The sequence below is a fragment of the Nitratireductor kimnyeongensis genome (genome assembly GCF_019891395.1).
Lineage (GTDB): Bacteria > Pseudomonadota > Alphaproteobacteria > Rhizobiales > Rhizobiaceae > Nitratireductor > Nitratireductor kimnyeongensis.
Genome location: NZ_CP078143.1, coordinates 2050344 through 2162701 on the forward strand (window position 1 = coordinate 2050344; position 112358 = coordinate 2162701).

Below are 112358 nucleotides of genomic sequence, written 5' to 3' on the forward strand. Positions count from 1 at the left end.
ATGAGAAATATCCGGAGCGGCGCAATTTAACGCTCTGCTTATGTGACGAAAATAATACGATTCTCAATCACTTACGGTCAGGTGCATAAAAAGTCGGCCGGCAACAACACAGGGTTGTTGCCGGACAGCCATTCTGAAGGGCAAAGAAAAACCCGGCTGGATGGCCGGGTTCATCAAGGCGTCTCGTCAGGCGTATTAGGCGCCGAGGGCCTTCACGCGCTGAGCAAGGCGTGAAACCTTGCGGGATGCAGTGTTGCGATGCAGGACGCCTTTACCGGCGGCGCGCATAAGCTCAGGCTGAGCTGCCTTGAACGCGCTTTCCGCTGCTGCCTTGTCGCCGGAGGCCAGAGCTTCTTCGACCTTGCGAACGAAGCTACGCACACGCGAGCGACGGTTCTTGTTAACCGCAGTACGGCGAGCAATCTTGCGCACCGCCTTCTTGGCCGAAGTCGTGTTGGCCATGTTTCCTCTCTTGTCTCTACAGATCCTGCCGCGATGAATGCCTCGCGGGCGCAAAACAAAAAGGGCAGCCGCAGGGCCACCACAGTCGTGGCGGCTTATAGTGGAGCTTTCCGGCAACGTCAACGCCTATTGGCGTCTATGCGCCTGCTTCTCTCCCGAGATTGTCAGCGATTCTTGAAATTCGCAGATCTCTTTTCCGAAAATGCCGCCATGCCTTCTTTCTGATCGTCCAGTGCGAACATCGCATGGAACACCCGTCGCTCGAAACGCAGACCTTCTGCGAGAGTTGTTTCATAGGAACGGTTCACAGCCTCTTTGGTCATCATCACGGCTGGCAGGGAGAAACCGGCAATGGTTTCTGCTGCTTTCAGGGCTTCCTCAATCAATTCACCGGGGGGGACGACCCGGGAGACGAGGCCGGAGCGTTCTGCTTCCTCCGCTTCCATGAAACGGCCCGTCAGACACATGTCCATGGCTTTCGACTTGCCCACGAAGCGGGTCAGGCGCTGCGAACCGCCCATACCCGGCATGACGCCGAGCGTGATTTCCGGTTGTCCGAACTTCGCGTTCTCGGCGGCAATGATGAAGTCACACATCATGGCCAGCTCGCAGCCTCCACCAAGCGCATACCCCGCAACCGCGGCGATGATCGGTTTGCGAACACGGGTCAGGCCTTCCCAACCGGCAAAGAGATCCTCCATATAGGCGTCCACGTAGGACTTCGAAGCCATTTCCTTGATGTCGGCGCCGGCAGCGAAAGCTTTTTCCGATCCGGTGATGACGATGGCGCCGATCCGAGGATTGTCGTCAAACGCCTCCAACGCACCCACGACTTCCTCAAGCACTTTCGAATTGAGCGCGTTCAGCGCCTTGGGCCGATTCAGCGTGATCAGCCCGACGCGTTCCCGTGTTTCAACCAGAATCGTCTCATATGCCATGATCTGAATTCCTCTCCGTTGTTCTTGAATTGCTAACGCTGGCAGGTCGGGCAATAGAAGGTAGACCGCCCACTTTGCACAATACGGCGAACGGTGCCGCTGCATTCATCGTGAGCACATGGTTTCCCTTCTCGGCCATATACCTTGAAAGAGTGCTGGAAATATCCCAGCGACCCGTCCGCTTTCACGTAATCGCGCAGAGATGAGCCGCCTGCCGCGATCGCCTCGGCGATGACAGCGCGAATCGATAGCGCCAGTCGTTCGCACCGTTCAGACGATCCACGCCGGGCGACGATCGTGTCGGCGCTGCGTTTGGGTGAAAGCCTTGCGCGCCACAACGCCTCGCAGACATAAATGTTCCCGAGGCCGGCGATCACCCGCTGATCCAGCAGGACGGCCTTCAGCGGTGCGCGCTTCTCACGCAGGCGCTCAGAAAGCAATGCACCGTCGAGAATGTTTCCGGTTGGCTCAATGCCGAGCGTGGATAAGAGCGGATGGCTGTCCAGCGGCCCTTCGGCATGCAGAAGCATGAATCCGAATCTGCGTGGATCATTGTAGACCACGCGAATACTGCGCCCGTCTCCCGCTGTCAGATGAAAGACCGCATGGTCGTGCTTCTCCGCTTTGGAGCGCGGATGGTGAAATTCTCCCAATGTCTGTTCCGCGTTGTCATCCTCGTCGACACGAAACGAACCGGACATTCCCAAATGGCACAGAACCACGTCGGAGGTTTCCAGATGGATGAGGAGATATTTTGCCCGACGGCCGAGTGCGACGATCTCTTGTCCGCGAAGCCGCTCGGTGAACCCACGAGGAAACGGAAAACGCAGGTCCGGACGCCGCAATTCAATGGAATCGATACGCGCACCCTCCATGATCGGCTGCAGTCCTCGGCGGACGGTTTCGACCTCGGGCAGTTCAGGCATGATGGAAAAGCTCACTCAGGAAAGGCCGGCGATGGAGCAGGGCGGGAAAGGAGAGATGCCCCCGGGTATGGAAAACCGAGTTGGAGCGTCGAGAGTTTGGCTTACCTTCGAAGCCTTTGGGGTCATCCGGCGAAAGCCATTCGCCGAAAAGCTCCTGTCCGAAAAGCAATGCGCGCACCATTTCCACTCACCGTTGATACCCTTCGTCAAAGACATAGAGCATTTTACAAAGCGGTGGAATCACCTGATCTCGCATACAGGTAGACGAGCCAGGAGGTCGACGAGCTAGGAGGCCGGCGATCAGGAGAATGAATGGTCCTGGTGCCTCCTTCGGTAGGAGGCGCGGGATTGCGGGCCGGTACGATGTTTTTCCTGGGGCGGGGCGTCGCAACCGGTCAGCAGTCGTCGCAAGGCACAGTGCTGCTCATGCGTGGACGCAGGTAGAAGCGCTCGCTCATCTGCAGGTTATCCAGCCCCGCCATCGCCGTCAGACCGGTTGATTTTGTGCCATCCTTCGACCAGGTGAGGATGGGCTTGTATCCGAGTGCGGCGCTGGCGCGTATGTAGAACGCTCCCTTGATGTTGAGTTCTTCGGGCAGCGTGGTGGTGCTGCCTTTGGGAAGGCCGGTGGATGCCGTTCCGTTTTTCAGTTCGCGTGACCAGACCACCTTGATCTTCGGGTTCTGCTCGTCCGTGACCTCGATCGCGGTAAGTGTCATCGTCGGCATTGAGCGATTGTAGGGCTTCATTATGGCGCTGCCAATCTTCATGACAGCATCGACCTCGCTTGCGGTGATCGATGGTTGTTGCGCTACAAGGTCGCCAGCCATGTTGGCAGCGCGACTGAGTTTCTTGTTGACGTCGATCGCCTGACCGAACTCCAAAGTCAGAAAATACATCGCAAAGAGAATGGGCGCGATGAGCGCGAACTCAATTGCAGCCACGCCCCTCTTGTTGAGCGCGAAAGCTCCCAGAGTGGACAAGAACCCGCACCGCATGGCGCCCGTTGTTTTTTGATCGATTGTCATTGCCTGGTCCCCCAACGACCTATTGCCCGTAGTTAGAATGGCTCGTTCTGCCAGGTGTTCGATGAGAAAAGCAGTAGCTTACCGTCAGGCAGCCGGTCCGCCAGCAGGTTTGTGACCACGGGCCAGCGATAGTAAACGCGCATCATGTTCTTCGTGAGCGCCGGGCCCAGATCGGTTTTCGTATCGATGCTGCCATCGTCATTGAAGCCGAGGCTCGACTTGGCGGCGTCATCGAACGTGTCGAACTGCCGCAGATCCACCTCAAGGCCAGGACAGGTCTCCGACATTAACATGGACATGCGGTTGCACAGCAGGTCGCGCAGCTTCGTTTCATTCAGTTCGCTGGCTCGTACCTGACCGGTACGGAACAACCGAGCGACGTCGTCGGTCGCATTGGCGAGCAGTTGCTGCGCCGCAAAGCCGATGCAGGCTTCCAGAATCACAAAGATCAGGAAGAAGAAAGGGAGACCGAGAAAGGCGACCTCGATGGCCGCCACGCCTTCCTCGTTCTTGATGAACCGGCCCAGCACACGGCGCCGATATGGCGCGCTGCACGCTTTGCCTTTTGTCTGATCGCCCATAACCGACCCCTGAAGTGTGCGTTGTCAGGGGGGACTATAACCAGCCCCGGTTGCATTCCGGTTTTGACGGCAGGTTAAATTGCAGAGGTTCTGTTTACGCTTTGCAAACCGTGTCCTGACTGGACGCGCCAATCGATATGTCTGCGTTTGTCATGCGCCCTACTGATTGGCGCTGATCTCGGCTTCAGAAGCCCGCTCCGCATCGGTCTTGTATGAGCTCTCGCAGTATGGAGTACAAGAAAGCGTCTGAACGTTGGCACGGCGGTAGATGCGCACAGAGCTGGCAGACTGCCTGCTGACCATGACCTGCTCGTCAACGATGGGTTGCCCGTCAATGTCGAGCACGACGAGATTGGTGACGCCAAATCCCTTCCCTGTGAGAACGATGGTCGTCGCGTCCTGCACGGCTGCGTCAGCGATTTCGGGGTTGCCGATCACGATCGTGTCGGCTTCACGCGCGAGTTTGACAATCTTCGCCTGGTTCATCACGACTTCGATTGCGGCCTCGTTCGCCGAGGTAATTCCCGACAGTGCAACCAGACCTGCGGTCAGAAACACTGTTTTCAAGGCAGTTCCGGTTTTGGAATATACGGCGCGCATCACCCTGCTCCCCACGTCAAGCTGAAGAGAGTATGAACCTGATTGGTGAACCAAGGGTTAAGTACACGCCGGAGAGGTGTGGAAGCGGCATGGTTCTCGACGTTATATATAAAGTGTTCGGGCGAAACAGCCGCTGCCGGGTGCTTTATGAACGTGTTAACCAATACCCGCGCTTTCAGACGGCAAGGTTTTGGTAAGGGTATTTCTTAAGCAGGTTGAAAGAGCTCCCTCGTATGGTCAGGCCATCCGATCAACACAACAAAAAACGTTGACGGTCTTGCTGAACAAAAAACGCGGAAGAGGAGTTTTCCCAAATGGCTAATCTGTTTGCACGTTTCATGAAAGACGAGTCCGGCGCAACCGCTATCGAGTATGGCCTTCTGGCTGCTCTGATCGCTCTCGGTATCGTTGCTGGCGCCACCGCACTCGGCGGCAAGCTGAGCGACACCTTCCAGGGCATCGCGGACGACCTGCCGGGCAACTAAGAACGTCCGACTGGATTGTTCCAGAGATTGGGGCCGCTTCTCCACCGGAGAGGCGGCCTTTCTCGTTGATGGTCCCGAAGGTCGGTTCATCAAGTTTTAAGCGGCGATCCGGATAATCCCAAAGAAACTGAGGTGTCATGGCATGCTTGAAGCAATCGTTCTCGTGGTGTTTCCCTTCTGTATGGTTTTTGCTGCGGTCTCGGACCTGCTGTCCATGACCATAGCGAACCGTGTGTCCGTGTTGCTTCTTGCCACTTTCGCTGTCGCTGCACCGATGATCGGCATGGATTGGACACAGATTGGATTGCATCTGGCAGCAGGCGCACTTGTGCTGGCCGTGACGTTCGCCCTTTTCGCCTTTGGGGGCATGGGTGGCGGAGATGCGAAGCTCATGGCAGCCACCGCAATCTGGTTTGGCTTCAGTCCGATTCTCATCCAGTACTTTCTGACCGCAGCGTTGCTGGGTGGCGCCCTTACGCTCCTGATCCTTAAATTCAGGAACTCGTATATCGGCTACGTGTCGGTCAACAATCTCCTGTTGCGCAATCTTGCCGATCACAAGGCGGGGATCCCCTACGGGATTGCACTGGGCACTGCAGGCCTTTTCGCTTACCCGGAAACCTCATTTGTTCAATGGGCTCTCGCCCGGCTGGCCGGGCTTTAGCCTCTGATCTGGATATCCGAGGCCCCGAGCCCCGAAACCCTCCAGAATCCGGTAATGCGGATGAACGCCTCGATCTTCGGACGGGGCGTTTTTTGCGTATTTTGGCCCCTGAGGATTATTCAACTTTGAATTAATCATTTTTGTAAGGTTCGCGTTAACCATAATTTGACGATTGACACTTCATTCTCCGCTTCACGCAACGGAAGACCGAGTACAAGGGGCGGAGTCATGAGCAAATCCCGGATCGTCATATTAGGAGTGGCCGTGCTGGCTGCCCTTGGCGCCGGTTATGTCGCCAAGAACTTGACGACACCGGCTCCGCAACAGCCGGTCGCAAACGCGGGGCCAGAAGAACCAGCCATTGACCTGGTCGACGTTCTCGTCATCGGACAGGATGTCCCGATGGGAACCGAGCTTGGCAGCGCGTTGTCATGGCAATCATGGCCCGCGAACAACATCAACGCCAACATGATCACCCGCAACGACAGCCCGGAAGCGCTTGAAGAGCTGCGCAGTTCCATTGCGCGCGTCGGGCTCTATACGGGCGAGCCCCTCAGGCGCTCCAAGCTCATCGGCGAGGGGATGAGCTTCATGTCGGCAATTCTGCCAGCAGGAAAACGCGCTGTCGCGACCCAGATCGCTGCTGATACGTCTGCAGGCGGTTTCATTCTTCCCAATGACTATGTCGATGTGATCATGACGCGCCGTTCGCAAGAGAACGGCACTGCGAATGGTTTCATCACCGAGACAATTCTCAAGAACATTAAGGTCCTCGCCATCGACCAGGCGATCCAGGAAGACGAGGAGGGTCGTCGGGTCAAGGTGGGTGAAACCGCCACGCTCGAGCTGACGCCGGAGCAGGCGGAGATCATCACGGTTGCACAGCAGATGGCTGATCGTCTCACGCTTTCATTGCGGGCGATTACCGATACGAACGAAACATCGGAGAATGACGGGTCCTACCTCGTTTCAGGCAGAGGCAGGGGCAACAGTGTCCGTCTGATCAAATCCGGTGAAGTCACCGAAGTGGGGACCCGGAAATGACGAAGCGCATGGATGAGGCGAGGGCGGTGAAACAGTCGGAGCGGGGAATGCGCAGCACGTTGAAACTGACTGCACGCCTACTATTGGGATGCGTCACAATCTTGGCCGCACAAACTGCTTTGCCGGATGGCACGGCCGTGGCCCAGGAGAATGTCGTCAAGGCGCGTGGCGGAGCCAGTGTTAACCAGCGGGTAAAGCTCGGTCTCAACAAGTCGCTTGTGCTCGACCTGCCGAGCGATGCCTACGACATTCTGGTGGCCAACCCAACGGTCGCTGACGCTGTGACGCGCACCGCAAGACGCATTTATCTGTTCGGCAAGCAGGTGGGCGAGACCAATATCTTCGTTTTTGGCGCCAATGGCGAGCAAATCGCCAGTCTCGACCTTGCGGTGGAGCGCGATGTGGCCGGGCTTGAAGAGTATCTCAAGCGCTTTATTCCCCATTCCGATATCGATGTTGAACTTATCAACGACAACGTCGTCCTCACCGGAACGGTTGAGACACCGCTTGATGCCGCCCGCGCAGCTCAGCTTGCGCAGATATTCGTCACCGGTGGTGAGGCCACGACTGGCCAATACTCCCAAAGCGCGGCAGCGCCAACAGATGGCGGTGGTGTTGCGATCAACAACCCCGACCAGAAGCGCCAGACGAGCCGGATCGTCAACATGATCCAGATCATCGGCGAGGACCAGGTCACGCTGAAAGTCACAGTCGCCGAGGTCAGCCGCTCCGTCATGAAGCAGCTCGGCGTAAACATGATCGGCTCCGGCAGTGCCGACGGCATCTCCTGGGGCGCTGTGGTGGACAATGCCTTCGGGCTCGGCAAGCCGCTTTCCCCCACACAGTTTTCGGTCGGTGGATCGCTGATCGACGCCTATATCAACGCCATGGAACAGGCAGGCGTGATGAAGACGCTGGCCGAGCCGGCTCTGACGGCTGTCTCCGGCGAAAAAGCGACCTTCCGCGTTGGTGGTGAGTTCAACATCGTCACCTCGCAGGAGATCGACCCAGACACGAACGCGCTGAAATACGAGGTCGAAAAGATCGACTACGGCATTGGTCTGGAGTTCCTTCCAACAGTTCTTTCTGCCGGCCGCATCAGCCTGAAGATCCGCACGCAGGTTTCCGAACCCACCATGCAGGGATCCCAGACCTTCTTCGCAGGCATGGGACGGGGTGAGCGCTACCGCAATGCCTCTAGCATGAACGCGATTTCGATCCGCAAGCGCCTCGCCGATACCACGGTCGAACTGCCCTCCGGCGGGTCGATGATGATCGCCGGCCTTGTGCAGGATGACGTGCGCCAGGCGTTCAACGGGGTGCCGGGGCTCTCCAAGGTCCCCGTACTTGGTGCGCTGTTCCGCAGCCGCGATTTCGTTCGCAATGAAACGGAACTGGTGATCATCGTAACGCCGTACCTGTCCAAACCGACCGCGCGCAATGCTTTGGCGAAGCCGGACGATAATTTCACGCCCGCCAGCGATGGCGCGGGAATGTTCCTTGGCCGCGTAAACCGCGTCTACGGAAGCATGAAAACCAACCTGCCCAATGGCCGCTACCACGGCGTTGTCGGCTACATCTACAAATGAGCTGGGGAAAGGTTATGCCGGGGGTGGTCATGATGAAGAACACGACACGGAACACACATCGGGCCAGGCTCGCCGGCACGGCGATGGTTATCTGCGCGGCTGTAGCCATGGCCGGATGCGCCGCAAAGCGGGATTCGGTCATAGTTGGGTCGATACCGGATGACTATCGCACCAATCACCCGATCGTCATCTCCGAGAAGGCGCAGGAAATCGATCTGCCAATTGCGGCTTCCGCGCGGAAAATGACGCGCGACCAGATGGGGACACTGGCAGGTTTCATGAGCGGATATGACCTCCGTTCCGGCGGCACGGTTTCCGTACTTGTGCCCTCAGGTTCCATCAATGAGCTGGGCGCGTCCAACGTTGCCTCCCAGATCACGCAACTGCTCCAGAAGCAGGGTGTCCCTCCCGAGAACATCTCGGTTGTCTCCTATCAGGCTCTTGCACCGGACACCGCACCGCCGATCCGCGTCTCCTATCCCGTGGTCAAGGCTTCCACCACTCCATGTGGCCGGTGGCCGGAAGACATCCTGGATACGACGGACAACAAGCATTACGCGAACTTTGGTTGCTCCTATCAGAACAATCTGGCCGCGCAGGTCGCGAACCCGAACGATTTCCTTGGGCCGCGCAAGCAGGGTGAGATTGATGCAGAGAACCGGATGGGTGTCATCGACAAGTATCGTGGTGCTGAGAGCATTTATAAACCTGGCACGGTGTCCGAAGATTTCCGGGCCGCTAGAGAGATCGCGTACTAGGCGAGGGGCATGACATGAGCAATCTGGCCTACGAAACGGACCACGAGGATCTCGTTCCAGAGGATGGCACATCGCCAGCGCTGCAGAAATTGCGGCCGATCCCAAGAATCTCTATTCAGGCATTCTGCGAGACCGACAGCGTTGCCAATCCGATCGAACGGGCAGGCGAAGATCGGCGCATGGCGAAGACCCATCTGAAGGTGCATATGGGGGGTGTCGCTACGGCGGTCGAATTTTATCAGACTGCGGCCACGCCGAACCTCGTTATCGTGGAATCGTCCTCCGAGCCGCGAGAACTGCTCGCCTCGCTGGAACAGTTGGCGTCGGTCTGCGACCCATCGACGAAAGTCATCATCATCGGTCACTACAACGATGTCTGGCTGTATCGGGAGCTGATCCGCGCAGGCATTTCCGAATATGTGGTCGCGCCGATCTCGATGGCGGACATTGTCAGCGTGATCGCCAATATTTTCGTCGACCCCGAGGCCGAGCCGCTGGGGCACTCGATCGCGTTTATCGGTGCGAAAGGCGGGGTCGGTTCTTCGACTGTTGCCCACAACCTGGCCTGGTCGATCTCCAATCTGTTCGAGAACGAAGTGGTGGTTGCCGATCTGGATCTGCCTTTCGGTACTGCGAACATCAACTTCGATCAGGATCCCGCGCAGGGCATCGCCGAAGCGGTGTTTTCGCCTGAGCGCATTGATGAAGTCTATCTTGATCGGTTGCTGGCCCAGTGCGCCGAAAGACTTTCCCTTCTGGCGGCTCCCTCCACACTCGATCGCGTTTACGATTTCGATCCCGAGGCTTTTGCGCAAATCATCGACACGACGCAGCGCACCGCGCCGGTGCTGGTTCTCGACGTGCCGCATGTCTGGAACGGATGGACCAAGACGACCCTTGCACAGGCCGATGAGATCGTCATCACGGCCACGCCCGACCTTGCCAATCTGCGCAATACGAAAAACCTGATCGACACGCTGAAGAAGCTGCGGCCGAACGATAAGGCGCCGGTTCTTCTGCTCAATCAGGCAGGGATACCGAAGCGGCCTGAAATATCGCTGGAAGACTTCGCCGAACCGCTCGGTATAACCCCGGCAGCGACCATTCCCTTCGAGCCGCAACTGTTCGGCAATGCTGCCAACAACGGCCGCATGCTGGGCGAAATGGACGCAAACAACCCCATCGTCGAAACGATCAATGAGCTCGCTCATATTCTGACAGGTCGGCGTGATGTGAAGCCGAAAAAGAAGAGTGGCTTGTCCGGAATCCTGGGCAGGTTGAAACGCAAAAGCTGATACGGATTGGTAGCGTCAGATGTTCGGAAAGAGAGGGGCAGGCGTCCCGCATCCCACAGCGCCGCACACCGAAACCCCGAAAGCCTTTTCGGGCGGCACCGACGTATTGACGCCGGAGCGTCCGGCCCCCGCGAGCGCGCAGAATGCAGCGCCGGCGTCGCCGGAAGCAGCGTCACGTCCGCGCGCAGAAAGCCCCAGGCCCGCTCCGGTCGCGCCTCCTCCCCCGCCGGCACGATCGCCGCAGCCCGCTCGTGCGCGCAGCGAGTCGTATTACGATACAAAGAGCCAGGTTTTCTCGGCGCTGATAGAGACCATCGATCTCTCGCAGCTCGCCAATCTCGACCCCGATAGCGCGCGCGAGGAAATCCGCGACATCGTCAACGACATCATCGCGATCAAGAACTTCGCGATGTCGATCTCCGAGCAGGAAGAGTTGCTCGAAGACATCTGTAACGATGTGTTGGGTTACGGTCCGCTCGAGCCACTTCTGGCACGTGACGATATCGCCGATATCATGGTCAATGGTGCCGAGCATGTTTACATCGAAGTCAACGGCAAGGTCGAACAGACCGGCGTGCGCTTCCGCGACAATCAGCAGCTACTCAACATCTGCCAGCGTATCGTCAGTCAGGTCGGTCGCCGCGTCGATGAATCGAGCCCGATCTGCGATGCGCGCCTGCCCGATGGTTCGCGTGTCAACGTCATCGCCCCGCCACTTGCCATTGATGGCGCATCACTGACCATTCGTAAGTTCAAGAAGGACAAGTTGACTCTTGATCAGCTTGTGCGCTTCGGAGCGATCTCGCCGGAAGGTGCCGAGATCTTGAAGATCATCGGTCGCGTCCGCTGCAACGTTTTGATCTCGGGCGGCACGGGTTCGGGCAAGACGACGCTGCTGAACTGTCTCACCAGTTTCATTGATCTCGATGAGCGCATCATCACATGTGAGGACTCCGCCGAGCTGCAGCTGCAGCAGCCGCATGTGGTCCGTCTCGAAACGCGCCCTCCCAACCTCGAGGGCGAGGGCGAAGTCACCATGCGTGACCTCGTGCGCAACTGTCTGCGCATGCGTCCCGAGCGGATCATCGTGGGTGAGGTGCGCGGCCCGGAGGTCTTCGATCTCCTACAGGCGATGAACACGGGCCATGATGGTTCGATGGGAACCATCCACTCCAACAATCCGCGTGAATGTCTGAACCGTATCGAGTCCATGGTCGCCATGGGCGGGTTCACGCTGCCGCAGAAAACCGTGCGAGAAATCATCGTCGGCTCGGTCGATGTCATCATCCAGGCAACGCGTCTGCGTGATGGCTCGCGCCGCATCACGCACGTGACCGAGGTGATCGGCATGGAAGGCGATGTGATCATCACGCAGGACCTCGTTCTCTATGACATGAAGGGCGAGGACGCGAACGGCAAGATTATTGGCGAACACGTGTCGACCGGCATCGCACGGCCGCATTTCTGGGACCGTGCCCGGTATTATGGTGAAGAGCAGCGTCTGGCGAATGCGCTGGAAGCGATGGAACGGAAGACTGACTAGGATGTCGGCGCCTTTCTGTTCCGGTTTGGACAGGTAAATCCATGTTTGGAATGGACATCACTCTGATTGCGTTCGTTCTTCTGGCCGGCTGCAGCGCCGGGGCGGTGGCTTATGCGTTGATGTTCAACAACATTACCGCAGAGAAAAAAGTCGGGCGGCGACTGGACTCAGTGAAGCGGGCCCAGACAGATCAGGTTTCGATCAAAGCCTCACGCGACCGTGTTGCCGAAACGGCGAAGCGTCGCAAATCGATTCAGGACTCGCTGAAGGATCTGGAAGAGAGGCAGAAAAAGCGCGACAGCAGGGTTCGCAAACCACCACTTAAAATGCAGCTCAAGCAGGCTGGGATGAATGTAACGCCGGAGCGTTTTTACATCGTTTCGGCAATCTGCGGATTGGTTTTGACCTTGGCAGTTTTCTTCATGGGTGTTCCGCTCTTCGTGCTTCCGGGCGCCTTGATTGTCGGGGCACTGGGCTTGCCGCGCTGGTTTGTGTCCTGGCGGCGCCGTGGCCGCGTGAAAGCGTTCCTGAATGAATTTCCGAATTCGCTTGATGTGATCGTCCGTGCGGTGAAGTCGGGCCTGCCGATCAACGACGGCATACGTTTGATTGCAAGTGAGTCGCAGGAACCGGTGCGTACCGAGTTTCGCCGGATCGTGGAAGCCCAGCAAATGGGCGTTTCGACACCGGAAGCTTGCGTAAGGATGGGCGAGACCATGCCGTGCCCGGAAGCGAACTTCTTTGGCATCGTTATTCAGATTCAGTCTCAGGCGGGCGGCAATCTTTCCGAAGCGCTGTCAAACCTGTCCCGCGTGCTTCGCAACCGCAAGAAAATGAAGGCGAAGGTTCAAGCGCTGTCGATGGAAGCCAAGGCATCGGCCGTTATCATCGGAGCCCTGCCCTTTGTCGTCGCTTTCCTCGTCTATCTCACCAGCCCGAGCTACATCATCCCGCTCTTTACCACCAGCGCTGGGCATCTGATTCTGGGCTTCGCTGCGATGTGGATGACGATCGGCATTCTTGTGATGCGGAACATGATCAATTTCGAGGTTTAGACAATGCCTTCAAACGTCATCGGAAGTATCATCGAACCCAGTTTCCTGATCGCGCTTCTGGTCGCAGTTGCGGTTTTCGCAACCGTGTTTACGCTTCTGCCGGCATTTGGTGGCGATCCTCTGAAGGCGCGCATGAAAAGCGTTGCGCTCGAGCGTGAGGAATTGCGGGCGCGGCAGCGCGCGCGTCTTGCCGCCGAGGCCGACAAGCGTCGCCGGGGCTTGCGCGAGCATCAGTCGGAAGGCATGCGCGCCATCGTCGACCGCCTCGATCTGCGCCGCGCGCTGGCCGACGATGCGGCGGTGGCGAAGTTGCGCACGGCCGGCTTTAGGGGCCAGAACCCGCTGACGAAGTTTCTCTTCTTCCGGCTTATTCTTCCGTTCGTCACGCTGCTTCTCGCAGTCGTCTATATTTTCGTCCTTGGCGGGCTCCCCGAGCAGCCTTTGTTCGTGAAGCTTTTTGTTTGTGTCATCGCCGCCTATGCAGGCTTTTACGCACCTGTTCTGTATGTCAGCAATCTGGCATCAAAGCGAAAGAAGTCGATCCAGATCGCGTGGCCTGACGCGCTCGATCTGATGTTGATCTGCGTCGAATCGGGCATGTCGATCGAAGCAGCTTTCCGGCGCGTGGCAGACGAGATCGGCATTCAGTCGGTACCTTTGGCCGAAGAGCTGGTACTGACGACCGCGGAACTCTCCTTCCTTCAGGAACGCCGTCAGGCCTATGAGAATTTAGCCGCACGTACAGGGCTGGAGACGGTCAAGAGCGTCACCCAGGCGTTGATCCAGGCCGAGCGCTACGGCACGCCGGTGAGCCATGCCCTTCGGGTGCTTGCGGACGAAAGCCGAGAGATGCGGATGAACGAGGCGGAAAAGAAGGCCGCCGCTTTGCCGCCCAAACTCACCGTTCCAATGATCCTCTTTTTCATCCCCGTCCTGTTTGCCGTGATTCTCGGGCCGGCAGGCATCCAGATCAAGCAACAGGGGCTGTTCTGAGCTTACCAAAAAAAGGCCGCTCGAAGCGGCCTTTTTCAATTCTGTTTTCATTTGAAAGCGCTGTTATTGGCGCTTCTTTTTTTCGTCGTCAGAGATCTGGCTCCACGCATTCTGCTGCGCGAGCATGGAGCGAAGATAGGCGACATTGGCTTCGGCCTGCTCGGGCGAAAGCTCCTGCCGGGCCAGTTGCTCCGCTTCGCCGAAACGCCCCTGGAGCCCGACGACGAGCGCCAGGTTCTGGCGCACGCGGCTGTCGGCACCGGAAGCCTGTACGGCTTGGCGCATATAATGCTCGGCTGACTTCAGGTCACCTTCAAGCAGATACGACATGCCCATGTTCGAAAGCACGGAGGGTTCACCCGGCTTGAGGTTGAGAGCCTGACGATAAAGCGTCCGGGCTGCATCTTTCTGTCCGAGTTGATCCAGGATTGCGCCCTCTGCCGATTGCAGCCGCCAATCCGGATATTCCGGAGTCTGCGCCCGGCGTACCGCGTCCAGCGCTGGCTGAAGCTCGCCGGCGGCGGCCAATGCCTTGCCATAGGCGGCCAGAACGTCGCGGTCCGTGGGATGATCGATCGCGAGCTTTCGCATCACTGCCAGAGACTGGTCGACCCGACCGGTCATCTGAAGAACCGATGCATATTGTAGCGCGGTGCCCTTGTCCTTGGTGTTCTGGGTGTAGGCGCGCCCAAGCGAATCGGCGGTGCTGCGCAACTGCGATTCGCTCATGGCTGAAACATTGGAAACTGCCTTGGGCGTGCTGCGGCTGACGGAACCGGTCGTGATCCGGTCCTTGGCACAGCCCGCCACTGACACCGCCAAAATCAGCGCAATCGCTGTCTTCGTGATCCTGTTTACGGTTGCATTCGTGCGCTGTTCGGTAAACATCTGCGCGCGCCCTCCGGTTGGCTTCGGCCGCTCCACGGCCAACTCTCAACAGAGAGAAATATTCTGTTAACCCTAACGGAGCGTTAAAGCGCACCGCGAAACGTAAATGAGGAGACACCAAATGTCCGTTACGCTCCTGAGCTCGCCAAAGGCTTCATCCCTGCCCGTATACGCGGTAGAGGCGGATGCCTTGGATGCTTGCAAAGCGCCGAAGACAGCGATCTCCTGGGCGAAGGCAAACGGCTTCTCAGGGGCTGCGGCCACGGTTCTGACGGTACCCGGTGAAAATGGCGCCGTCGCCGGCGCTTTTTTCGGGCTTGGCAAGACTGATGCAGGCAACCCGCTTGCTGCCGGTGCGTTGGCCCGGCACCTGCCGGAGGGCGACTGGCACTTTGCCGATGCTCCGAAAGACGCGGAACTTGCAATCCTCGGTCTGTTGCTCGGGTCCTACGCATTCACACGCTACGGTAAGAAGCCGCGCAATGCTCTTGGCTTTGTCCTGCCTGAAGGTGTCGATGCGAATCGCGTCGAGCGGTTGGCTAATGGCTGCTTCCTCGCGCGCGATCTCATCAACACACCTGCCGGCGATATGGGCCCTGATGCGCTCGAGGACGCCACCCGCGCACTCGCCAATGAGCATGGTGCCTCGCTGTCGGTGACCCTTGGCAACGACCTTCTCAAGAAAAACCTTCCCATGATCCACGCGGTCGGCCGCGCTGCTGAAGCTGCACCGCGCCTTCTCGATCTGCGCTGGGGGCGTGAGAATGCACCGAAGATCACGCTTGTCGGCAAGGGGGTCTGTTTCGATACCGGCGGCCTGGACATAAAGCCCGCCGCCGGCATGCTGCTCATGAAGAAGGACATGGGCGGTGCGGCCAATGTTCTCGGTCTTGCCGCAATCCTCATGGCGGCAAAGTTGGACATTCGTCTGCGTGTGCTCATTCCGGCAGTGGAAAACGCCGTTGCGGGCAATGCCTTCCGTCCCGGCGATGTGCTGACCAGCCGTAAAGGTCTCACCGTGGAGATCGGAAACACCGATGCCGAGGGCCGGCTGGTGCTTGCCGATGCGATGGCACTGGCGGACGAGGAGGAACCGGAACTTCTGATAGACATGGCGACGCTGACCGGTGCAGCGCGCGTCGCGCTCGGACCCGATGTCCCCCCATACTACACCGATGACGAAGCGCTGGCAGGTGCCCTGGCGCAAGCCTCGGAGAGCGTTGCCGACCCACTCTGGCGCATGCCGCTTTGGAAGCCCTATCTCTCGCGTCTGGATTCAAAGATCGCCGACATCAACAATGTCTCACTCGATGGCTTCGCGGGCTCTCCGATTGCCGGCCTTTTCCTTGGCCGGTTCGTGGAGAAGGCGAAGAGCTGGGCGCATTTTGACATCTATGGCTGGAACCCGGCAGACAAGCCTTACGCGCCCATCGGTGGCGAAGCACAGGGAATCCGCGCCATCGAGCGCGTTTTGGCGAACCGCTACGGGAGTGCCTCCTGACAAAGCTTCGGTGGATACTTGCGCCGGCCCGCCTTTCGCGGCATGAATGAAACGGAGCCGAAACGGTTTCCGGTATCACGCGAAGGCAGATCCTGACATGTCCGTCCAGCTAAGGCCAAGCCAGGCGTTGCGTCTGTGGCAGCAGGTCTGCCTCGCCGAGGTCCGCGGCAAGGCACCTGATCTGACGGAGCGCCAGCTTGCGATTCTTCTGACGATTTATCTGGACCCGCCACCGCACACCGTGCGGGGCCTCGCCGAGAAACTCGATGTATCCAAACCCGTTATCACCCGCGCCCTCGATACAATGGGTGCCCTGAAACTTGTTTCACGCCATCGCGACCCGAGTGACCGCCGAAATGTTCTGATCAAGCGCACTGTCGAGGGTGCGCTCTTCGTGGAGCGGTTCGGCGATGTGGTGGTGGCCAGGTCTGCGGAGTTGCCCCTATGACGATACTCGATCGCCGCCTGCACGCTCACCGCCCGGATCTTGCCGATGCCCGTTTGGAGGGCAAGGTGAAGGCAGAACGTTTCACCGCCGGCACACCCGCCCGTATCGGAGCACCTGTTGCCGATGTGCATAGCGCCCCGCGCCACGACGCCGGCATGGACACCCAGTTCCTCCATGGTGATGCGGTACGCGTGTTCGAACACCGCGAAGGCTGGGCCTGGGTGCAGGCAGAACGCGATGGATATGTCGGCTATGTGAATGCACATACACTTGCCGATACGGATTTCACGCCCACGCACCGCGTCACCGCACAGCGCAGTTTTGTCTACCCCGAGCCGGAATTGAAGAAACCCGCAATCGCCGCTCACAGCATGGGCGCCGCTGTCTGCGTGAGCGAGATTGTCGAAAACCGGGGTACGCAATATATGCTTCTCGCGTCAGGTGGCGCGATGGTTGCGGGCCACCTGCAGCCTCTCGACGCATATCACGAGGACTATGTCACGGTCGCAGAAACCTTTCTGCACACACCCTATCTGTGGGGTGGCACGAGCGGTTTCGGAATGGATTGTTCCGGTCTGGTGCAGCTTTCCATGCGCATGGCCGGAAAATCCGTGCTCCGCGATACGGACATGCAGGCCGACAGCATCGGTATGTTGATTGGTCCTGCCGGGACCGTGCTTCAACGCGGCGATCTCGTGTTCTGGAAGGGCCATGTGGCGATCATGCTCGATCACGCGATGATGCTTCACGCAAACGGCAATACCATGACCGTCGCACGCGAACTGCTCAGTGATGCCATTGAACGGATCGAACGGCTCTACGGCCGTCCAACCCATTACCGTCGTCCTTAATATCCGGCGTTGCGATCGACCAGGTTGTCGAGCGCTCCACCACGTTCAAACGCATCCATTTGCTGCAGCATGAGGGGCGCCAGATGTGCGGGGTTGGAGGTGGCAGCCGCATGGGGCGTCACGAAAACGCGGGGGTGCGACCAGAGAGGGCTCTCCGGCGCCAGTGGCTCGCGTTCGAACACGTCGAGGCTCGCTTCTTTCAGCACACCCTCTTCAAGTGCTTTGAGGATGTCGATCTCGCGCTGCAGGCCACCGCGTCCGGCATTGATGAGACAGGGGCCGCCCAACGGCCCGTCCTGCCGCAGTCGCGAGAGCAATGAGTAATTGACGATTCCTTGGGTCACAGCCGTCAACGGCAACAGGACCACCAGAATGTCGGTCGCGTTGAGGAAGGGCGTCAATTCGTCTTCGCCATCAAAGCCCCTGATGCCCTCAACGTCCTTGGGTGTACGGCTCCAGCCATTCACCGAAAAGCCGACCGCACGCAGCGCCTGCGCGGCGCGTGTGCCAAGCTGTCCCAGTCCCATGATGCCAACTGAAACTTCGTTGGCTGGCGGCTGCCGAGGCTCGTGCCAGACCTTCCGGGTCTGTTGTTCCCTGTAGACGGAACCCTGCCTGTGATGGTCGAGCACACGCCACGTCACATACTCACACATATACTGCGTAAGATTGTCCGCCACCACGCGGACGATGGGCACATTCGGCACCTGGTCGTCGGCGAAGATGTGGTCCACGCCCGCTCCAATGGAGAAGATGACTTTCAGGTTCGGCAGTTTGGCAAGCACCCCGGGCTGGTGCTTCCAAACCACGGCATAATCAATGGAAGGGTCTTCCGCGCCGTCTGGCTCCAGCACGACCTCCCGTTCCTTCGAAAGGAGGTCGTACCAGCGCTGGGGATTAAAGCCTGTCACGGAAAGAAGGACGCGACCGCGTTTCTGAGTGCTCATGGTTTGTCCCTCGGATCTTACTCGCTCACCACACCTCCCGGCGTGGCTTCTATGTTGAATGCGGCTGCGATCAGCGCACGCGTGTAGTCGGTTTGCGGTGCATCGAATATCTGTTCCGCCGGGCCGGCCTCCACCACCTTGCCGGCGCGCATGACGATCACTTCATTGGCAAGCGCGCGCACGACCTTCAGATCATGACTGATGAACAGATAGGCCAGATTGTGTCGCTTCTGCAAATCACGAAGAAGATCCACCACCTGCGCCTGCACGCTCATGTCGAGCGCCGAGGTGGGTTCGTCCAGCATCACGAAGCGCGGCTTCAGCACCATGGCGCGGGCAATGGCGATGCGCTGGCGCTGACCGCCCGAAAACTCGTGCGGATAGCGAAACCGGCTATCGGGATCGAGGTCGACCTCTTTCAGAACATCCACCACCATGGCGTCGCGCTCATCGGCCGAGAGGCCGGGTTCGTGAATGCGCAGGCCTTCCTCGATGATCTCTGCAACCGACATGCGTGGGCTGAGCGAACCATAAGGATCCTGAAACACCACCTGCAGGGCGTGCCTGTAGGGGCGCATCTGGCGGAAGGACAGTTGGTCGATCTCCTGGCCCGAGAACTGAATGTGCCCCTCGGAACCGATCATGCGGGCTAGAGCCAGGCCGAGTGTCGTCTTGCCGGAGCCCGATTCACCCACCACGCCGAGCGTCTGTCCCGCGCGCACCGTCACGTCCACCCCGTCGACACCCTTGATATAGTCGACCGTGCGGCGCATCAGCCCCTTTTTTACAGGAAACCAGACCTTGATCTCGTCGCCTTTCATCACGGTTTCCGCAGTCGGGTCCGCTTTTGGCGGACGCCCCTTCGGCTCCGCTTCGATCAAATGACGTGTGTAGGCATGCTGTGGGTTGGTGAAGATATCTTCCGTCCGCCCGCTCTCCACGATCTTGCCGTCGGTCATCACGCAGACCCGATCCGCCACCTTGCGCACGATGCCCAGATCATGGGTGATGAAAAGCATCGACATGGAATTCTTGCGGCGAAGATCGGCCAGAAGCTCCAGGATCTGCGCCTGCACCGTCACGTCGAGCGCGGTGGTCGGTTCATCGGCGATCAGGAGGTCGGGCTCGTTGGCGAGCGCCATGGCGATCATCACCCGCTGGCGCTGGCCGCCGGAAAGCTGGTGCGGGAATGAATCGAGCCGCTTCTCCGGGTCGCGGATCCCGACCTGGTTCAGCAGTTCAAGGGTGCGCTCCCGCGCCGCCTTGTCGCCCATGCCGCGATGCAGTTTCAGCATCTCGCCAACCTGCCGTTCGATCGTGTGCAGCGGATTGAGCGAAGTCATCGGCTCCTGAAAGATCATGGAGATCTCGTTGCCGCGCACCTTGCGCTGTGTCGCTTCGTCGGCGGCAAGGATGTCCACACCATTGTAGAATATCTCGCCGGACGGGTGGCTCGCCGCCGGATAGGGCAGAAGCCGTAGAACCGAGAGTGCGGAAACGGACTTGCCGGACCCCGATTCACCCACTAGCGCTACAGTCTCGCCACGCGCGATGTCGAATGAGATGTGATCGACCGCAAGTGTCTCCTGAGCCCCTTGCCTGAAGGCTACGGACAGATCACGGATCGAGAGGAGGGGAGCGTCACTCATTTGAACGTCTTCCGCGGGTCGAAGGCGTCACGCACGGCTTCGCCGATGAAAATCAGCAGCGACAGCATGATCGAAAGGCTCAGGAAGCCGGCGATGCCGAGCCATGGCGCGTTGAGGTTGCGCTGGCCCTGCCGCAGAAGTTCCCCCAGCGAAGGGGAGCCGGGCGGTAGTCCGAATCCCAGAAAATCCAGCGATGTCAGCGTCGTGATCGAGCCGTTCAGGATGAAGGGCAGGAAGGTGAGGGTGGCCACCATCGCATTGGGCAGAAGGTGCCGGAAAATGATCGTGCGGTTGGAAACGCCAAGCGCCCGCGCCGCACTCACATATTCGAAATTGCGTGCGCGCAGGAATTCGGCGCGCACCACGCCCACAAAAGCCACCCACGAGAAAAGCAGCATGATGCCGAGCAGGATGAAGAAGCCCGGCGGCAGAACGGCGGCGATGATCAGGATCAGATAGAGCACCGGGATTGACGACCAGATCTCGATGAAGCGCTGGAACAGGAGGTCCGTCCAGCCGCCGAAATAGCCTTGGATCGCGCCGGCGCTCACGCCGATCAGCGCCGAGGCACCGGTCAGGATCAGGCCGAAAAGAACCGAGATACGGAACCCGTAGATCACCCGCGAAAGCACGTCGCGGGCCTGATCATCGGTGCCGAGCCAGTTCCAGTTTCCGGGTGTGCAGGCCGGATCGTCCGCTCCCTGCAGATAGCGTCCGCAGCGCTCTTCCCTGGTGTACATCCATGAAGGCTTGGCCGGCGCCGCCTCGGGAATTTCATTGTTCACCGTGCGGTAGGAATAGCGGATGGGCGGCCACACCATCCACCCATTGGCCTCAATCTCCTCTGAGATGATCGGGTCGCGATAGTCCGTCACGGCGAGGAAGCCGCCGAATTTTTCTTCCGGATAATCCACCAGAACCGGGAACAGAACCTCGCCTTTGTAGTAGGCGAGCACCGGCTTGTCGTTGGCAAGAAATTCGGCAAATAGCGACAGCACGAACAGGATCAGGAAGATCCAGAGAGACCAGTAGCCACGCCGGTTGGCGCAAAAGTTCTGCCAGCGGCGCTTGTTGATCGGCGAAAGCCACGGCCGCGCACCGGGACGGCGCACCGCTGCCACCTCACTTTGGACCTGCATGTCGGACATCACACATCCCTCCGCTCGAAATCGATGCGGGGGTCGATCATCGTGTAGGTCACGTCCGAAATCAGGCTGATGACCAGGCCGAGCAGCGAGAAGATGTAGAGATTGGCGAACACCACCGGATAATCGCGGTCGATCACCGAGCGGAAGCCCAGCAGGCCGAGCCCATCAAGGGAGAATATACTCTCGATGAGCAGCGAGCCTGTGAAGAAGGCGGAGATGAACGCACCGGGAAAGCCCGCAATGATGATCAGCATCGCATTGCGGAACACATGACCGTAAAGCACCTGCCGTTCCGAAAGCCCCTTGGCGCGGGCGGTCACCACATACTGTTTGCGGATTTCATCGAGAAACGAGTTCTTGGTCAGAAGTGTTGTCGTGGCGAAGGCCGAGAGCACCATGGCCGTCAAAGGCAGCGCAAGATGCCAGAAATAGTCGAGAATGCGCGCCGGCCAGGAAAGGCTCTCCCAATTGTCGGAGGTCAGACCGCGCAGCGGGAACCAGTCGAAAAAGGAGCCGCCGGCGAAAAGCACCATCAGGAGGATGGCGAACAGAAAGCCGGGAATGGCATAAGCGACAATCACCACACCGCTGGTCCAAACGTCGAATGCCGAGCCGTCCTTCACCGCCTTGCGGATGCCGAGCGGAATGGAGATCCCATAGGAGATCAGCGTGATCCAGAGGCCGAGGGAAATTGAAACGGGCATCTTCTCAAGGATCAGGTCGATAACCGAGATGTCGCGGAAATAGCTTTCGCCGAAATCGAACCGTGCATAATTCCAGATCATCAGGGCGAAACGCTCAAGCGGTGGCTTGTCGAAGCCGAACTGCTTTTCAAGCGAGGCGATGAACTCGGGATCGAGACCCTGCGCGCCGCGATATTTAGAGGTTACGCCACTGCCTTCGACAGACCCGCCGTCAAAGCCCTGATTGCCGAAATCTCCACCGCCGCCGGAAATGCGCGCATCGGCGCCGCCGGCCTGTCCGGTGATCTGCGCAATCACCTGCTCCACGGGGCCGCCGGGTGCAAACTGCACAACGATGAAGGAAATGGCCATGATGCCGAAAAGGGTCGGGATCATGAGCAGCAGTCGACGGAGAATATAGGCGCCCATCAGTCAGCCGCTCTCTTCACGTTTGGGATTGAGGAAAAATTTGCCACGCCGCCCCTACGCTTTGCCAATCGCTTTCGCCTTTTCTTTCTCGAACCACCACAGAGACTCCACCGGGAAAAAGTAATCCGGCTTGTTGTCGCTGTACCCGAACATATCCCAGTGGGCCAGACGGTGATTCGTCAGGTGCCAATTTGGAATCCAGTCGCGCCTTGCACGCAAGACCCTGTCCAGCACCTTTAGCGTCACGATCAGTTGGTCGCGGCTTTTCGCCTTACCGGCAATTTCGATAAGTTCATCAACCACCGGATCGGCGGTGCCTGCAAAATTATAGGTTCCTTCGACACTTGCCGTGCGCGAATGGAATATCTGTTCGAGCCCGTTCGCGTCCGGCGTGGGCGTCAGACCGATAGCCATGGAAATCATGTCGAAATCGAATGCACTCTGCCTGCTCTGATACTGCGAGGCATCGACCACGCGTGTAGAGGCATCAATGCCGATGGCCCGCAGATTCTCTCCGAAGCTGGCATCCTGACGTAGGAAGAGCTCATCTCGCACCAGATACTCGAGCTTGAAGCGCGTACCTTTTTCATTGTGGAGAACACCATTGCGCGGTGTCCAGCCCGCTTCCATCAAGAGTTGGCGCGCCCGACGCAGATTGTTGCGGTCGCGGCCGGAGCCGTCGGAAACCGGCTGCTTCACCGCCTCTCCAAATGCCGCCTCCGGCGCTTCGCCACGAAAGCGGTCGAGCAGTGCCTGTTCCTTGGGCGAGGGTTCCCCTTCGGCCATGAATGATGAGCGCTCGAAGAAGGAGTGCGACCGCGTGTAGGTGCCGTAGAACAGGTTGCGGTTGGTCCATTCAAAATCGAAGCACAGGCTGATGGCCTCGCGCACCCGCACATCCTTGAATTGTTCCCGTCGCTGGTTGAGTACGAGACCATAGAGCTGCGGGCGCTTCTCACCGGGGATCTCGTTCTGGACCACGCGGCCATCGCGAATGGCGGGAAAATCATAACCCGTCGCCCAGACGCGCGATGTGAACTCCTCGCGCCAGTAGACGTCACCTTTCTTGAAGGCTTCGAACCCGGCATTGCGGTCGCGGTAGAAGTCGATGCGGATCGTATCGAAATGGTTGAACCCCTTGGCTGGGCCGAGATCACGCGCCCAGTAGTCCTCCACGCGATCGTATTCCACGTAGCGCCCGGCCGAAAAGCGACCCACCTTATAGGGGCCTGATCCGAGAAGGGGCACGAGACGGGAGCTGTCGAAACCGTTTTCCTCGACAAACGCTTTCGAGAAGATCGGAAAGCCCGCGACAGTGAGAATGTTGCGGCGTGATTGCGCGCCGGAAAACCGCAAATGCACGAGATCGGTCCCGTCCGCATCGGCTTGCGTCATCTCGGTGAGAGGGAGCTGAAACTGCGGGTGCCCTTTCTCCTTCAGCAGGTCGTAGGAAAAAGCCACGTCTTCGGCTGTGACGGGTGACCCATCATGAAAGCGGGCCTCCGGCCGCAATTTGAAGGTGAACCCGTTGCGGTCGTCGGAAAGCGTCACGCTTTCGGCCAGGAGCCCGTAGATCGCATCGGGCTCGTCATAGGCCCGCACCATCAGCGAATCGAAACAGATCTCCATGCGCGGCGGCGCATCGCCTGTGCGTACAAAGGCGTTCAGCGTGTTGAAGGTCAGAACGTTCTGATTGAAGAACCAGTATCCGGGCTGAAAGTTGAACGTGCCGCCTTTCGGTGCGTTGGGGCTGGCATAGTCGAAATGGCTGAAGCCCGGCGCATATTTGAGGTCGCCGAATGCGGAAAGGCCATGCAGAGGTACGCCCGTTTCCAGATTTGCAAACACCTCACGTGGAAACAGGGGTGTGGCGATTGCCGCACCGGCAAGCGCGAGGAATTCCCTGCGCGGTACCTTGTGGGGCCCGCTCAATTCTGACTCCGGTATTTCTCGGCGAGTGCCGCCTCGCGTTCCGGGTCGATCCACCACGAATCGAGGTCGACACCTGCATATTCAGGCTGTTTCTCCGGCATGCCGAACTTGTCCCAGTAGGCGATGCGAACGTAAGGTGCATGCCATTGGGGCACCCAGTAATAATTCCACAACAGAACCCGGTCGAGCACCCGGCTTGCCGCGACAAGCTCCTCGCGGTCCTGCGCGTAGATGATGTTTTCAACGAGCGCGTCCACGATGGGGCTCTTGACCCCCGCAAGATTGCGGGTGCCGGGGGTGTCGGCCGCCTTCGAACCCCAGTATTCACGCTGCTCGTTCCCCGGTGAAAGCGAGTTGACGAAGATACTCGCCACCGCGTCGAAATCGAAATTGCGGATGCGGTTCACATATTGCGACGGGTCGATGATGCGGAGCCTTACGTCGATGCCGATCTTGCGTAGGGCCGCCATGTAGGGCCCGGTCGTGATTTCATCAGTGGGGCTGTTGCCAAGAAACTCGATGGTGAATTGCTGGCCGGTGCCGTCATTCGTCATCTTGCCGCCCTTGATGCTCCATCCCGCTTCGGAAAAGAGCTTGATGGCTTCACGCAGATAGGACCGTTCTGCCTGAGGGTTGTCATAGACCGGAAGCTTGAACGCATCGGTAAACACTTCCGGCGGCAGTTTGTCCCTGAATTCTTCGAGAATCTCCAGTTCGCGTCCCTCTGGCAGGCCGGTTGCGGCCAGCTCGGTTCCTTCGAAATAGCTGTCCGTACGGGTATAGCTATCGAAGAACAGTGTCCGGTTCATGTCCTCGAAGTTGAAGGCGAGCGTCAGCGCTTGCCGAATCCGGCGGTCCTGAAATTTGGGTCGGCGCGTGTTGAGAACGAAGCCCTGCATCGGCTCCGCGCCGCCGGTCGGAAACTCTTTCTTGATGACATCGCCATCCTTGACTGCCGGAAAAGTATATTCCGTCGCCCAGCGGCGCGAGCGGTTCTCCACGCGGATATCCTGCAGGCCACCCTTGGTGAAGGCGAGCCAGGCAGCATTCTCGTCCTGGATATAGGTGTATCTGCGGCGATCGAAATTATAGCGCCCGACATGCACAGGCAGATCGGCCGCCCAATAATCTTCCACACGCTTCCAGACGATCTCGGATCCAGGTGCAAAGCTTTCGATCATGTAAGGGCCGCTTCCCAGCGGAGGCTCGAGTGTGGGTTGGGTAAAATTGCGCTTCTTGCCCTCGGGGTCTGTACCTTCCCACCAGTGTTTCGGCAGAACCGGCAGGTCTCCCATAATGTGCGGCAATTCCTTGTTGCCTGCCTGATCGAAGCGAAATTCCACCTCGCGTTCAGATAGAGCCACCGCTTCCACAACACTGGAAAAATACCGCGTGTGTTGAGGACTGTGTTTCTTGAGCATGTTGAGAGACCAAACCACATCGTCGGCCGTAATCGGCGTCCCGTCATGCCAACGCGCCTTGGGGTTGATGCGATAGGTGGCCGAGGAATTGTCCTCGGGATGCTTGAAGGCTTCGGCAATCAGCGGATAGCTCGTGCTGGGCTCTGTCAGGGACTGCTGCATCAGCGTGTCCCAGAGGAAACCACCGAAATAGTTGAGCCCGGCTGCCTGGGTGCCTCGCACGATGAACGGATTGAAACTGTCATAGGTGCCCAGCGCGACGGAATTCAGCGTCCCGCCCTTCGGCGCATCCGGGTTCACATAATCATAGCGCTCGAACGTGGTCTGTTGGCTTTCAGACTTGATGAGCGACGAACTGGTGAGCCATTCGTCTTCGGCGCTTGCGGGATAGCTGGCAAACAGAAGAGCCGCGGCAAGGCCGATCGCCCGTGTTGCTGTCGCACCGATCACCCGCATGGCATTCTCCTCATATTGTTTTGGTTCCCAGTCGAAACGTAGACCATCCCCAACGCATGGCAAGGGCCAAAGCTCTTTGTTTGAGCCGCTTTCGGGCAACAAAAAAGCCGGTCGAAACCGGCTTTTTCAAGCTCTGCAAAATTAAATTTCCGTTAGTTGCCGGATGTGGTGTTCTCTTCACCTTCGACGGGAGCTTCTTCTGCAGGAGCAGCTTCTTCGCCGTTCTGCGTCTCAGCCGGCGCTGTTGTTTCTTCAGCCGGAGCGGCCTCGGCCTCGCCTTCGGTGGCGGGAGCAGCCGCTTCGTCTTCCGCCGGGGCGGTCGCAGCATCATCACCACTCTCTGCCTCAGGCTCTGGCAAAGGTGCAGGGCTCGAAGCGTGCTGGCGCAGATAGGCGATCAGATCGGCCCGGTCTTCGATCTTCTTCAGGCCGGCGAATGCCATTGCTGTTCCCGAAACAAAACCTTTGGGGTTGGTCAGGAAGTGATCCAGGTTTTCATAGGTCCAGGTGACGCTGCCGCCCTGCGCGAATTCCTGCATGGCCGCTGAGTAGCCGAAGCCCTCATGGCTGGCGACCGGACGGTTGACGATCTCCCACAGGTTGGGACCAACCTTGTTTGCGCCGCCTTCATCCACCGTATGGCAGGCCTGACAGCGCTTGAAGATATTCTCGCCCTTTCCGGCGTCGGCGGAGGCGAGGAGCGGGGCAATGGGCTCCGGTTCGGCCGGTCCGTCGGATGCGCCGGCCCCAGCGTCCTCAGTCACCTCGATCGCATAGCCCGGCGTGGCTGGCGGCGGCGACGAGAAAATCGCGTCCGAGAGAATGCTGACCGAGAAGATAACGAAAACGGCGCCCAGAAGCGCGCCGAGGATTTTGTTGAGTTCGAACGAGTTCATACGCCCTGAGGCTCCCTATTCCGGACGCTCGCGGTGGCGAGAAGATGGAAACTTCAGCGCCAGTGTCCCCCGCGTTCGGCCGTTGCCGGTAAAATCGCGCGGAAACTAGGTCTTTTGCTCCGCGCATGCAACACATATAAGGCACTTCCCAGTGAGACTTTTTGCCACTTTAGCAATTCAAAAGAGTTCCGGCCTCCATGTCCAGCCTGATCATAATTCCCGCGCGTATGGCCTCGACCAGATTGCCGGGCAAGCCGTTGGCCGATATCGCGGGTGCGCCGATGATCGTGCATGTTGCTCGCCGCGCAAGCGAGAGCGAGGCCGGCGATGTGGCCGTAGCAACCGATTCAGCGGAGGTGGCCGCGGCCGTCCAGAAAGCCGGTTTCACCGCCATCATGACACGCGCCGATCACCAGTCCGGTTCCGACCGCATCTTCGAAGCCTTGGGTAGCCTTGATCCGGGCGGCCGTTTTGAGAGCATCATCAATCTGCAGGGTGACCTGCCAACGATCGCCCCTGAGGACATTCGCGCCGTTGCCGGCCCGCTGAACGATCCGCAGGTGGATATCGCGACGCTCGGTGTCGAGATCCGAGACGAGGCCGAGAAAACCAACCCGAATGTGGTGAAGATCGTGGGCGCGCCCGTCGATAACGATTCGTCGCGTTTGCGAGCGCTCTACTTTACGCGCGCCACCGCCCCCTGGGGTGAGGGGCCGCTTTATCACCATGTCGGCATTTATGCCTATCGCCGCGCGGCGCTGGAGCGCTTCGTCTCCCTTTCCCCCTCCGTTCTGGAAACACGCGAACGGTTGGAGCAATTGCGGGCGCTCGAGGCGGGAATGCGCATTGACGCGCAGATCGTCGCGTCGGTTCCGCTTGGTGTGGATACACCTGAAGACCTGGAGAAAGCCAGGCAGAGACTTGCATTGAAAACGGACACATGATCATGGCAGTCAAGACAAACAAGATCGCTTTCCAGGGCGAGCCCGGTGCAAATTCCGACACCGCCTGCCGCAACATGTTTCCCGACATGGAGCCACTTCCCTGTCCGACATTTGAGGACTGCTTCACCGCCGTCGAGACCGGCGCAGCCGATCTCGCGATGATCCCGATCGAGAACACGATCGCCGGGCGGGTGGCGGACATCCATCATCTTCTTCCGCGTTCGGAGCTCCATATTGTCGGGGAATATTTCCTGCCGATCCACTTCCAGCTCATGGTGCTGCCCGGTGTGAAGACCGAGGAAATCAAGACGGTCTACAGCCACATTCATGCGCTCGGGCAGTGCCGCAATATCATTCGCGAGAACCGTTGGAAGGGCACGGTCGCCGGCGATACGGCAGGTGCCGCCCGCCTTGTCGCAGAGTTGGGCGAGCGCTCCAATGCCGCGCTCGCACCGCGGTTGGCATCCGAACTCTATGGTCTCGACATCGCCATGGAGAATGTCGAGGACACCGACAACAACGTCACCCGCTTTGTTGTCTTGTCGAAGGAGGAGAAGCAGGCCGCGCGGACCTCCTCCGAGCAGCTTATGATGACCACCTTCATCTTCCGGGTGCGCAACGTTCCTGCCGCTCTGTATAAAGCCATGGGCGGTTTCGCCACCAATGGCGTCAACATGACAAAGCTGGAAAGTTATCAGCTCGGAGGGAAATTCTTCTCCACTCTGTTCTACGCTGATGTGGAAGGGCATCCCGACGACCGCAATGTCGCTCTGGCTCTTGAGGAACTCAGCTTCTTCTCGCGTGAAGTGCGCATTCTGGGCGTCTACGAGGCACATCCGTTCCGCGCCACGCAGACCGAGGATGAGGACTAACTGCGTCGCTGAAAGGGCTTATGAAGCAAACACCCAGTCGCGTATGAGTGTGTTGGCTATGGCGCCCGTGGGCGGCACGCGGTAGCCCTCCGGATGCTTGTCGTCCAGCATGAGCCGGGCCTCCTCGCGGGAAAACCAGCGGCATGCCTCCAGTTCGTTTTCGTCCATAGTGACCGCCTCGGTCTCGGCCTTTCCATAACAGCCGATCATGAGCGAATAGGGAAACGGCCAGGGCTGGCTGGCATGGTAGGCGACAGAGCCCACAGTTATGCCGGCCTCTTCCTGCGTTTCGCGTCGCACCGCAGCCTCGATTGTCTCGCCGGGTTCCACAAATCCCGCAAGACAGGAAACCATGCCCGGTGCGAAATGAGGGCTGCGGCCCAAAAGGCAATGCTCACCGCGCACGGCAAGCATGATCACCACCGGATCGGTGCGCGGAAAATGATCGCGACCGCAAGACGGGCAGTGCCGTTTGTAACCACCGTCGCGCATTTCCGTCTCATTGCCGCAGCGACCGCAGAACCGGTGGCTGTCGTGCCACGCAAGAAGCGCCGCTCCCTGTGCCATCGCGCCAAGTTGAGACGGCTCCAGAAGTCCCTGCATATAGATGGAACGATAGTCGAATGCCTTGAGAGGCTCAGGCAGGGTTTCGATATCTGCCGTCGAGGGTACGGCCAGGACGGGTCTCCCAGCCTCGTGGCCCAGCAGTACCGTCTGTTCGAGGTCTGGTGCAAAGTTCCGGGCATCGTGCAAGGTAAAATAGGGGTCTAACGCCTCGTCACCTTCGATACGCATAAAAAGCCGACCCTGCGCAAACAGAAGAAGACGCGCATCCGGGTTCTCCAGCGCCCGGGCGCTGGCATCGTCTGTACGGGCTTCGGCCTGGCGGTCGATGCGGTTTCCGGAAAAGGCGACGCGCTGGCTCGCCTCGTCGCGTGGGGTGTCGAAGAATGGAAAGGTCATGTAGGGCGATCTACCGGGTTTCAAAAAAAGCTCATAGCTTGCCGCGAATCGTCTCGGCGAACTGGTGCAGGTCTTCACGTCGATAAGGTTCGCGCACGCCATGTCCCCAGACAGGGCCAGGCCAGCCGGGGTCATTCTCGCTGCGCGCGACCACATGGATGTGCAACTGGCGAACCACGTTTCCAAGCGCGGCGCTGTTGATCTTCGTGCAGCCGGTCATTTCTTTCAGCATCTGTGCGACCATGTTGGTCTCGAAGCTCACCATGGCCTGATCGAGAGGGGTCAGATCATGGATCTCCTCCGCACCCGGGCGTTGCGGAACAAGAATGAGCCAGGGCCATCTTTTGTCGTCGCAAAGGCGCAGTTCACACAGGCCGAGCCACATCACATGCAGGCTTTCAGCCTCCAGCTTTGGGTCAAGCTCGAAACCCTGTTTTGCGTCCGGCAGCATCGGCTCTCCTCATTGTGCCCGTCAACGCTAGAGGGAGCCGCCGGCGCCTGCAAGCGAATGATTGGCCAAGCTCAGGAAACCGCATCTCCTCCCCTTGCATTTGTCCTCACAATTTCCGATATGGGGGCCGGGAGGTTGGTGGTGGACGCGCCACTCGCCAACCGGGTCAGGTCCGGAAGGAAGCAGCCCTAACGAGCCAGGCACGGGTCGCCGTGCCAGCCTCCCACCTTCTTCTTGCTTTCCTGGCAGCATTCACCGGATTTCAGCCTTGCCGTCCACATTGTCCATTGACGCAGAACCTTGTCCAAGGGGACACTGCCGGCGTCAGGACAAAACACGGAGCGCAAGAGGGCAATGACCGAGGCCGGCACCAAGATAAGCGACAAGGCCGGCGGCGCCTACCGGGTTCTGGCCCGCAAATACCGTCCCAGCGATTTCTCCGGCTTGATCGGCCAGGAGCCGATGGTGCGCACGCTCACCAACGCATTCAATGCCGGGCGCATCGCGCAGGCGTGGATGCTGACCGGCGTGCGCGGTGTGGGCAAGACGACGACGGCGCGCATTCTGGCGCGCGCACTCAACTACAAGACCGATTCCATTGACAAGCCGACGGTTGACCTCTCCACCGAAGGCGAGCATTGCCGCGCCATCCTCGAAGGCCGCCACGTGGACGTGGTGGAGATGGATGCCGCTTCGCATACCGGTATCGACGATATCCGCGACATCATCGACCAGGCACGTTATGCGCCGGTTTCCGCGCGCTACAAGGTGTTCATCATCGATGAGGTTCACATGCTCTCCAACCAGGCTTTCAATGGCCTGTTGAAGACGCTTGAGGAGCCGCCGCCGCATGTGAAGTTCATCTTCGCCACCACGGAAATCCGCAAGGTTCCCATCACCATCCTGTCGCGCTGCCAGCGTTTTGATCTGCGTCGTATCGATGCAGCAATGATCAAGGCTGATCTCGGCCGTATCGGCGGGTTGGAAGGTGTGGAGGCCGAAGACGAGGCTCTGGCCATGATTGCGCGCGCCTCCGAAGGCTCGATGCGCGACGCCCAGTCGATCTTCGATCAGGCGATTGCCCATTCTTCCGGCAAGGTGACTGCGGAAACCGTGCGCGACATGCTGGGCCTGGCCGATCGCAGTCGCATCATCGGCTTGTTTGACCATTTGATGAAAGGCGATGTGGCTGCCGCGCTCGCGGAATTCCGTGCGCAGTATGATGTTGGCGCCGACCCGGCGACGGTGCTCAACGATCTTGCCGAGTTCAATCATCTGGTCACTCGCCTGCGCTTTGTACCGGAAGGCGCTGATGATGCGGCACTGTCGGAGGATGAGCGCACACGCGGTCTGGAATTTTCCACAGCGCTGTCGGTGCGTGTTCTTTCCCGTACCTGGCAGATGTTGCTCAAGGGCATTCAGGAGGTGCAATCGTCCGGTCGTCCCATGGCCGCTGGCGAGATGGTGTTGATCCGCATCGCCCACGCCGCAAACCTTCCTACACTCGATGAGGCGCTGAAGCGGCTCGATGACCTGCCGGCAGGGACTGGCAGCGGGCAGGGGCAGGGGCAGCCGCCCGCGTCGGCTGGCGGAGCACCCGCCAGCAATGGCGGGGGTGGAACTATGGCCGCGGCGATTGCCACGCAGCATGCTCCGGTCTCTGGGCCCGGAGGCGGACAGACGATGCGCCTCGTACAGCCGGAACCATCATCCGCGCCAATGCAGCAGGCGGTGGTGACAGAGGTCGCTGCGCCCGATGCGGTTCCGCTCAAATCGCTTGAGGATATAGCCAAACTTGCCGATGCGAAGCGGGACATGGCCTTCAAGGTTCTGCTCAAGCGGTGCGTTCGTTTGGTATCAATCGAGCCGGGTCGCCTCGATATCAGCCTGACCGAAGATGCCCCCAAGACCGTCATGGGTGATCTCACCAACCGGCTGAAGGAGTGGACAGGCCGCCGCTGGATTGTCTCGCTGTCGAGTGAAGCTGGCGGTCCGACGCTGGCCGAGCAGGAGGAAGGGCGCCGCGAGAGCGCAATCGCCGATGCGAAAGCCGATCCGGCGGTCGCGGCGATCCTCAACAGCTTCCCCGGTGCGAAGATCATCGATATCCGCATCCCCGATGCGACCGACCCCGATACCGTTGAAGAAGCAGCAGACGCCATGGTGCCGGTTGATCCGGACGATGATGACGACGACGACTTTTAAGTGAACTGGAGACCACAATGCGCGATCTGATGGGCCTTATGGGCAAAGCCAAGGAAATGCAGGCGAAGTTTCAGGCCATGCAGGAAGAAATGGCGGAGATGGAGATCGACGGCCAGGCCGGTGGCGGCACGGTCAAGGTGACGCTCAGCGGCAAATCAGAGATGAAGGCCCTGAAAATCGATCCGTCGCTCTTCAAGGAAGACGATGTGGAGATCCTCGAAGATCTGATCCTCGCGGCGCACAATGACGCGAAAGCGAAGCTCGAGGCAGCCATTCAGGAAAAGACCCAGGAGATGACCGCCGGCCTGCCGATCCCACCCGGCATGAAGCTGCCTTTCTAGCGGTATTAATGGCCGGGCTGTTTTTGGCCATCTGTGGGCGGAGCATTCATGTCAAAATCAATCGCCGGACCTGAAATCGAACGTCTGATCCAGCTTCTGGCCCGCGTGCCGGGGCTCGGGCCGCGCTCGGCCCGGCGGGCGGCCCTGCATCTGATCAAGAAGAAGGATCAGCTCTTCGCTCCACTCACGGCGGCCATGGCCGAGGCGGTCGACAAGGTGCGGGTCTGCGCCACCTGCGGCAATGTGGACACCAGCGATCCCTGCACGCTTTGCACCGATCCGCGCCGCGACGGCAGCACCATCATCGTGGTGGAAGACGTCTCCGATCTTTGGGCGCTGGAGCGCGCCGGCGCAATGAATGCGCGCTACCACGTGCTGGGCGGCACGCTCTCGCCACTCGATGGCGTGGGCCCCGATGATCTCAACATCAAGGGACTGGTCAGCCGAGTGGCCGAAGGCGGCGTGGTGGAGCTGATCCTGGCCGTCAACGCCACGGTCGAAGGCCAGACCACCGCTCATTACATCACCGATCAGGTGGTGGGGATGGAGGTCAAAGTCACGCGCCTTGCTCATGGGGTGCCGGTCGGTGGCGAACTCGACTATCTGGATGAGGGAACGCTTTCGGCAGCCCTGAAGTCGCGAACGAGTTTTTGATCAACGGGAGAAACGCCTTGAGATTTTGTCACGCGATCCGCCTCACCACCCTCCTGTTCATGAGTCTGATCGCCCTGCCAGCCTTCGCGCAATCCATCGAAGGGCAGTTCCGCACTTGGTTGACCTCCGATCTCTGGCCCGAGGCGCAGCGTCGCGGTATCTCCTCCACCACGTTCAATGCGGCCTTTGCAGACGTCGCGCCCAATCTGAAACTGCCTGATCTCGTCCTGCCGGGGGAAAGCAAGCCACGGAGCGACACCCAGCATCAGGCCGAGTTCCGAGCACCATCCGCCTATTTCCAGCATATCGGCGGGGTGGTTTCGGGCGGTCGATCCCGCGCGGGCCAGCTTTCCAGCGTTCTGGCTGCAATCGAGAAACGCTACGGCGTCTCACGCGGCATCGTACTGGCGATCTGGGGCCGTGAATCCGGCTTCGGGCGCGCAAAAATCCCCTATGACGCTTTTGAAGTGCTCAGCACCAAGGCCTTTCTGGCCACCCGCAAGGAGATGTTTCGCGAAGAGGTTCTGGCGGCACTCGAAATGGTCGAGCGTCGTGGTGTGTCTCCACGCGCCATGCGCTCCTCCTGGGCCGGTGCGATGGGGCAACCCCAATTCATGCCGACGTCCTATCTGAAATACGCGGTGGATGGCGATGGCGATGGCACGGCCGACATCTGGAGTTCCGAAGCCGACACGCTGGCCTCCATTGCCAATTATCTGGCGCAACATGGCTGGGTGCGCGGGCGCGACTGGGGATTCGAAGTCACCGTTCCGCAGACGATTTCTTGTGCGCTGGAAGGTCCCGACCAGGGAAAGCGCATCGCGGATTGGCAGGCGCTCGGCGTTCGCCGGGTCGGCGGCAAGGCGTTTCCAGAGCACGAGTTGAGAAGCGAGGGCTATCTCATGATGCCCGCTGGCCGATTTGGTCCGGCCTTCATCGTCACGCCGAATTTCTATCGCCTCAAGGATTACAATGAGAGCGATCTCTATGCGCTCTTCGTAGGCCATGCGGGTGACCGCATCATGTATGGAAACAGCGAATTCGCTACATCATGGGGCCGGGTTGGCGGGTTCAATCGCGGTGATGTTGCAGCCATGCAGCGCGGGCTCGAAAAGCTCGGCTATGATGTCGGCGGTGCAGACGGCTTGGTCGGGTTCAAGACACGCCGGTCGATCGGCGACTGGCAATCGAAGAACGGTTTCGCGCCCACCTGCTTTCCCGCTGGCGATACCGTTGGCCGCCTTCGCTGATCCCGAATCTCCTGTTTACGAATATTGGACGACGGACTGGAAGCTGTTTGCAAATCAGCTAATCTCTCTTCGGGGACGGAGCGGAATTTCCGCACGACTGTTGGAGAGGGCAGAGTGATGATTATTGCGAAGTTGATTTCCCGATTCGGCGCGCTTGCAGGCGCTGCGATCATTTTGGCGAGTTGCACGGTTGTGGTCGAGGAAGGACCAGATCGGCCCCGCCCGCCACGGCCGGATCGTCCGCAGATGTGCACGATGGAGTACAAGCCCGTTTGTGCGAAACGCGGTGGACAGCAGCGCACCTTCGGCAACGCCTGCTCCGCAAGGGCGCAAGGGTACAGGGTTGTGCAGCCGGGAACCTGCAGTGCCCAGTCGAACCGCCCGGGTCAGGGTCGTCCGCAGGCATGTACCCGAGAATTCAAGCCCGTCTGTGCACGCAAGGGTGGCGAGCGCCGCACCTTCGGCAATTCCTGCACCGCACGCGCCGCAGGATTCCGGGTTATCAGCCCCGGCTCTTGCTAGGGCGCCGACGCCGAACCGGTCGGGATGCGCCGCTGCTCCAGGATGGCAAGCAGCGAACGGCCGGCATCGAGGATATGGGCGCGGGTGAGGTCGGCTGCCTCGTCCGCGTTGCCTCTTTCGCAGGCCTCGAAAATGGCAAGATGTTCGCGGTTTGCACGCTCCACTCCATCCGTGAGCGTGAGCTGCGCGCGCAGATAGCGATCGACCCGGTCAAGTGATGAGCGGATAATCTGGAGGTGGTAGGGACGGTCGGCTGCTTCATAAAGGCTATAGTGAAAGTTTCGGTTTGCCTCGCCCCAGCCGCCCGGGTCTGACGTGGCTGCGAAGGTTTCCAGGTTCGAGCGCGCCGCGCTCAGTTGCTCGTCTGTGAGATGGGGCACAGCGAGGCGGATCATCTCGCTCTCCAGCAGAGCACGAAACTCGAAAATCTCCTCGATCTCCACGGTCGAAAGAGCTGCCACGACAGTACCCTTGTAGCGCTGAGTGGTCACCAGCCCGTCCTGTTCCAGCCGCTGGAGAGCCTCTCGCACGGGAATGCGGCTGGTGTTGAACATCTGCGCGATATGGTCCTGACGCAGATGTTCACCCTCCGCCAGTTCGCCCTCGATGATGGCTTTGCGCAGTGCTTCAAAGACCAGATCGGTGGCCGACGCTGTCTGTCTTATATCAACGCTTTCCAGCTTCATCGTTTCAATCCCGCTTGCGCCCAATTGGATTTCTCATGGCTGTGTACACCAGCTCTGGCGACACGCAACATTCGTTCTCCGGTGCCGATTTTATGATTGTATATTGGATCCGATATGAGTTAAAGACTCCGATACGATGTCTGATGAGCTTTCCATGGTCGTTCGACCCGGCGGGCCGAGAGACGTCTTATGTGCAAATGGCAGTCTGGCATAACGAACCATCGCATGACTGGCAGACCGCGTGTGCGCTAGGCTACCCGTGGACTAGAGACGGCCAAACTGAAAACAGATTGAATTCGGGGGTAATCCGCCAATGGCACTCAGCGAAACAGGCACCAACCATTTCAAAAATTACATTGCCGGCGAGTGGATCGAAGGCGACAGCCAGGTCGAAAACATAAACCCGTCCGATACGCGCGATATAGTTGGTCTGGCAGCCCGTTCGGGCACTGCCGATCTCGACCGCGCCATCGATGCGGCACATGATGCGGCCGCGGGCTGGGCGCGCTCCACTCCGCAGCAGCGCTTTGATGTGCTCGACGCAGTGGGCAGCGAGATCATTGCCCGCAAGGACGAACTTGGCCGGCTTCTCTCCCGCGAGGAAGGCAAGACGCTGGCGGAAGGCATCGGCGAGGTTGTCCGCGCCGGTCAGGTGTTCAAGTTCTTCGCAGGCGAAGCGGTTCGCCTGCCGGGCGAGCGTCTCGATTCCATCCGTCCCGGCGTCGAGGTGGACATGCGGCGCGAGCCCATGGGCGTGATCGGCATGATCACCCCGTGGAACTTCCCCATCGCCATCCCGGCGTGGAAGATTGCCCCCGCGCTCGCCTATGGCAATGCGGTCGTGTTGAAGCCCGCAGAGCTGGTGCCCGGGTCTGCCTGGGCGTTGACGGAAATCCTGTCGCGCGCCGGCCTGCCTGAAGGCGTGTTCAATCTGGTTGCGGGCCGCGGTTCCGAGCTTGGCCCGCGCATGATCGAAAACCCGAAGGTCCGCGCAATCTCCTTCACCGGTTCCGTGCCCACCGGTCGCGGCATCGCGGCCGCCTGTGGGCAGCATTTGAAAAAGGTTCAGCTTGAAATGGGCGGCAAGAACCCGCTGGTGGTTCTGGATGATGCCGATCTCGACGTGGCAGTCGGCGCCGCACTCAACGGCGCATTCTTCTCCACCGGCCAGCGCTGCACGGCTTCCAGCCGCCTCGTCGTAGCGGAGGGCATTCACGACCGTTTCGTCTCCGCATTGACCGAAAAGCTCAAGACCCTCATCGTCGGCGATGCGCTCGACCCCAAGACCCAGATGGGCCCGGTGGTCGATGAAAAGCAGCTTGAGCAGAACCTCTCCTATGTCGAGATCGCTGGACAGGAAGGCGGAAAGCTCGCCATCGGCGGCGAACGCCTGACGCTGGAGAAGCCCGGCTTCTACATGGCGCCCGCACTCTTCACCGAAACCAGCAACGATATGCGCATCAACCGCGAAGAGGTTTTCGGTCCTGTCGCCAGCGTCATCCGTGTCAAGGATTACGAGGAGGCGTTGCACGTCGCCAACGACACGAGCTTTGGCCTCTCCTCGGGCATCTGCACCACCTCGCTCAAATATGCGAGCGATTTCAAGCAGAAGTCGCAGGCTGGCATGGTCATGGTCAATCTGCCGACCGCCGGTGTCGACTACAACGTGCCTTTCGGCGGTACCAAGGGCTCGAGCTTCGGTTCACGTGAGCAGGGACGTTACGCTGTCGAGTTCTACACGACGGTGAAAACGGCCTACACCCAGCCCTGATCTGTCGGAGGAAACATGGGCAAAACCCGGTCGGCAGAGAAGTTCGATGTCGCCATCATCGGCGGCGGCATCATCGGCATCGCCACCGCGTTCCGCCTGGCGGAGGCGGGCCTGCAGGTCACGCTCATAGAGCGCGGTGCGCCGGCCAACGCCGCCAGCCGGGGCAATGCGGGTGCGTTTGCCTTCCCCTCCATTCTCCCGCTTGCTTCGCCCGGCATTCTCTTCAAAGCACCCAAATGGCTGTTCGATCCGCTGGGGCCGCTCTCCATTCCGCCGGCGCAGTTCCCATCGGTTCTGCCATGGCTTCTGCGCTTCTTCCGCGCCTCCATGCCAGACCGCATCGAGGCCAGCACGGCAGCGCAGGCAGCCCTGAACCGGCTTTCCGAAACAGAAACCGCAAACCTCACGCGGGAAGCCGGGCTCGACCATCTGGTGCGCCACGATGGCGCTCTGGAGCTTTATGAGAGCGAGGCCTCATGGCGCGCATCATTGAAAAGCTGGGAGCGCTGTGAGAAGGCCGGCATCGAGGTGGAACATGTGGAAGGCGCGCGCCTTGCCGAATTGCAGCCCGGGCTCTCCTCGCGGCTTGTGAAGGGCGTGTTCCTGCCGCAATGGAAAACGGTCAGCGATCCGCGCGACTATGCGCTTGCCCTGCTGGAAATCGCCCGGGTACGCGGTGTTCAGTTGATCGAAGGTGCAACGGTCTCGCGTCTAACCAACGGCACAGAAGGCGTTGCTGTCACTCTTGAGGATGGCCGAACCCTCAAGGCCGGCCATGCCGTTCTCGCCGCCGGGCCGTGGTCAAACAGCCTCACTGCCCTCCTCGGCGACAAACTGCCCGTCACACCCGAACGCGGCTATAACACCACGCTGCCGCCCGGCAGTTTCGATTTGAAACGGCAGGTCATCTTTCCAGCACACGGCTTCGTGGTCACGCCGCTTGCCACTGGCATCCGTGTCGGCGGCGCGTCCGAGCTCGCCGGATTCGATGCCCCGGTCAATTACAAGCGCGCACGGTACATGCTCGACAAGGCTGCCGGCTTTCTGCCGGGGCTGAAGCGCGAAGGCGGAACGGAGTGGATGGGCTCGCGCCCCTCCATGCCGGATTCGCTTCCGGTCATCGGCCGTGCCTCCTCCAGCCCGCGCATTCTTTATGCCTTCGGCCACGGCCATCTGGGGCTCACCCAATCGGCGGCAACGGCACGGCTCATCACCGATCTGATCCTCGAGCGAAAAACACCCATCGACATATCGCCCTTCCGGCCCGACCGATTTTGACAGGAAAACACCATGGCGGTCAGCACGTTCACCTGCATTGATGGACACACATGCGGAAACCCGGTTCGGGTCGTGGCCGGCGGCGGTCCGCAGCTTCAGGGCTCCACCATGCTGGAGCGCCGCGCGCATTTTCTCTCCGAATATGACTGGATCCGCACCGGTCTGATGTTCGAGCCACGCGGCCATGACATGATGTCCGGCTCCATCCTCTATCCGCCCACGCGCGAGGATTGCGACATCGGCATCCTCTTCATCGAAACGTCGGGCTGCCTGCCCATGTGCGGGCATGGCACGATCGGTACCATCACCATCGGCATCGAAAACGGCCTCATCCGTCCGCGCGAGCCCGGTGTGGTCCGCCTTGATACCCCGGCGGGCCTTGTCGTCGCGGAATATGAGCAGAACGATCGTTTCGTGGAAAAGGTGCGCCTCACCAATGTGCCTGCCTTCGTTCATGCGACCGGACTGACAGCGGAGGTCGAGGGGCTTGGCGAAATCACGGTCGATGTCGCCTATGGCGGCAATTTCTACGCCATCGTCGAGCCGCAGGCGGCCTTCGAGGATATGGCGAACCACACGGCGGGCGAGCTCATTGGCTGGAGCCCAAAACTGCGCGCTGCCCTCAACGCCAAATACGAATTCGTCCACCCTGAAAAGCCCGACATCAAGGACCTGAGCCACATTCTGTGGACCGGCAAGCCCACCCGGCCTGAAGTGCATGCGCGCAACGCCGTTTTCTATGGCGACAAGGCCATCGACCGCTCGCCCTGCGGCACAGGCACCTCGGCGCGCATGGCGCATTGGCATGCGAAAGGGCTCCTGAAACCCGGCGACGATTTCGTCCACGAAAGCATCATCGGCTCCATGTTCGAAGGCCGTGTGGAGGCCGAAACGCAGGTTGCTAGCAAACCCGCCATCGTGCCTTCGGTCGCCGGCTGGGCGCGCGTCACGGGCTACAACACGATCATGATCGACGACCGCGATCCCTATGCCCATGGCTTTGTTGTCGTTTGAGGAGAGACCATGAACATCACAGCTATCCGCGTCCATCAGGTCGACCTGCCGCTAAAGGAAGGGCGCTACTCATGGTCGAATGGAAACTTCGTCGAAGTCTTCGATTCCACCGTCGTCGCCATCGAGACGGATACGGGCCTCACCGGCTATGCCGAATGCTGTCCGCTGGGTTCGGCCTATCTGCCGTCCTATGCGCGCGGTGTGCGGGCTGGCCTTGAGGAGATCGCGCCAAAGCTGATCGGCCTCGACCCCAGCAATCTCGGTCTCGTCAACCGAACGATGGATGCCGCGCTCAACGGGCATCCCTATGTGAAAGCGCCGCTCGACATCGCCTGTTGGGATCTTCTCGGCAAAGCAAGTGGCCTGCCGCTGGTCACGCTTCTGGGCGGCCATGCACAGGACGAAGTGCGCCTCTATCGCGCCATCTCGCAGGAAGATCCGGAAACGATGGCGAAGAAGATCGCCGGCTACAAGGCCGAGGGCTACACCAAGTTCCAGCTCAAGGTCGGCGGCAATGCGGATGACGACATTGCCCGAATCCGCGCCTGCCGCGAAATCCTGGACGATACGGACATTCTCGTGGCCGACGCCAACACCGGCTGGACTCGCCATGAGGCAGCACGCGTGGTCGATGCGGTGGCCGATCTCGATGTTTATATCGAGCAGCCATGCCCCACCTATGATGAATGCCTGTCGATCCGCCGCCGCACGGCAAAGCCTTTCGTGATGGATGAAAACATCACCGGCCTGGATATGCTCGTGCGCGGTCTGGCCGACGACGCATTCGACGTCATCAACCTGAAAATCTCCAAGGTCGGCGGCCTCTCGAAGGCGCGCACCATGCGCGATGTGTGTCTCGCACACGGCATCCCCATGACCATCGAAGACACATGGGGCGGTGACATCGTCACCGCCGCAATAGCGCATCTTGCGCAGTCCACGCCGTCCGACTTCGTCTTTTCGGCAACGGATTTCAACTCCTACGGCACCAAAACCATCGCCGCCAATGCACCGAACCGCGTCAATGGTGGCATGAAAGCGCCGTCAGGGTTGGGTCTTGGCATCGAGCCTGATTTCGAAACGCTTGGCGCACCGGTTCTGTCGTTTGGAAAAGGCGCCTGAGTCGTGCGTTCCAGCCGGGCAATCCACATCGTTTCCTGTCATGCCGAGGGCGAGGTCGGCGACGTGATTGTCGGCGGCGTGCTCCCTCCGCCCGGGGATACGCTGTGGGATCAGCGCAATTTCATCGCCCGCGATGAAAAACTGCGCAATTTCGTGCTCAATGAACCGCGCGGTGGTGTCTTCCGGCATGTCAATCTTCTCGTTCCGCCGAAGAACCCGGCAGCGGATATGGGCTTCATCATCATGGAGCCGGAAGACACGCCGCCCATATCCGGTTCCAACTCCATCTGTGTTGCCACCGTGCTGCTCGATACGGGCATCGTGCTCATGACAGAGCCCGAGACAAATCTCGTTCTGGAAGCGCCAGGCGGTCTGGTCCAGGTTGTCGCCGAATGCCGCAATGGCAAGGCCGAGCGCATTCGTGTCACCAACGTCCCCTCCTTCGCAGACCGTCTCGACGCGCCCCTGGAGGTTGCCGGGCTCGGCACGATCACGGTCGATACCGCCTATGGCGGTGACAGTTTCGTGATCGCCGATGCCGCCGCACTCGGCTTTTCCGTCAGGCCGGATGAAGCCCGCGATCTGGCCGAAACCGGCGCGAAGATCACAAGGGCTGCCAATGAGCAGCTTGGCTTCACCCATCCCGACAACCCGGAATGGGATCACATCTCCTTCTGCCAGCTCACCCTTCCGGTGGAGGAAACCGCGGAGGGGCTGATCGGCCGCAACACGGTCGTCATCCGCCCGGCCAAGCTCGACCGGTCGCCGACCGGCACCGGATGCTCCGCGCGTATGGCTGTGTTGCATGCGCGCGGACGCATGAAGACAGGGGATCGCTTCACGGGCGTGTCGGTGCTGGGCTCGCGTTTTGACTGCCGCATCGTGAGCGAAACTTTTTCAGGAGATAAGCCGGCTATCATACCGGAGATTGCCGGGCGGGGGTGGGTCACCGGCACGCATCAACTGATGCTCGACCCGTCCGATCCATGGCCTGAAGGGTATCGAATCTCGGACACCTGGGTCGATATCTAAAATTTTATGAAAAGTTTACCCTGTTATCCGAAGATGGCCGAAGTGCCTCATTTCTCGGAACAAATCCTTATCTGGCGGTTTAACTCCATAAGTGCGATTTGAAACGATTGAGTAAACACTATGACGCGACACGAAAAACGACAGGAGCGGCAGAGCGACGCAAATCGCGCTGACACTGCGCGCAGTGTCAGACAGCGTCTTGGCCATCCCGAAAACGCGCGGTTTCTGAGCAGGATGCCGCACTTCTCTCTGGATACCGACATGCCTGAAGAGTTTCACGACCTTCTCGGCAAGCTGGATGAAGCCGAGCGACGCGCTGGCTGATCCTTTTCAGATTTGAAACCGTGAATCAAAACAGGGACGGGGCCTAAGCCGCACCGTCCCTGTTTTCAAATCCGATAAAACCGGGGCAACCCCAGTTCGACAGCCCTCAGGCTGCGCGGCGCTTCTTCGGCAGAAGGCCTTCGCGCTGGGCCTGTTTACGGGCCAGCTTGCGTGCGCGGCGGACAGCTTCGGCACGTTGACGTGCGCGCTTTTCCGATGGCTTTTCATAAGAACGGCGGGACTTCATCTCCCGGAAAACACCCTCGCGCTGCATCTTCTTCTTGAGCACTTTAAGGGCCTGATCGACATTGTTGTCGCGAACGATAACCTGCAATGGACTTCCTTCTTCAGTTGGCGTTTCAGTGGTTGAGCATGGCCAAGGCGCTGGAAAGCGCGAAGAGCAGCTCTCGATCAATCTTATTCTACATCGGTGCAAGGGCCTGGCGTCAGCCGGCGCAAAGATGCAAAGGCGCCCAAGCAAGGGGCGACTCAAGATGGGGCGCACCATAACAGAAGTTGCGCGGAATGCACCCCTTGGCTCTGATATAGGTCAGAAGCTGGGGATTTCGAGATGAAATGACGCAGAATGGCGTCTCAAATCTGCAATTTTCTCAGTTTCTCTCGAAAATCAGGCGGAAATACGCCTCCACGCATAGGATGCAGGGGCGGCCGCTGCCTTCGCTGCCGGCTGATAGTAAAGCGGGATACCCGCTTCTTTTCCAGCCTCCAGTTGGCTGATTGTGAAAGGATTGACGATCTCGAGCGTCGAGAACCCGACCCGGAACATATGGGCGACCTGGTCGATCAACACGTCCCCCGTTGCCCGGATTTCCCCGCGATACCCGTGGCGGGTGCGCAGCAGTTCTGCCTTGGAATAGCTGCGCCCGTCGGCAAAGGCGGGGAACGACAGTGCCACCAGCGGAAGGCGCTCAAGATGCGGCAAGAGAAGATCCAGCGCTTCGCCCGGCTGCAGTTCGACGCCGATTTGCTCTGTGGCACCCTCGCGCGTGTTTTCCTTGAGTTCAAGATATGCAGCCAGCGGCAGGATAACATGCTCGTCGTCCGCCGGTGCCAAGGCCTCTTCACGTTTCTGCCAGATGTTCTTGCGAAATGCCCCGCCATCCCAGAGCTTTGGCTGCGTTCCGTTCATGAAGCCGTTCCTAACGTGACGGAGAGAGCGCGGCCTCGAGGCCGGGCAGGTGAATACCGCATTCGATCTTGGTTTGCCCCGCCCAGCGCCCCGCACGCGGGTCTTCTCCCGGGCTGACCGGGCTGGTGCATGGAAAACAGCCGATGGAAAGATAGCCGAAAGCCACCAGCGGGTTCTGGCGCAGCTGATTCTGGCGCATGTAGTTGGCCTGATCCTCGGTGGTCCACCGGGCCAGAGGGTTCACGCGAATCCGCGGTCCCACCGCCTCGAACACGGGCATCTGGGCACGGGTCGCAGCCTGAGCGCGCTTCCGGCCGGTAAACCACGCACGATAAGGCTCGACCGCACGTGCCATCGGTTCCACCTTGCGGATATCGCAGCAGAGATCCGTATCGCGTTGGTGAAGGGTCCCATCCGGATCCTGCTCGGCGAGCGCCTTGGCGCGCGGAGCGACGATCTTGAGATTGGTCAGCCCGAGGTCGGCGACGAGCTGATCACGATAGTCCAGCGTTTCACCGAAATGCTGGCCCGTGTCCAGAAACGCCACCGGAATCCCCGGATCGACTTTCGCGATCAGATGCAGCAAGGCGGCCGAATCCGCCCCGAAGGAAGACGTCGCTCCGATGCCGCCCGCATCCCGAAACAGATCGATCGCGACGGCGATGATTTCTTCGGCAGGAAGATAGCCGTACCGATCATTCAGCGCGATAGCGAGTTCGGTCGCATCGCCACTGGCGGCGAAATCGCGATCAAGCTGCCTTGGCGTCGTGGCCATAAAGGGCCTCCTTGAATGGTGCGGGGCCAAGCCTGCGATAGGCGTCGAGGAAACTCTCATTGCTGTTTTCGCGTCGTGCGAGATAGGTGTCGACAATCGTCTCCACCGCGTCGGTAATCTCGTCGGGCGCAAAGCCGCGCCCGATGATCTCGCCAATGGTCGAGCCTTCACGCGCCGAACCGCCAAGGGTTACCTGGTAGAGCTCCGTACCCTTCTTCTCGACACCGAGAATGCCGATATGGCCGACATGGTGATGCCCGCAGGCATTGATGCAGCCGGATATCTTGATCTGCAGATCCCCGATCTCGTCCTGCCGGGCCTGAGAGGCAAACCGTTCGGAAATTTCCTGCGCCACCGGAATGGAGCGGGCATTGGCCAGCGCGCAATAATCGAGCCCGGGGCAGGCGATGATGTCGGTGATCAGCCCGGCATTGGAGGTCGCCAGTCCGATCTCGACAAGCGCCGCATGCACCGCCGGCAGGTCGGCCCGCGCCACATGCGGCAGGATCAGGTTCTGCTCGTGGCTGACGCGGATTTCATCATTGCCATATTGCTCTGCGAGGTCGGCAATCGCATCCATCTGCGCATCGGTCGCATCTCCCGGTACCTCTCCGATGCCCTTCAGCGAAACGGTCACCGAGGCATAGTCGGCGTTGCGGTGCGTGTGCGCGTTGCGGCGCAGCCAGTCGGCGAAACCCGGATTGGCTTTCACCGCTTTGCTCACCGCCGCGTCGCCTTCCGGGCGCGCCTTCAGCTTGGGCGGAGCAAAATAGGTTTCGATGGCGCGAATGTCGGCCTCGGGCAGCTTCAGTTCGCTTTCGCGAAGCGCGTCGAACTCCCTCTCCACTTGCGCTTTCAGCTCTTCCGTGCCGGTCTCGTGCACGAGGATCTTGATCCGGGCCTTGTATTTGTTGTCGCGCCGTCCGTTCAGATTGTAGACGCGCAGGATGGCTGTCACATAGGTGAGAAGATCGCGCTCCGGCAGGAAATCGCGGATCTTCTTGGCGACCATGGGGGTGCGACCAAGACCACCACCGACAAACACGGCGAAACCCAGCTCGCCCCTGTCGTTCTTCTTCAGATGCAGACCGATATCGTGCACCTCGATCGCGGCGCGATCTCGTGCAGCCCCGGTCACGGCAATCTTGAACTTGCGCGGCAGATAGGAAAACTCCGGATGCAGCGACGACCATTGCCGCAGGATTTCCGCATAGGGGCGGGGGTCCGCCACCTCGTCCGCCGCCGCGCCTGCAAAGTGATCCGCCGTCACATTGCGGATGCAGTTTCCAGAGGTCTGGATGGCGTGCATCTCCACTTCCGCAAGCTCTTCGAGCACACGCGGAATGTCGACCAGCTTCGGCCAGTGAAACTGCAGGTTCTGGCGCGTGGTGAAATGGCCATAGCCCTTGTCATAGGTGCGCGCGATATGAGCGAGCTTGCGCATCTGCCTCGGCGAGAGGGAGCCATAGGGAATGGCGATCCGCAGCATATAGGCGTGCAGTTGCAGATAAACCCCGTTCATCAGCCGGAGTGGCTTGAACTGGTCTTCCGTCAACTCGCCCGACAGGCGGCGCTTCACCTGGTCGGTGAACTCCGCAACGCGGGCTTTCACGAAGGCTTGGTCGAATTCGTCGTAACGATACATGAAACGTGACCTGGCTTTATGCGGCGCTTAGCGCGGCGTCGCGCGCCTGCTTGCCGATCTCGGGGTGAATGGAGGGACCGCCGGCGCGAATGCGCTCGCGCAGGCGTTTGGGGAGAATGCGGCCTTCGACGATCTCCACGTCGACCAGCGTGACATCGACCACGATATTGGCTGAGAGTGCCGCGTTTCCGGCAGCGGCAATGCGGGCCTCGTCCTCAGCATCTTTCGCCACATGGGCGGCGTCGATCGTGTCGACCCAGCGGTCGCCGGCTCCCAGCCACACGGTCTCACCATCGGTCAGGCGATTGGCGGCTACAATCTTCATCACGCGCGCTCCAGCTGCTGCTTGTAAGTGGCAAGCGCTTCCGAGCGCTCGAAATTCGCACCCGCCACCGCGTCGCCGATCAGCGTCATCACGGGGCCGGTCAGTTCGTTGCAGTCGGCAAGTGAAGGCAGGTCACTCAGCGTTCCATGCAGAAGCCGTCTGTCGTCGCGGCTCGCATTCTCGATCACCGCCACGGCCGTATCAGGAGAAAGCCCCGCCTCGACAAGTCGCTCCGCTACATCTGCGGCCACCGAACGCCCCATATAGACGGCGATGGTCGCTCCGGAGACGGCGAGGCTCGCCCAGTCGGGCAGGGTGCGGCCCTTCAGGTCATGGCCGGTGGTGAACACGATCGAAGAGGCAATGCCGCGCAGGGTCAGGGGCAGCTCGAAATCGGCGGCGGCGGCGAAGGCGGCGGTCACGCCCGGCACCACTTCATAGGACACATCCGCTTCACGCAGCGCCGCCATTTCCTCGCCGGCACGCCCGAAGATCAGCGGGTCGCCGGACTTCAGCCGCACCACGCGCTTGCCGTCGCGGCCAAGCGCCACGAGAAGATCGTTGATCTCTTCCTGGCTCTTGGAGTGGCAGCCCTTGCGCTTGCCGACGGAGATGCGCTCGGCATCGCGCCGGCCCATGGCGACCACGGCCTCCGGCACCAGGGCGTCGTAAACGATGACATCCGCCTCCATCAGAAGGCGCTGCGCGCGCAGTGTCAGAAGGTCTTCCGCGCCGGGACCGGCGCCCACCAGCGCAATATGACCGGGGATATCGTCACCGGCCGCCAAAAGGCTCGAGGCATTGCGCCGGGCAGCGGCCACGTCTCCGCGCTCGACCGACCGCGCCGTGTCGCCGGTAAAGAAGGCTTTCCAGAAACGGCGGCGCGCTAGGCCGCGCGGCACCAGTCGGTCCACGGCATCGCGGTATTGGGTGGCGAGCTGGGCAAGTGCGCCAAGCGACGGGGAGAGCATCTGGTCGACGCGCGCCCGCACCATTTGCGCCAGCACGGGGCCGGCACCCTCTGTCCCGATGGCAACCGCAAGCGGCGCACGGTTCACGAGAGCCGGTGTGTAGAAATCACAAAGCTCGGGCCGGTCCACTGCGTTTACGGGGATGGAGCGAGCCCGCGCATCCGCGACAATGACGCGATCCTGCGCCTCGTCATCGGTGGCGGCGAAAACAAGCGCTGCGTTTTCGATGTAACGCGGAGCATAGGGCGCGCGGATCAGATGGGCTCCATTTTCCGCCGCCCATGCAGCGAGCGCTTTCTCGGGCGCGTCTGCAACCAGCGTGAGTGCCGCGCTCGACTGGCCCAGCAACCGCGCCTTCGCAAGCGCTTCCTCGCCATTGCCCACAATGACGACAGCGCGGTTTTCCACCCGCAGAAACACGGGGAAAGCGGCAAGCTTTTGGATCTTTGTCGTCATGGTTTGCGAGCCTTCTCGAACGATGCCCGCAATAATGGCGGTTTGCAGCGTTGCCTGAGAAGAAACACACTCGCTGCCGCATGAATGTGACAAGATTGCTTTTTCGCCGCACCGCTTCGCGGCAGGAAATCCTTCCCCGGCCCCGCGCGGATACCCATATCCACTTTGTGGAACGGGAAGCGACAGGCTGCGTTTCCTCAGAACCATAGAAGCAATGGAGATTGATATGGCTGAGTTCCGGCTCGTACATGATGCTTGGGTTGTCGTCGCCGATGGTGAAAAGGCGCTGTTTCTTCGCAATGAGGGCGACGCGACTTATCCCAATCTTCAGGTGGTACGGACGATCCACGAAGAAAATCCGCCAAGCCGTGAGCAGGGCACTGACAAGCCGGGACGCTTCAACGACGGCCACGGGGTTCACCGCAGCGCAGTGGACGAAACCGACTGGCACCGTATCGAAAAGGAGCGTTTTGCCGCTGACGTCGCCGAGCGGCTCTACAAGCTTGCCCACAAGGGCAAGTTCAGCAAGCTGGTGCTCGTCGCCCCGCCGCTGGTGCTGGGTGAGCTGCGCAAGGAGATGCACAAGGAAGTGGAAGACAAGGTGATCGGCGAGGTCGCCAAGACGCTGACCAATCACACGGTCGGCGATATCGAGAAGGTGCTGATGCAGTAGGAGACGCGGAGTGCGGCAGTGCCTGAAGACGCGCTGCCGCACGGGTCATCGAGAGGCTGACCGCAGCGAACGCAGGAGCACCGTCAGGTTCCTTAAACGTGCTGTCCGCCGTTGATATGGATTTCCGCACCAGACACGTAGGACGATTGATCCGAGCACAGGAAGTAGATCGTCTCAGCCACCTCCGATGTCTGCCCCAGCCGGCGAAGCGGGATGGTTTCGACGATCTTTTCCGTTCCGGGGGAGAGTATGGAGGTTTCGATCTCGCCCGGCGCAATGGCGTTGACGCGAATGCCGTGCGGACCGAAATCGGCCGCCATCTCGCGGGTTAGCGCCACGAGCGCCGCCTTGGAAGTGGCATAGGCGGTTCCGGCGAAAGGGTGCACGCGGCTGCCGACGATGGAGGTTACGTTCACCACAGAGCCCTTCGCGTTCCCCAACTCCTTGAAGAGTCCGCGCGCCAGCATGATCGGTGCGAAGAAATTCACCTGAAACACATCGCGCCACATATGCATGGGCGTTTCGATGGAGTTCATGCGTTTCCCGCCTTCGAGCTTGGGCGAGATGGCGGCATTGTTGACCAGCGCGTCGAGCCGTCCTCCATTGGCCTCCAGCCGATGGCGGATCTCAGCGATGGCGTTGCCCACGTCTTCCTGGTCGGAAAGATCGAGCTTGATGTGGTCTTCCGGTCCCGCGGGCCATGGGCAATCCTCGGCAAAGGCCTGTCTTGAGCAGGTGATCACCCGCCAGCCTTCCCGGGAAAAGCGCTTCACTGTCGCGTGACCAATGCCCCGGCTTGCGCCGGTCAAAACCAGTGTCTTGCGTTCGTCGGCCATGCCCTGCTCCCTGTTCCGCTCCTATGTAAGCGAGAGTGGAGGTGAATGCGATAGGCAAAAGCGGAGCGGCGGGCTCTAATTTCCCAGAATGATGTCGAGAATTGAGGTCTGCTTCTTCTGCCCGCTGCCTCCCACATCGGCAGGCGGTACAGGGCGGCGAACCGAAGCGGTGTGATCCGGATTGCCGCCGGAGGGCACCGCAACGGTTGGTGTGGGGTGCCCCTGCGGGGCCTGCGTCCCGCCACCAACGGACGCCTGCGGGACCGGCGGTGCCTGCGGTTCGCTTGTTGCAATGCCGGGCGCCGGAGCGCCAGGGCTCCAGGAGCCTGGCAACCGTTTCACTGGTCGTCCCTTTTCTGCTTCCTCCATGAAGGCTTTCCAGGCCGGAACGGGCAGGGAACTGCCGGTTGCCTTTGTCGCCTTGGAGGCATCGTTGCCAAACCAGACCCCCGTCACCAGATCGGCCGTATATCCGACGAACCAGGCATCGCGCGATTGCTGGGTGGTGCCTGTCTTGCCCGCTGCCGGGCGGCCGATGTTCGCCGCGCGCGCACTGCCATATTCCACCGTTCCCCGCATCATGGCATTCATCATGCCGATGATGTCCGCGCTCGCTACCTGCGTCAGACGCGGCCGGTCGTGCTGGTAAAGCACCTTGCCGGATGAGGTGGTGATGCGCTGTACGAAATAGACTTCAGGCCTGTACCCGCCGGTGGCGAAGGGCAGATAGGCTGCCGTCAGCTCCAGCGGGGTCACTTCAGAGGTCCCAAGTGCGATGGAGGCATTGGCTTTCAGATCGGACTCGATGCCCATCCGGTGGGCGAGCTCGACCACGGATTTGGGTCCGACTTCCATGGCGAGCTGGGCGGCGACCGAATTGAGCGAACGCGCGAGGGCTTCTGAAAGCGTCACCGGACCATAGTATTTGCCCTTGTAGTTTTCCGGCGTCCAGTTGCCGATCTTGACCGGCGCGTCATTGCGCACGCTGTCGGGCCGCCGGCCCTGTTCGAGCGCGGCCATGAAGACGAATGGCTTGAAGGCCGAGCCAGGTTGCCTGCGTGCCTCGGAAGCGCGGTCGAACTGGCTGTTGGCATAGTCATAGCCGCCCACCATCGCCCGCACCGCTCCAGTGGTGTCTATGGAAACGAGCGCGCCCTGACTGACCGCAAGTTTCCCGCCTTTCTCGTCGATCAGATTGCGGATCGTTTTCTCCGCCTGCTTCTGCAGACGCATATCGACCGTGGCTTCCACGATGATGTCGCTCTTCACGTCGCCGATGAGGCTCGGCAGTTCCTCCATCACCCGGTCGGCGAAATAATGCTCCGAACCCGTCCAGTAGGCGGCTGCGCGGGTGGCGGGCCGGCTCATGGCGGTTGTCATCTCGCTGTCGCCGATCATGCCCTGATCGCGCATGGCGGTCAGCACCACCTGCGCCCGTGTTTCGGCGGCCTGCGGGTCGCGCGCGGGCGATAGGCGCGAGGGAGCCTTCAGCAGACCAGCGAGAAGAGCGGCTTCGGAAAGCGTAACATCCCGTGCGGACTTGTTGAAATAGCGCCGCGACGCCGCCTCCACGCCATAGGCGCCCGAACCGAAATAGACACGGTTCAGATACATTTCCAGGATCTGGTCTTTGGAGTGTTTCTGCTCCAGCCAAAGCGCCAGAAGCACCTCCTGCACCTTGCGCTCTATCGTCCGGTCGGGCTTCAGAAACAGGTTCTTGGCGAGCTGTTGCGTCAGTGTGGAGCCGCCCTGTGTCAACCGTCCAGCCATCACATTCTCCGCCATGGCGCGGGCAAGGCCGATCGGATCGACACCGAAATGTGAATAGAAGCGCCGGTCCTCGATGGCGATCACGGCCTGCGGAATGAAGGGTGACATTTCGTGCAGGCCCACCGCCTCGCCACCTGTCATGCCGCGATTGGCGATCATGTCACCGTCCGCCGAGACAATCTTCACATTGGGTGGTCGGTCAGGGATTTCCCAAGTGGTCGCCGACGGCATCTTGGCACCATAGTAAGCGGTGATGCCGGCAGCGGCGATGCCGCCCCACAGGGCCAGAACGAGCGACCAGTATATGGCGGTGCGCAGGAAGCCGAAGAAGCCTCCGCCACCGCCATTCTTGCGCTGCCGGCCTGTGCGGCGAGCGCTTTTCGCTCCCCTGGCGCTTTTGCCCTTGGCAGGCTTGCGACGCTGGCGTGAAGGTACGACGCGGTCGCCGTCACCGAGTTTCAGATCGTCCCCGCTCCGGCGCGCCGCCGGCGCGTCGAAAGTCGGCTCGATCCTTCGGTTTTTCGTCCTGCGCGCCATATACTCACAAACCCCGTCAACCAGCACCCGCACCTGTCAGTGCGGGCACAGTAAGAGGCAGCGGTTTAAGGCGCAGTTAAGTCAAATTAAACAAAAGCGGCCGGAGGCGCTCAGCTATGGGCGAAAATATCCGCCTCTTCCCAGCCCATCAGGTCCAGTTTCGCCCGTGTCGGCAGAAAGCGGAAACAGGCTTCAGCTTCGCGTGTGCGCTTTTCGCGCTCAAGCCGCTCTATGAGCTTTTCGCGCAGCTGATGCAGGTACAACACGTCGGACGCCGCATACTCGAGCTGTTCGGGCGAAAGCTCTTCGGCTGCCCAATCTGATGATTGCTGTGCCTTCGAAAGCGACACGCCCAGCAATTCGTTGCACAGATCCTTCAGCCCGTGCCGATCCGTGTAAGTACGGGTGAGGCGCGAGGCGATCTTGGAGCAGAACACCGGCTCCGGCATCACGCCGAAGCTGTGATAGAGTACCGCCAGATCGAAACGCGCAAAGTGGAACAGCTTGGTGATCTTGCGGTTCTTCAATAGCGCGACAAGGTTCGGCGCCTTCTTCTGCCCGGCGTCGATTTGCACCACATCCGCGGTGCCATCGCCCGGCGAGAGCTGGACCACGCACAGCCGGTCGCGGTGGGGCTTCAGTCCCAGTGTCTCCGTGTCGATTGCGACGGCATCGACATTGTAATTGCTGAGATCGGGCAGGTCGTTCTTGTGAAATCGGATCGTCATGGTGCTCTTCCAGGCTTACGTGCTGCTCAGGGCATCGAGAATGCGGACCCAGGAGCGCTGGCCGCGATGGAATGAATTCAGGTCGTATTTCTCATTCGGAGAATGGATCCGGTCATCCTGAAGGCCGAAACCGACCAGAAGCGTTTCCATGTCGAGCATGCGGCGGAATTCGCCGGCAATCGGGATGGAACCGCCCATCGCGATCGCCACTGCGGGCTTCGGCCATTCGTCGCTCAGCGCACCCTGTGCCTTTGTTACCAACGGCATGTCGTAATCAAGCTGGAAGGCAGGCGAGCCACCATGCGGGTGGAACTCCACGCGGCAATCGTCCGGCAGGCGTTCTTCGACGAATTGGCGGAAGGCGGCACGGATCTTGTCCGGGTCCTGCTTGTGCACCAGTCGGAACGAAACCTTTGCCGAAGCCTCCGCCGGAATGACAGTCTTGAAGCCTTCGCCGGTATAGCCGCCGGTGATGCCGTTCACCTCCGCCGTCGGACGGGCCCAGACGAGTTCGAGTGCCGACCGGTCCTTCTCGCCAAACAGCTTTGAAAGACCGATTGGACCGAGGAAATTCTCGGTCGTTTCGCCGAGCCCTTCCCAGCTCTTCAGGATGTCTGCCGGCGTTTCTTCAACGCCCTCGTAAAAGCCGGGAACGGTCACGCGTCCGTTCTCGTCATGCAGGTCGCCCAGAATGCGGGCCAGAACCGTGATCGGATTGGCCGCCGCGCCGCCGAAAAAGCCCGAATGCAGGTCGCGGTCCGCCGCCTTGATGGTGATTTCCTCGCCAACAAGCCCACGCAGGCCAACGCAGACGGCGGGCGTCTCCGGATCCCACATGGCGGTGTCGCACACCAGCGCATAGTCTGCCGAAAGCTCCTCGCGATTTTCTTCCAGGAACGGACGCAGCGAGGGCGAACCGGATTCCTCTTCGCCTTCGAACAGAATGGTGATCTTGCAAGGCAGTTTGCCATGGATCCCCTTGTAAGCGCGGCAGGCTTCCACAAAGGTCATGAGCTGGCCCTTGTCATCGGAGGAGCCGCGCCCAACGATCGCCTTGCGTCCGGGCTCGATCTCTTTCACCGACGGGTCGAACGGGTCGTTGTCCCACAGGTTCAGCGGATCGACAGGCTGTACATCGTAGTGTCCGTAGAAGAGCACATGCGGCCCTTCGCCGTCGTGATGCGCGACCACCATCGGATGGCCTGCCGTGTCACGCACGCTGGCGTCGAAGCCGATTGTCTTCAGGTCTTCCACCAGCCATTCGGCAGCCTTGCGGCAATCACCGGCGAACGCCGGGTCGGTGGAGATCGATTTGATCCTCAGCAGATGAAAGAGACGCTCCAGACTCTGATCGATGGAACGATCGAGTTGATCGAGAACCGGGGCGATGTCGGACATGGAAAGCTCCTGAAGACTGTTCGGAGAAGATACTGAAGCGACCTAACACATACCGGCAGTGATGAGGAAAGGAAAAAGGGCCGCACGGGCGGCCCTTCGGATTGGTCCAGTCGAACGCGGCGGACCCTCAGTAGGGGCAGGCGTTATCGCTCAGGAAGTTGTGCACTTCGATCTCGCCATCGATGATCTTCTGCTTGGCTTCTTCAACCGCAGCCTTCATCTCGTCCGTGATGAGGTCCTTGTTGTTGTCGTCCACCGCATAGCCAACGCCGTCCTCTGCCAGACCGAGGTCCTGGAGGCCGTAGCTGAACTCGCCATTCTTGGCATCCATGAAGGCGTCGTAGACAGCGACGTCCACCTGCTTGACCATGGAGGTCAGGACATGGCCGGGATGCAGGCCGTTCTGGTTGGAATCGACGCCAATGCCGAGCTTGCCGGCATCAGCTGCCGCCTGGAGCACACCAACACCGGTGCCGCCCGCGGCGTGATAGATCACGTCCGCGCCCTGATCGATCTGCGTGCGGGTAATCTCTCCGCCCTTGGTCGGGTCGTTCCAAGCAGAAGGCGTGTCGCCCGTGTAGTTGCGGATCACCTTGGCATCGGAGCGGGCAGCCTTGGCGCCACCCACATAGCCGCATTCGAACTTGCCGATCAGCGGCACCTGCATGCCGCCGACAAAACCGACCGTGCCGGTCTCAGAGGCGAGTGCTGCCAGCATGCCGACGAGATAGGACCCTTCCTGCTCCTTGAAGGTAACGGAGCGTACATTGGGGGCGTCGACCGCATCATCGATAATGGTGAAATTGGTTTCTGGATATTCCGGCGCAACCTTTTTCAGGTAATCCACCCAGGTGAAGCCGGCCATGACGATGGGGTTGCGGCCGTTCTCTGCAAAGCGGCGCAGGGCCTGTTCGCGCTGGGCGTCGTTGGAGATTTCAAACTCGACATACTCGATGCCGGTCTCTTCCTTGAACCGCTCGGCGCCATTATAGGCTGCTTCGTTGAAGGATTTGTCGAACTTGCCACCCAGATCGTAGATGAGAGCCGGAGTGATGTCTTCCGCGAACGCGCTTGCGGATAGTGCGGTGGCGGCCAGAAGGCCGAGAACAATACGCTTCATGTGATCCACACCCTGTCGGTTGTCTTGCGTTTATGTCTGCGCCGCATGAACGGGCAGCCTCGATTGGCGAAACCGCTCAAGCGCTCTTGCGAGCGTCCCGCAACGGGCCGTGGACCATCGGGGACGGCATGGAGAAAGTCTTCCGCTCTCCCCTTGTGGCCACTCTTGCATGGCTGAAATGAAAATTCACGTGGAATTTTGACCGTTCGGAAAAACCAATTGAGGTGGCCTTGCAGGCTGTTTTGTAACCGAAGCAGTGTCCGGCTCTTTGCAGCTTTCAGACGAAAACAGCTCGTCGACGCCGGTATCCGGCGATGTAGAAAAGCAAGGAAAGAGCGAAGAAGACCAGCCAGCCCGGCAGGGTCAGGATATGGATGATCACGGGGTCCCAGATGAAGGGAAATGTGTAGCGCTGGATGGCGGCCTGCGCGAGATTGAGTGTATCGGGTGACACTGCATACCAGCTTTCGCCCAGAGGTGTGAATGTCATGACGGACGCCGCGATGGAGCGTGTCGCGTCGATCACGGCCATGACGACAGCGATTGCAAGAGCAACAACAGCCAGTATCCGGAAGAACAGACGAAACATTCAGGCCTCACCTCTGTGCCGCTGCCGGCGTGGGACGCCAATCCACAAACGACCCGTGCGAGACATAGGCCGGGCGGCCGGACTTGGCAATGACCCTACGGAAAGTTGAGTGTATGGGAGGGCTGGGTGCAGGAAAGTGCAGCAAATTGCAAAACTGTCACAGACTGGACTTGGCATTCTCGATCAGATCGACTAGATGACCCTCGCGCAGCCGATAAAGCTGCGCCGTGGAGAGGTGGCCGAGTGGTTGAAGGCGCACGCCTGGAACGCGTGTATACGGGAAACCGTATCGAGGGTTCGAATCCCTCTCTCTCCGCCACCTTGGTATAAAACCGGGAACGCCGATTCCCGCCGATTTCCCTCCCTTTGCGGCGATCAGCGCCTTCAACAGCGTGTTTTTGCTGCCGTTGATATAGATCGCGTCGTCCGCGACCTCGACATGCTGGGCGAAAGCCCGGACGTGATCCCGCCGATAGCCGCCCTTTTCAAGCCGAAGCCCGGTGCGTGCCTCGCTCGCCAGTTCCCGCACGGCCGCCCCTGTGAGGCCCTTATGGGCCGAGTTTTTCAGCATGGCTTCGGTCCTTACGGCGTCGGCCCGTGCCTGATCCCGTATCGCCGTAAGGCCCGCGATGCGTTCGCCGAGGGCGGATTCGGCCGGGTCGAGCGAACCCGCCTCGATAGCGTCATAGAGCCGCTTGAGGCGCATGTCGGCCTCGGCCGCGCGCTGGTTCAATTCGGCGATGTGCTGGCCGCGCCGCTCGACGCTCTCCTGCCGGCGATCCAAAAGCGAGGCAAGCACGTCTTCGATCCGCTCGGGGTCCAGCAGCCTTTCCTCGATGTGGCTGACCACGATGCGGTCCAGCTTGTCCATCGGGATCGCGCGGCCCTTGCAGCCGGTTTCGCCCTGCCGTGCCCGGATCGAACAGGCATAATAGCGATAGCGGCCGTTCTTGCCGGTGCGGAGCGTCATGGCCCCGCCGCAATTGCCGCAATAGCAAATGCCGGTCAGCAGGTTCGGGCCGCTGACGACGCGCGGCGGCGTCACCTTCGGATTGTTGACCTGCAACCGCTTCTGCACCGCCTCGAATATCTCAAGGTCGATCAGCGGCGGCACCGCGACGGTGACGACTTCTTCCTCGGGCTTCACCTCGCCTTTCTTGGAACGGCGATTGAACCGATGTTCGCCGATATAGGTGCGGCGGGTCAGGACGCGGTGAAGCTGGCCGATGCCCCAACGCCTGCCGCTGCGGGTGAACATGCGGTGCTTGTTCAGATAGTTGACGATGTTCTTGACGCCCATGGGGCCGGACGTGCCGTCGCCTTCCGATGCAAGACGGAAGATGAGCCGCACGGTGTCGGCGTGCAGCGGGTCGATTTCCAGCTTCTTCTTCATCTTCGTGCCGCGCTGCTCGGCATCGACGACGCGGTAGCCGATGGGCGGCAGCGAACCGTTCCAGAAGCCTTGCCGCGCGTTCTCCTTCAAGGCGCGCAGGACGTGCTTGGCATTCTCCTTCGACTGGTATTCGTCGAACAGCGACATGATCCGCCGCATCATCTGGTGGATCGGATCGTCACCAAGTTCCTGCGTCATGGAAACGAGCTTGACGCCGTTCTTTGCTAGCTTCCGGTAGTAGTATTCCATTTCAAATTCGTCGCGGAAGAAGCGCGAGAAGCTATGCACCACCACCACGTCGAACGCTGGCGGCTTCGACGTGCCGGCTTCGATCATGCGCTGGAACTCGGGGCGGCGGTCGTTGGTCGCCGATGCGCCCGGCTCGACGAAGGTTTCCACAAGCTGATAGCCGCGAGACTTGCAATAGGCTTCGCCCTGCCGCTTCTGGTCGGGGATCGACACGTCATGCTCGGCCTGCCGCGCCGTCGAGACGCGCAGATAGAGCGCGGCGCGCAAGGCGACGTGCGGGGAATGAATGTTCATAGTGCGCCTCCTTTCGCCGCGCGGCGTTTGAGCAAGGGCAAGTCCAGCTCGACACGATCATGCAGCACCTTGGGCACGACTTTCTGGCCCTCGCCGGGGTCCATGCGGATCAGGCCGTAGCTCGCCATCTTCTTAAGGGTTCGGGACAGGCTGGGCTTCGCCCGCCCCGTGATCCGCGACAGTTCCTCCAGCGATCCGGGCGACTGCTCGTCGATGACGCGCAGCAGCTCGCGATTCCCGCTGGAAAGGAGTTGCGCGAACGATTCCATGGATGTGAACCACACCTTCGGATCGTCCGTCGCCGGCTTTTCCTCGCCCTTGGCTATCCGCATGGTGCGGGCCTTCATCTCGTCGTAGCCGGCAATCCCGACTTTCAATGTGGTCATAGGACACCTCGCTCCTTCAACACCGCGTCCACCGCCTGCCAGAAGTCGGCCAAGAGCGTGGCCGCGTCCTCGTAGGCATAGGGCTTCACGGTCTGGAGGCGGTGCCGATGGTCCATCGGCCCGCCGCGTCTGCCCCGGCCGACCGGATGGGCGTTATCGAAGCCGACCAGCCGTTCGCCCGAAGGCCCGTGAAGCGTGAGCGAATAATCGAGGCCGTGCGGCTTCTCCGGCGATGCCGGAACGCGGGTGACGACGAACTTCACCCAATGGCCGCCCTCGGGATCGACGACAAGTACTTGACCGTCGAGGTCCAGAAGCGTGTCGAGGCTCTGGTCACGATCCTCGCTCATGACTTACTGTTATCATCTGATGTTAACGATGGCAAGCCCTGATTGTCGGGATCAGTGTCAATGGGGCCAAACAGGCGGTCGAGCACATGGCCGAAATACCGCTCGAAGATTTGCAGTTCTTCCTCGGTGATCGGCACCTTCTCGGGCCAGTCGTCGAAGACCGGCAACGACTCCACATCGACGATGCGAAGTGGCGACCTGCGGCGTTCCCGGCCGTCTGGCGTGGGTTCATCGGCGTAGCCGAAAAGATCGTCGGGAAGTGCTTCGGGGGCCGGGTGTCGCGGTCGCCCTTTGCGGGCGCGGCGGCGCTCTGCGCTCATGAAATCCTCCTTGGTTCGGTGTGGATTCCGGGGCGCTCAAGGCCCCGGAATTAAGCGAACCATGGAGGGCAGTCGGCGGCCTGTAGCGTGCCGCATTTGCGCCTGTGCGCTGGCGGCACCCCTGACGATTGTTGCCTCGCGTTATCTTGTCCTAGCGGATACTGTGGCAGCGAGTCATAGCAACGCAGTCATGTGATTTAGGCCCTGTTGATGAACAGCAACATTACGACCACCACTTCAAATAGCCTTGTCGATCCGCAGGCCCAGCGTCTAGTGGACTTCCTGCGTGATGTGGGGCTGCCCCATGAGAACATCATGGCGGACCCGTCCGAGCGCTCGATCATCGCAAGCAACCTTCCCGGATACCTTCAGTCGCTGCCGGCGGAGGTCAAGCGCGACGCGCGATATCTATCAAAGTTCGTGATCGGGGCTGGTTCCGGCCTGTTCGACTATGCGCTTAATGCGATCTGGAACGAGGTTGTGATCGACCTTCGGAAAAAGGCATCGCTTTATGGCCTCGATATTTTCTTCGACGCCGCTGTTGGTGGCAATAAAACGCGCGAATTCTACAAGACTGAAAATGATCTTCCCGCTCTCAAGGATGCTGTCCTCCTTGATACATGCCGAAAACTGGAGCTTATCTCTGATACGACCTACAAAAAGCTCAAGCATATCCTAGATATGCGGAACGATATCGGCATCTCTCACCCAACCAACTACAACATCAACGCCTTCGAGCTACTGGGTTGGTTGCAGACCTGTGTGCAGGACGTTCTGCACGACCGGCCTACCGAAGCAGCGCTTCAAGTTCAGGCATTTATTGCAAACCTCAAGAGCCATACGGCACCGCTCGACTCAGCGACGAAACAGACCATTGAACGCCGCTTTACTGAACTGCCAAGCCACCTATGCGGAAGTCTGCTTAGGACCGTTTTCGGAATCTATGTCGCGCCGGACACTGACCAAGGAGTGCGAAAGAATATCGCAGTCCTTGCACCCGCGCTCTGGAATACATGTGCGGATGAGCCACGCTACCGGCTTGGGATCGTGCTGGAAGGATACAACACCAATCTCTACAAGGATAAATATGCGCTCGGGGAACAGTTCTTTGCTCTCGTTTCTGGAAACGCATATCGTTCCCCATCCGAGCGCCTCGTTATTGTCGATACGCTAATTACGGAGCTACTGGATAAGCACAACGGTTGGGACAATTTTCATCACGAAGCTCCGGTGGCCGCCAACCTTTGGTCCTATGTCCCGGATCAAAACTCGATCTTTGACAATCTCGCCGAACGCCTTTTCAAGACGGTGCTACTTTGTCGGATCGGCAGGGGCGTATCCTACAACAACGGCGTTTCTCCGGGTGGAAAGCGCTACTATGACGCTATCCTAAACCTCGGCGGCGATAAGTTCGCGCCGCATATTATGGCTGCGTTCACCCACTATGAGATTTCGGGGCAGTTGGGTCGCTCGATATGCCGCACGCAAGCTAAGCAGGCTCTGGAAGCTGCTCGCACCAACGTTATCAACCAACGGCTGATAGAGTGCATGACCTACCTAATTGACCACATCGAAACGAATCCCGGCTGCGCGACCAGCACGGATTTTAAGCGGCTGTCAGCCGATTACATTCGGTGGAATTGATAGGTATACGCCCTTTACTGGTGTTCATTTTGTCAGACGCCGAGCCTTGGCGAACCCGCGATCCGTGGCGATGAACCGCTCCAGCATGGGCACGATGAGCTTGATGGGATCAGTGACGGGCCTGCCGGTTTCACGGGTCAGCACCTCGGCATAGTCGATCAGATCGCGGTTGAGCGTTGCGGGCAGCTCTAACGTGACCTTCACGGGCTTGTCGTCGGGCAGCGGGCCGAGTTTCAGCTTGGTCATGGTCAACCTCCTGCCGGCTCGAACACGAGGTCTCGGGTGACGATGATCCTGACCGGGAAGCCCGGCCGGATGGTCAGCGTGGGTGCGACCTGCAACTGGCGCTGCACGATCTGCTGGCCCGCCTGATTGACGGTATCCTGCGCCCCGTCGCGGATCGCCCGGATCAGCCGGTCCTCGTCGCTGGTGGCAAGTTCGGTTCCGACCGCGAGCAGCGTGGAGAGGCCAGCCGCTTTCATCAGATCCCACCAATGGTAATCGACACCATCCTCAAGGCCGGCATAGCCGCTGGCGTCCGCGCCCGGCAGGCGCTCCAGCACAATGGAACGGCCGCCCGGCAGGATCAGGCGATTCCACACCAGCAACACGCGGCGCTGGCCGAAGGTCACGCCGTCATCGTATTGGCCGATGATGCGGGTGCCCTGCGGGATCAGGAGCAAGCTGCCGGTCGGGCTGTCATAGACGTTCTCCGTCACCTGCGCGGTGATCTGGCCGGGCAAATCGGAACGGATGCCAGTTATCAACGCAGCGGGGATCACGGCCCCGGCCTGAAGGATGTAGGGCGATGCCGGCGGCGTGACGCGATCCGGCACGATGGTCTGTCGACCCACGGGGCCGCTTAAGAAAGCCGTGTGCCGGTCCTGCGTCGCGGGCTGTCCGCCGAGGCCGAGGCCGGCAAAGCCGGGCATGGCCGTCCCTGCTGGCGATCCCGTGCGCGGGCCGGACTGGAAGAATACGTTGCTCAAGCGCGCGGCTTCTTCCTCGGCGCGGCGGCGTTCTTCCTCGGGATCGACGGCGGGTGTCGTCATGACGGGCGGCGCAACCGGCTGGCTCCGGTTCTGCGCGTCGAGGATCGGACGGCCGAGGTCGCCGGGCAATGCCGGCCCCAAGACGGGACCCGTGTAGTCGCGCGGCAGGCCGGACAAGCCGTCCGCCGTGGGGCGGTTCTCGGTCGAATAGAGTTCTTCGCCTCCCGGCCCCGCTTCGCGGGTCTGGAGCGCGTAGATCAGCGCTCCGCCGATGCCGAGAATCGCGACGGTTCCGACGCCTGCCAGCATCTTGCGGGACAGGCGGGTGACGCGGGGCGGTTCGGCGCGCAGGCGCATGGGGGCTGCGGTATCGGTATCGCTCATGAGGACGATCCTCCCGTGGTCGTGCTGGCTGGTTCTGCTGCTGCCTGCGTCGGGTTGGTGCGGACGATCCTGACGACCTGCTGGCGATTGCCGCTGCCAAGGCGCAGTTCGGCCGCACCAAACAGGCGGTCCACGATCAGGATGTTCTGGTGTATGCGGGAATTGACGATCTGCGGCTCGCCGTCTGATCCGAGCACGAAGATCGGCGGCATCTCCCCCTGCACGATCCCGGCCGGGAAGACGACATAGACGCGGCGTCCATCATCGAACACGGAAACCGGCCGCCACGGCGAGCTGTCGCCTGTCAGGCCGTAGCGGTAGTTGCGCGTGGCCTCGGCCGGGATGATCGGCGTGGCCGGGACCGTCTGGCGCTGGCCAGCAGGCGGTGCGGGATAGGCCCATGCCACGGCGGGCATGTAGAGGGCTTCACGGGCGCGCAGCTCGATCATGTAGATGCGCCGGTTGGTCGTGATGACGAGGTTGGTGGTGATGTCCGGCCGCGTCGGCTTCACCAGCACATGAACCCGCCGCGTCGCGCCGCTGCCGCTCTCGGTGTCACCGATGATCCAGCGAGCGGTGTCGCCGGCTGCAATCGGCCCCGCGCCGGTCAGGCTCTCGCCGGGCTCCAGCGCAATCGTCGTGATCTGCCCGACTGCGGCATAGACCTGATAGAGCGCGCCTTCCGACCACGGGTAAATCTGGATGGCGTTGTAGTAGCCTTCGCGTCGCGGTTCGACGCGGGCGGCAGCATTGGCGTTTTCGACGCGGCCGGTCGGCGTGCCGGCGACGGTTCCGCCGCGCGCCACGGTCCATGCCGGGGGCACATGCAAAGGCCGGGGCGTCTCGTTGGTGACGGCCGTCTGCACGGTCGGCAGCGGCGGCACGCTGGCGTCATAGCTGAATTGCGGCGTCCGGTTGGTAGCGCAGCCTGCGAGCATGGTCGCCGAAAGCAGCACGGCCGCGATTGCCGGGGTGCGGGTGATCGTCCTCATTGGCTCATCTCCCGCGACCACGAAACTGCATTGACGTAGATTCCCAACGGGTTGGTGCGCAGGCGCTCGGCGTCGCGCGGCGGCTGGATGACGATAGTGAGGATGGCCGTCCATCGTTCCGTGGTGAAAAGCTGGCTGTTCTCGAAATGGCGTTCGGTCCACGCCACGCGGAAGCTGTTGGGGGACGCCCGGATGACGCTCGACACCTCGACGGCGATCTGCTGGCGGCCGACGCGGGTGAACGGATCGTTGGCCCGCGCATAGTCGTTCAATGCCGCCGCGCCGCGATCCGTGGTCCATTCATACGCCCGAAGCCAGTTCTGGCGGACAATGATCGCGTCGGCCGGGATCGCGCGGACCTGCTCGATGAAGCGGCCGAGATGGAACGCGATCTGCGGATCGGTCGGGCGATAGTCGGCAACGGCCGGCGCGACGGTCTGCGCCTGACCGAGATTGTCCACTTGCACCACCCAAGGAACGACGGTGCCGCGTGCGGACTGCCAGACCAGCGCCGAGGCGAAGCCGGCCGAAAGGATCAGCGAGCCGAACGCCATGTAGCGCCAGTTTTTCGCCTGCACGCGGGCCGAGCCGATGCGCTCGTCCCAAGCCTGCGCGGCCTTTTGATAGGGCGTCTCGGGTTCTGGCGATTTGCCGTAATGGGTTGCTGGTCGTTTGAAGATGCTCATGAGCGGTCACTTTCGGAAAGGTTGACGGAGGAACCGGAGCCGTGGCTGTCGCCGGAGCGGACGGCATGGGCGGTCATGGTGGTGCCGTGGTTGAGGGCCTGCCGGCGCTGCATCCGCTGCGCCCATGCCGGAGGGCTGCCCGCCGGGCCGGATGGAGCGGCTGCGGGATCGGCACTCGCACCGCCGACCGTGCCCATGGTCGAGCTGCCGCCAGTCGCGCCGAAGCCGGCCTTTGCGCCAGCGGAGAAGCTGGACTTGACGCTTTCGCCTGCTTGCGATGCTGCGCTGGAGGCCGCGCGCTTGAGCGGCGAGACGGCGGCCGAGCCTGCCGCTCGGGCGACACCGCCGAGGCCGGAGGCAACGCCCGCCGCCCCGGTCTGGCCGAGCGAGCCGAGGCTATAGGCAGCGGTCGCCGCGCCCGCGGCCGTTGCGCCTCCGCGAACGGCCGCGGCTCCACCGGACAGGGCAGCAGCGCCACCCTTCGCGGCAAGCATGGCCCCGCCACCGGCCGCCGCGCCGCCCGCAAGCACCATGCCGCCGGCAGCGAGGCCGGTGCCCACGGCTGCGCCCGCCCCGAGCTGGGGGCCGCCCGAGACGATGCCGTTGGCGATGCCGGGGCCGAAGATGCCGAGGCCGAGCAGCGACAGCGCGGCGAGCACAATCGCCATGGCGTCGTCGATGGTCGGGGTCGCCCCGCCGAAACCGGCCGTGAATTGCGAAAACAAGGTGCTGCCGATGCCGATGATGACGGCCAACACCAAGACCTTGATGCCGGACGACACCACGTTGCCGAGCACCTTTTCGGCCATGAAGGCGGTCTTGCCGAACAGGCCGAAGGGGATGAGGACGAAGCCGGCGAGCGTGGTCAGCTTGAACTCGATCAGCGTCACGAAAAGCTGGATGGCGAGGATGAAGAAGGCCAACACGACCAGCGCCCATGCGAACAGCAGGCACGCGATCTGGATGAAGTTCTCGAAAAAGGCGATCCAGCCCATCAGGTCGGAAATGGAGTCGAGCAGCGGGCGGCCGGCGTCGAGGCCGGTCTGCGCGACGCGGCCCGGCCGCATCAGATCGGTGACGGAAAAGCCGGTGCCCGACGCCATGAGGCCGAGGCCGGCGAAGCTCTCGAAGACGATCCGGGCGAGGTTGTTCCAGTTGGAGATGATGTAGGCGAACACGCCCACGAACAGGGTCTTTTTCACCAGCCGCGCGATAATGTCGTCATCCGCGCCCCATGCCCAAAAGAGCGCGGCGAGCGTCACGTCGATGACAATGAGTGTCGTGGCGATGAAGGCGACCTCGCCGCCGAGCAGGCCGAACCCCGAGTCGATGTAGGATGTGAATACGCCGAGGAAATTGTCGATGACGCCCGTGTTGCTCATGGTCAGCGCGCCTCGCTGCGATCACGGCCGAGGAAGCGGTCGCGGGATTCGGCCCATGCGGCGAGGCAGCCGGCATCGCTGGCGGCAGCCTCGCCGAGCTGCTGGCAGCGGCGCAGGGTTTCACGCAACGGGTCGGCCGGGGGCTGGAAGGCCGGCGCAGGGGGTGGCGCGGAAGGTTCATCCTTCCGCGCCATGTCGATTGCGGTCGCCGTGACGGCGATGGCGATGAACACCACGGCCCCGAGCCGGGCCAGCATCTTGCCGTCCATGGCGAGCCTCCCGGTCAGTTGTTGCCGTTGTTGAACATTTGCGCATTGCCGGGCTGGTAACCGCTGCCCGGCGTCAGGAAGCGCTCGCGCTGGATACGTCCCTGTTCGGCTGCCGTCGCGCGCTCGGCCTCGATCAGCGCCTCGGCGCGACCGTTGGCCGACATCACCGCGATCAGATCGGAGAGCTGCTGCGATTGCAGCGCGAGGAGCTGGTTGCCAGCCTGGGTGGCTTGCAGCGCACCGACCGCATTCTGGCTCTGGCCAACGAGCGTGGACATCTCGGCACGGTTGCTGTCGATATTGCCGACGACGCCGGCCTGGATGCGCATGGCGTCCTGCAAGCCGCCAACCGTATTTTCCCACCTGCTGCGCGCATCCGCTATCAACTGCTGGTCGGTCGCGGTCAGGGACAGATTGCCATAGTCCTGCTGGAACATCTGGTCGATGTTCTGGACGTCGAAGGCGATGTTCTGCGCCTGGGCGAGGAGCTGCTGGGTGCGTTGCACATTCTGCTGAAGCTGCTGGAGCGACGAATACGGCAGGCTCGCAAGATTGCGGGCCTGGTTGATCAGCATCTGCGCCTCGTTCTGAAGCTGCGCGATCTGGTTGTTGATCTGCTCAAGCGTCCGGGCGGCGGTCAGCAGGTTCTCGGCGTGGTTGGTCGGGTCGTAGACGATCCGGCCGAAGCCGCCGAAGAAGGCATGGGCGGGTGTCGCAAACACCGGCGACAGTACCAGCGGCGCGACGAGCGCAAGGGCGAGCGCCGGGGCGCTGGTCATGCGAGCGAGACGGGGCATCTTGCGGGTCATGGGGTAATCTCCTCTTCTTCCAGGGTGAACTCGAACGCGTCCTCATCGTCGATGAGGGGTGGCAGATCCTCGCTTTCGGGTGCGAGATTGGTGAGGTCGGGGATCAACTCGGCCGCCCAATCGACACCGCGCGCCTTGAGCCAGGCGGCGAGGAATCCGCTCCGGCTGTGTTCGGCGAAGATCTCGGCGATCAGCGCCTGGTCGGATTTCGATGAGGCGGCACAGAGCGCGAGGCCGACTTCGCTGAGACCCAGCTCGAACAGCCGGTTGCCGCGCCGCGACTGGCAGTAATAGTCCCGCTTGGGCGTGGCCCGTGCCAGGATTTCGATCTGGCGCTCATTCAACCCGAACCGCCTGTAAATCTCGGTGATCTGCGGCTCGATGGCGCGCTCGTTGGGCAACAAGAGCCGTGTCGGGCAGCTCTCGATGATGGCCGGCGCGATGGCGCTGCCGTCGATGTCGGACAGGCTTTGCGTGGCGAAGACGACGCTGGCGTTCTTCTTTCGCAGCGTTTTCAACCATTCGCGGATCTGGCCGGCGAAACCCTCGTCGTCCAGCGCAAGCCAGCCCTCGTCGATGATGAGCAGCGTCGGCCGTCCATCGAGCCGGTCGCCGATCCGATGGAACAGATAGGACAGCACGGCCGGGGCCGCGCCGGTCCCGACCAGCCCCTCGATCTCGAACGCCTGCACATCGGCCGAGCCGAGATGTTCAGCTTCGGCGTCGAGCAGCCGGCCATAGGCGCCGCCGACGCAGAACGGTCGGAGCGCCTGTTTCAGATCGTTGGATTGCAGCAGGACCGCGAGGCCGGTGATCGTCCTTTCCTCGACCGGCGCGGAGGCCAGCGAAGTCAGCGCCGTCCAAAGGTGTTCCTTCACCTCCGGCGTGATGGCGATGCCCTCGCGCATGAGGATGGCGGCAATCCAGTCCGCCGCCCATGCGCGTTCATAGGTGTCGTGGACGCGGGCAAGTGGCTGGAGCGAAACGGCGCTATCTGCCCCTTCTGTCAGCCCGCCGCCAAGGTCGTGCCAGTCGCCGCCCATGGCGAGCGACGCGGCCCGGATACTGCCGCCGAAGTCGAAGGCGAAGACTTGGCTGGCCTCATAGCGGCGGAACTGGAGCGCCATGAGCGCCAGCAGCACGGATTTGCCCGCGCCTGTGGGGCCGACGACAAGGGTGTGGCCTACGTCGCCGACATGGAGACTTAGCCGGAACGGGGTTGAGCCTTCGGTCTTTCCAAAGAGCAAAGGGGGTGCACCGAAATGCTCGTCCCGTTCCGGCCCCGCCCACACCGCCGAAAGCGGGATCATGTGGGCGAGATTCAAAGTGCTGATGGGTGGCTGCCGCACATTCGCGTAGGCATGTCCGGGCAGGCTGCCGAGCCATGCGTCAACCGCGTTGACGGTTTCGGCCATGGCGGTGAAGTCGCGGCCCTGAACGATCTTCTCGACCAGGCGCAGCTTCTCGTCAGCAAGGCGCGGGTCGGCATCCCATACGGTGACGGTCGCCGTGACGTAGGCCATGCCCGCCACGTCCGCTCCGAGTTCCTGCAGGGCCATGTCCGCGTCGAGCGCCTTGTTCGCGGCGTCGGTATCCACAAGCGCGGACGCCTCGTTGGTCATCACCTCTTTCAGAATCGCGGCGATGGACTTGCGCTTAGCAAACCATTGGCGACGGATGCGGGTCAGCAGCCGGGTCGCATCGGTCTTGTCGAGCAGGATCGCGCGGGTGCTCCACCTGTAGGGGAACGGCAGGCGGTTCATCTCGTCGAGCAGGCCCGGCGTCGTCGCGGTCGGGAATCCCACGATGGTCAGGACGCGCAGATGCGCGTCGCCAAGACGCGGCTCCAGCCCGCCGGTCAACGGCTGGTCGGCGAGCAGTGCGTCGAGGTGCATCGGCACCTCGGGCACGCGCACGCGATGCCGGTTGGTCGAGATGGTGGAATGGAGATAGGTCAGCGTCGCGCCGTCATCCAACCAACGGCACTCGGGCATGAAACCGTCGAGCAAGGCCAGAACGCGGTCGCTGCGGTCGATGAAGCCGCGCATCAGTTCCCACGGATCGACGCCGGATTGCTCACGGCCCTCATAGAGCCAGCTTTCCGCCCGTGCGGCTTCCTCGGCGGGCGGCAGCCAGAGGAAAGTCAGGAAGTAGCCCGATACGAAATGCGTGCCGGCTTCCTCGAACCCGGCCTTGCGCTCGGCGTCGAGCAAGGCCGACGCCGGATCGGGAAACATGCTGCCGGGATAGGTCGCGGCCTCGCTGCGCTGCGCCTCGACGAAGATGCTCCAGCCGGAGCCGAGACGGCGCACGGCATTGTTGATGCGGCCGGCGACGGCGACCAGTTCGGCCGCCACGGCGGAATCCAGATCGGGACCGCGAAACTTCGCCGTCCTCTGAAAACTGCCGTCCTTGTTGAGCACAACGCCCGAGCCGACCAATGCGGCCCATGGCAGATAGTCGGCGAGCCGGGCGGCGGTGCGGCGGTATTCGGTGAGGTTCATCATGGCCGCGCCCTCACGCCGCGAGGAAGGCGGGGATGCGTAGATGCCGCCGCCCCACCTCGACGAATTGGGGATCGCGCGTCGCTGCCCACACGGCCGCGAAATGGCCGATGGCCCATATGGCGAGGCCGACCAGCCAGAGGCGCAGGCCGAGGCCCACGGCCCCGGCGAGCGTGCCGTTCATGATGGCGATGGCGCGCGGTGCGCCGCCGAGCAGGATATGCTCGGTCAGCGCCCGGTGGACCGGGATCGTGAATCCCGGCACCGCGTCGAGCTGTTCGAGACCGCCCGCCATCAAACGAGCGCCCCGCCGCCGAACGAGAAGAACGACAGGAAGAAGCTCGACGCCGCGAACGCTATCGACAGGCCGAACACGATCTGGATCAGGCGACGGAAGCCGCCGCTGGTATCGCCGAACGCGAGGGTCAGGCCCGTCACGATGATGATGATGACGGCGATGATCTTGGCGACCGGCCCCTCGATGGACTGGAGGATTTGCTGCAAGGGCTGTTCCCATGGCATCGACGAACCGGATGCATGGGCGGCCGGGGTGAGCATGAAGCTGATGGCAAGGGTGGATGCGGCGGTCGCGGCGAAGCGATAGCCGCGCGAAATCGTGCGGATCATGAAGATTCTCCTATGCTGGTGGGGATTGCGGGGGTGATGCGATAGTCGCCGTCTGGCCCCAGCCCCTCGACGCGGACGAGTTCGGCCAGCCGGCGCGCGGAACCGCGCCCGGAAAGGACGGCAACAAGGTCGATGGTCTCGGCGATCAGGGCGCGCGGGACAGTGACGACAGCCTCTTGAATGAGCTGTTCAAGGCGACGGAGCGCGCCGATGCCGGTGCCGGCATGGATGGTGCCAATGCCGCCGGGGTGCCCTGTGCCCCACGCTTTGAGAAGGTCGAGGGCTTCCGATCCGCGCACCTCGCCGATGGGGATGCGATCCGGGCGCAGGCGCAGCGAGGAACGGACCAGATCGGAAAGCGTCGCTACGCCGTCTTTCGTCCGCATGGCGACAAGGTTGGGCGCGGCGCATTGCAGCTCGCGCGTATCTTCGATGATGACGACGCGATCCTGCGTCTTCGCCAACTCGGCCAGCAGCGCGTTGGTCAGCGTGGTCTTGCCGGTGCTGGTGCCGCCCGCGACTAGGATGTTCGCTCGCGCTGCGACGGCGGTGCGGAGGCTCAAAGCCTGATCGGCCGACATAATGCCGGCGGCCACATAGTCGTCGAGCGTGAACACCGCGACGGCGGGCTTGCGGATGGCGAAGGTCGGGGCGGCGACCACGGGCGGCAGCAGGCCCTCGAACCGTTCGCCAGTCTCGGGCAGCTCGGCCGAGACGCGGGGACTGCGGGCATGAACCTCCGCACCGACATGATGTGCGACCAGCCGAACGATGCGTTCGCCATCGGCGGCGGACAGGCGCTCGCCCGTATCGGAAAGCCCTTCGGACAGCCGGTCCACCCAAAGGCGGCCGTCCGGGTTCAACATCACCTCGACCACAGCCGGGTCTTCGAGCAGTCGCGCGATTGCCGGCCCCAATGCCGTGCGCAACATGCGTGCGCCGCGCGCAATGGCTTCCGGTCTTTGGTGGTTGGTGGTCATGTCAGCCCCGGCTTCTTGCGGGGACGCGACAGGCTATCCCCGGATGGGGTCGATTAAGAAAGCCCGGAATTGGGCCGGTTCAACAAGTATCTAAGCGGCGGCGCTGATCGGCGGCGAACGGCGGTAAATAGGATGGGTCCGAATACTTACTCTTGATCGCCGTTACTCTCGGACTCGTCCGGCAACAGATCGTCGGGAAGTGAGTCGAGGTCGCGGGACAGCTCTTTGAGGAACCTGTCACCCGTCGCCAGACGCCGGCCGAGATTCTGCATGAAGCCCTCGAAGCGTTCCGCCCCCTTCGCGCGGGCGGCGGATTGTGCGGCTCCCGTGAGCGGCGGCGTGATGGTCATCCAGAAATGGATGAACTGCGCGACCGTCTCGCCGAGGACGGCGAGATCTAGGTCGAGCGTGTCGATCTGGCGGCCGAGCTTGTCCAGGCGGCGCGACATGGCGGCTTCAAGCTGGCCGGCGGAATCGCCGGACAGATAGGACATGACCGCCGCCTCCACGATGGCGGATTTCGAGACCTTGCGGCGCAACGCCAGCGACTCGATCTGCGGCATGAGCGCGGGGTCGAAATAGAGATTCAGGCGGGTTCTGGTTGCCATGTGCGTGTCCTCAAAGGTCGATTCCGTCATCGGGATTCAATGCCACCTGCCGCGCGACCATCCTCATGCGCTGGCGCATGGCGCGGGCCTTGGCCGCGTCAACGTCCGGCTCGTCGTCTAGAAACTCGAACTCCTGTTCGGGCGATGGTGGCGGCGGGACGACTTCCTCATGCTCGGGTAGTTCCGGCTCGCGGCGGATTCCGGCATTGGCCGGATCGCCCTCGGCCCCGTCTGCGACGGCCGGCGCGGAACGGCTTTCCGCCGCGACCACACGGCCGGACCAGTCATCGGACGATGGGCCGGGCGCCAGCGGAGCGGCGACCAGATCGGGCGGGGTCAGGATGCGTTCCTGAAACCGTGTATCCTCGAAATAGCGGGCCTTGGTGGCGCGGATCGGGGGCGTGCCGGCGACCATGACGATTTCGTCGGTGGGCGGAAGCTGCATGATCTCGCCCGGCGTCAGCAGCGGCCGGGCCGTCTCCTGCCGCGAAACCATCAAATTCCCGAGCCACGGGGCCAGTCTGTGCCCGGCATAGTTGGTGGAATCGCGCAGCTCGGTAGCGGTGCCGAGCGCGTCCGACACCCGTTTTGCCGTGCGCTCGTCGTTGGTGGCGAAGCTGACGCGGACGTGGCAGTTGTCGAGGATCGCGTTGTTCGGCCCATAGGCGCGCTCGATCTGGTTAAGGCTCTGCGCAATCAGGAAGCCTTTGAGGCCGTAGCCCGCCATGAAGGCCAAGGCGGACTCGAAAAAATCCAATCTGCCGAGCGCGGGAAACTCGTCCAACATGAGCAGCAGGCGATGGCGCTTGCCGGAGCTGGTCAATTCTTCCGTCAACCGCCTGCCGATCTGGTTGAGGATCAGGCGGATGAGCGGCTTGGTGCGGTTTATGTCGGACGGCGGCACGACAAGATAGAGCGTGACCGGCTGGCGGCTGCCGACCAGATCGGCAATGCGCCAGTCGCAACGTGCCGTCACGCGCGCCACCACAAGATCGCGGTAGAGGCCGAGGAACGACATGGCGGTGCTCAACACGCCCGACCGCTCGTTCTCGGACTTGTTCAGCAGCTCGCGGGCCGATGACGCGATGACGGGATGAACGCCCGCCTCGCCGAGATGCGGCGTGTCCATCATCGCGCGCAAGGTCGCCTCGACCGGGCGGCGCGGGTCGGACAGGAAGTTGGCGACGCCCGCCAGCGTCTTGTCTTTCTCGGCATAGAGGACATGCAGGATCGCGCCGACTAGAAGGGAATGGCTGGTCTTCTCCCAATGATTCCTTTTGTCGAGGCTGCCTTCGGGATCGACCAGAATATCCGCGATGTTCTGCACGTCACGGACTTCCCATTCGCCCTGCCGCACCTCCAGCAGCGGGTTATAGGCCGAGGACTTCGCGTTGGTCGGATCGAACAGCAGGACGCGGCCGTGCCGGGAACGAAATCCGGCGGTCAGCGTCCAATTCTCGCCCTTGATGTCATGGACGATGCAGCTTCCCGGCCATGTCAGCAGCGTCGGCACGACAAGGCCGACGCCCTTGCCGCTGCGGGTCGGTGCGAAGCAAAGGACATGCTCCGGGCCGTCATGACGCAGATAGTCTTGCGTATGTCGGCCTAGCACCACGCCATCGAGGCCGAGCAATCCGGCTGCGCGGATTTCCTTGTCTTCGGCCCATCGCGCCGAACCATAGGTGGCGACATTGCGCGCCTCTCGTGCCCTGATGATCGACATGAAGATGGCGGCGGCGATGGCGATGAAGCCGCCAGACGTGGCAATTGCCGCACCCTCCATGAAGATCGCAGGCGCGTAGGCGTCGAACGAAAACCACCACCAGAAGAAGGCCGGCGGATAATAGACCGGCAAGCCAGCCAGCTCGAACCACGGATTGCCAAGCTGCGGCTGGAAGCCAAGGCGGAAGGCAACCCATTGCGTCGCTGCCCACGTCATCACCAGAACGATGGTGAAGACGACAAAAATCTGACCCCAAAGGATTCGGCCTCCGCGCATCCAGGCTCCAGTCTGCAAAAGGGACGAAGCCGATCAGAGAGTAGGCAAAATCGAGACAGGCAACAGGTAAGAGGATGCGGGAGGGCTGCCGGATACTATCGGCGGCGAATAGGATGGGTTGCACCGGGATCACGAGGCCGGGTCAAATGCCGAAGGAGTCAGATGGAAGGGCCTGACCGACTCATCTTGCCTGCAATGTCGAGAAGGCTTCGGAGAGCCGGACTGCGGTTGTGCGGGGACCAGATCGCAGAAAACGCCAGAGGCTCGGGTTCGTCGAGGATTGGCAGGAAGGTTACGCCGGGCGCGTGTAGGAGCGTCGTCGCCTCGCCGGCAATGGTGACGCCATAGCCTTGCGCGACCATCGACAGCAGCGTGACGCGCTCCACATCAAAGCGCAGAATCGACAGCTCCGGCGAGGTGCCAGCAAGGCGCATGACGATGTGGTCATAAATCTGCGGCCCGGTGCCGCCCTGCCTCACTATGAAAGTGTCGCTCGCCAGATCGGCCCAAGTCACGCCTGCCTCGTCGCGAAGCGGATGGGGCGCGGGCAGCGCGGCCAGAAGCCGTTCGCGCCATATCGGTCGTGCATGACAGTCGGGAAACTCTGGCGAGCCCGCCACGAATGTCAGGTCCAGCATGTTGGCGCGAAGGCGCTTAACGCTCTCGCGGGCGGTGCCTTCGGCAATCTCCACATCGATACCCGGATGTTGCTCCCGGTAGCGTTCGATCAGGGTGGCGAGGAAGCTGCCAGGAATGAGGGCATGGATACCGACACGCAGCCGGCCATGTTCTCCCCGCGCCACCATGCCGGCGGTCCTGACGGCATGGTCGAGATGTTCGACGCCGACCGTGACCCGCTCGATGAAATGCCGACCGGCTTCCGTCAGCCGGACGCCGCGTGCGTGACGCTCGAACAGAAGGATGCCAAGGTCTTCCTCCAGCGCCTTCACGCGGGCGCTGACGCTGGATTGCGCCACGCCGAGCGCATTGGCGGCGTGGCGGAAATTCAAGTGCTCTGCAACCGCCACAGCTTGGATTAAAGAGGCCATGGGTATTCGGGAACCGAGCAATGCTCGGCCCCTGCTGCTGGCATTGATGCGCCTTCTCATCGCCCGCGCACTGCGCGAAAGCAGGCGGGTTAACGCGCTGCGGATATGAGAAGCATCATCGGCCTCTCAATTTCATCCTTCAGTTCCGGGTTGGCTCTGATCTGCTCTGCCGATGGTGCGAACTCCTCAACGGCACGAACAGCGAAGCCTGTCCCGATCAGCGCGTTCAGCGTGGTGCTGATCTTCCTGTGATACTTCAATACACCTTTCGCAAACCAATCAGTGCGGCGTTCGCCTTCATCGGAGTAACGGTTGACTGGCCATGTATTGCGTCCATCCTCATCGGTGATCCAATGTGGATGCGTCGCGGCCATGAAGATCGGATGCTCGATAGTGAAGACCAGTCTTCCGCTTGGCGCCAAGGATTGGTGAAGCGTTTGTACCAGACGCTGAAAATCTCTGATGTAGTGGAACGTCAGGGCGCTGTAGGCGAGATCGAAAGCATCTGGCGGTAATTCGAGGTTCTCCAAATCCGCAATGCGGTACTCGATTTTCGGATCGGCAGTATCCGCTTTTGCCCGGCGGATCATGTTCTCGGAAAGATCAAGGCTCAGGACCGAGGCTGCACCTTGCTCGCGCATCCATCGGGAAGCCCATCCGAAGCCGCATCCAAGATCAAGAACGCGCTTCCCCGCCACGTCTGGCAACATTGCTCGGATGGTCGGCCATTCGGGTGCGCCGTCCAGGCCTTGCACTTGGCGAGGCAACTGGCTGTAGCCGGCAAAGAATTGGGGATTGTCGTAGATATTCTGTGCCATGATAAACTCCATCTATGACGATGGACGAGGCACAATGCTCATGCGGAAAGCCTCGTCCACGAGGGCGAGGCCAAGGTACCGTCCGCTAAGATCGTTTATTGCGGCCGATTTCCCGGCATCCCGCCTACTGGGATGCCGGCCAACCGGGCGACAATGTGGGTATCCTTTTCAACCATGGAAGAAGAATATTCCCCGGGTCAGCAGGCGTCAATATTGTCTTTTTTGATCAGATTTGGGCGATCAAAGGATCGTGGGTGGGGCAAGTTGTTGGGTCTCTATAAGCTCAACCCTCTTTGCCGCCCCAACTGCCACGATACCGATCCGCCCTGCACGACACCCATGACCTCGCGGCCGATCTGACGGTCGATGACCGGCCGCCATGGAACAAGCGTGAACTCATGGGACTGCTCGACCACGGCGAACTTGCCGCTCGATAGCTGCACCGTGCCGGTGAACTTGCCGCTGACGTTCTCGCCGTCCGTGGCTGCGCGGAACGGCAGTCCCTTGCTCTCGGCCATCTCCGCGCCGACACGGGCAACCTCGCGCTCGCGCAGGGTGGCGAGAAGACTGCGCCGGTAGAAGATGCGGCCGTTCCTTGCTCGGGCGGCGTCGCCCTGTTCGATATGATGCTCGCGGCGCTGGTCCATTGCCTCGCGTACCTGCTGGCCGAAGCCGGTCGGGGCAAGGTCGGCCGTCTCGCCATGGATCAGCCGCCGGTCAAGCCAAGTCGCGCCATCCGAACCGATTTGCCTTTGCAGATCGACGGGAGAAAGGACGCGAACGCTGGCCTGCCGGTCGCGGCCGGCATCGTAGGCAGCGGCGCGGCTGACCAGATCGTCGGGGATGCGCCATTGATCGGTGTCGATCCGCTCGACGATCCCGGCCCTGCGTAGCGCCTCCAACCGACGCACATGAGCATCGACATAGCCCTCATAGTCGCCACCCGGAACTCGGCCCTCAAACTTGGCCTGCTCCAGATGGCGGCTCGGCCGATAGATGCCGTCCTCTGCGATGGCGGTGATGGTGCGGTCGGACGGCCGGGCCGTCGCCTCGGCCGGGCCGATCTGGATGACGCTGCCGATGCGGGCATCCTCCAGCCGCTCGGGCGCGATGCTGGCGATGTGGTGCGTGCGGCCGTCGATCCCGTCCACCACGATTGTCAGATTCTCCCCCAGCTCGTCGGACAGGTGCTTGTCCACCACGCGGCCGACAATGGGCGTCTCCGGCGCTCCGTCATGGATGTGGAAGCTTATGGGATCGCGCTCACCGCCCTGCGGGCCGAGCGCCTTCTGCATGATGCGGATAATGTCGCCCCGCTCTCCAAGCTCGCGCAGGGCCGGTTCCATGTCCTTGCTCAATTCCCAAACGCCGGGTGCGTGCTCGGTAGCCAGTCCCATCTTCTCCAGCTTGCCGAGCCTGCGCAGGCGTAGGGTGCGCTCGAACTGCCGCTTCGGCTCTGCCTGTTCATGGCGCAGGTCGAGGAAACGGGCATCGGCTTCTTCGGCCATGGCGCGGTCGATCCGGGTGAAACGGTCTTGGTCGATTTCGGCCGACAGCTTGCGGGTCTGCTCAATCTCGGTGACGGGGCCGAGTTCCAGACTGGCAAGCTCGCTGGCGTGCTCGCGCAGGCCGGCGGAAAGGTAGTCGCCATTGATGACTAGATCCCCGCCCGTGTCGTCGCGGCCGTTGACAATGACATGCACATGGGGATGGCCGGTGTTGTAGTGGTTGACGGCAACCCAATCGAGTTTCGTGCCGAGGTCCGCTTCCACCTGTTTCATGAAATCGCGGGTGTAGGCCGTGAGGTCCGACAGCTCCGCGCCGTCCTCGGGCGAGACGATGAACCTGAACTGGTGGCGGTCGTCCTTGCCGCGATCAAGGAAGTCGTCGGCATCGGCGCGGTCCTCGGTCGCCGAATAGAGTCGGCCCCGTTCGCCGTCGCGTGACGTGCCGTCGCGCTGGACATAGCGCAGATGCGCGCGGGCACGGCCGCCCTTCTATGCGGCCCGGACGCTGCGCTGCTTGACGATCACGCGGCGGCTGCCCGGCTGGCGGTGATGCCAGTGGCCGGAGATATTGCGGGCGCGCACGAAGCTCGCGCCCCGGCCGCGCTTCACGCCCTTGCCGCTGGCGACCATGGCGCGGGAACGGCCCGGCGATGACGGGCGGGCGGCTGACGGCATGGAAGGATCGCGGGAGGCTGCCGCCTGATGCTGGCGGGTGATCTTCCTGACCTGCGTGAAAAAGCTCTTGGGTCTCCCGGCCTTCGGCGTGTCGGATCGGATGCGGCCGGGCTTCGGCCGGAAGCGGTTTTCGTCGTCGGCGCTCGAGGGCGCGACTCCAGCCAAAACCGCCGAAAACAGGCCGATATGGGCCTATGGTGCCGCTCGAAACCCTGCAAAGCCAAGGCTTTGCGCGAAATCGCGGCACGCGGCCCCTCAAAACCATGGTGCCGGAACCGGCCACCTAACCAGTGTGCAGACAACAACAATTTCCAGAAGCGGCCCGATATGGTGCCGTCTTCTTTAATCTTGCCCTCCGCCCTTTCTGCCTTTTCTGCCCCTCCTGCCGGGAATCCTACCGGGCGCAAACCTGCCCGACCAGATGCCGAAACCAGCGCCGCCGAGCGCGGGAACGCCGCCCTCATGGCGTTCCTCCGTCGCTGGCGCTCGCCACGAAAATGCTGCCGTCCTGCGGCTCCGCACGGGCGGGGTCGCGCGCCGGAACAGCAGCGCGACCGTCGCTGGATTGCGCCTCGGACGGCGGCGCGGCGCCAGCCCGCGTTTCGCCCGGACGCATGACAAACAGCGGCGCCTCGCGCCAATCTGGCGGCGGTGGCGGTGGTTGCAACGGCGCATCCAATGGAACCGCCCCGCCAAGGATCGGGGCGAGCGCGGCGACATAGGCGCGTGTCTCGGCGGGAAGCGGGCGGTCCGTCGCGCGGTGCTCGTCGTAGCGGCCGGGGCCGGCATTGTAGGCCGCCAGCATCGCGCCGACATTGCCGTAGCGGTCGAACATCTCGCGCAGATAGGCCGTGCCTGCGAGGATGTTGTCGCGCGGGTCGTAGGGATCGCGCCCGAGGCCATTGCGGACGCGCAGGTCCGCCCATGTGTCGGGCATCACCTGCATCAATCCCATCGCCCCAGCCGACGAAATTGCGCGCACATCGCCCGCGCTTTCGGCGCGCAGCACGGCGCGAATCCAGTGCTCGGGGATGCCGAACCGCTGCGACGCCTCGGCGATGTGCGCCGCATAAGGATGGGCGGCGGCCGGGCGCTCGACCGGCGCGGATTGCGCGACGGCGACGCCCGATCCGATGAAGAAGGAAAGCGCCCCCGCCAGCAACAGGACGGCATAATGCCATGCCGGCCTGTCTCCGCTTCGCCGCCAGCTTGCCAGCGTGCTCGCTGCGGTCAAGGGCAAGGCGCAAGCGCCGGCCCATGGCCGCCCTTGACCTTCGCTGCGCGCGCCGGCCGTCTGGTCGCCGAGCGGGACGAAGGGATGAGACGGCTTTTCCGCGAACAAAGGGATGCCGATCTTTGACCGGATGGCGGGCCGGACGCGCGCGGCCGTCATTGCTCATCCTCGATCTTCCGGGGGTGCTTCCAATGCAGCGTCCAGACCGAAGGATCGTCGTTGGACTGGAACAGTTTGGCGCGGATCGGGAACGGGAAGATCGGTCCCTCCAATCGCATCGACACGAACTCGCCAGCGTTCTCGCTGGCGTCCTTCCATGCCGGGCCGGCGTCCGGCCCGTCCTCGCTATCGAGGCGCACGCGATAGTCGGGCGCGTTTTTCACGTCGCTTGGCTTGGCCGGGACGATGAACAATTTTTCGTGGAGGCCGAACGAATGAAGCTCTCCGGCATAGCCGGTTTCGATGCGGGTGAAGGTTCCGATATGTGCCATGGGGTATCTCCTGCGTGTGGCTTTCGGGGGTGGTTTCAGTGCGTCGGAGCACGCCACTTGTAGCGGCCGACGCCTTCCTCATCGGTCCAGAGCGGGACCGCTCGGCCGATGACGGAATCTGCGGGGACGGGTCCGAAGTAACGGCCGTCGAGGCTGTCGCGGACTTCCCAATTCATGAGGAAAAGCTGGCCGTCGCCGATGACGCGGCAGCCCTGCCAGATGGGCAGATCACGGCCGAGGCGGTCGCGCTCCAGGGCCTCGCCCATTTCGATCCCGTTCACGGTGATCGTGCGGCCAGTGCGGCAAACCCGCTGTCCCGGCAGGCCGAGCACGCGCTTCAAGAGCGGGACGCCTCGCGCAATATAGCCGCGCTCGACCATGAAGGCGGCGAGCGGTTCGGGCGGCATGACGGCGACCAGCTCGGGCACGTCCAGCGCGTCGGCCGGCTCGACCGTGTAGAAGCCGACCGGCGTGCTGGCCGTGGCGTTCCAGATGAGTTTCGCGGGCCAATCGACCACGCTTGCGGCGATGCCGATGACGGCGAACGCCGTCACTGCGAGGGTGCGGCGGCGTGTCATGGCGCGATCCTTCGGCGGTGAAGCCACGCGGCATGTCGCTCGGGCGTGTAGGCGTGCGGCTCCAGATTGGCGGTCAGGCGGTTGTGGACATGCCGCCAGTGGTCCGGTGAGGCGTCGGCCGGATCGAGGCCGAGCGATTCCACGGCGTCGATGGCGGCAAGCGCGCGCTGCACCTTGGGCCAGCCATCGAGGCGCAACAGGATTTCACCGCCGGGGCGGACGAACGGCAACGTTTGGTACGGCTCGCCCCTACCGATGGCCCGCACGATGTCAATGCGCGAAACGACCGTGCCATGTTCTCCGGTCGCCCATCGCACAAAGGCGAAGATGCTGTTCGGTGCGAAGCCGACGACACTCCGGCGACGGTCGATGATCTGCTCGTAGCTCTTGCGGCCAAAACGTATCCAGTGCTCGACCTTGCGTTTCTCGAAGGTCAGCTCGACCAATGTGGTGAATGGCGCGGGTTCATGCGCGCCGCGATGCACGCGCCGACTCATTGTTCGTTCCGCTCATCGGGGGTCAGCGGACGGGCGGGAAACACGCGACCGGCGGTCTCGTCGCGGGTGGATTTGCGCGCGCCGATTGCGGTCCAGGCTTGCAAATCCTCGACCGCATAAAGGACGCGGCCGCCGATCTTCCGATAGACCGGCCCGGTCCCGTAGGTACGATGCTTCTCAAGGGTGCGGATGGAAATGCCGAGGAAGCGCGCGGCTTCCTTCGTGCGCAAAAGTCGTGGCGGCAGGCCCGCCAGTGGATTGGCCATGGATCACCTCCGTTCGTCGTGATTTCGGCTGTCGGTGGCGACAGCGGGCTATGGCGAACCATGGCGAGGGATCGGCGGCGCGTAGCGTGCCGCATTTGTGGCCATACGCTGGCGGCACCCCTTTCCAGCGGAGCCTCAATCTGCATTGGCGAAGGGAAACGAGGCGGCTGTCAGCGACTTTCGGATGGCGCCGGAAATCGGCGTGAACCGGCTAAACTTGCGGCCGAATCGTCAAGGTTTCCCCGCCACTTCTTGCCATGCGCATCGAATTGGCGAAGACATTCCCGCGCGGGTCGGTTAAGAACGACGATGGAGCAGACGCGCTGCTCTGGGGCGTCGAAACCCCTGTTAGCGGTCGGTGTCGGCCGCAACGGCACCATACTCCTTGACCTTATGGTCGGGGAGCCCTTGGCGTATGTCCAGGGCAACCCGCCTAAAGGCCACGGGGCCGGCTAACACGGTTTCGAACTCCCCGATCACCAGGTCAGCGAGAGTCGTTTGCGGGGGCGTACCGCAAGCAAACCCGCCATGATTGGGGACCAACCATGCCGATTCTCGTCCAACTCGATCCCGATGTGGATGACGAAGCACCGACGGGGGACGGCATCACGCCTTACGACGAACGGCACTACGTCACCTACCTGCGCCTTCTCGACGCCAAGGCGGAAGGAGCGGACTGGGCCGAGGTCGCGCGCATTGTTCTACATCGCGATCCGATCACGGAAAAAGAGCTGACGTATCGTTGCTGGCAAAGCCATCTCGCTCGCGCGCAATGGCTATCCCGAGAAGGCTACAGGCGCATACTGGAACAGGCGGTGGCGGAAGGCCGTTAAAATTCCGATTCCGGTCAGCCTTTACGCGGCTTGATCGGATAGTGCAGCAAGAGCCGATAGCCGCCCTTCATCATCTTCAGACCATGCGCGACAAGACGGCGGGCCTTGTTCTTGCGAGGATCGCTCTCCCAATCCTCCTTCGTCCCCTGAAAGCCGAGCAGAACTTCGGCGATGGTGCGGTAGCTTTCGTCGCGTAGCTTGGCGTCAAGTGCACGCAGAGACAGGATGTGAAACTGGCGCAACTGCGCCGGCATGGTGCGAAAATCGCGTCCGGGTGCGCGGTGATTGAGAGAGCGCCAGAAGCGGCGGGCAGCATGGGCACGCAATTCGAAGAAGCGATCTGAGGGTAAGCTGAAGGCGTAGAATGCCGCTGCATCGGGCATTGCATCTGGAAGCCAGAATTGATGTGTAGTGCCATCGATGCGCCAGAGGCCGTGCCAGCCATCTTCGGCCTGTCGCAGATCGAGATTGTCGAGATGCGCCAGCGCAACGATTGGTTCGGTCTCGCCAACCCTATGTTCAACGGGCGCCAGGCGAACGGCGCGTGGCTGAAGGCTCGGAATCCAGAACTGGGATTGACTGTCAGGCGGTGTTTCCGGGTCGCAGGGGAAATCGCAACCCCCAGCGCTTGGAGAATGCCTCCAGGCTACGCGAACCGGGTTCTTCGCCGCGCGTTATGATCTGATAGGCCCGATGATACTCGTCGTGTCGACGGAGATATTCCCATGCGAAACCGCCAGCGGAAATGCTCTTGGCGGGTTTGTAGGCCGCCGGTGAACGCCAGTCGATGTCCAGCATAACGTTGCCTCCCCTTACCCAGCGCGTATAACCGCGCCCGACCAGAGAGGTTCGGCAGCACACGACAGTGTTTGAAGTCGCTATAGTCCGATATATTGATCGCGTAAGCCGATCATTATTCGTGATTTTCTTGGTAACATTACCTCTTCGACTACGCGAGCCGGGCGAAGCCCGGCGAGCGCGCGAACCATTGGAAAGTGCACCCGCCGACCGGCGTTCCGGTCGGCGACAATGGAGCGGGATTCCATGGGGCGGCACTATGCGGCCGCCCGATGCTGCGGCTGCCCGGCAAGCCGCTTGCTGGCGGTGCGATAGTGGCCGTTGTCCAGTTCAATGCCGGTCCAGTCCCGCCCGAGCTGGTGAGCGGCCACCAGTGTCGAGCCGCTGCCGCAAAACGGGTCCAGCACAAGGTCGCCCGGCTGCGTGAAAGCCTCGATCAACGGGGCCAGCGCCTCAATCGGCTTCTGCGTCGGATGCAGCCGGTTCCCGGTATAGGGAAAATCCAGAACATCGGGGATGGGACGGGCGGGCCGGGCGGGATTGCCTTTCGCCAGCAAATAGGCTTGCTCGTGCTCATAGCGAAGGAAGCGGGTCGATGACGCATAGCACTTACGGAACACAAGATGCCCGACGATGCGGAAGCCTGCCGCGCGCCAGGCGTCCATGAACAAATCAACCCTATTCCAGCCGTAGAAGCTGACGCAAAAGCCGCCATCCTTCAAAACGCGGTGCATCTGCCGGAAGGCGGGGCGAAGCCAACGGCCGTTATCGTCATTAGCGACGGTGCGGCCATCTCTCGCCCGGTAGCGGGTCACATAGGGCGGGTCGGTCAGAATGAAATCAACCGATGCGGCATCGAACGCCTGCATGACATTGATACAATCGGCATTGAAAATCACTTTGCGGGGAGCCTTGGCGTTGCCGGTCATGTTCTAATCCTCGGGTTTGAAGGTCAGCGTAGCGAAGCGCCGCGCCTGACCTTCTGGCTGTCGCCGAGACCGGGTGTGCAAACGGAGGGAGGCTTCGCGGGGAACCGGCTGCACGAAGCGCGGAACGCGCGCAGGAAGCTGGGCGGAAGCTTCGCGAAGTGCGCCGAGGGCGGAGCCCTAAGCTGTCTAGAACTATCTCTGCAGCACAATCCTCACATCGGCCGTTTACCGACTGTTCGCTTTCAGAGATTTTGGGAATCGCTCGCTTCAACTTCGTCCGAAACTACGCCCTTTCAGGACCGGGAACTCTCGGCTTCGAAGTAGACGGTGAAAGGGCTGGCGGTCGGCTTTCCAACTACGCTTCTATTGTCTCAATTATCTGGACTTGGCTCTCAATAGCGCGAAATCTAGGTGATCGACTCGACGGGGGCTATCTTCCAGCTTCCTCTTGGGCAACATACACGGGGGGTGGTCGTGGAAGCAGCAAGACGGCAGACGCGGCATAGGGTCGCCAGCCTAATAATCTACGCCGCTTTGCTTATCGCAGTCCAATATTGGGTGGTATCGACAGGCCTTACGCCTAACGAGAATGCCATCTGGCTGTATAGTGGCTTCGCCAGTCTTCTGTTCGGCAGCCGACTGCTCAATCCGCATTTCACGCCTCCGGCGGATGCGGCCACGAACGCATTCATGGCGCTCGCGGCGCTGATAGCGGCGTCGCTCGTCGTTGCGCCGGGCAGCCCCGATGCCGCGCTGTTGTGGAGCGTCATTGCACTGTGCGCCGTCATATGTGTCGTGTCCGTTCTGGTACTGCTCATCAGGCCCCCGGTCGGCGCGGAGACCCGCCCGCTCGTCCGGCTCGCGGACAAGGCGGTTCGCGGGCTGGGAAGCCCGGTCGTTATCTTCACGATCGTCATCCTGCTGTGCGTCTGGCTCTTTCACCGGACGCGCGCGGATGAAGTCGTAGCCATCCTCAGCGCCTGGGCTGTGATCGTCGTCTTGCGGCCCGTGGAGTCGGTCCTAAGCTTCGTCGATTGGGCCAGAGAACAATGGGGCGTGGTCCGGGCCGATCAGGTTATCGGCGCGATAGCCGCCTATCAGTCGCCCGGAATCGTGTTGGTGCGGCAGCTCGGCGATAACAGCGTGCCGTGCGGCACGCCAATGGTGGTCGCCGACGATAACGGGCCGTGGATGCTGGGCGTCGCCCTGAACTATGTTGGGCGTGACGAAGGAAACCTGCTTCGTGTGCTCACCGTGCGGCTGCCAGAAGGCCTCAAGAGCCGTATCAGCAAGCTGCCGGAGGCAAGGGGCACGGGTATCGCGCTTGCCCTGTCCGCCACGCCGGAAGAACTGGCCGACGTGCCCGCGATCCAATGGATCAACCGTCTGTGCGGCGTCGTCGTCAGCGACACCAATCTCGACTACGTGCTCTTCGAAGTGACGGAAGACAGAGACCTTGCGGAGGGGCGGCTGGTGGAAGCCCGCATTGGCGACCATCATGTCATTTTCCAGATCATCGACGGACTGACGCGCGAAGACATTGTCCAGCAGAAAAACACCTACGGCTATGCACGGGCCAAGGCCCGGAAAATCGGCCGGTGGGACGCGGATGCCGGAAAATTCGTGCCGGTGAAATGGCTGCCCCGGATCAATGCGCCCGTCTTCTTGCTCGATTCCGACGAGCATGCCGTCTCTCCCGGCGCGCTCGGACATTTCCCAAGTACGAGTTTCGGCGTTGGCCTGAATATCTCGGACGCGGTGACGCATAACACCGCGATCCTCGGCATTCTTGGTATCGGCAAAAGCTACCTATCGATCGAGCTGGTCGAGCGAATGATTGCCGACGGGATCAAGGTGATCTGCCTCGACCTGACCAATCAGTATACCGAGCTGCTGTCGGAATTCATCGATCCTGTCCACGAAGCAGAGCGTTACCAGGAATTGGTGGCCGCAGGACAAGGCGGTGCTCCGAACCAGAACCAGGAACAGGGCGGAAGCCATTTGGCGTTTCGGGCACGGGTCACGGAACAGTTACGCGCTTTCGTTAATCCGGCCGAACAACGGCGGCTGCGTGTCCTCAATCCTGCCCAGTTTGAGGTTACACGGCAGGCAGGCGGCCTGTTCCAAGGCAACGCAAACATGGCGACGCTTACCCCCACAGAAATCACAGCGATCGTATCGGATGCGGCCCTTACGGTGTGTCAGGAACTCGGCATGATCGACCGGGCGCGGGTCTGCCTCGTCTATGAAGAAGCGCACTCCCTCGTCCCCGAATGGAATTCCGTGGTCGCCGAAGGCGACAAGGCGGCGACGGCGCGCAGCGCGCGGGCGATCCTGCAAGGACGCAAATACGGCCTGGGTTGCCTGCTCATCACGCAGCGTACGGCAAACGTGACGAAGACGATCCTCAATCAATGCAATACGATCTTCGCCATGAGGACGTTCGACGACACAGGAAAGGAGTTCCTGTCCAACTATATCGGCAGGGACTATGCCGGTGTGCTTCCCAGTCTTGAGGCGCGGCATGCCGTGATTTTCGGCAAGGCCTCGTCCTGCGAGAATCCGGTCCTTGTGCGCTTGAATGACCGCCAACCCTTCCTCGATGCTTTCCGCGCGGCACATCCGGTCCAGCCGTTGCTTGCTGCGCCAGTGCCTCAAGACGAGCCGGAGCCTGCGGAGCAGGCGAACGAAGTCGACGACCAAATTCCGTTCTAAGCTAAATGCATGTCTAGATGCTTGCCACATACGGATGGCAACGGTGGAAAGCGGAAAGCCGTTATACTTGTCAGAATCATCGGTCATACCAGCACTATTAAAACAAAAGGTAGGCAGTCTTGGCGTTCAAACTCTCCGTTTCAGCACTTGAGAAATCAATCAAGCATCTTTGCAAATACGGTGACACCGATGTGTTTCCCCATTTGCCGGAGCTTGCGTTCTTTCGGGACGAGAGTGCAGCCATCGTGACTGAACTCAAGGAACTTGACCTTGATTCCTATAACCCAGGTGGCGCGTTCGAGGCTCTTGCGCCGAAGAGCCGTTTCGGCTTCAGGATTACTCATCAGTTGAGTGCTGTGGACACGGTCCTGCTTCTTGCTGCGGTCATAGAGATCGGCTCTCTGATCGAAGCTAGGCGACCTGATCCGAAAGGTCTTGAAGCGTTTTCGTATCGTTTCGACAGCACGACCGAGGGGTCACTTTTCCTGCCGAACCGTACATTTAAGGATTGGCTCCATGCGCAGCAGAACCGCATTCAGGGCAGTCTCAAGATAAAGCAGGTGGTGCTGACGGACATCTCGGACTTCTATGCCCGCATAAATTTTCACCGCTTGGAAAATCTACTCGACGAGGCCGCCCCCGCGAACGGCGCGGCAAGATACGTCAAGAAGGTGATCAAGGTCATCCGGGCGAAGCAGTCGTTTGGATTGCCGGTTGGCGGCACTGCGGCGAGACTGCTGGCTGAGCTGGCGCTTTCCGACACTGACAAGGCACTCATAGACCACGGCATTATAGCCACGCGATTTGTCGACGATTTCCGCATCTTTCTGAACGCCGGCGATAATCCGTACGACGTCCTGAGCTTTCTTGCCCAGCAGCTCAGCATAAATGAGGGCTTATCGCTCAATGCTGCAAAGACGAGAGTCATGTCGCGGACGGCCTATTTGGAAACGCTCAAAGGGCTGACCAGTGATATATCGGAGGAAGCCGAGGGAGAGGCTCTCGAAACCTTAACTGCGGACATCTATTTTGAGGAGTCGCCAGACCCTGAGGATGTAGAGGCCCTCAAAACACTTAATTTGCTTGGATTTCTTCAGGAGGAAATCGGCAAGGAGGACTATGATGTTGGCCGGATCAAGGTGATTTTCCGCGCCCTCAAGATCGCAAAGCCCCCCGATTCCATCGAATACATCATTTCGAACTTTTCGGAGTTGGTGGTGTTCGCCAAGGAGGTGAGCCTCTTGATGCAGGCGCTGGAGGAAGAATCGCCTGGCTGCTTCAACGACCTCGCAGACAGCGTTATTCTGGCGATCTTGGAGCCCCCGGCCTCCAGTATCCAAGTCATCCGGACCTGGATGCTTGAATTATTCGTGCGCGGCACCGTGCCGATCTCAGGTGTACAGTTCAAAAAGATCGAAAACCTGTCGTCGCTGCTGGACAAGAGGCAGCTTCACATCATCCGGAGTAGGACGAACAACAAGCATTTCTTTCGCATGCACAAAGCCGCTGTCGGACAGATTCCGCCCTTCGAGCAGCCTGCATTCATATCTGGTGCAGTTTGCTTACCGAAGGACGAATATGAAAACTGGCTCGCCACGCTCAAACCGATCTTCTCGGGACCGACCTGCCACCTTTTCCTTAAATGGGTGAAGTCTAATAAAGAAAAGTTAATAACAAAGCTTGGCACTTCGGTAGATGATCAGGTTGAATAAGATATATAATTGCAACAGCGGCATCGTATAGGCTGGCTCTATGATCGAGCGGGAAGAAATTGAGGCTCAAAGCAAGCACCTCGATGTGCATGTGCCCAATGTCGAGCGGGACTACGTTTTTGGTTGGTTGCTGAAAGCCTTCTTCGAGCATCCATGGCTGGGACATGTCCTCGTCTTCAAAGGCGGCAACTGCATGCGTAAGGCGTACTATCCGGCAACCCGCTTCTCTTCTGATCTCGATTTCAGTGTCACCTCGGCGATCGATGCGGAGCGCTTCAGGACGGCTGTAAACGAGGCATGCCTGAGCGCGCAGGATGCTTGTGGCGTCGTGTTCGAGACGAACAAGAACACGTTCGAAGCCGACCGCATGATCGATACGCAGCGGCAGGCATTCAAGGGCAAGGTCTACTTCAAAGATTTCTATGGTCAGGACAGCAATCTCACCATCAGCGTGAAGCTGGATGTGACGGAGTTTGATCGGCTGTTACTGCCTGTTGTCCAGCGACCGCTCATTCATCCCTATTCTGATGCGGCGCAGTGCCAAGTGAACGTGCAGTGTATGGCCCTGGAAGAGTTGCTGGCCAACAAGTTGAAGTGCCTCTTGCAGCGTCGGCACTCGTTCGACCTTTATGATCTCGTCTATGCAGCGTTTTTCGAGCGATCGATTGAGGTGGACCGAAGTTTGGTGCTGAGCACATTCCTGCGAAAAACCATTTTTGAGCGCAGCCCCGGCTCTGCCAAGCAAATCCTGCTTGGGCTACCCATGGCCTTTTTCCAAGGTGTCTGGAACAAGTACATCGTCTGCCCTGTCGAGAGCCGTTTTGATTTCGATCGCGTGGCAGAAGGGTTCCGGTCAGCGATTGACCTAATATTCGGAGACGTGCAGCCGAGGGGATTCGAACCGGATCCGTTTTATCCGGCAGAATTCCGCAATCTGATCCTTGAGGCGGGCGCCAGTCGTCGCCTTATGAATATCACCTATGATGGGCACCAGCGAGTTATCGAACCCTACTCGCTTGCGTATAAAAGACGCCAAGACGGGCACGCATCCGAATATTTCTATGCTTGGGATCGCACCGGCGGGCGTTCGTCGCCACCTGGCATCAAGACGTTCTTCCACCACAAAATTCAAAACCTCTCGCTCGGCGAAGAGCAGTTTGAGCCGCGCTTTGAGATCGAGCTGTCAAGAGCTGGGGAGGCTGCACAGAAAGGGTATTTCGGGAAGCCGTTCGCGGGGAGTGGGCGGGTGCCCGTATTCGGCCGTCCGGCTGCCGTCCAGACCCGGGCGCGACGAAACCCGTTTGCACAGACCTACACAGTCGAATGCCCATACTGCCAAAAGCGGTTTAAACGCACTACTAACTCTACCGCTCTTAACGCCCACAAAGACAGCAACGGTTATCCTTGCCGATCACGGCGAGGATATCTGGTGTGAAGGCTGAAGGCGACAAGATGACAGCCGTTTCTGAGCAAAAGCGAAAGGAGACCGCTGTTTCCTTGTTGAAAGACATGGAGGCCACAGCAGCTCGGATGCGCGAGCTCATCGTCGCGATGCCCCCACATGATCTGCTTGGTTACATCTACGCCCAGCACATGATGAAAGCGATGGCAGACCAAAGCGCTGCCGAGGAGCAACACGAAGCGGACGGCCCAGATGACCTGATCAACGACAACCAGTTCCTGCTGGAGTATGTACACGCGGTGCTCGCGTCAGATGCTGCCCCTGCGGACGTGATATTCGACGAAGCCCGATGCGCCGAGCTGTTTGAACTTGGCCGCAAACTGCGAGAGCAGGCCATGTTTTTCGCCATGGCCACGTCCGCCGATACCAAGGAAGGCGTCTTTGGCCCCGACACGGCCGACATTGAATTCCGCGCGAAATCGACCTGGGTCATGCTACGTGGGAATCGCTACCAAGTCTTGGAAGGCGAGTTCTACAGCTACGTTTTGGCGCCTCACAATGAGGTCTTGAAAGAAGTTTACGGTGTCGGTGCCGCCGATATCGCGGAAGGCTTCCAGGCCATGGCCGACGCGACCCGTTCCGGGCATGCCAACGCTATCATGGAGATGATGAAGCAGTTTGAGGCAGCACAGGCCTTCGCTGCGGCACAGGACAAACGTCTGGAAGACGCCATGGAGGCATGGGTTACGGCCAATGCGGAACAGTCGAAAGCCGCCGCGCGGGCGATGGATGACATGTTTCGGGGTGGCATCGCCAACGTGAGCCGTCACACGACGCTGCCCTCGACACTGTTGGCGGACTTGGCGTACCGGCGCGGAGAAGAAACCGAGTTCTTCGCAGCGGGCGATTTTTCGGGGACACCCTACCGGACACTGCCTGCCCGGAAGAAGCCCCTAATCCAGCTTGGATCGGACTACTACGCCGTCGACCCGTGTTTCACCCGCGACGCCGGGTATCGTGCGCTTCTCTACAACCTCCTGCAGCGAAAGCCGGACTACAAGAAAACTTTTGAGGATCGGCAGAAGAAGATGAGCGAAGCTGCCTTCGCCGACATTCTGGCCGCCCAGCTTCCCGGCGCCACGGTTTTTCAGGAGATCTATTATAAAGACCCTGCCAGCAAGCAGTGGTCCGAAAACGACACCCTCATCCTGGTCGATGACGTGCTGTTCCTGGTTGAAGCCAAGGCGGGCGCGGCTGCGACTATCGCATCGCCAGCGCTTGATTTCGGCCGCCACGCCCAGTCCGTGCAGGACTTGGTACTCAAAGCCTACAAGCAGTGTGAGCGCTTCTTCAATTATCTGAATTCGGCGAATGAAGTGCCGCTCTACCACTTGGCGGACGGCAAATACGAAGAGTGCGGCCGTGTCCGCCGCTCCAACTACCGCGTGATGGTGCCGATCGGGCTGACAGTCGAGTCGTTCTCGCCCTTTTCCACATACTGCAAGGAGCTGCCGCAGGTTGAGCCGCTACTTGGAAGGCATGCCTTCGTTTCGCTGTCCATTGACGACCTATTTGTGCTCAAGCGTCTTCTGCCCACACCCGGCGAGTTCGTCCACTACATGGAGGTGCGGCAGGCCGTGGCAGGGATGCGCCGGGCTCATCTCTTTGACGAGTTCGACCACCTGGGCGCGTACCTGAAGAAGAACCGTTTCGATCAGGACATTGCTGAGCAGCTGAAGGGCGGCAAGGTGAACATGCTTATATGGGACGGCATGAGCGACATTGTCGACAGTTGCTTCGAGGGTGAAGACTGGGAAAGCGGACCGTTTCCGACGCAGGACTTCCCGGAGGAGGTGCTGAAGCTGCTTGGGGCGCTCGATGCTACCCGAGCACGTGGGTGGCTTTCGGCGGGGAGCCATATCCGTGACTTTGGAGAGGAAGGCCGGAGTAATCTGGCCAAGATGCTATCTGACCTCCGTCAAACCCTGAACCAGCATCCCGCTCGCTACTTTATTTTGGCCGGGGACGGTGAGCCGCTCTTCGTTTGGCTTCAACAACACGACCACCAAATTGACTGGAGCAGGGTGAATGACAAGGCCAGTGCAGCTGCGTTGGCCGTCAAGGCTTCTAATGTCATCGGCGTCGTCGCAAAGGTTAGCGCCGACGGGACTTACCATCGGGCGCAGTCTTTCGCAGTCCACGTACCGACAGAGCGAACGGAAGAAAACGCCCACATTTACGAGGACGCTGTGCGAATGGCCCAACCCGCGCGCGCGGTGAATCTCAATCAGCCGAAGCATGTCATCCCTCCTGCGAAGGCCAAAAAGCCGGGGCGGAATGACCCGTGTCCGTGCGGCAGCGGTGTAAAATACAAGAAGTGTCATGGCCGTTAGGAACGAGCCGTATAGCAGAAATTGGCCGCTAACCAGGGAATGTCACTATCTCGTACCTAGCCTATTTTGGAGGGCTATGGAGGGGAATAGCGTAGACATAGTTCTCCGTTTCGTCGTTCTCGGCCCGCCATATTTTTACTCCCAGAATAAATATAAGAATAACCTGCTGGCTGAATAACAAAGGCTGGTCTCCCTGTTTGCTTCGCGAGAGCTTCTTTCGAGGATGTCTGTAATAGGGCTTGGGAGTGCTTCGCTCTTGCAGATAGAGTCTGGAGTATTCTTTATCTATCTGCCAGCGAAAGCGAAGTGTCTGACGCGATCGCGCTCAGTCGATCGAGCGTAGCCGAAAACCGGCGTTTTGGAGCTCAGTCCGTCAGATGCAGCGCTTCAAAAGAATGTTTGGTTCCTCTTTTGACAAACGGCGGGCGTGCCCCGCGCGTCAGCTCATGTCCAATTCAATCGCTTGGCGGATATAATGCCGGAGCGGTTCTTCCGGGTATTTTTCCATCGTTTTGACCTGCACGGTTCTGGAATGCTTGCCGGACCCACGCAACATGCCGAACGGATCGTCAAAATGGGCGCCCCTCGTGAAAGAGAACGTGACGCAAGTCTTTGTCGGACTGATCGCCACAATGTCTCTGTTCATTTTGAAGACGGGCACTGAATAGTACGTCTCCGTCCCTCCGCGCATGCGAAAGGAGGCCTCTGGCGCAACACGCGCCATCTGCGAAACGAAGGCGCGGACAATTGCGTGAAACTGTTGCTGAACACGGCTTTCAAGGAAATTCTCAAGGTCTTCGGTCACGGTTCGATGCCCCATTGCTGCGCACGATCTTCAGGTCGTCCGCTGTAGGCCACGAAAGCCAGCGCAACAAACCAGGTAAAATAGCTTGCCCATTGCATGCGACCGATGAGAGCGCTGCGTGTTTCATGTCCGAATACGTGATCGGGCGGCATGGAGATAACAAACGCCACCATCACAACAACTGTGAAAAGAGATGTCGCGAGCAGCCCCAACGCAGCCCCGCGCCAGCCTGACTGGCGTGCCAAGGCAATGCTTCCAATCAGGGCTGCAATGGGAGTGAAATCCAGCGAGGCCCCGATCATGTGCAGGGTTCCGGTTCCTGTCAGCGCCTCTATCGGGGTTCCGGTGGGATCGGGCGGAAACGTTCCTCCGACAACCATTCCGAACGCTGCCAAACCCAGCAGACCTGATACAAGCCAGCGAACCCACCCGCCAAGAAGGGCGGCCAGGATCACCGCCGAGCTTCCGAGCGCCAGCGCCATCGCCATGAAGGCAAGGCGCATCAGCCAGCCCCAGTTGCCAAGCATGTAATCGCTGAGGAAGACCCAGGTCGGGTCCAAATCCCGGCGCAGCAAATGCAATGCGATCAGGAGAAGAAAAGCCGCGCCTGACGATGCGGCTAGAACCATGCTTTTAACATCAGGTGCCAGACCTGTCATTGTCGTGCGATCGTTCAACAACACGCCCTCTCAGCCTTCAAGTTCGGCCACGTTCAGCGCGTCGAGGTTGGCGTAACTGGCCTCCATCCCGTCGGCCATTCCGGTCTCGAGCATCGCCTTGCGGCTCCCCGCGTCGGGCAGGGACATGCGAAGCAGCATTCTCGTTCCTGCACCGTCGGGTTCGAACAGTGTGTCGATGGTGTTGTCCGGTGTGGGGTCCGGCATCAGCATCCGCTCCACATGGACAATCCGACGGTCGGGCTCCAGCGCCACATATTCACCGACAATGGCAAAACGGGCTCCGGCCCCATTGCTGTATTCGTGTCGGAACGCACCGCCGGGGCGCACGTCCATCTCACAGACCGGCATGGACCATCCGGGCGGACCGAGCATCCATCTTTGCACAAGCTCCGGGTCGGTATGCGCGCGATAGACCAAGGCAGGCGGATGATGGAAACGACGTGTAACGGTAAGGCTGGTCTCGCCGTCGAGTTCAATTGAAAGGGGGGCGTTGGTCATACTCAGTCCTTTTCCCTTGATGCCTCTTCCATCGCCATCTCACCGAGCACAGCGTCGAGGCGGTCGTAATTGGCTTCTAGGCCACGACGCAGCAACGCGAGCCATCCTTCAATCTCTTCAAGGGCGCCATCGGCAAGGCGGCATGGTCGGCGGGTACCATCCACCCGACGCGTAATGAGCCCGGCCTCTTCGAGAACCTTGAGGTGGTGCGAAATAGCCGGTTGGCTCACGGCAAAGGGCCGGGCGATTTCTCCGACCGTCGCTTCACCATTCGCGAGATGTGCGACGATGGCGCGGCGGGTTGGGTCGGCAAGCGCGGCAAAAGCGAGATCGGGCGTCAAAGCGATGGCTCTCTTAATTAACGATTCTTTATATAAGCCATTATCTAAATAAAGCCAAGCGCTCTCGCATCAGAGACAGGACATGGACAGATCCACCCCGTTGAGGGGATGTATCAGAACCAGAACGTTTCTAGACGCGGGCTAGTGCCATGGGTGTGGGTTCGGCGGCCCCCAGTCGGTGATTGGCGAAGCTCATACTCTCCGCATAGCCGCCGGCATGTCCCAAATCGGGCTATTTATGAAGCCTTCGCTCGGCGACCGGGTGCCCGAACACCCTCGCGGGGAGGTGGCGTTCATGCACTCCGATAGCTTGCGAGAGTGCCTCTTCCCCATTCGGCGCTGGTTCTGTGAGAAGGATTTACCGCCGAGCCCCGCGCCACGGTTTCCGCAAGGTCTTGAGTTCTCGCCAATTCCTGACTGTCCCGGTTAATCTCCCGGACTGGCTAAGGTCCGGTGCCAAACGACGACGGCGCCTCCGCGCGGGCGCGGCAGGCGGGGTCGCCTTTCAGACACTTCCCAAATACCGCCAGAAGTTCGGCAAGTCCGATCTCGAAGTCGTGGAACATTGCTTCTTTTGAGCGCTGGTCCTCTGCATGTCCATCGCGGCTGGCCACTGCGAGTGCCGCACCGTGCGCATAGTCGACGAGTATGTGTGTCCAACGCACGGCATTCTCGTCTCCGTTTAACAAACGGGACAGTTCATTGGTGATCCTTCGGGCGTGTTCGGGGAAAATGGCCGGCTGGGCAAATATCGCCAGGGTCAATGCCGGATAAAGGACAACCTTGGAGTAGTAAGCCATGAGGAGAGCGTGCGCGCGCGCTAGATCATCACCCGATTCCGGCGCTGCCACGTCCGCATATGCACGCTCTGCCAGAGCCTTGATGAGCCCGTCCCGATCTTTGAAGTGATGGTAGATGGTCATGGGATTGATGCCCACGCGCGTTGCCAGCGCGCGCATTGTCAGGCCGGTGAGGCCCTCGGCATGGAGTATTTCCAAGGCTTCCGAGAGAATGCAATCGGGAGAAACAATCCTTCCGTCGGCGGGTGGCCGACCGCGCCGCCTTGTCATCACCTGACGACCTCATAGTGAGACTGAACCAGTCCGGAAGGGAAAGATCTTGTGCCCTTGTGCGCCAGAGCCACATCGCGGGGACCACCGCCAAACAGAGGCCGCCCCTTACCCAGAAGGATTGGCACGCGCGTGATCACCATGTCGCTGATCATGTCGCGTTCGAGAAAGGATTGAATGACCTGCCCGCCATCCACATAGGCGCGGCGTGCCCCCTCGGAGGTCAGCATCACCATCGCCTCTTCAGGGGATTTGTCCGAAAAGCGCACCTTTCCGCTAAGTTCCTGTGGCACGTCTTGTTGCGCAAGCCGTCTTGAGAGAACCAGCACCGGACGGTTGTAGAACCACGCGCCCATGCTGCGGACTGCTTCATAGGTGCCGCGCCCCATCACGATGACGTCGATCTCATTTATGAACGCGTCATAGCCATGATCTTCATCAGCTTGGTCGTGCTTGAGCAGCCAGTCGATATCTCCATTCTCACGGGCAATAAAGCCATCGAGGCTCGTGGCAATGAATACGTGACCAGTGACCATTCGAAATCCCCATAATTATACGCTGTATAAATAACGGGAGTTCGATATGAGTCAACGCGCCACAGAGCGCAGCGCCTTGTAGACCCGGCTTGTGGGGGCGATGCCCATCGTGGTCGCGCAGAAAGAAACGGCATCCAGCAGCGGATCGAGCGCGATGCCAGTTTCCATGCCCTGGCCATTCAGAAGATAAACCACATCTTCGGTCGCCACATTGCCTGCAGCCCCGGGCGCGAACGGGCAGCCGCCAAGGCCACCCGCCGCCGCGTCGACGGTGCGAATGCCGAGCCTCACCGCCTCCCATACATTGGCAATGCCCATGCCGTAGGTGTCGTGGAAATGCGCTGCAATCGCACTTATCGGAACCTCCCTTGCTACCGCTTCAACCACGGCGGCGATGCGCGCTGGCGTCGCCTTTCCCAGTGTTTCGCCGAGAGCGATTTCCTGGCAGCCCATGTCGCGCAGGGCTTTGGCCACCGGCGCAACGGCAATGGGATCCACCGGGCCGGCATAGGGACAGTCGGTAATGGTGGAGACGTAGCCGCGGACAAAGACGCCCGCGTAGCGCGCGCGTGTGACGATGAGCGCGAAGCGTTCGAGTGAAGCGGCGACCGTGGAGCCGATGTTCTTTTCGGCGAAAGCATCGCTTGCCGCGGTAAAAACGGCGATGGCGCGCGCGCCTTCCTCAAGCGCCTGTTCCAGCCCCCGTTCATTTGCGACCAGCACCATGTCGCCAGCGCGTTCCGACGCGCCGACTGCATTCATGACCTCGGCGGTGTCCGCCATGCGTGGCACACGCTGCGGCGAAACGAAGGCGCCCACCTCCATCCGTGCCACTCCGGAGCGGCGCAGCCGCTCGACCAGTTCGATGCGGTGGGCGGTTTCGATGTGCTCCTTGCGCGCCTGCAACCCGTCCCGTGGGGCAACCTCGACGATGGAGACCTGTGTGCTCACCGTTCGCCCCGAATGCGGTTGAGGATCTCTTCGGCCAGATCCTGCCGCACCTTGCCGAGGGCTTTGAGTTCGCTTGTCACCAGATCGATCTCGTCGCCCACCGCACCGACCATCAGCGCGACATTCTGCGCGTGCAGCGCCATGTGCCCCTTCTGAATGCCAGTCGTGGCAAGCGCGCGCATGGCGGCAAAGTTTTGCGCAAGTCCGATGGAAACGATGATGCGGGCCAGTGCGTCGGCGGTTTCGACGCCGAGCAGTTTCAGATGGGCCTGTGCGGTCGGGTGCACCTTTGTGGCGCCGCCAATCAGGCCCACGGCCATCGGCATTTCCAGAATGCCGACCAGATTGCCGTCTTGGTCCCTTTCCCAGCGCGACATGGAGCGATAGCGGCCGCTGCGCGCGGCATATGCGTGCGCGCCCGCCTCGATGGCGCGGGTGTCGTTGCCGGTTGCCAGCACGACAGCGCTGACGCCATTCATGATGCCCTTGTTGTGGGTCGCCGCGCGGTAGGGGTCCGCATCGGCAAAACGATAGGCGGAAAGCATATCGTCACGCACCTGCGCGCCGCCGATTTCATCAAGCGTCCACACGGCGCGTGCGCGCACCACGCGCCGGTCTGCCAGATTGGTCAAAATGCGCAGCAATGTCCGGGCACCGGTCCATTCGGCGAGCCGCGGGGCCAAGGCTTCGGCCATGCTGTTGACGGCGTTTGCGCCCATCGCGTCGCGCGTGTCGACGATGATGTGCACGATGGTCATCGGCCCTTCGTCGCTGTCGATGACGCGCACATCGATGTCGCGGAAACCACCGCCGAATTTGACGAGAAGTGGATCGGTTTCGTCGCAGATCGCGCGGATTTCCTCGAACCGCTCATAAACTTTCAGCCGGACATTCTCGGGGTCGCTTGCGCCGAGAAGCTGGATCTGCGCGGCCATGACGGGGCCGGTGGCCGAGGTGAAGAAGCCGCCTGTGGGCCTGCAGCGCTTGGCTGCGTTGCAGACGGCGGCCACGACGGAGGATTCTTCCGTTGCCATAGGCACCAGAACCTCGCGTCCGTCGACGATCATGTTGGTGGCGATGCCCACCGGAATGGCCATGGTGGTGATGGCGTTTTCGACAAGGCGGTCGGCGAGTTCGATTTGTCCCTCGGCTGCTGCCGCGAGGCTTGCCATGGCCTCGTTGCCCAACTGCGCCTGCCGCGCAACGGCCTGAAGCCGTTCCGCGGGTGTCATCTTGTGAAGGCCTTCAATACGGGACGATTGGACGTCGCTCATCTTATGTCCTGTGGTTACTGAATCATGGTTTTGGGAAGCCAGAGCACCAGCTCCGGGAACAGCGCGCAGATCAGGATGCCGAACGCCTGAAGCAGCATGAACGGGATGATGGCCCGGTAGACCGTCCCCATGCCAATCCCGGCCGGCAAAACGCCCTTCATGTAAAAGAGCGTGTAACCGAAGGGCGGGGAGATATAGGCCATCTGCGCGGAGACGAGGAACAGAATGCCGAACCAGAGCCGGTCGAAATCCAGAAAGTCGATGACCGGCAGGAAGACGGGCACGCAAAGCAGGATGATGCCGATCTCATCAAGGAACATGCCGAGAAAGAACAGGATCGCCAACATGACGGCCAGGACGATCCAGCGATTGGCGTCCATGTCCTGAATGAAACCAAGCAGGAAGTCGGCGCCGCCGGTGCCGGTGAAGATAGCGACGAAGGCCCGCGCGCCGATGGTGATCCAGAGGATCATGGTCGTGACCTTGACCACATCCATGCCGACCCCGCGTAGCAGTTCCCAGCCGAAGCGGCGCTCGATCAGGGCGGAAACGAAGGCCAGCGCAACGCCCACGGCAGCGGCTTCGGTCGGTGTGGCAATGCCCATATAGATGGTGCCCAGCACGCCAACGATGATCAGCATTGGCAGGATGAGCGACTTCAGCGCCGCGATGCGCATGGCCCAGGTGATGTCCTCATTCTCTTCCGGGCGTGGGGCGATGGCCGGATTGAGCGCAGCCCGCAGCACGATGTAACCGATGTAAAGCGAGGCAAGCAGAAGCCCTGGAACGACACCGGCGATGAACATCTGGCCGATCGAGGCTTGCGCGGTGACGGCATAGACGATCGTGATGACGGAAGGCGGAATGAGGATGCCGAGTGTGCCGCCGGCGCAGATCGTTCCGATGGCCAGCTCCGGTTGGTAGTTGCGCTTCAGCATCGAGGGCAGGGCGAGCATGCCCATGGCGGCAACAGCGGCGCCGACAATACCCGTCATCGCCGCGATGATCGTGCAGATGGCGATGGTGCCGACGGCAAGCCCGCCGGGCAGGCGGCGCGACCACAACTCCATTGCCTTGTACAGACTTTCGATCACGCCGGAGCGCTGCAGCACACTGGCCATCATCACGTAAAGCGGAATGGCGAGCAGCGATTCCGACTGCATCGTGTCGAAGAGATTGAGAACGGTGACGGAAAGGGCTGCCGGTCCCCAAAGGGTGATCGTGAAGACAAGCGCGAGCGCGCCCAGCGTGAAAGCGAGCGGAAGGCCGGTCAGAAGAAGCCCGACCAGGCTCGCGAACATGATGACCAGCACGAGTTGGGAGCTCATGGTCGTGCCTCCGCGTGTGCATCATTGCGCAGGGCGAAGACCGCCTCGACCAGCGCCTGGGCGCACAGCATGACAAAGGCGAAGGGCACCACGAATTTCAGCCACCAGATGGGTGGATTCCAGGCAGAAAAACTCGTCTCTCCAAGCGACCAGGCATTTATCGCCAGTGGCCAGCTCACGGCCGCGAAAACCGCGGCGAAAACGGCAATCACCAGAAATGCGAAAACATCGAGCATACGGCGCGCCGGCGCGGGAGCCTTCTCGCTCACAATGTCCACTGCCACATGGCCGCGCAGATGCAGCAGGTAAGGCCCGGCCAGCATGAAATGAGGACCGAACACAAGCGTGCTGGCTTCCATCGCCCAGACGGTGGGCGCATCAAAAGCATAGCGCGCGATCACCTCGTAGAGGAGCATCGGCACGACCGCGAAGATGATCACCGCGGCGACAACGAAAAGAACCCGGTTCACACCGGTGACAAGGGCGCAAACTGCCTGCATGGAACTGATATTCAGCCTGAGGTTGGTAGCGGGCGGCGTGGTGACCGCCCGCCCGAAACAAGGGTCAGATGAGACCGAGTGACTGCATGAAATCGATCTGGCTATCGACGATCTTTGTCGCCAGCGGATCTTCCTTCGCGGCAACTTTCCAGGAATCAACGGCCTTGGAACGGGCCTCGGCCACATCTGCTGGATCGAGATAGACCACTTCGACCCCTTGTTCGCGGTATTTGTCGAGCACCTGGCTGTTCTGCACGATGATGCGCTGGCGCAGGGAGCCCGAAATCTCGCGGGCAGCGACGGCGAGAGCCGCCTTGTAGTTGTCCGGCAATGCGTCATAGGCCGCCGAATTCGCCACGTAGCTGGTCGCCGTGGTCGGCTGGTGGACGCCGGGCAGAATGATGAATTTCGCGACTTCTGCGAGACCTGCCTCGTAGTTGGCAGTGAGATCGCCACGGTCGGCGAAGTCGATCAGACCCTTTTCCAGGCCGGAATAGACTTCCGCCGTCGCCATCGGCGTCACCGCCACACCGAGATCACCCATGACGGCGGAGGCGAGGCCGACGAAACGGCCCTTCTTGCCGGCCATGTCTGCAATGCTCTCGATCTTGACGGTCGAATGCATCGGCTCTTCGCCATAAACGGTCGGCGCGACGTAGGTGAGGCCGGCCTTGCCATAGGCTTCGCGGGCCATGTCCAGGCCGCCGAGTTCATAGAACCAGGCTTCATACTGGTCGGCGTCCGGGAACCCGAACGGGATGGTCGAAGTGAAGGCGAATGACGGAATTTTTCCGGCTTCATAGCCGTCAAAAGTCTTCATCATCTGAAATGCGCCGCTGCGGACCGCATCGAATGCCTGGTTGGCCGGCACGAGCTGCCCCGCCGAGAACAGCTTGATGTCGAACTTGCCATCGGTAAGCTCGGCAACGCGTTCGACGAATTTCTTTTCGAACTCAAAGGGTGTGGTTCCGCCATCCCACAGGGCCTGCATGCGCCACTGCACGGTGTCCTCTGCGCGTGCCACTGCCGGCATGGCCAACGTTGCTGCACCACCCAATGCGGAAGCCGTCAGAAAACGGCGTCTCTTCAAATCTGTCATTGTTTCCTCCCAAGACAGCAAGTTTGATCATAAAGCGGAATTGTCATAAAATTCACTGGGACAATCAAGGGACAGTTTGGCGCAAATAGGCGATGACTGTCCCTGTTATAAAAATGGGACAATACGTGATGACCGCAGCCGATACACGCTTTTCCCGCGTCGATCGAATTGTCCAGCATGTGAGCGGGCTGCTCGCTGCCGGTGCTTATAAGCCGGGAGAGCGGTTGCCCTCCGTGCGCCAGGCTGCGCGGGAGCATGGCGTTTCCAAAAACACGATGGCAGAAGCCTATGACAGGCTGGTTGCGCGGGGGCTTCTGGAGGCGAGACCGGGGTCTGGTTATTATGTTGCCCAGTTTCAGCTGGATCGGCCTGCGCCCCCCGCTCCGCATGTTGCCGCGGCGGTGGACGTGGTTTCTCTCCTGCGTGAGCAGCTTGACCAGCACTATGAGGTGCGGCCGGGTGATGGCAGGCCCCCGGCCTCGTGGATGGAGGGCGCGGAGCTCAAACGATACTTTTCCAGCTTCAGGACGGCAGACGCCGACACGGTGGATTTCGGCTACGGTAGTTCCTGGGGGTATGCTCCCCTGCGCGAGCGTTTGCGTGTCCTGCTTCTGGAGCGCTCGATCACCGCCCAGCCAGACGGGCTTCTCCTCACGCATGGGGTCAATCACGGGCTCGACCTGATCATTCGGCATCTCATTGAGCCGGGCGATACGGTGTTCGTCGATGATCCGGGCTATTATCCGCTGTTTGCGAAGCTGACTCTCGCCAAGGCCAAGATCATCGGCATTTCCCGAAGCCATGATGGGCCGGATCTGGAAGATCTTGCTGCGAAGCTGGCGCTTCACAGACCAAAGGTGTTCTTCACGCAATCTCTGGCTCACAACCCCACTGGCAGCACCTTGTCTCCGGCGGTTTCGTTCGGCCTCATGCAACTGGCAGAGCGCTGGGGATTTCTGCTCGTCGAGAACGACGCGCTGGCCGATATCCTGCCCGTGACACTGCCGCGCCTCGCATCCCTCGATCAGCTCAACCGGGTCCTGTATGTCGGGACTTTCTCGAAAACGCTTTCAGCCAGCCTGCGTTGTGGTTTCGTCGCCGGCGATCCCGCGATCATCAGCGCTCTAGGCAATCTGAAGATGCTGACCACGGTGGCCACCTCCGACTATGTCGAGCGTTTTGTGTTTCATCTCATCCAGGGCGGCCAGTATTTGCGGCATCTGCGCAAGCTGAAATCCCGCGTCGAGGAGGCACACAAGACCTCGCTCGCGCGACTTGAGGCGCTGGGCCTGACGGTCCGCAAGAGTGTCTCGCCGGGCTTTTATCTCTGGGTGGAGTTTCCCGATGCAATAGACGAGATGGCGCTGTGCCGCGCAGCATCGGAACAAAGCATTTTCCTTGCGCCTGGCAGCGTCTTTCGTCCGGGCAGATCGATAAATGGCAAGGCAGCGATCCGGGTAAACGTTGCCTATGGCGCGCATCCGCGCTTCCTTGCCTTTCTGGCGGACCAGTTAAAAAACGCGCCTCGTGGCTAGAGGCGCGTCATGCAGACAGGGGTTGTCCCTCGGTGCTACCCCCGGATCTGCGCCTTGCGCGGCATGTCGGAGAGGATCTCCGCGCCATCGGCGCGCATGATCACGATCTCTTCCAGCCGCAGGCCGAATTTTCCGGGCAGGTAGATGCCGGGCTCGATGGAAAACACCATGCCTTCGTCGAGAACGGTCTCGGAGGTGGCGGTCAGGTAGGGCGGCTCGTGGATGTCGATGCCAAGCCCGTGGCCGGTCCGATGGGTGAAGTACTCGCCATAACCCGCCTCGGTGATCACGTCGCGTGCGGCCTTGTCGATGGCCTTCGCGGCAATGCCCGGTTTTGCGGCGGCCAGCGCAGCGGCAACTGCCCGCTCCACGATGGCGTGAACCTTCTCGAACGCGGCATCGGGCTTCCCGTAATAGCCGACGCGCGTCATGTCGGAGGGGTAGCCGTCCAGCCGCCCGCCTGTGTCGATCAGAACCGCATCGCCTTCTTTCAGCTTCGTGTCGCCGGTGTGGTGATGGGGGAACGCACCATTGCCACCAAAGCACACGCTGGTGAAGACCGGCACGGCCCCGGCTGCCTTGTAGACATCGCGGATCGCGGCGGCCACTTCCAGCTCTGTGATGCCCTGCTTCAGTGCATCGAACCCGGCCATGGCGGCCTTGTCGTTGAGCACTGCGCTCGCCTTCAGGCGTTTGTACTCGTCTTCGTCCTTGCGGGCGCGCAGATGGCCGACCGTGTCGTCGGTGAAACGGCGCTTTGCGCCCGGCAGCGCGTCGAGCAGAAGCAGCGCGAAATCGGCGCGCATCGTTTCGTCGATCACGACGCTCGGGGCCTCCGGCAGGTTCGATGCCTTCAGAAGCTCCGCAAGCGCGGCGTCCGGGCCGTCATCGTCGCGCCAGGGGAAGAAGGGCAGGTCGGTCTTCTGGCGCGAACTGTCGACATTGAGCGCGGGCATAAGGAAGCCGGCATGATCCTTCGAGACCAGAAGCATGACGGGGCGTTCGTCACCATGCGGATCGAGGCCCGCCACATACATCATGTGGCTGGACGGGCCGATGGCGACGAGGTCGGTGCCGGTTTCGCGCATGCGCGCGCGCAGGGCCTCAAGCCGCCGGTTGGAGGTGGTGGACATGGACAAACTCCAGAAATGAGAGAGAGGCGCTTTGAAAAGAAAAGAGGCCGCCACGACTGGCGGGGCGGCCTCGGATGCTATGGCTTTGATCAGTCTTTCGTGACGAGCCGGTAGTAGACGAAGTCGGAGGTGGCGCCGTTGACATAGCCGTTCACCTTCTTGTCCATCGCCACTTGGTAGGCGGCCTGGAACATGATGATGATCGGTGACTTGGCCTGCACGTCCTTCTGCAACTCGACATACATCGCATTGCGCGTGTCGGCGTCGGATTCGGCAAGAGCTGCCGCCGTGCGGTCGTTCATCTCTTCCGGCACCGCCCAGGCGTTCCGCCATGTGGTGGTGGCCTGGTAGTTGTCGTCGGAATTGTCGCGGTTGTAGGCGAAGGCCTTGGCATTGGAGTGCGGATCCATGAAGTCCGGCCCCCAGTAGAGCAGCATCGCCTCGTGGCTGCGCTCACGGTACTTGGTGATGACCTGCGAGCCCGTGCCGGGGATAATGTCGAAATTGATGCCGGCTTCCGCAAAGCTCGCCTGCAGCGACTGCGCCATGTCCGTGAACGGGGTCGAGTTGATGACGTCGAGCGTCACGTTGATCGGCGTTTCCACACCGGCATCGGCGAGGATCTGCTTCGCCTTCTCCGGATCGTAGGTGTAGGGCGTTTCGTCATAGGAGCCGGGGAAGCCCTTCGGCCAGAAGGCCTGATGGATCTCCATCTGTCCCTTGAGGAAGCTTTCGGTCATGCCCTCGTAGTTGACGAGGTAGCGCGCTGCCTCCCACAGAGCTTCCGGCTGCAGCGCCTCCGTCTTCTGGTTGAAGGAAACGAAATGCACGGCCGCCTGCGGATAGGTCTCGACCTTGATGTTTTCGGCGCTGATGCCGTTGATCTGGTCCGGCGTCAGGTTGCGGGCCATGTCCACATCGCCCGACTGCAGGAGAAGCTGCTGGGTTGCTGCTTCCGCCACGTGACGGATGATGACATTCTCGACCTTCGGCGCACCCTTGAAGTAGTCGGCATTGGCGCTCATGCGCACAAGCTCGCCCGGGCGGTAGGCAGTCATCTTGAACGGCCCGGAACCGGCAGAATTCGAATTGAGCCACTTGTTGCCCATGTCGCCGTTTTCTTCATGCTCCATCACCGTCTTTTCATCGACGATGGAAGCCGGGCGGGCGGCCAGAACGTTGAGCACGAAGGCAGGCGAGAAGTCGCCCTCATACTTTACGACAACCTTGTTGCCGTCGACGGTGACCATCTGGTCCACATTCTCCGCCGTCCAGCCGAGCTGGGCGAGAATGAAGGCGGGTGTGAGGTTTAGCTTGATGACGCGGGCAAAGGAAAACGCCACGTCTTCCGCGCGCACAGGATTGCCCGAATGGAAGGTCGCGCCGTCGCGCATGGTGAAGGTGATGGTCTTCGCATCCGCATCAGCGTCCCACTCGGCTGCAAGGCCGGGAGCGAGCACCGTCGGGTCCTCTGCGTCGTACTGCACGAGCCGGTCATAGATGTTGGTCACCAGCTCGCCCGAAGAAAACTCGTAGGCCTGTGCCGGGTCGATGGCGACGATGTCGTCAATGTTCTGCGCGACGACCAGCACATTGTCCGGCGTGGCAGCGAGCGCATGCTGCGAAAGCGGCATGGTGAGAGCGGCGGCGAGAAGGGCTGCCTTGAAGAGTTTCATGTCGTTCTCCTCTTTTCTGGATCAGGAATTGTTCTTGTTCTTGGTGTGGATTTTCCGGAGGCCTTGTCCGGCGAAACCAGTTCGATGCGGTTGGTCGTCTGGCCATTGGCGCCGAACACGGTCAGCGTGCCGGTCCACAAAAGGCGGGCCGATGTGTCGGTGGTGTTCTTCCAGGCATGCGGGGTGTTGCCGCGATAATGCAGGCTGTCGCCGGCCTTCATCACCATTTCCTCGCCGTCGAGATATTGGGTGATGGTGCCTTCGAGAATGTAGATCAGCTCTTCGCCCTCATGGCTCACTGTCTCCGAGGAATAGCCGGGCGGCACGGTAAGCACGAAGGAGGATAGCTGGCTTCCGGGAAACTCCGTCCCAAGCCGCTCATAGATGATCGAGGAGCCCGCAATTGAAAATTGCTGGCGGTTCTCGGCACGGGTCAGCCCATCCTCGGCACGGGGCTGGGCGACGAAATAATCGAGCCCGACACCCAGTGCGCGGGCAATGCCGGCAAGCGAACCGAGCGTCGGCGTGGCGTTGTCGCGCTCCACCTGGCTCAGATAGCCCACCGAGAGGCCGGACGCCTCTCCCAGTTGCTGCAGGGTGAGGCCGAGCTGCTTTCGGCGGGCGCGGATCAGCACACCAATTCTGGTGTCGACATCGGATGTGGCGCGGGCCGGCTGGCTGCTCAAAGATTTTTCCCTCACAAAAATTTTTTTGATGTAACCAGATTTTTTTGTATGATCCAAGCTCTTTTTTGAAGGTTTTGCAGGGCGCGAGACGGGCTTTCGCGCCGCAAAACTGCATGAAAACAGACTGTTGGCTTCTTGGTGGTGCGCGCGCCGGCTTGCAGGTCAGCCAGGGGAGAGGGGCGCGTTTTGCGGCACCCATTCAGAGAAACCGCGGCCAGAGAGCGAACAAGCCATGGCGTTTGAACCATCCACCGGGGTCGCCAGCGCACGCATAAGCATGCTGGCAGGACGAGCCTTCGAGAGCGCTGCGAGCGTTTTTCGTTTCGCCATCGTCGTCGCCGGCACATTTCTCGGCCTGCTGGCCATCACCTTCTTTATCGGCCGTGTCGTGCCGATCGATCCCGTGCTCTCGGTCGTTGGCGACCGGGCGACACAGGAGGTCTATGAGGCAGCACGTCAGGCCATGGGCCTCGACCGCCCGCTCATCGTGCAGTTCTTCGCCTATGTGGGCGACGTTCTGACGGGCGATCTCGGCATGTCGATCTCCACCGGGCGCCCGGTGGTCGAGGATCTGGCGCGCGTCTTCCCCGCGACGCTGGAAATGGCCACCATCGGCATCATCATCGGTGTCGTCTTGGGCGTGCCCATGGGCGTTGTCGCCGCCACCCATCAGGGCAGCTGGATCGACCAGTTGATCCGCGTGCTCGGCCTGCTTGGCTATTCGGTGCCTGCCTTCTGGCTCGGGCTCGTCGGTCTCGCCGTCTTCTATGCCGGGCTTGGCTGGGTTGCCGGTCCGGGCCGCGTCGACATCTTCTATGACGGCCTGCTCGATCCCGTGACCGGGCTCTATCTCATCGACAGCGTGATCGCCGGCGAGTGGGATATCTTCTGGAACGCGCTCGACCATCTGATGCTGCCGGCATCGATCCTCGGCTTCTTCTCTTTGGCCTATATCGCCCGCATGACGCGCTCCTTCATGCTCGATCAGCTCGGGCAGGAATACGTCACCACGGCGCGCGTGAAAGGCGTATCGGAGCGCCGCGTCATCTGGCGGCATGCGTTCTATCCGATCCGCATCCAGCTCATCACCGTGATCGGCCTGTCCTATGCGGCGCTGCTGGAAGGGTCGGTGATGATCGAGACCGTGTTCTCGTGGCCGGGCATCGGCAACTATCTCACGACCGCGCTTCTGACCGCCGACATGAACGCCGTTCTCGGCGCGACGCTGGTGATTGGCGCCGTCTTCATCATGATCAACAAGATTTCCGATGTGCTTTATCGCATTCTCGATCCGAGGGCCCGCCGATGATCGAGTGGCTTCTCGACGATTCCCCCACCTCGCGCCTTCAGGCCAATCTGGGCCGCGCCTGGCGCGTCTGGACCGCGCTTTTGCGCAATCCGCTCGCCGTTGTCGGCGCGCTGATCGTGCTGGTGCTGGTCGTCATGGCGATCTTCGCACCGCTGATTGCGCCCTACTCCCCCGTTGGGCAGGATCTCGCAAACCGCCTCATGCCGCCCTCCGCCGAACACTGGATGGGCACGGATGAGCTTGGCCGCGATATCTATTCGCGCGTCGTCTACGGTGCGCGCATCACGCTTTTGATCGTCACCATGGTGGCCGTCATCGCCGCCCCCATCGGCCTCGTGATCGGTGCGGTGTCCGGCTATTTCGGCGGCTGGGTCGATCGCGTCCTGATGGGCGTGACCGATATCTTCCTGTCCATGCCGAAGCTCATTCTGGCGCTTGCCTTCGTGGCGGCGCTTGGACCGGGCATCGAAAACGCCATCATCGCCATCGCCATCACCGCATGGCCGGTCTATGCGCGCATCGCACGCGCCGAGACGATCACCTTCCGGGATTCGGAATTCATCTCGGCGGTCAGGCTGCAGGGTGCTTCGGCAACGCGGGTCATCCTGCGTCACGTGCTGCCGCTCTGCGCGTCCTCGACCATCGTCCGCGTGACGCTCGACATGGCGGGCATCATCCTCACCGCCGCCGGCCTCGGCTTCCTGGGCCTCGGTGCGCAGCCGCCGCTTCCCGAATGGGGCGCGATGATCTCGCGCGGGCGCAACTTCATCCTCGATCAGTGGTGGGTCGCCACCATGCCGGGCTTTGCGATCATTCTCGTCAGCCTCGGCTTCTGCTTCCTGGGTGACGGTCTGCGTGACGTGCTCGATCCCAAGCAGGGAGAAAAGCAATGAGTGCACCGCTGCTTGAAATCGAAAACCTGACCGTCACCTTCCCCACATCCAGGGGACCGGTCGACGTGGTGAAGGGCATTTCCTTCTCGCTCGGACGCGAGCGTCTGGGCATCGTCGGCGAATCCGGTTCCGGCAAGTCGATGACGGGTCGCTCCATCCTGCGGCTCATCCGCAAGCCGGGCCGTGTGACGGCGGATCGGATGACCTTCGACGGCATCGACCTATTGGCGCAGAGCGAACGGCAGATGCGCGCGCTTCGCGGCGCGCGCATCTCCATGGTCATGCAGGACCCGAAATTCTCGTTGAACCCGGTGATGACCATTGGCGAGCAGATCGGCGAGGCGCTCCTCACCCACAAGAAGCTGCCGCGCAGCGAGCTGAAGGCGCGGGTGCTTTCCATGCTGGAAGCCGTGCGCATCAACGAGCCGAAGCGGGTGGCGAACCTTTATCCGCATGAGGTGTCCGGCGGCATGGGCCAGCGCGTCATGATTGCGATGATGCTCATCCCCGAACCCGACCTTCTGATCGCCGACGAGCCGACTTCGGCGCTCGACGTTTCGGTGCAGGCGCAGGTGCTCGACATCATCGACGATCTCGTGACCGGCAAGGGCATGGGGCTGATCCTCATCAGCCACGATCTGAACCTCGTCTCACGCTATTGCGACCGCATCCTCGTGATGAACAGCGGCGAGATCGTTGAATCGTGCAAGGCCAGCGATCTGCACAAGGCGACGCACCCTTATACGAAGGGGCTTCTTGCGGCTATGCCGCGCATGGACGAGAACCGCGACGAACTGCCGGTGCTCGACCGCAGCTCCTGGACCACGGGAGCGGGCACATGAAGAACGCCGCCATTCATCTCGAAAACCTGTCGATCAGCTACGGCAAGACGCCGGTGGTGTTCGATGTCAATTTCTCGGTCGCCGAGGGTGAGAGCTTCGCGCTGGTTGGCGAGTCAGGTTCCGGCAAGTCGACCATCCTCAAGGCCATCAGCGGCCTTGCGCCCGACTGGACCGGCAGGATCTCCGTGCTCGGAAAGCCGCGCGGCCATGCTCCCGATCGCGAATTCGCTAAAACCTGCCAGATGGTGTTTCAGGATCCCTACGGATCGCTCCATCCGCGCAAGACGGTGGACGATTGCCTGGCCGAGCCGCTTGCCGTGCACGGCATCGGCGGGCGCGACACGCGCGTGAAGGACATGCTCGACGCGGTCGGTCTCGACCAGCGTTTCCGCTTCCGCTTCCCGCACCAGCTTTCAGGCGGCCAACGGCAGCGCGTGGCGATTGCCCGCGCCTTGATGCTGGAGCCACGCGTGATGCTGCTCGACGAGCCCACCTCGGCGCTCGACGTGTCGGTGCAGGCGGAAATCCTCAACCTGTTGAAGAAGCTTCGCCGCGAGCAGGGGCTCACCTATCTGATGGTGACCCACAATCTGCCCGTGGTCTCCTTCCTTTGCGACCGGATGGCGGTCATGCGCCATGGCCGTGTTGTCGAGATCGCAGAGGTGGATGCGTTGAAGACGGGTCGGCTTTCCGATGCCTATTCGCGCGAACTCTACGCCGCCAGTGGCGGCACGCTCCAACCCGCATAACAGAGACCGAAAATGACTGACTATACCGGCCCGCTGGCCGAATTCGACCGTGCGCTTTCACGCGCCACGACCCCGGATGCCCCTTTCGATGCGCTGCTGGAGCTGACGCGTGCCGTGGTCGGCACGAAGCTGTTCACCTTCATGACGGCAGACATGAAGACGGAAACGGCAAGCCGTTCCTACACCTCGCATCCGGAAGAATATCCCGTCTCCGGCACCAAGCCGATCCACTACGACCGCTGGTTCGAAACCGTGCACAAAAAGCGCGAGTGCTTCGTCGCCAACACGCTGGCCGACATCGACACCGTGTTCCCCGACGCCACGCTGATCGGCAAGCTCGGCTGCGGCTCGGTCATCAACCTGCCGGTGGTGCTGGGCGACACGCTGGTCGGCACCGTCAACATGCTCGATGTCGAGCATCACTACACGCCCGAGCGCGTGGCGCTGGCGAAGGCCTGGCTTTCCGTGCCGGCAAAGGCTGCCTATCTCGCGAGCCGGGCTTTGGGGTAAGCCGTTTCCCATCTTTGCCTTCGGGAAAAATAGGGTATACGTGCCGCGGGCGGCAAAGCCGCCCGAGCACAACCTGAGGAAGAGTGAAGATGTCAAACCGCGTTGCCTGGCACGAATTGTCGAAACTGTCCGCTGATGAGCGCAAGACGCTGCTCACGCGAACGGAAGACGATCTCACTCATTTCCTTGAAAACGTCGCTCCCATCATCGACGCGGTCCGCGAAGAGGGCGATGCGGCGCTTTCCCGTTTTGCGCGCCTGTTCGACAAGGCGCAGGTGGAACCTCATGAGATTGCGGCGACCGAGGAAGACTTCGATGCCGCATTCAAGGCGCTCGATCCCGAGATGATCGAGACGCTGGAATTCTGCGCCGACAATATCCGCCGCTTTCACGAGGCACAGCGGCCTGAAGAAATGTGGATGAAGGAAATCCGCCCCGGCGTTCTGGTCGGCGAGCGGGCGACGCCCATCGACAGCGTTGCGCTTTATTCGCCGCGCGGCAAGGGCACCTTCCCTTCGATGACGCTGATGACAGCGATCCCCGCCGTGGTGGCCGGCGTGCCCATGCCCATCGTGCTCACACCGCCCGGGCCCGATGGCAAGGTGGATGCGGCAACGCTGGTTGCCGCGCGCATCGCGGGTGTCAGGCATGTCTACAAGGCCGGTGGAGGCCAGGCCGTCGCCGCCGCGGCCTATGGCACGGAGACGGTGCCGCGCTGCGCCAAATTCGAAGGGCCGGGCAGCCCGTGGATCGCTGCCGCCAAGCGTCTGCTTCAGGGCCAGATCGCCTCGCGCCTTCCTGCCGGTCCCACAGAAAGCATCGTGCTTGCCGATGAGACAGCCGATCCCGAAATTGCAGCGCTCGATCTTCTGGTCGAGGCCGAGCATGGCAGCGACAGCTCCAACTTCCTTGTCACCTGGTCGCGCGAGATCGCGGAAAAGGTGCGGGCGGCGCTACCGAAATATTGGGCCGAGATGAATGCCGAGCGCGTGCGCTATTCCTCCAATGTGCTGGGCGGAACGAGCGGTGGCATCGTGCTCGCGGACACGCCTGAACAGGCGTTCGATTTCATCAACGACTATGCGCCGGAGCATTTGCAGATCCTCTCGAAGACGCCGTTCGAATATCTGTCCCGGGTCCGCAACGCGTCTGAAATCCTGCTTGGTGAGTATGCACCAGGCTCCATGGCCAATTACGCGATGGGCCCCAATGCCGTTCTGCCCACTTCCGGCATGGCGCGCGCCCACTCGCCGCTTGGCGTCCATGATTTCATGAAAACCTCGTCCATCGGCCATGTGACGGCAGAGGGCTACGCCGAATTCGCCCCCCACACCCTGCGCTTTGCCCGCTATGAAGGCTTTGATGCCCATGGAAACGCGGTGACCAGACTCAGGAACAACCACGTGGAAAAGGGCGAGTAAGCGGCTCACCTCCGGGCGTCGGGAGCGCCGGCCAATTGCGTCTGGAGGCCGTCCTCTCCTGTCAAGAAAACGGGAGTGCGCGGCACACCCAACCCCGGAAGGTGAAGCCTGCATAGAACAGTTCCACATCTCCAAATCCGGCTTCGTAGAGCAGGGCTTCATCTTCTTCCGGGGGCAATGCGGGCAAGCGGTCTCGCATGGCTTCAATCTGGGCCATCACCCGGTTCGAAGCTTCTCCCGAAGATGCATGAAAGCGGGCATTGCGCCTGAGCCAACGTTCGCCGGCAGGCGTGCCGATGGGAAAGCTGTGATGCGCCACGACAAGCGGCGCGCCCGGTTTGAGCCGGCGATGCAGCGCCCGCAGCGTGTCGAGCCGGGCTTCGCGTGGCAGAAAATGCAGGGTCAGAAAGCAGGATGCGCCGTCAAAGCGCGCATCGGGCGCGTCCTCGATATAGCCTTGATGAAATGTGACCCGCTCCTGCAGAACGCCAAGCGTGGTGCGGGCCAGCCCCAGCATGTCTGCGGAAGGGTCGATCCCGTCGAAGTGCCAGCCGGGATGCGCCCGCGCAAAACTGCGTAATTCGAGCCCGCCGCCCGCGCCGAGTACGAGAATGCGCCCGCTCTCAGGGGCATGCTCTGCCAGGAGAATACCGGCCATGCGATGCATGTCGGAGAGGCCCGGCACCTGCTGCATCACGCGTTCTTCATAACCTGCGGCAGCGGTGGTGTTCGTCATCATCGAAGGCGATCTGTTCATCTCACTCAGTTTCCGGGCCAGACGAGCGAGCGGTGAACATGCGCTCCGGCCATCGCACCGTCCGCCACGGCAAGCGATACGGAGTGCGGAGCCACGGCCGCGTCGCCGCAGGCAAAAACACCGGCAATGCTGGTTTCCTTGGAGGGGTTCGTTTCAATCTGCGTGCCCAGGGGCGTATCCTGAAGCGCGCAGCCGAGCGTCGAAGCGAGGTTGCCGGATGGCTCTACGCGCGGCGCCACAAAAAGCCCCGAAAAGGAGAGCACCCGTCCGTCCGCAAGTTGCACGTCTGCCTCCCCGATGATGCGGGCAATGCCGGCTGTTTCAATGCCGATCCCTCGCTTTTCGAGCCGGTCTTGTGTTTCGGGATCGAGCGCCATTACGCCATTGGGCAAAAAGGTGACGTCGCCCCAATCGGTCAGAAGTTCCGCCTGATGGGTGGACATCGCACCGCTGGCAATCACGCCGATGCGGCCCTGGTTCAGCTCATAGCCGTGGCAATAGGGACAGTGGAAAATGCTCTTGCCCCATCGCTCCGCCATGCCCTCAATGGCTGGCAGGTGGTCGCGCACACCGGTGGCAAGGATCACGCGGCGGCCGGGGTGGTGCGCTCCGTCCGCACATTCGACCACGAAGTGGTCGCGCTCGCCACCGGCCCTGACGGCGTTGCCGGTGATCAGGCTGACGGTCGGATAAGCCTCCAGTTGCCGTCTTGCCACCATGGCGATTGTCGCCGGATCGTCCCCGTCGCGGCTCAGAAATCCATGGGAATGGCTCGCCGTGCGGTTTCGTCTCTCACCTGCATCGATCACCAGCACCTTGCGTCGGGCCCTTGCCAGTTGCAGTGCCGCTGCCATGCCGGCATAGCTGCCGCCGATGATGATGACATCATGATCCATTGCCTGGGCTCCTTGTCTTTCGTTGCTCGGCGTGCCGGCGCGAGAAATCGGCGGCGAGATCGGCGAGCGTGATTTCTGAAAAGCGTTCCAGAAGCAGGGCTTCTGCCTTGAGGAATGTATCGTCGAGCGCCGCATTGACCGCCTGTTCCACCACGCATTCAGGCGTTTCGTTGCGATTGCCGATGGCAAAGAACGCCGGCTCTCCGAGGGCGGCATGAAGCTGGCGCAGCGTCACGGTTTTGAGGTCGACGGCAATGCGCCAGCCGCCGGCAGGCCCGCGATCCGATGTCACGATCTTCGCTTCACGCAGCAGCCCCATCGTGCGGCGGACCACGACGGGATTGGTGCGCAAACAATCGGCAAGCTTGTCGGAGGTCATCGGTCCGTCCTCTTCAGCCATGTGAAGAAGCGCATGCAGGACGGAGGAAAGGCGGCTGTCTCGTTTCATGTAACTTATGTAGTTACGATTCGAGGCGGACGTCAAGAAGTGG

The 112358-nt window shown here is 61.1% G+C and carries 112 protein-coding genes, 1 tRNA gene, 1 other RNA gene and 2 pseudogenes; 41 read left to right on the forward strand and 75 right to left on the reverse strand.

The window, feature by feature from the left end; translation table 11 throughout:
- Positions 1-195: 195 nt before the first annotated feature.
- From rpsT to KW403_RS09760, 6 genes are all read right to left on the reverse strand, one after another.
- Positions 196-462 (reverse strand): 30S ribosomal protein S20, encoded by a 267-nt coding sequence (rpsT, locus tag KW403_RS09735; protein WP_223019305.1) that lies wholly within the window; start codon positions 460-462, stop codon positions 196-198.
- Between the two features lie 164 nt (positions 463-626).
- Positions 627-1400, reverse strand: a complete 774-nt coding sequence (locus KW403_RS09740) for an enoyl-CoA hydratase (RefSeq protein ID WP_223019306.1) — start codon at positions 1398-1400, stop codon at positions 627-629.
- Positions 1401-1432: 32 nt separating this feature from the next.
- Complete coding sequence (gene mutM, locus KW403_RS09745) at positions 1433-2326, reverse strand: bifunctional DNA-formamidopyrimidine glycosylase/DNA-(apurinic or apyrimidinic site) lyase (protein WP_223019307.1); 894 nt, start codon at positions 2324-2326, stop codon at positions 1433-1435.
- A gap of 395 nt (positions 2327-2721) precedes the next feature.
- Positions 2722-3354 carry a TadE/TadG family type IV pilus assembly protein gene (locus KW403_RS09750; protein WP_223019308.1) on the reverse strand — a complete coding sequence of 211 codons (633 nt, stop codon included), beginning with the start codon at positions 3352-3354 and terminating at the stop codon, positions 2722-2724.
- A gap of 32 nt (positions 3355-3386) precedes the next feature.
- Positions 3387-3935, reverse strand: a complete 549-nt coding sequence (locus KW403_RS09755; RefSeq protein ID WP_223019309.1) for a TadE/TadG family type IV pilus assembly protein — start codon at positions 3933-3935, stop codon at positions 3387-3389.
- Between the two features lie 159 nt (positions 3936-4094).
- On the reverse strand, positions 4095-4535 hold the full coding sequence (locus KW403_RS09760; protein ID WP_223019310.1) for a pilus assembly protein N-terminal domain-containing protein: 441 nt from the start codon (positions 4533-4535) through the stop codon (positions 4095-4097).
- A 314-nt stretch (positions 4536-4849) separates the two neighbouring features.
- Here KW403_RS09760 and KW403_RS09765 point away from each other — a divergent pair, with 314 nt between their 5' ends.
- The 9 genes from KW403_RS09765 (at position 4850) to KW403_RS09805 (ending at position 13961) form a co-directional block, all read left to right on the forward strand.
- Positions 4850-5020 (forward strand): Flp family type IVb pilin, encoded by a 171-nt coding sequence (locus KW403_RS09765; RefSeq protein ID WP_223019311.1) that lies wholly within the window; start codon positions 4850-4852, stop codon positions 5018-5020.
- Positions 5021-5162: 142 nt separating this feature from the next.
- A complete protein-coding gene (locus KW403_RS09770; protein WP_223019312.1) occupies positions 5163-5684 on the forward strand; it encodes an A24 family peptidase in 522 nt (173 codons plus the stop codon).
- Positions 5685-5912: 228 nt separating this feature from the next.
- Entirely contained in the window at positions 5913-6728 is an 816-nt protein-coding gene (cpaB, locus tag KW403_RS09775) for a Flp pilus assembly protein CpaB (RefSeq protein WP_223019313.1), read from the forward strand.
- Between the two features lie 47 nt (positions 6729-6775).
- Positions 6776-8317 carry a type II and III secretion system protein family protein gene (locus tag KW403_RS09780; protein WP_378596499.1) on the forward strand — a complete coding sequence of 514 codons (1542 nt, stop codon included), beginning with the start codon at positions 6776-6778 and terminating at the stop codon, positions 8315-8317.
- A 29-nt stretch (positions 8318-8346) separates the two neighbouring features.
- Positions 8347-9075: a CpaD family pilus assembly protein gene (locus tag KW403_RS09785; RefSeq protein ID WP_223019314.1), complete on the forward strand. Its 729-nt coding sequence runs from the start codon at positions 8347-8349 to the stop codon at positions 9073-9075.
- A 14-nt stretch (positions 9076-9089) separates the two neighbouring features.
- Positions 9090-10370, forward strand: a complete 1281-nt coding sequence (locus tag KW403_RS09790) for a CpaE/TadZ family protein (protein WP_223019315.1) — start codon at positions 9090-9092, stop codon at positions 10368-10370.
- A gap of 19 nt (positions 10371-10389) precedes the next feature.
- The gene (locus tag KW403_RS09795) at positions 10390-11913 is read left to right on the forward strand and encodes a TadA family conjugal transfer-associated ATPase (RefSeq protein ID WP_246637742.1); all 1524 of its coding nucleotides are present in this window, start codon (positions 10390-10392) and stop codon (positions 11911-11913) included.
- A 41-nt stretch (positions 11914-11954) separates the two neighbouring features.
- Positions 11955-12968, forward strand: coding sequence for a type II secretion system F family protein (locus KW403_RS09800; RefSeq protein WP_223019316.1), 1014 nt, complete (start codon positions 11955-11957; stop codon positions 12966-12968).
- Between the two features lie 3 nt (positions 12969-12971).
- On the forward strand, positions 12972-13961 hold the full coding sequence (locus tag KW403_RS09805; protein WP_223019317.1) for a type II secretion system F family protein: 990 nt from the start codon (positions 12972-12974) through the stop codon (positions 13959-13961).
- 63 nt (positions 13962-14024) lie between these two features.
- Here the strand turns inward: KW403_RS09805 and KW403_RS09810 are convergent, their stop codons facing one another.
- On the reverse strand, positions 14025-14849 hold the full coding sequence (locus KW403_RS09810; protein ID WP_223019318.1) for a tetratricopeptide repeat protein: 825 nt from the start codon (positions 14847-14849) through the stop codon (positions 14025-14027).
- 121 nt (positions 14850-14970) lie between these two features.
- Here KW403_RS09810 and KW403_RS09815 point away from each other — a divergent pair, with 121 nt between their 5' ends.
- From KW403_RS09815 to KW403_RS09825, 3 genes are all read left to right on the forward strand, one after another.
- The gene (locus KW403_RS09815) at positions 14971-16350 is read left to right on the forward strand and encodes a leucyl aminopeptidase family protein (RefSeq protein ID WP_223019319.1); all 1380 of its coding nucleotides are present in this window, start codon (positions 14971-14973) and stop codon (positions 16348-16350) included.
- Between the two features lie 97 nt (positions 16351-16447).
- A complete protein-coding gene (locus tag KW403_RS09820; RefSeq protein ID WP_223019320.1) occupies positions 16448-16798 on the forward strand; it encodes a MarR family transcriptional regulator in 351 nt (116 codons plus the stop codon).
- Entirely contained in the window at positions 16795-17649 is an 855-nt protein-coding gene (locus KW403_RS09825; protein ID WP_223019321.1) for a C40 family peptidase, read from the forward strand. The genes KW403_RS09820 and KW403_RS09825 overlap by 4 nt, the downstream gene beginning before the upstream one ends.
- On the opposite strand, the gene KW403_RS09830 is transcribed toward KW403_RS09825, so the two are convergent.
- The 7 genes from KW403_RS09830 to KW403_RS09860 all read right to left on the reverse strand — a co-directional run bounded on the left by KW403_RS09830 (position 17646) and on the right by KW403_RS09860 (position 27210).
- Complete coding sequence (locus KW403_RS09830) at positions 17646-18596, reverse strand: 2-hydroxyacid dehydrogenase (RefSeq protein WP_223019322.1); 951 nt, start codon at positions 18594-18596, stop codon at positions 17646-17648. The two genes, KW403_RS09825 and KW403_RS09830, sit on opposite strands and share 4 nt — an antisense overlap.
- Before the next feature lie 17 nt (positions 18597-18613).
- A complete protein-coding gene (locus tag KW403_RS09835; RefSeq protein WP_223019323.1) occupies positions 18614-20245 on the reverse strand; it encodes an ABC transporter ATP-binding protein in 1632 nt (543 codons plus the stop codon).
- A complete protein-coding gene (locus tag KW403_RS09840) occupies positions 20242-21393 on the reverse strand; it encodes an ABC transporter permease (RefSeq protein ID WP_223019324.1) in 1152 nt (383 codons plus the stop codon). The genes KW403_RS09835 and KW403_RS09840 overlap by 4 nt, the downstream gene beginning before the upstream one ends.
- Positions 21393-22505, reverse strand: coding sequence for a microcin C ABC transporter permease YejB (locus KW403_RS09845; protein ID WP_223019325.1), 1113 nt, complete (start codon positions 22503-22505; stop codon positions 21393-21395). The genes KW403_RS09840 and KW403_RS09845 overlap by 1 nt, the downstream gene beginning before the upstream one ends.
- 54 nt (positions 22506-22559) lie before the next feature.
- Positions 22560-24437, reverse strand: a complete 1878-nt coding sequence (locus tag KW403_RS09850) for an extracellular solute-binding protein (protein ID WP_223019326.1) — start codon at positions 24435-24437, stop codon at positions 22560-22562.
- The gene (locus tag KW403_RS09855; protein ID WP_223019327.1) at positions 24434-26314 is read right to left on the reverse strand and encodes an extracellular solute-binding protein; all 1881 of its coding nucleotides are present in this window, start codon (positions 26312-26314) and stop codon (positions 24434-24436) included. The genes KW403_RS09850 and KW403_RS09855 overlap by 4 nt, the downstream gene beginning before the upstream one ends.
- A 152-nt stretch (positions 26315-26466) precedes the next feature.
- Positions 26467-27210, reverse strand: coding sequence for a c-type cytochrome (locus tag KW403_RS09860; protein ID WP_223019328.1), 744 nt, complete (start codon positions 27208-27210; stop codon positions 26467-26469).
- A 197-nt stretch (positions 27211-27407) separates the two neighbouring features.
- Here KW403_RS09860 and KW403_RS09865 point away from each other — a divergent pair, with 197 nt between their 5' ends.
- Both KW403_RS09865 and KW403_RS09870 read left to right on the forward strand, forming a co-directional pair.
- The gene (locus KW403_RS09865; protein ID WP_223019329.1) at positions 27408-28154 is read left to right on the forward strand and encodes a 3-deoxy-manno-octulosonate cytidylyltransferase; all 747 of its coding nucleotides are present in this window, start codon (positions 27408-27410) and stop codon (positions 28152-28154) included.
- Positions 28151-29026, forward strand: coding sequence for a prephenate dehydratase (locus KW403_RS09870; protein WP_223019330.1), 876 nt, complete (start codon positions 28151-28153; stop codon positions 29024-29026). Before KW403_RS09865 ends, KW403_RS09870 begins: the two co-directional genes overlap by 4 nt.
- 18 nt (positions 29027-29044) lie before the next feature.
- Here KW403_RS09870 and nudC read toward each other — a convergent pair whose 3' ends face one another.
- Positions 29045-29989 (reverse strand): NAD(+) diphosphatase, encoded by a 945-nt coding sequence (gene nudC / locus KW403_RS09875; RefSeq protein WP_223019331.1) that lies wholly within the window; start codon positions 29987-29989, stop codon positions 29045-29047.
- 31 nt (positions 29990-30020) lie between these two features.
- A complete protein-coding gene (locus tag KW403_RS09880) occupies positions 30021-30440 on the reverse strand; it encodes an HIT domain-containing protein (protein ID WP_223019332.1) in 420 nt (139 codons plus the stop codon).
- Positions 30441-30570: 130 nt separating this feature from the next.
- Here KW403_RS09880 and ffs point away from each other — a divergent pair.
- The 5 genes from ffs (at position 30571) to KW403_RS09905 (ending at position 34890) form a co-directional block, all read left to right on the forward strand.
- An RNA gene (gene ffs, locus KW403_RS09885) (signal recognition particle sRNA small type) lies at positions 30571-30667 on the forward strand.
- Between the two features lie 127 nt (positions 30668-30794).
- Positions 30795-32645, forward strand: coding sequence for a DNA polymerase III subunit gamma/tau (locus KW403_RS09890; RefSeq protein ID WP_223019333.1), 1851 nt, complete (start codon positions 30795-30797; stop codon positions 32643-32645).
- Between the two features lie 17 nt (positions 32646-32662).
- A complete protein-coding gene (locus KW403_RS09895) occupies positions 32663-32986 on the forward strand; it encodes a YbaB/EbfC family nucleoid-associated protein (RefSeq protein ID WP_223019334.1) in 324 nt (107 codons plus the stop codon).
- A gap of 48 nt (positions 32987-33034) precedes the next feature.
- Positions 33035-33640, forward strand: a complete 606-nt coding sequence (recR, locus tag KW403_RS09900; RefSeq protein WP_223019335.1) for a recombination mediator RecR — start codon at positions 33035-33037, stop codon at positions 33638-33640.
- A 59-nt stretch (positions 33641-33699) separates the two neighbouring features.
- On the forward strand, positions 33700-34890 hold the full coding sequence (locus KW403_RS09905) for a lytic murein transglycosylase (protein WP_223022511.1): 1191 nt from the start codon (positions 33700-33702) through the stop codon (positions 34888-34890).
- 518 nt (positions 34891-35408) lie between these two features.
- On the opposite strand, the gene KW403_RS09910 is transcribed toward KW403_RS09905, so the two are convergent.
- Positions 35409-36098 (reverse strand): GntR family transcriptional regulator, encoded by a 690-nt coding sequence (locus KW403_RS09910; RefSeq protein ID WP_223019336.1) that lies wholly within the window; start codon positions 36096-36098, stop codon positions 35409-35411.
- Between the two features lie 313 nt (positions 36099-36411).
- Here KW403_RS09910 and KW403_RS09915 point away from each other — a divergent pair, with 313 nt between their 5' ends.
- The 6 genes from KW403_RS09915 to KW403_RS09940 all read left to right on the forward strand — a co-directional run bounded on the left by KW403_RS09915 (position 36412) and on the right by KW403_RS09940 (position 42639).
- Entirely contained in the window at positions 36412-37869 is a 1458-nt protein-coding gene (locus tag KW403_RS09915; protein ID WP_223019337.1) for an aldehyde dehydrogenase family protein, read from the forward strand.
- 15 nt (positions 37870-37884) lie between these two features.
- Positions 37885-39147: an NAD(P)/FAD-dependent oxidoreductase gene (locus KW403_RS09920; protein WP_223019338.1), complete on the forward strand. Its 1263-nt coding sequence runs from the start codon at positions 37885-37887 to the stop codon at positions 39145-39147.
- Between the two features lie 12 nt (positions 39148-39159).
- The gene (locus KW403_RS09925; RefSeq protein WP_223019339.1) at positions 39160-40161 is read left to right on the forward strand and encodes a 4-hydroxyproline epimerase; all 1002 of its coding nucleotides are present in this window, start codon (positions 39160-39162) and stop codon (positions 40159-40161) included.
- A 9-nt stretch (positions 40162-40170) separates the two neighbouring features.
- A complete protein-coding gene (locus KW403_RS09930) occupies positions 40171-41283 on the forward strand; it encodes a cis-3-hydroxy-L-proline dehydratase (RefSeq protein ID WP_223019340.1) in 1113 nt (370 codons plus the stop codon).
- A gap of 3 nt (positions 41284-41286) precedes the next feature.
- Positions 41287-42315, forward strand: a complete 1029-nt coding sequence (locus tag KW403_RS09935; protein ID WP_223019341.1) for a trans-3-hydroxy-L-proline dehydratase — start codon at positions 41287-41289, stop codon at positions 42313-42315.
- A gap of 120 nt (positions 42316-42435) precedes the next feature.
- A complete protein-coding gene (locus tag KW403_RS09940) occupies positions 42436-42639 on the forward strand; it encodes a hypothetical protein (RefSeq protein ID WP_223019342.1) in 204 nt (67 codons plus the stop codon).
- Positions 42640-42745: 106 nt separating this feature from the next.
- Here the strand turns inward: KW403_RS09940 and rpsU are convergent, their stop codons facing one another.
- The 6 genes from rpsU to cysG form a co-directional block, all read right to left on the reverse strand.
- On the reverse strand, positions 42746-42973 hold the full coding sequence (rpsU, locus tag KW403_RS09945) for a 30S ribosomal protein S21 (RefSeq protein ID WP_007010888.1): 228 nt from the start codon (positions 42971-42973) through the stop codon (positions 42746-42748).
- Between the two features lie 294 nt (positions 42974-43267).
- Positions 43268-43789, reverse strand: coding sequence for a DUF934 domain-containing protein (locus KW403_RS09950; RefSeq protein WP_223019343.1), 522 nt, complete (start codon positions 43787-43789; stop codon positions 43268-43270).
- Between the two features lie 10 nt (positions 43790-43799).
- Positions 43800-44564 (reverse strand): phosphoadenylyl-sulfate reductase, encoded by a 765-nt coding sequence (locus KW403_RS09955; RefSeq protein ID WP_223019344.1) that lies wholly within the window; start codon positions 44562-44564, stop codon positions 43800-43802.
- Positions 44539-46209 carry a nitrite/sulfite reductase gene (locus tag KW403_RS09960; protein WP_223019345.1) on the reverse strand — a complete coding sequence of 557 codons (1671 nt, stop codon included), beginning with the start codon at positions 46207-46209 and terminating at the stop codon, positions 44539-44541. The genes KW403_RS09955 and KW403_RS09960 overlap by 26 nt, the downstream gene beginning before the upstream one ends.
- Before the next feature lie 16 nt (positions 46210-46225).
- Positions 46226-46534, reverse strand: a complete 309-nt coding sequence (locus KW403_RS09965) for a DUF2849 domain-containing protein (protein ID WP_223019346.1) — start codon at positions 46532-46534, stop codon at positions 46226-46228.
- Entirely contained in the window at positions 46534-47961 is a 1428-nt protein-coding gene (gene cysG / locus KW403_RS09970) for a siroheme synthase CysG (RefSeq protein ID WP_223019347.1), read from the reverse strand. Before cysG ends, KW403_RS09965 begins: the two co-directional genes overlap by 1 nt.
- A gap of 226 nt (positions 47962-48187) precedes the next feature.
- Between cysG and KW403_RS09975 the strand changes: the two genes are divergently transcribed.
- On the forward strand, positions 48188-48634 hold the full coding sequence (locus KW403_RS09975; RefSeq protein WP_223019348.1) for a baeRF12 domain-containing protein: 447 nt from the start codon (positions 48188-48190) through the stop codon (positions 48632-48634).
- A 92-nt stretch (positions 48635-48726) separates the two neighbouring features.
- On the opposite strand, the gene KW403_RS09980 is transcribed toward KW403_RS09975, so the two are convergent.
- The 6 genes from KW403_RS09980 to KW403_RS10005 all read right to left on the reverse strand — a co-directional run bounded on the left by KW403_RS09980 (position 48727) and on the right by KW403_RS10005 (position 55612).
- Positions 48727-49470 (reverse strand): SDR family NAD(P)-dependent oxidoreductase, encoded by a 744-nt coding sequence (locus KW403_RS09980; RefSeq protein WP_223019349.1) that lies wholly within the window; start codon positions 49468-49470, stop codon positions 48727-48729.
- A gap of 75 nt (positions 49471-49545) precedes the next feature.
- A complete protein-coding gene (locus tag KW403_RS09985) occupies positions 49546-51777 on the reverse strand; it encodes a transglycosylase domain-containing protein (RefSeq protein ID WP_223019350.1) in 2232 nt (743 codons plus the stop codon).
- Between the two features lie 110 nt (positions 51778-51887).
- Positions 51888-52505 (reverse strand): ribonuclease D, encoded by a 618-nt coding sequence (locus KW403_RS09990; RefSeq protein WP_223019351.1) that lies wholly within the window; start codon positions 52503-52505, stop codon positions 51888-51890.
- A 15-nt stretch (positions 52506-52520) separates the two neighbouring features.
- Positions 52521-53903: a dipeptidase gene (locus tag KW403_RS09995; protein WP_223019352.1), complete on the reverse strand. Its 1383-nt coding sequence runs from the start codon at positions 53901-53903 to the stop codon at positions 52521-52523.
- 127 nt (positions 53904-54030) lie between these two features.
- Positions 54031-55023, reverse strand: a complete 993-nt coding sequence (locus KW403_RS10000) for a BMP family lipoprotein (RefSeq protein ID WP_223019353.1) — start codon at positions 55021-55023, stop codon at positions 54031-54033.
- 277 nt (positions 55024-55300) lie between these two features.
- Positions 55301-55612 carry a hypothetical protein gene (locus KW403_RS10005; protein WP_223019354.1) on the reverse strand — a complete coding sequence of 104 codons (312 nt, stop codon included), beginning with the start codon at positions 55610-55612 and terminating at the stop codon, positions 55301-55303.
- A gap of 229 nt (positions 55613-55841) precedes the next feature.
- Here KW403_RS10005 and KW403_RS10010 point away from each other — a divergent pair.
- Positions 55842-55931 (forward strand) — tRNA-Ser (locus KW403_RS10010).
- A gap of 576 nt (positions 55932-56507) precedes the next feature.
- On the opposite strand, the pseudogene KW403_RS10015 reads toward KW403_RS10010, so the two are convergent.
- The 4 genes and pseudogenes from KW403_RS10015 to KW403_RS10030 form a co-directional block, all read right to left on the reverse strand.
- Positions 56508-57548 (reverse strand): annotated as a pseudogene (locus tag KW403_RS10015) (recombinase family protein); the annotation flags it as partial.
- Positions 57545-57934: an HVO_A0114 family putative DNA-binding protein gene (locus tag KW403_RS10020; protein ID WP_223019355.1), complete on the reverse strand. Its 390-nt coding sequence runs from the start codon at positions 57932-57934 to the stop codon at positions 57545-57547. The gene KW403_RS10020 and the pseudogene KW403_RS10015, both read right to left, overlap by 4 nt.
- Positions 57931-58284, reverse strand: coding sequence for a toxin-antitoxin system TumE family protein (locus KW403_RS10025; RefSeq protein ID WP_223019356.1), 354 nt, complete (start codon positions 58282-58284; stop codon positions 57931-57933). The genes KW403_RS10020 and KW403_RS10025 overlap by 4 nt, the downstream gene beginning before the upstream one ends.
- The gene (locus tag KW403_RS10030; protein WP_223019357.1) at positions 58281-58604 is read right to left on the reverse strand and encodes a hypothetical protein; all 324 of its coding nucleotides are present in this window, start codon (positions 58602-58604) and stop codon (positions 58281-58283) included. Before KW403_RS10030 ends, KW403_RS10025 begins: the two co-directional genes overlap by 4 nt.
- A gap of 210 nt (positions 58605-58814) precedes the next feature.
- On the opposite strand from KW403_RS10030, the gene KW403_RS10035 reads away from it, so the two are divergent.
- On the forward strand, positions 58815-60248 hold the full coding sequence (locus KW403_RS10035; protein WP_223019358.1) for a hypothetical protein: 1434 nt from the start codon (positions 58815-58817) through the stop codon (positions 60246-60248).
- 24 nt (positions 60249-60272) lie between these two features.
- Here KW403_RS10035 and KW403_RS10040 read toward each other — a convergent pair whose 3' ends face one another.
- From KW403_RS10040 to KW403_RS19495, 17 genes and pseudogenes are all read right to left on the reverse strand, one after another.
- The gene (locus tag KW403_RS10040) at positions 60273-60494 is read right to left on the reverse strand and encodes a DUF2274 domain-containing protein (protein ID WP_223019359.1); all 222 of its coding nucleotides are present in this window, start codon (positions 60492-60494) and stop codon (positions 60273-60275) included.
- Positions 60495-60496: 2 nt separating this feature from the next.
- A complete protein-coding gene (locus KW403_RS10045) occupies positions 60497-61624 on the reverse strand; it encodes a TraB/TrbI/VirB10 family type IV secretion system protein (protein WP_223019360.1) in 1128 nt (375 codons plus the stop codon).
- Positions 61621-62616, reverse strand: coding sequence for a P-type conjugative transfer protein TrbG (gene trbG / locus KW403_RS10050; protein WP_223019361.1), 996 nt, complete (start codon positions 62614-62616; stop codon positions 61621-61623). The genes KW403_RS10045 and trbG overlap by 4 nt, the downstream gene beginning before the upstream one ends.
- Positions 62613-63302, reverse strand: a complete 690-nt coding sequence (gene trbF / locus KW403_RS10055) for a conjugal transfer protein TrbF (protein WP_223019362.1) — start codon at positions 63300-63302, stop codon at positions 62613-62615. Before trbF ends, trbG begins: the two co-directional genes overlap by 4 nt.
- Positions 63299-64684, reverse strand: coding sequence for a P-type conjugative transfer protein TrbL (trbL, locus tag KW403_RS10060; RefSeq protein ID WP_223019363.1), 1386 nt, complete (start codon positions 64682-64684; stop codon positions 63299-63301). The genes trbF and trbL overlap by 4 nt, the downstream gene beginning before the upstream one ends.
- Before the next feature lie 2 nt (positions 64685-64686).
- Complete coding sequence (gene trbK-alt, locus KW403_RS10065; protein ID WP_066809360.1) at positions 64687-64953, reverse strand: putative entry exclusion protein TrbK-alt; 267 nt, start codon at positions 64951-64953, stop codon at positions 64687-64689.
- Between the two features lie 14 nt (positions 64954-64967).
- Positions 64968-65762, reverse strand: coding sequence for a P-type conjugative transfer protein TrbJ (trbJ, locus tag KW403_RS10070; RefSeq protein ID WP_425518203.1), 795 nt, complete (start codon positions 65760-65762; stop codon positions 64968-64970).
- Positions 65759-68269: a conjugal transfer protein TrbE gene (trbE, locus tag KW403_RS10075; protein WP_223019364.1), complete on the reverse strand. Its 2511-nt coding sequence runs from the start codon at positions 68267-68269 to the stop codon at positions 65759-65761. The genes trbJ and trbE overlap by 4 nt, the downstream gene beginning before the upstream one ends.
- A 10-nt stretch (positions 68270-68279) precedes the next feature.
- Positions 68280-68561, reverse strand: a complete 282-nt coding sequence (locus KW403_RS10080) for a VirB3 family type IV secretion system protein (RefSeq protein WP_223019365.1) — start codon at positions 68559-68561, stop codon at positions 68280-68282.
- Positions 68561-68893: a TrbC/VirB2 family type IV secretion system protein gene (locus KW403_RS10085; RefSeq protein ID WP_223019366.1), complete on the reverse strand. Its 333-nt coding sequence runs from the start codon at positions 68891-68893 to the stop codon at positions 68561-68563. The genes KW403_RS10080 and KW403_RS10085 overlap by 1 nt, the downstream gene beginning before the upstream one ends.
- Positions 68890-69873, reverse strand: coding sequence for a P-type conjugative transfer ATPase TrbB (gene trbB, locus KW403_RS10090; RefSeq protein WP_223019367.1), 984 nt, complete (start codon positions 69871-69873; stop codon positions 68890-68892). The genes KW403_RS10085 and trbB overlap by 4 nt, the downstream gene beginning before the upstream one ends.
- Before the next feature lie 146 nt (positions 69874-70019).
- The gene (locus KW403_RS10095; RefSeq protein WP_223019368.1) at positions 70020-70481 is read right to left on the reverse strand and encodes a ribbon-helix-helix domain-containing protein; all 462 of its coding nucleotides are present in this window, start codon (positions 70479-70481) and stop codon (positions 70020-70022) included.
- Between the two features lie 10 nt (positions 70482-70491).
- Positions 70492-72480, reverse strand: a complete 1989-nt coding sequence (locus tag KW403_RS10100) for a conjugal transfer protein TraG (RefSeq protein WP_223019369.1) — start codon at positions 72478-72480, stop codon at positions 70492-70494.
- Positions 72481-72638: 158 nt separating this feature from the next.
- A complete protein-coding gene (locus KW403_RS10105; protein WP_343224030.1) occupies positions 72639-73490 on the reverse strand; it encodes a LysR family transcriptional regulator in 852 nt (283 codons plus the stop codon).
- 128 nt (positions 73491-73618) lie between these two features.
- On the reverse strand, positions 73619-74347 hold the full coding sequence (locus KW403_RS10110; RefSeq protein ID WP_223019371.1) for a class I SAM-dependent methyltransferase: 729 nt from the start codon (positions 74345-74347) through the stop codon (positions 73619-73621).
- A gap of 275 nt (positions 74348-74622) precedes the next feature.
- The gene (locus KW403_RS10115) at positions 74623-75855 is read right to left on the reverse strand and encodes a DUF3363 domain-containing protein (protein WP_378596497.1); all 1233 of its coding nucleotides are present in this window, start codon (positions 75853-75855) and stop codon (positions 74623-74625) included.
- 171 nt (positions 75856-76026) lie between these two features.
- Positions 76027-76320 (reverse strand): annotated as a pseudogene (locus KW403_RS19495) (relaxase/mobilization nuclease domain-containing protein); the annotation flags it as partial.
- Here KW403_RS19495 and KW403_RS10120 point away from each other — a divergent pair.
- Positions 76321-76509 carry a hypothetical protein gene (locus tag KW403_RS10120; protein WP_223019372.1) on the forward strand — a complete coding sequence of 63 codons (189 nt, stop codon included), beginning with the start codon at positions 76321-76323 and terminating at the stop codon, positions 76507-76509. It abuts the pseudogene before it with no gap.
- A 481-nt stretch (positions 76510-76990) separates the two neighbouring features.
- On the opposite strand, the gene KW403_RS10125 is transcribed toward KW403_RS10120, so the two are convergent.
- From KW403_RS10125 to KW403_RS10145, 5 genes are read right to left on the reverse strand one after another with little or no spacing between them, the layout of a single operon-like run.
- Positions 76991-77923 carry a lytic transglycosylase domain-containing protein gene (locus tag KW403_RS10125; RefSeq protein ID WP_223019373.1) on the reverse strand — a complete coding sequence of 311 codons (933 nt, stop codon included), beginning with the start codon at positions 77921-77923 and terminating at the stop codon, positions 76991-76993.
- Positions 77920-78255, reverse strand: a complete 336-nt coding sequence (locus tag KW403_RS10130) for a DUF736 domain-containing protein (RefSeq protein WP_223019374.1) — start codon at positions 78253-78255, stop codon at positions 77920-77922. Before KW403_RS10130 ends, KW403_RS10125 begins: the two co-directional genes overlap by 4 nt.
- A 35-nt stretch (positions 78256-78290) precedes the next feature.
- Positions 78291-78833 carry a S26 family signal peptidase gene (locus KW403_RS10135; protein WP_223019375.1) on the reverse strand — a complete coding sequence of 181 codons (543 nt, stop codon included), beginning with the start codon at positions 78831-78833 and terminating at the stop codon, positions 78291-78293.
- Entirely contained in the window at positions 78830-79330 is a 501-nt protein-coding gene (locus KW403_RS10140) for a DUF2840 domain-containing protein (protein WP_223019376.1), read from the reverse strand. The genes KW403_RS10135 and KW403_RS10140 overlap by 4 nt, the downstream gene beginning before the upstream one ends.
- Positions 79327-79596 (reverse strand): helix-turn-helix transcriptional regulator, encoded by a 270-nt coding sequence (locus KW403_RS10145; protein ID WP_223019377.1) that lies wholly within the window; start codon positions 79594-79596, stop codon positions 79327-79329. Before KW403_RS10145 ends, KW403_RS10140 begins: the two co-directional genes overlap by 4 nt.
- Positions 79597-80141: 545 nt before the next feature.
- On the opposite strand from KW403_RS10145, the gene KW403_RS10150 reads away from it, so the two are divergent.
- The gene (locus tag KW403_RS10150; protein ID WP_223019378.1) at positions 80142-80429 is read left to right on the forward strand and encodes a DNA -binding domain-containing protein; all 288 of its coding nucleotides are present in this window, start codon (positions 80142-80144) and stop codon (positions 80427-80429) included.
- Positions 80430-80443: 14 nt separating this feature from the next.
- Here the strand turns inward: KW403_RS10150 and KW403_RS10155 are convergent, their stop codons facing one another.
- From KW403_RS10155 to KW403_RS10165, 3 genes are all read right to left on the reverse strand, one after another.
- On the reverse strand, positions 80444-80812 hold the full coding sequence (locus KW403_RS10155) for a DUF2285 domain-containing protein (protein WP_425518204.1): 369 nt from the start codon (positions 80810-80812) through the stop codon (positions 80444-80446).
- Positions 80813-81011: 199 nt separating this feature from the next.
- On the reverse strand, positions 81012-81227 hold the full coding sequence (locus KW403_RS10160; protein WP_223019379.1) for a transcriptional regulator domain-containing protein: 216 nt from the start codon (positions 81225-81227) through the stop codon (positions 81012-81014).
- A 257-nt stretch (positions 81228-81484) separates the two neighbouring features.
- Positions 81485-82156 (reverse strand): DNA methyltransferase, encoded by a 672-nt coding sequence (locus KW403_RS10165; protein ID WP_223019380.1) that lies wholly within the window; start codon positions 82154-82156, stop codon positions 81485-81487.
- Positions 82157-82630: 474 nt separating this feature from the next.
- Between KW403_RS10165 and KW403_RS10170 the strand changes: the two genes are divergently transcribed.
- The 4 genes from KW403_RS10170 to KW403_RS19455 all read left to right on the forward strand — a co-directional run bounded on the left by KW403_RS10170 (position 82631) and on the right by KW403_RS19455 (position 90378).
- Positions 82631-84871, forward strand: a complete 2241-nt coding sequence (locus KW403_RS10170; protein WP_223019381.1) for an ATP-binding protein — start codon at positions 82631-82633, stop codon at positions 84869-84871.
- Between the two features lie 119 nt (positions 84872-84990).
- The gene (locus tag KW403_RS10175; RefSeq protein ID WP_223019382.1) at positions 84991-86583 is read left to right on the forward strand and encodes a reverse transcriptase domain-containing protein; all 1593 of its coding nucleotides are present in this window, start codon (positions 84991-84993) and stop codon (positions 86581-86583) included.
- Positions 86584-86623: 40 nt separating this feature from the next.
- Complete coding sequence (locus KW403_RS10180) at positions 86624-88018, forward strand: nucleotidyl transferase AbiEii/AbiGii toxin family protein (RefSeq protein ID WP_223019383.1); 1395 nt, start codon at positions 86624-86626, stop codon at positions 88016-88018.
- Positions 88015-90378 carry a YecA family protein gene (locus tag KW403_RS19455; RefSeq protein ID WP_281425584.1) on the forward strand — a complete coding sequence of 788 codons (2364 nt, stop codon included), beginning with the start codon at positions 88015-88017 and terminating at the stop codon, positions 90376-90378. Before KW403_RS10180 ends, KW403_RS19455 begins: the two co-directional genes overlap by 4 nt.
- Before the next feature lie 439 nt (positions 90379-90817).
- Here the strand turns inward: KW403_RS19455 and KW403_RS10190 are convergent, their stop codons facing one another.
- The 11 genes from KW403_RS10190 to dctP all read right to left on the reverse strand — a co-directional run bounded on the left by KW403_RS10190 (position 90818) and on the right by dctP (position 99460).
- A complete protein-coding gene (locus tag KW403_RS10190; protein WP_223019384.1) occupies positions 90818-91183 on the reverse strand; it encodes a DUF1801 domain-containing protein in 366 nt (121 codons plus the stop codon).
- Positions 91180-91860 (reverse strand): DUF998 domain-containing protein, encoded by a 681-nt coding sequence (locus KW403_RS10195; RefSeq protein ID WP_223019385.1) that lies wholly within the window; start codon positions 91858-91860, stop codon positions 91180-91182. Before KW403_RS10195 ends, KW403_RS10190 begins: the two co-directional genes overlap by 4 nt.
- Before the next feature lie 12 nt (positions 91861-91872).
- Positions 91873-92361, reverse strand: a complete 489-nt coding sequence (locus KW403_RS10200) for an SRPBCC domain-containing protein (protein ID WP_223019386.1) — start codon at positions 92359-92361, stop codon at positions 91873-91875.
- Between the two features lie 2 nt (positions 92362-92363).
- Positions 92364-92702, reverse strand: a complete 339-nt coding sequence (locus KW403_RS10205; protein ID WP_223019387.1) for an ArsR/SmtB family transcription factor — start codon at positions 92700-92702, stop codon at positions 92364-92366.
- Between the two features lie 443 nt (positions 92703-93145).
- Positions 93146-93772 carry a TetR/AcrR family transcriptional regulator gene (locus tag KW403_RS10210; RefSeq protein ID WP_246637743.1) on the reverse strand — a complete coding sequence of 209 codons (627 nt, stop codon included), beginning with the start codon at positions 93770-93772 and terminating at the stop codon, positions 93146-93148.
- Entirely contained in the window at positions 93772-94308 is a 537-nt protein-coding gene (locus KW403_RS10215) for a dihydrofolate reductase family protein (protein ID WP_223019389.1), read from the reverse strand. The genes KW403_RS10210 and KW403_RS10215 overlap by 1 nt, the downstream gene beginning before the upstream one ends.
- A 51-nt stretch (positions 94309-94359) precedes the next feature.
- A complete protein-coding gene (locus tag KW403_RS10220) occupies positions 94360-95259 on the reverse strand; it encodes a hydroxymethylglutaryl-CoA lyase (protein ID WP_223019390.1) in 900 nt (299 codons plus the stop codon).
- Positions 95256-96533, reverse strand: a complete 1278-nt coding sequence (locus KW403_RS10225; RefSeq protein WP_223019391.1) for a hydroxymethylglutaryl-CoA reductase, degradative — start codon at positions 96531-96533, stop codon at positions 95256-95258. The genes KW403_RS10220 and KW403_RS10225 overlap by 4 nt, the downstream gene beginning before the upstream one ends.
- A 14-nt stretch (positions 96534-96547) precedes the next feature.
- Positions 96548-97861, reverse strand: coding sequence for a TRAP transporter large permease (locus tag KW403_RS10230; protein ID WP_223019392.1), 1314 nt, complete (start codon positions 97859-97861; stop codon positions 96548-96550).
- The gene (locus KW403_RS10235) at positions 97858-98361 is read right to left on the reverse strand and encodes a TRAP transporter small permease subunit (protein WP_223019393.1); all 504 of its coding nucleotides are present in this window, start codon (positions 98359-98361) and stop codon (positions 97858-97860) included. Before KW403_RS10235 ends, KW403_RS10230 begins: the two co-directional genes overlap by 4 nt.
- A gap of 64 nt (positions 98362-98425) precedes the next feature.
- The gene (gene dctP / locus KW403_RS10240) at positions 98426-99460 is read right to left on the reverse strand and encodes a TRAP transporter substrate-binding protein DctP (RefSeq protein WP_223019394.1); all 1035 of its coding nucleotides are present in this window, start codon (positions 99458-99460) and stop codon (positions 98426-98428) included.
- A gap of 128 nt (positions 99461-99588) precedes the next feature.
- Here dctP and KW403_RS10245 point away from each other — a divergent pair, with 128 nt between their 5' ends.
- Complete coding sequence (locus tag KW403_RS10245; protein ID WP_223019395.1) at positions 99589-100995, forward strand: aminotransferase-like domain-containing protein; 1407 nt, start codon at positions 99589-99591, stop codon at positions 100993-100995.
- A 35-nt stretch (positions 100996-101030) separates the two neighbouring features.
- Here the strand turns inward: KW403_RS10245 and KW403_RS10250 are convergent, their stop codons facing one another.
- The 3 genes from KW403_RS10250 to KW403_RS10260 form a co-directional block, all read right to left on the reverse strand.
- On the reverse strand, positions 101031-102128 hold the full coding sequence (locus KW403_RS10250; RefSeq protein WP_223019396.1) for a M24 family metallopeptidase: 1098 nt from the start codon (positions 102126-102128) through the stop codon (positions 101031-101033).
- Positions 102129-102217: 89 nt separating this feature from the next.
- Positions 102218-103804: an ABC transporter substrate-binding protein gene (locus tag KW403_RS10255; protein ID WP_223019397.1), complete on the reverse strand. Its 1587-nt coding sequence runs from the start codon at positions 103802-103804 to the stop codon at positions 102218-102220.
- Positions 103801-104490 (reverse strand): helix-turn-helix domain-containing protein, encoded by a 690-nt coding sequence (locus tag KW403_RS10260; RefSeq protein ID WP_223019398.1) that lies wholly within the window; start codon positions 104488-104490, stop codon positions 103801-103803. The genes KW403_RS10255 and KW403_RS10260 overlap by 4 nt, the downstream gene beginning before the upstream one ends.
- Before the next feature lie 232 nt (positions 104491-104722).
- On the opposite strand from KW403_RS10260, the gene KW403_RS10265 reads away from it, so the two are divergent.
- The 6 genes from KW403_RS10265 to hisD all read left to right on the forward strand — a co-directional run bounded on the left by KW403_RS10265 (position 104723) and on the right by hisD (position 110214).
- Positions 104723-105799 (forward strand): ABC transporter permease, encoded by a 1077-nt coding sequence (locus tag KW403_RS10265; protein WP_378596428.1) that lies wholly within the window; start codon positions 104723-104725, stop codon positions 105797-105799.
- Positions 105796-106692: an ABC transporter permease gene (locus KW403_RS10270; RefSeq protein ID WP_223019399.1), complete on the forward strand. Its 897-nt coding sequence runs from the start codon at positions 105796-105798 to the stop codon at positions 106690-106692. The genes KW403_RS10265 and KW403_RS10270 overlap by 4 nt, the downstream gene beginning before the upstream one ends.
- Positions 106689-107534 carry an ABC transporter ATP-binding protein gene (locus KW403_RS10275; RefSeq protein WP_223019400.1) on the forward strand — a complete coding sequence of 282 codons (846 nt, stop codon included), beginning with the start codon at positions 106689-106691 and terminating at the stop codon, positions 107532-107534. Before KW403_RS10270 ends, KW403_RS10275 begins: the two co-directional genes overlap by 4 nt.
- The gene (locus KW403_RS10280; protein WP_223019401.1) at positions 107531-108283 is read left to right on the forward strand and encodes an ABC transporter ATP-binding protein; all 753 of its coding nucleotides are present in this window, start codon (positions 107531-107533) and stop codon (positions 108281-108283) included. Before KW403_RS10275 ends, KW403_RS10280 begins: the two co-directional genes overlap by 4 nt.
- Positions 108284-108295: 12 nt before the next feature.
- Positions 108296-108793 (forward strand): GAF domain-containing protein, encoded by a 498-nt coding sequence (locus KW403_RS10285; RefSeq protein WP_223004620.1) that lies wholly within the window; start codon positions 108296-108298, stop codon positions 108791-108793.
- A gap of 89 nt (positions 108794-108882) precedes the next feature.
- Positions 108883-110214, forward strand: a complete 1332-nt coding sequence (hisD, locus tag KW403_RS10290) for a histidinol dehydrogenase (protein ID WP_223019402.1) — start codon at positions 108883-108885, stop codon at positions 110212-110214.
- A 61-nt stretch (positions 110215-110275) separates the two neighbouring features.
- Here the strand turns inward: hisD and KW403_RS10295 are convergent, their stop codons facing one another.
- Genes KW403_RS10295 through KW403_RS10305 form a run of 3 tightly spaced genes read right to left on the reverse strand, consistent with a single transcriptional unit; the run spans position 110276 to position 112315 of the window.
- Positions 110276-110971, reverse strand: coding sequence for a class I SAM-dependent methyltransferase (locus KW403_RS10295; protein WP_343224033.1), 696 nt, complete (start codon positions 110969-110971; stop codon positions 110276-110278).
- 5 nt (positions 110972-110976) lie between these two features.
- Positions 110977-111867: an NAD(P)/FAD-dependent oxidoreductase gene (locus KW403_RS10300; protein ID WP_223019403.1), complete on the reverse strand. Its 891-nt coding sequence runs from the start codon at positions 111865-111867 to the stop codon at positions 110977-110979.
- Positions 111857-112315, reverse strand: a complete 459-nt coding sequence (locus KW403_RS10305) for an Rrf2 family transcriptional regulator (protein ID WP_223019404.1) — start codon at positions 112313-112315, stop codon at positions 111857-111859. Before KW403_RS10305 ends, KW403_RS10300 begins: the two co-directional genes overlap by 11 nt.
- Positions 112316-112358 lie beyond the last annotated feature (43 nt).

Excerpts from the sequence above, each read along its gene's own strand:
- KW403_RS09810 (WP_223019318.1), bottom strand. The coding sequence starts at position 14,849 with ATGTTTACCGAACAGCGCACGAATGCAACCGTAAACAGGATCACGAAG.
- trbJ (WP_425518203.1), bottom strand. The coding sequence starts at position 65,762 with ATGACCCGCAAGATGCCCCGTCTCGCTCGCATGACCAGCGCCCCGGCG.
- KW403_RS09785 (WP_223019314.1), top strand. The coding sequence starts at position 8,347 with ATGATGAAGAACACGACACGGAACACACATCGGGCCAGGCTCGCCGGC.
- nudC (WP_223019331.1), bottom strand. The coding sequence starts at position 29,989 with ATGACCTTTCCATTCTTCGACACCCCACGCGACGAGGCGAGCCAGCGC.
- KW403_RS10100 (WP_223019369.1), bottom strand. The coding sequence starts at position 72,480 with ATGCGCGGAGGCCGAATCCTTTGGGGTCAGATTTTTGTCGTCTTCACC.
- KW403_RS10150 (WP_223019378.1), top strand. The coding sequence starts at position 80,142 with ATGCCGATTCTCGTCCAACTCGATCCCGATGTGGATGACGAAGCACCG.
- KW403_RS10230 (WP_223019392.1), bottom strand. The coding sequence starts at position 97,861 with ATGAGCTCCCAACTCGTGCTGGTCATCATGTTCGCGAGCCTGGTCGGG.
- KW403_RS10000 (WP_223019353.1), bottom strand. The coding sequence starts at position 55,023 with ATGAAGCGTATTGTTCTCGGCCTTCTGGCCGCCACCGCACTATCCGCA.
- KW403_RS09890 (WP_223019333.1), top strand. The coding sequence starts at position 30,795 with ATGACCGAGGCCGGCACCAAGATAAGCGACAAGGCCGGCGGCGCCTAC.
- KW403_RS09990 (WP_223019351.1), bottom strand. The coding sequence starts at position 52,505 with ATGACGATCCGATTTCACAAGAACGACCTGCCCGATCTCAGCAATTAC.
- KW403_RS09870 (WP_223019330.1), top strand. The coding sequence starts at position 28,151 with ATGATCATGGCAGTCAAGACAAACAAGATCGCTTTCCAGGGCGAGCCC.
- KW403_RS09825 (WP_223019321.1), top strand. The coding sequence starts at position 16,795 with ATGACGATACTCGATCGCCGCCTGCACGCTCACCGCCCGGATCTTGCC.
- dctP (WP_223019394.1), bottom strand. The coding sequence starts at position 99,460 with ATGACAGATTTGAAGAGACGCCGTTTTCTGACGGCTTCCGCATTGGGT.
- KW403_RS10165 (WP_223019380.1), bottom strand. The coding sequence starts at position 82,156 with ATGACCGGCAACGCCAAGGCTCCCCGCAAAGTGATTTTCAATGCCGAT.
- KW403_RS09820 (WP_223019320.1), top strand. The coding sequence starts at position 16,448 with ATGTCCGTCCAGCTAAGGCCAAGCCAGGCGTTGCGTCTGTGGCAGCAG.
- KW403_RS10225 (WP_223019391.1), bottom strand. The coding sequence starts at position 96,533 with ATGAGCGACGTCCAATCGTCCCGTATTGAAGGCCTTCACAAGATGACA.
- KW403_RS09795 (WP_246637742.1), top strand. The coding sequence starts at position 10,390 with ATGTTCGGAAAGAGAGGGGCAGGCGTCCCGCATCCCACAGCGCCGCAC.
- KW403_RS10045 (WP_223019360.1), bottom strand. The coding sequence starts at position 61,624 with ATGAGCGATACCGATACCGCAGCCCCCATGCGCCTGCGCGCCGAACCG.
- KW403_RS10085 (WP_223019366.1), bottom strand. The coding sequence starts at position 68,893 with ATGATCCGCACGATTTCGCGCGGCTATCGCTTCGCCGCGACCGCCGCA.
- KW403_RS09765 (WP_223019311.1), top strand. The coding sequence starts at position 4,850 with ATGGCTAATCTGTTTGCACGTTTCATGAAAGACGAGTCCGGCGCAACC.
- KW403_RS09835 (WP_223019323.1), bottom strand. The coding sequence starts at position 20,245 with ATGAGTGACGCTCCCCTCCTCTCGATCCGTGATCTGTCCGTAGCCTTC.
- KW403_RS09845 (WP_223019325.1), bottom strand. The coding sequence starts at position 22,505 with ATGGGCGCCTATATTCTCCGTCGACTGCTGCTCATGATCCCGACCCTT.
- trbB (WP_223019367.1), bottom strand. The coding sequence starts at position 69,873 with ATGACCACCAACCACCAAAGACCGGAAGCCATTGCGCGCGGCGCACGC.
- KW403_RS10155 (WP_425518204.1), bottom strand. The coding sequence starts at position 80,812 with ATGCCCGATGCAGCGGCATTCTACGCCTTCAGCTTACCCTCAGATCGC.
- KW403_RS09740 (WP_223019306.1), bottom strand. The coding sequence starts at position 1,400 with ATGGCATATGAGACGATTCTGGTTGAAACACGGGAACGCGTCGGGCTG.
- trbF (WP_223019362.1), bottom strand. The coding sequence starts at position 63,302 with ATGAGCATCTTCAAACGACCAGCAACCCATTACGGCAAATCGCCAGAA.
- KW403_RS10270 (WP_223019399.1), top strand. The coding sequence starts at position 105,796 with ATGATCGAGTGGCTTCTCGACGATTCCCCCACCTCGCGCCTTCAGGCC.
- KW403_RS09910 (WP_223019336.1), bottom strand. The coding sequence starts at position 36,098 with ATGAAGCTGGAAAGCGTTGATATAAGACAGACAGCGTCGGCCACCGAT.
- mutM (WP_223019307.1), bottom strand. The coding sequence starts at position 2,326 with ATGCCTGAACTGCCCGAGGTCGAAACCGTCCGCCGAGGACTGCAGCCG.
- KW403_RS09815 (WP_223019319.1), top strand. The coding sequence starts at position 14,971 with ATGTCCGTTACGCTCCTGAGCTCGCCAAAGGCTTCATCCCTGCCCGTA.
- KW403_RS09995 (WP_223019352.1), bottom strand. The coding sequence starts at position 53,903 with ATGTCCGACATCGCCCCGGTTCTCGATCAACTCGATCGTTCCATCGAT.
- KW403_RS10120 (WP_223019372.1), top strand. The coding sequence starts at position 76,321 with ATGCGCGCGGGCACGGCCGCCCTTCTATGCGGCCCGGACGCTGCGCTG.
- rpsT (WP_223019305.1), bottom strand. The coding sequence starts at position 462 with ATGGCCAACACGACTTCGGCCAAGAAGGCGGTGCGCAAGATTGCTCGC.
- KW403_RS09985 (WP_223019350.1), bottom strand. The coding sequence starts at position 51,777 with ATGGCGCGCAGGACGAAAAACCGAAGGATCGAGCCGACTTTCGACGCG.
- KW403_RS09860 (WP_223019328.1), bottom strand. The coding sequence starts at position 27,210 with ATGAACTCGTTCGAACTCAACAAAATCCTCGGCGCGCTTCTGGGCGCC.
- KW403_RS09855 (WP_223019327.1), bottom strand. The coding sequence starts at position 26,314 with ATGCGGGTGATCGGTGCGACAGCAACACGGGCGATCGGCCTTGCCGCG.
- KW403_RS10160 (WP_223019379.1), bottom strand. The coding sequence starts at position 81,227 with ATGCTGGACATCGACTGGCGTTCACCGGCGGCCTACAAACCCGCCAAG.
- KW403_RS10245 (WP_223019395.1), top strand. The coding sequence starts at position 99,589 with ATGACCGCAGCCGATACACGCTTTTCCCGCGTCGATCGAATTGTCCAG.
- recR (WP_223019335.1), top strand. The coding sequence starts at position 33,035 with ATGTCAAAATCAATCGCCGGACCTGAAATCGAACGTCTGATCCAGCTT.
- KW403_RS09965 (WP_223019346.1), bottom strand. The coding sequence starts at position 46,534 with ATGAAGATTGTAGCCGCCAATCGCCTGACCGATGGTGAGACCGTGTGG.
- KW403_RS10110 (WP_223019371.1), bottom strand. The coding sequence starts at position 74,347 with ATGGCACAGAATATCTACGACAATCCCCAATTCTTTGCCGGCTACAGC.
- KW403_RS09865 (WP_223019329.1), top strand. The coding sequence starts at position 27,408 with ATGTCCAGCCTGATCATAATTCCCGCGCGTATGGCCTCGACCAGATTG.
- KW403_RS09880 (WP_223019332.1), bottom strand. The coding sequence starts at position 30,440 with ATGCTGCCGGACGCAAAACAGGGTTTCGAGCTTGACCCAAAGCTGGAG.
- KW403_RS10280 (WP_223019401.1), top strand. The coding sequence starts at position 107,531 with ATGAAGAACGCCGCCATTCATCTCGAAAACCTGTCGATCAGCTACGGC.
- trbE (WP_223019364.1), bottom strand. The coding sequence starts at position 68,269 with ATGATGAACCTCACCGAATACCGCCGCACCGCCGCCCGGCTCGCCGAC.
- KW403_RS10255 (WP_223019397.1), bottom strand. The coding sequence starts at position 103,804 with ATGAAACTCTTCAAGGCAGCCCTTCTCGCCGCCGCTCTCACCATGCCG.
- KW403_RS10140 (WP_223019376.1), bottom strand. The coding sequence starts at position 79,330 with ATGAGTCGGCGCGTGCATCGCGGCGCGCATGAACCCGCGCCATTCACC.
- trbG (WP_223019361.1), bottom strand. The coding sequence starts at position 62,616 with ATGAGGACGATCACCCGCACCCCGGCAATCGCGGCCGTGCTGCTTTCG.
- KW403_RS10200 (WP_223019386.1), bottom strand. The coding sequence starts at position 92,361 with ATGACCAACGCCCCCCTTTCAATTGAACTCGACGGCGAGACCAGCCTT.
- KW403_RS10300 (WP_223019403.1), bottom strand. The coding sequence starts at position 111,867 with ATGGATCATGATGTCATCATCATCGGCGGCAGCTATGCCGGCATGGCA.
- cysG (WP_223019347.1), bottom strand. The coding sequence starts at position 47,961 with ATGACGACAAAGATCCAAAAGCTTGCCGCTTTCCCCGTGTTTCTGCGG.
- KW403_RS10005 (WP_223019354.1), bottom strand. The coding sequence starts at position 55,612 with ATGTTTCGTCTGTTCTTCCGGATACTGGCTGTTGTTGCTCTTGCAATC.
- KW403_RS10180 (WP_223019383.1), top strand. The coding sequence starts at position 86,624 with ATGATCGAGCGGGAAGAAATTGAGGCTCAAAGCAAGCACCTCGATGTG.
- KW403_RS10265 (WP_378596428.1), top strand. The coding sequence starts at position 104,723 with ATGGCGTTTGAACCATCCACCGGGGTCGCCAGCGCACGCATAAGCATG.
- KW403_RS09950 (WP_223019343.1), bottom strand. The coding sequence starts at position 43,789 with ATGAACGGAACGCAGCCAAAGCTCTGGGATGGCGGGGCATTTCGCAAG.
- KW403_RS10275 (WP_223019400.1), top strand. The coding sequence starts at position 106,689 with ATGAGTGCACCGCTGCTTGAAATCGAAAACCTGACCGTCACCTTCCCC.
- KW403_RS09770 (WP_223019312.1), top strand. The coding sequence starts at position 5,163 with ATGCTTGAAGCAATCGTTCTCGTGGTGTTTCCCTTCTGTATGGTTTTT.
- KW403_RS09905 (WP_223022511.1), top strand. The coding sequence starts at position 33,700 with ATGAGTCTGATCGCCCTGCCAGCCTTCGCGCAATCCATCGAAGGGCAG.
- KW403_RS10235 (WP_223019393.1), bottom strand. The coding sequence starts at position 98,361 with ATGCAGGCAGTTTGCGCCCTTGTCACCGGTGTGAACCGGGTTCTTTTC.
- cpaB (WP_223019313.1), top strand. The coding sequence starts at position 5,913 with ATGAGCAAATCCCGGATCGTCATATTAGGAGTGGCCGTGCTGGCTGCC.
- trbK-alt (WP_066809360.1), bottom strand. The coding sequence starts at position 64,953 with ATGGACGGCAAGATGCTGGCCCGGCTCGGGGCCGTGGTGTTCATCGCC.
- KW403_RS09895 (WP_223019334.1), top strand. The coding sequence starts at position 32,663 with ATGCGCGATCTGATGGGCCTTATGGGCAAAGCCAAGGAAATGCAGGCG.
- KW403_RS10305 (WP_223019404.1), bottom strand. The coding sequence starts at position 112,315 with ATGAAACGAGACAGCCGCCTTTCCTCCGTCCTGCATGCGCTTCTTCAC.
- KW403_RS09980 (WP_223019349.1), bottom strand. The coding sequence starts at position 49,470 with ATGGCCGACGAACGCAAGACACTGGTTTTGACCGGCGCAAGCCGGGGC.
- KW403_RS10210 (WP_246637743.1), bottom strand. The coding sequence starts at position 93,772 with ATGACAAGGCGGCGCGGTCGGCCACCCGCCGACGGAAGGATTGTTTCT.
- KW403_RS09800 (WP_223019316.1), top strand. The coding sequence starts at position 11,955 with ATGTTTGGAATGGACATCACTCTGATTGCGTTCGTTCTTCTGGCCGGC.
- KW403_RS09755 (WP_223019309.1), bottom strand. The coding sequence starts at position 3,935 with ATGGGCGATCAGACAAAAGGCAAAGCGTGCAGCGCGCCATATCGGCGC.
- KW403_RS10035 (WP_223019358.1), top strand. The coding sequence starts at position 58,815 with ATGAACAGCAACATTACGACCACCACTTCAAATAGCCTTGTCGATCCG.
- KW403_RS09925 (WP_223019339.1), top strand. The coding sequence starts at position 39,160 with ATGGCGGTCAGCACGTTCACCTGCATTGATGGACACACATGCGGAAAC.
- KW403_RS09940 (WP_223019342.1), top strand. The coding sequence starts at position 42,436 with ATGACGCGACACGAAAAACGACAGGAGCGGCAGAGCGACGCAAATCGC.
- KW403_RS10025 (WP_223019356.1), bottom strand. The coding sequence starts at position 58,284 with ATGAGCGAGGATCGTGACCAGAGCCTCGACACGCTTCTGGACCTCGAC.
- KW403_RS10040 (WP_223019359.1), bottom strand. The coding sequence starts at position 60,494 with ATGACCAAGCTGAAACTCGGCCCGCTGCCCGACGACAAGCCCGTGAAG.
- KW403_RS10030 (WP_223019357.1), bottom strand. The coding sequence starts at position 58,604 with ATGAGCGCAGAGCGCCGCCGCGCCCGCAAAGGGCGACCGCGACACCCG.
- KW403_RS09830 (WP_223019322.1), bottom strand. The coding sequence starts at position 18,596 with ATGAGCACTCAGAAACGCGGTCGCGTCCTTCTTTCCGTGACAGGCTTT.
- KW403_RS10285 (WP_223004620.1), top strand. The coding sequence starts at position 108,296 with ATGACTGACTATACCGGCCCGCTGGCCGAATTCGACCGTGCGCTTTCA.
- KW403_RS09930 (WP_223019340.1), top strand. The coding sequence starts at position 40,171 with ATGAACATCACAGCTATCCGCGTCCATCAGGTCGACCTGCCGCTAAAG.
- KW403_RS09780 (WP_378596499.1), top strand. The coding sequence starts at position 6,776 with ATGCGCAGCACGTTGAAACTGACTGCACGCCTACTATTGGGATGCGTC.
- KW403_RS09975 (WP_223019348.1), top strand. The coding sequence starts at position 48,188 with ATGGCTGAGTTCCGGCTCGTACATGATGCTTGGGTTGTCGTCGCCGAT.
- KW403_RS10145 (WP_223019377.1), bottom strand. The coding sequence starts at position 79,596 with ATGGCCAATCCACTGGCGGGCCTGCCGCCACGACTTTTGCGCACGAAG.
- KW403_RS10250 (WP_223019396.1), bottom strand. The coding sequence starts at position 102,128 with ATGTCCACCACCTCCAACCGGCGGCTTGAGGCCCTGCGCGCGCGCATG.
- hisD (WP_223019402.1), top strand. The coding sequence starts at position 108,883 with ATGTCAAACCGCGTTGCCTGGCACGAATTGTCGAAACTGTCCGCTGAT.
- KW403_RS09790 (WP_223019315.1), top strand. The coding sequence starts at position 9,090 with ATGAGCAATCTGGCCTACGAAACGGACCACGAGGATCTCGTTCCAGAG.
- KW403_RS10135 (WP_223019375.1), bottom strand. The coding sequence starts at position 78,833 with ATGACACGCCGCCGCACCCTCGCAGTGACGGCGTTCGCCGTCATCGGC.
- KW403_RS09840 (WP_223019324.1), bottom strand. The coding sequence starts at position 21,393 with ATGTCCGACATGCAGGTCCAAAGTGAGGTGGCAGCGGTGCGCCGTCCC.
- KW403_RS09805 (WP_223019317.1), top strand. The coding sequence starts at position 12,972 with ATGCCTTCAAACGTCATCGGAAGTATCATCGAACCCAGTTTCCTGATC.
- trbL (WP_223019363.1), bottom strand. The coding sequence starts at position 64,684 with ATGAGCAACACGGGCGTCATCGACAATTTCCTCGGCGTATTCACATCC.
- KW403_RS09915 (WP_223019337.1), top strand. The coding sequence starts at position 36,412 with ATGGCACTCAGCGAAACAGGCACCAACCATTTCAAAAATTACATTGCC.
- KW403_RS10125 (WP_223019373.1), bottom strand. The coding sequence starts at position 77,923 with ATGACGGCCGCGCGCGTCCGGCCCGCCATCCGGTCAAAGATCGGCATC.
- KW403_RS09960 (WP_223019345.1), bottom strand. The coding sequence starts at position 46,209 with ATGTATCGTTACGACGAATTCGACCAAGCCTTCGTGAAAGCCCGCGTT.
- KW403_RS10115 (WP_378596497.1), bottom strand. The coding sequence starts at position 75,855 with ATGGCCGAAGAAGCCGATGCCCGTTTCCTCGACCTGCGCCATGAACAG.
- KW403_RS10295 (WP_343224033.1), bottom strand. The coding sequence starts at position 110,971 with ATGAACAGATCGCCTTCGATGATGACGAACACCACCGCTGCCGCAGGT.
- KW403_RS09760 (WP_223019310.1), bottom strand. The coding sequence starts at position 4,535 with ATGCGCGCCGTATATTCCAAAACCGGAACTGCCTTGAAAACAGTGTTT.
- KW403_RS10020 (WP_223019355.1), bottom strand. The coding sequence starts at position 57,934 with ATGACCACATTGAAAGTCGGGATTGCCGGCTACGACGAGATGAAGGCC.
- KW403_RS09750 (WP_223019308.1), bottom strand. The coding sequence starts at position 3,354 with ATGACAATCGATCAAAAAACAACGGGCGCCATGCGGTGCGGGTTCTTG.
- KW403_RS09955 (WP_223019344.1), bottom strand. The coding sequence starts at position 44,564 with ATGGCCACGACGCCAAGGCAGCTTGATCGCGATTTCGCCGCCAGTGGC.
- KW403_RS09920 (WP_223019338.1), top strand. The coding sequence starts at position 37,885 with ATGGGCAAAACCCGGTCGGCAGAGAAGTTCGATGTCGCCATCATCGGC.
- KW403_RS10080 (WP_223019365.1), bottom strand. The coding sequence starts at position 68,561 with ATGGCGGGCGGTCTCGAACAGCTCGACGCGGTGCCGGGATTCACGATC.
- KW403_RS10215 (WP_223019389.1), bottom strand. The coding sequence starts at position 94,308 with ATGGTCACTGGTCACGTATTCATTGCCACGAGCCTCGATGGCTTTATT.
- KW403_RS10095 (WP_223019368.1), bottom strand. The coding sequence starts at position 70,481 with ATGGCAACCAGAACCCGCCTGAATCTCTATTTCGACCCCGCGCTCATG.
- KW403_RS10130 (WP_223019374.1), bottom strand. The coding sequence starts at position 78,255 with ATGGCACATATCGGAACCTTCACCCGCATCGAAACCGGCTATGCCGGA.